Annotated in this window: 102 protein-coding genes, 2 tRNA genes and 1 pseudogene (2 of these 105 cut by a window edge); 69 read left to right on the plus strand and 36 right to left on the minus strand. The window is 71.5% G+C overall.

Going from position 1 to position 113403, the window contains the following annotated elements:
• The 3 genes from AC07DS_RS17850 to AC07DS_RS17860 all read right to left on the minus strand — a co-directional run.
• Positions 1 to 48 carry the start of an LPXTG cell wall anchor domain-containing protein gene (locus AC07DS_RS17850; protein ID WP_479146367.1) on the minus strand. It extends 636 nt beyond the left edge of the window, so 48 of the gene's 684 nt are visible here — the first part of the coding sequence; the start codon lies at positions 46 to 48; its stop codon lies beyond the left edge, outside the window.
• A 179-nt stretch (positions 49 to 227) separates the two neighbouring features.
• The gene (locus AC07DS_RS17855) at positions 228 to 809 is read right to left on the minus strand and encodes an ATP-binding protein (protein ID WP_479146369.1); all 582 of its coding nucleotides are present in this window, start codon (positions 807 to 809) and stop codon (positions 228 to 230) included.
• A gap of 225 nt (positions 810 to 1034) precedes the next feature.
• Positions 1035 to 1412, minus strand: a complete 378-nt coding sequence (locus AC07DS_RS17860) for an STAS domain-containing protein (protein WP_479146371.1) — start codon at positions 1410 to 1412, stop codon at positions 1035 to 1037.
• 249 nt (positions 1413 to 1661) lie between these two features.
• On the opposite strand from AC07DS_RS17860, the gene AC07DS_RS17865 reads away from it, so the two are divergent.
• On the plus strand, positions 1662 to 2567 hold the full coding sequence (locus tag AC07DS_RS17865; protein WP_479146372.1) for an RNA polymerase sigma factor SigF: 906 nt from the start codon (positions 1662 to 1664) through the stop codon (positions 2565 to 2567).
• A 125-nt stretch (positions 2568 to 2692) separates the two neighbouring features.
• Here AC07DS_RS17865 and AC07DS_RS17870 read toward each other — a convergent pair.
• Positions 2693 to 3331: pseudogene (locus AC07DS_RS17870) on the minus strand (class I SAM-dependent methyltransferase); the annotation flags it as partial.
• 206 nt (positions 3332 to 3537) lie between these two features.
• Between AC07DS_RS17870 and AC07DS_RS17875 the strand changes: the two are divergent.
• The 5 genes from AC07DS_RS17875 (at position 3538) to AC07DS_RS17895 (ending at position 9308) form a co-directional block, all read left to right on the plus strand.
• Complete coding sequence (locus AC07DS_RS17875; protein WP_479146374.1) at positions 3538 to 5166, plus strand: peptide ABC transporter substrate-binding protein; 1629 nt, start codon at positions 3538 to 3540, stop codon at positions 5164 to 5166.
• Between the two features lie 6 nt (positions 5167 to 5172).
• Positions 5173 to 6099: an ABC transporter permease gene (locus AC07DS_RS17880; protein ID WP_479146375.1), complete on the plus strand. Its 927-nt coding sequence runs from the start codon at positions 5173 to 5175 to the stop codon at positions 6097 to 6099.
• Positions 6092 to 7072 (plus strand): ABC transporter permease, encoded by a 981-nt coding sequence (locus AC07DS_RS17885; RefSeq protein WP_479146377.1) that lies wholly within the window; start codon positions 6092 to 6094, stop codon positions 7070 to 7072. The genes AC07DS_RS17880 and AC07DS_RS17885 overlap by 8 nt, the downstream gene beginning before the upstream one ends.
• Positions 7073 to 7258: 186 nt before the next feature.
• Complete coding sequence (locus tag AC07DS_RS17890) at positions 7259 to 8233, plus strand: ABC transporter ATP-binding protein (protein WP_479146379.1); 975 nt, start codon at positions 7259 to 7261, stop codon at positions 8231 to 8233.
• Complete coding sequence (locus tag AC07DS_RS17895; protein WP_479146381.1) at positions 8226 to 9308, plus strand: ABC transporter ATP-binding protein; 1083 nt, start codon at positions 8226 to 8228, stop codon at positions 9306 to 9308. Before AC07DS_RS17890 ends, AC07DS_RS17895 begins: the two co-directional genes overlap by 8 nt.
• A gap of 111 nt (positions 9309 to 9419) precedes the next feature.
• Here AC07DS_RS17895 and AC07DS_RS17900 read toward each other — a convergent pair whose 3' ends face one another.
• On the minus strand, positions 9420 to 11549 hold the full coding sequence (locus AC07DS_RS17900) for an alpha/beta fold hydrolase (RefSeq protein WP_479146382.1): 2130 nt from the start codon (positions 11547 to 11549) through the stop codon (positions 9420 to 9422).
• Positions 11550 to 11750: 201 nt separating this feature from the next.
• Between AC07DS_RS17900 and AC07DS_RS17905 the strand changes: the two genes are divergently transcribed.
• The 8 genes from AC07DS_RS17905 (at position 11751) to AC07DS_RS17940 (ending at position 19509) form a co-directional block, all read left to right on the plus strand.
• The gene (locus AC07DS_RS17905; protein WP_071372972.1) at positions 11751 to 11945 is read left to right on the plus strand and encodes a hypothetical protein; all 195 of its coding nucleotides are present in this window, start codon (positions 11751 to 11753) and stop codon (positions 11943 to 11945) included.
• Between the two features lie 130 nt (positions 11946 to 12075).
• The gene (mshB, locus tag AC07DS_RS17910; RefSeq protein ID WP_479146384.1) at positions 12076 to 12939 is read left to right on the plus strand and encodes an N-acetyl-1-D-myo-inositol-2-amino-2-deoxy-alpha-D-glucopyranoside deacetylase; all 864 of its coding nucleotides are present in this window, start codon (positions 12076 to 12078) and stop codon (positions 12937 to 12939) included.
• Positions 12936 to 13352: a DUF6113 family protein gene (locus AC07DS_RS17915; protein ID WP_479146386.1), complete on the plus strand. Its 417-nt coding sequence runs from the start codon at positions 12936 to 12938 to the stop codon at positions 13350 to 13352. The genes mshB and AC07DS_RS17915 overlap by 4 nt, the downstream gene beginning before the upstream one ends.
• A 155-nt stretch (positions 13353 to 13507) precedes the next feature.
• Positions 13508 to 15925, plus strand: coding sequence for a hypothetical protein (locus tag AC07DS_RS17920; RefSeq protein WP_479146388.1), 2418 nt, complete (start codon positions 13508 to 13510; stop codon positions 15923 to 15925).
• Between the two features lie 131 nt (positions 15926 to 16056).
• Complete coding sequence (locus AC07DS_RS17925; protein ID WP_479146390.1) at positions 16057 to 16986, plus strand: ABC transporter ATP-binding protein; 930 nt, start codon at positions 16057 to 16059, stop codon at positions 16984 to 16986.
• Positions 16983 to 17723, plus strand: a complete 741-nt coding sequence (locus tag AC07DS_RS17930; RefSeq protein WP_468813915.1) for an ABC transporter permease — start codon at positions 16983 to 16985, stop codon at positions 17721 to 17723. Before AC07DS_RS17925 ends, AC07DS_RS17930 begins: the two co-directional genes overlap by 4 nt.
• A 5-nt stretch (positions 17724 to 17728) precedes the next feature.
• Complete coding sequence (locus AC07DS_RS17935; protein WP_479146699.1) at positions 17729 to 18898, plus strand: sensor histidine kinase; 1170 nt, start codon at positions 17729 to 17731, stop codon at positions 18896 to 18898.
• Positions 18895 to 19509: a response regulator gene (locus AC07DS_RS17940; protein WP_391334855.1), complete on the plus strand. Its 615-nt coding sequence runs from the start codon at positions 18895 to 18897 to the stop codon at positions 19507 to 19509. Before AC07DS_RS17935 ends, AC07DS_RS17940 begins: the two co-directional genes overlap by 4 nt.
• A 4-nt stretch (positions 19510 to 19513) precedes the next feature.
• Here the strand turns inward: AC07DS_RS17940 and AC07DS_RS17945 are convergent, their stop codons facing one another.
• Both AC07DS_RS17945 and AC07DS_RS17950 read right to left on the minus strand, forming a co-directional pair.
• Positions 19514 to 20380 (minus strand): transglutaminase family protein, encoded by an 867-nt coding sequence (locus AC07DS_RS17945; RefSeq protein WP_479146393.1) that lies wholly within the window; start codon positions 20378 to 20380, stop codon positions 19514 to 19516.
• Between the two features lie 29 nt (positions 20381 to 20409).
• Entirely contained in the window at positions 20410 to 21462 is a 1053-nt protein-coding gene (locus AC07DS_RS17950) for a GNAT family N-acetyltransferase (protein ID WP_479146701.1), read from the minus strand.
• A 140-nt stretch (positions 21463 to 21602) separates the two neighbouring features.
• Here AC07DS_RS17950 and fdxA point away from each other — a divergent pair, with 140 nt between their 5' ends.
• A complete protein-coding gene (fdxA, locus tag AC07DS_RS17955; protein ID WP_010047804.1) occupies positions 21603 to 21920 on the plus strand; it encodes a ferredoxin in 318 nt (105 codons plus the stop codon).
• Positions 21921 to 22040: 120 nt separating this feature from the next.
• The gene (locus AC07DS_RS17960; protein WP_479146395.1) at positions 22041 to 23138 is read left to right on the plus strand and encodes a bifunctional succinyldiaminopimelate transaminase/glutamate-prephenate aminotransferase; all 1098 of its coding nucleotides are present in this window, start codon (positions 22041 to 22043) and stop codon (positions 23136 to 23138) included.
• 62 nt (positions 23139 to 23200) lie between these two features.
• Here AC07DS_RS17960 and AC07DS_RS17965 read toward each other — a convergent pair whose 3' ends face one another.
• Both AC07DS_RS17965 and AC07DS_RS17970 read right to left on the minus strand, forming a co-directional pair.
• Positions 23201 to 23653, minus strand: a complete 453-nt coding sequence (locus tag AC07DS_RS17965; protein WP_479146397.1) for an ATP-binding protein — start codon at positions 23651 to 23653, stop codon at positions 23201 to 23203.
• Positions 23654 to 23928: 275 nt separating this feature from the next.
• Positions 23929 to 24921, minus strand: a complete 993-nt coding sequence (locus AC07DS_RS17970) for a VldE C-terminal domain-containing protein (RefSeq protein ID WP_479146398.1) — start codon at positions 24919 to 24921, stop codon at positions 23929 to 23931.
• Positions 24922 to 25018: 97 nt separating this feature from the next.
• On the opposite strand from AC07DS_RS17970, the gene dapE reads away from it, so the two are divergent.
• Together dapE and AC07DS_RS17980 are read left to right on the plus strand one after the other, a co-directional pair.
• Positions 25019 to 26098 (plus strand): succinyl-diaminopimelate desuccinylase, encoded by a 1080-nt coding sequence (dapE, locus tag AC07DS_RS17975; RefSeq protein WP_479146400.1) that lies wholly within the window; start codon positions 25019 to 25021, stop codon positions 26096 to 26098.
• Positions 26099 to 26202: 104 nt separating this feature from the next.
• Entirely contained in the window at positions 26203 to 26961 is a 759-nt protein-coding gene (locus AC07DS_RS17980) for an LOG family protein (protein ID WP_479146401.1), read from the plus strand.
• A gap of 31 nt (positions 26962 to 26992) precedes the next feature.
• Here AC07DS_RS17980 and folP read toward each other — a convergent pair whose 3' ends face one another.
• Positions 26993 to 27853 (minus strand): dihydropteroate synthase, encoded by an 861-nt coding sequence (gene folP / locus AC07DS_RS17985; protein ID WP_479146402.1) that lies wholly within the window; start codon positions 27851 to 27853, stop codon positions 26993 to 26995.
• Positions 27854 to 27991: 138 nt separating this feature from the next.
• On the opposite strand from folP, the gene AC07DS_RS17990 reads away from it, so the two are divergent.
• Both AC07DS_RS17990 and AC07DS_RS17995 read left to right on the plus strand, forming a co-directional pair.
• The gene (locus AC07DS_RS17990) at positions 27992 to 28345 is read left to right on the plus strand and encodes a DivIVA domain-containing protein (protein WP_479146403.1); all 354 of its coding nucleotides are present in this window, start codon (positions 27992 to 27994) and stop codon (positions 28343 to 28345) included.
• Positions 28342 to 28929, plus strand: a complete 588-nt coding sequence (locus AC07DS_RS17995) for a DNA-3-methyladenine glycosylase I (RefSeq protein ID WP_479146404.1) — start codon at positions 28342 to 28344, stop codon at positions 28927 to 28929. Before AC07DS_RS17990 ends, AC07DS_RS17995 begins: the two co-directional genes overlap by 4 nt.
• Before the next feature lie 81 nt (positions 28930 to 29010).
• Here AC07DS_RS17995 and chcB read toward each other — a convergent pair whose 3' ends face one another.
• Positions 29011 to 29814 carry a 2-cyclohexenylcarbonyl CoA isomerase gene (chcB, locus tag AC07DS_RS18000; protein ID WP_479146405.1) on the minus strand — a complete coding sequence of 268 codons (804 nt, stop codon included), beginning with the start codon at positions 29812 to 29814 and terminating at the stop codon, positions 29011 to 29013.
• Between the two features lie 373 nt (positions 29815 to 30187).
• Here chcB and AC07DS_RS18005 point away from each other — a divergent pair, with 373 nt between their 5' ends.
• Positions 30188 to 30355, plus strand: coding sequence for a DUF3117 domain-containing protein (locus AC07DS_RS18005; protein ID WP_018544333.1), 168 nt, complete (start codon positions 30188 to 30190; stop codon positions 30353 to 30355).
• Between the two features lie 87 nt (positions 30356 to 30442).
• Here AC07DS_RS18005 and AC07DS_RS18010 read toward each other — a convergent pair whose 3' ends face one another.
• Positions 30443 to 31141 (minus strand): O-methyltransferase, encoded by a 699-nt coding sequence (locus AC07DS_RS18010; protein WP_479146703.1) that lies wholly within the window; start codon positions 31139 to 31141, stop codon positions 30443 to 30445.
• A 162-nt stretch (positions 31142 to 31303) separates the two neighbouring features.
• On the opposite strand from AC07DS_RS18010, the gene sigE reads away from it, so the two are divergent.
• The 6 genes from sigE (at position 31304) to AC07DS_RS18040 (ending at position 38050) form a co-directional block, all read left to right on the plus strand.
• The gene (sigE, locus tag AC07DS_RS18015) at positions 31304 to 32092 is read left to right on the plus strand and encodes an RNA polymerase sigma factor SigE (protein ID WP_479146705.1); all 789 of its coding nucleotides are present in this window, start codon (positions 31304 to 31306) and stop codon (positions 32090 to 32092) included.
• The gene (locus tag AC07DS_RS18020) at positions 32089 to 33063 is read left to right on the plus strand and encodes an anti-sigma factor family protein (protein ID WP_479146406.1); all 975 of its coding nucleotides are present in this window, start codon (positions 32089 to 32091) and stop codon (positions 33061 to 33063) included. The genes sigE and AC07DS_RS18020 overlap by 4 nt, the downstream gene beginning before the upstream one ends.
• A gap of 133 nt (positions 33064 to 33196) precedes the next feature.
• On the plus strand, positions 33197 to 35185 hold the full coding sequence (locus AC07DS_RS18025) for a S1C family serine protease (protein WP_479146407.1): 1989 nt from the start codon (positions 33197 to 33199) through the stop codon (positions 35183 to 35185).
• 86 nt (positions 35186 to 35271) lie between these two features.
• Complete coding sequence (locus tag AC07DS_RS18030) at positions 35272 to 35712, plus strand: sec-independent translocase (RefSeq protein ID WP_479146408.1); 441 nt, start codon at positions 35272 to 35274, stop codon at positions 35710 to 35712.
• Positions 35713 to 35934: 222 nt separating this feature from the next.
• Entirely contained in the window at positions 35935 to 36606 is a 672-nt protein-coding gene (locus AC07DS_RS18035) for a hypothetical protein (RefSeq protein ID WP_479146410.1), read from the plus strand.
• A 295-nt stretch (positions 36607 to 36901) separates the two neighbouring features.
• Positions 36902 to 38050, plus strand: a complete 1149-nt coding sequence (locus AC07DS_RS18040) for a PP2C family protein-serine/threonine phosphatase (protein ID WP_479146411.1) — start codon at positions 36902 to 36904, stop codon at positions 38048 to 38050.
• A gap of 35 nt (positions 38051 to 38085) precedes the next feature.
• On the opposite strand, the gene AC07DS_RS18045 is transcribed toward AC07DS_RS18040, so the two are convergent.
• The 3 genes from AC07DS_RS18045 to AC07DS_RS18055 are packed head-to-tail and all read right to left on the minus strand — an operon-like array spanning position 38086 to position 41159.
• Positions 38086 to 39219 carry an Mrp/NBP35 family ATP-binding protein gene (locus tag AC07DS_RS18045; protein WP_479146412.1) on the minus strand — a complete coding sequence of 378 codons (1134 nt, stop codon included), beginning with the start codon at positions 39217 to 39219 and terminating at the stop codon, positions 38086 to 38088.
• A gap of 43 nt (positions 39220 to 39262) precedes the next feature.
• On the minus strand, positions 39263 to 39865 hold the full coding sequence (locus AC07DS_RS18050) for a DUF1003 domain-containing protein (protein ID WP_479146414.1): 603 nt from the start codon (positions 39863 to 39865) through the stop codon (positions 39263 to 39265).
• Complete coding sequence (locus AC07DS_RS18055; RefSeq protein ID WP_479146415.1) at positions 39855 to 41159, minus strand: magnesium transporter MgtE N-terminal domain-containing protein; 1305 nt, start codon at positions 41157 to 41159, stop codon at positions 39855 to 39857. Before AC07DS_RS18055 ends, AC07DS_RS18050 begins: the two co-directional genes overlap by 11 nt.
• Before the next feature lie 190 nt (positions 41160 to 41349).
• Between AC07DS_RS18055 and AC07DS_RS18060 the strand changes: the two genes are divergently transcribed.
• The gene (locus AC07DS_RS18060; protein ID WP_479146417.1) at positions 41350 to 42087 is read left to right on the plus strand and encodes a hypothetical protein; all 738 of its coding nucleotides are present in this window, start codon (positions 41350 to 41352) and stop codon (positions 42085 to 42087) included.
• 95 nt (positions 42088 to 42182) lie between these two features.
• Here the strand turns inward: AC07DS_RS18060 and AC07DS_RS18065 are convergent, their stop codons facing one another.
• Both AC07DS_RS18065 and AC07DS_RS18070 read right to left on the minus strand, forming a co-directional pair.
• Complete coding sequence (locus AC07DS_RS18065) at positions 42183 to 42695, minus strand: hypothetical protein (RefSeq protein ID WP_479146419.1); 513 nt, start codon at positions 42693 to 42695, stop codon at positions 42183 to 42185.
• A 24-nt stretch (positions 42696 to 42719) separates the two neighbouring features.
• A complete protein-coding gene (locus AC07DS_RS18070) occupies positions 42720 to 43850 on the minus strand; it encodes a magnesium and cobalt transport protein CorA (protein WP_479146420.1) in 1131 nt (376 codons plus the stop codon).
• A gap of 458 nt (positions 43851 to 44308) precedes the next feature.
• Between AC07DS_RS18070 and AC07DS_RS18075 the strand changes: the two genes are divergently transcribed.
• The 4 genes from AC07DS_RS18075 (at position 44309) to AC07DS_RS18090 (ending at position 47567) form a co-directional block, all read left to right on the plus strand.
• Entirely contained in the window at positions 44309 to 44893 is a 585-nt protein-coding gene (locus tag AC07DS_RS18075) for a suppressor of fused domain protein (RefSeq protein WP_479146422.1), read from the plus strand.
• Between the two features lie 261 nt (positions 44894 to 45154).
• The gene (locus AC07DS_RS18080; protein WP_479146423.1) at positions 45155 to 45796 is read left to right on the plus strand and encodes a DUF6758 family protein; all 642 of its coding nucleotides are present in this window, start codon (positions 45155 to 45157) and stop codon (positions 45794 to 45796) included.
• A 235-nt stretch (positions 45797 to 46031) separates the two neighbouring features.
• The gene (locus AC07DS_RS18085; RefSeq protein WP_145883186.1) at positions 46032 to 46889 is read left to right on the plus strand and encodes a PHP domain-containing protein; all 858 of its coding nucleotides are present in this window, start codon (positions 46032 to 46034) and stop codon (positions 46887 to 46889) included.
• A 72-nt stretch (positions 46890 to 46961) separates the two neighbouring features.
• A complete protein-coding gene (locus tag AC07DS_RS18090; RefSeq protein ID WP_336111566.1) occupies positions 46962 to 47567 on the plus strand; it encodes a MarC family protein in 606 nt (201 codons plus the stop codon).
• Between the two features lie 44 nt (positions 47568 to 47611).
• Here the strand turns inward: AC07DS_RS18090 and AC07DS_RS18095 are convergent, their stop codons facing one another.
• Positions 47612 to 47764, minus strand: a complete 153-nt coding sequence (locus AC07DS_RS18095) for a hypothetical protein (RefSeq protein WP_186581692.1) — start codon at positions 47762 to 47764, stop codon at positions 47612 to 47614.
• A 205-nt stretch (positions 47765 to 47969) separates the two neighbouring features.
• Between AC07DS_RS18095 and AC07DS_RS18100 the strand changes: the two genes are divergently transcribed.
• Positions 47970 to 48866, plus strand: coding sequence for an NYN domain-containing protein (locus AC07DS_RS18100; protein ID WP_479146426.1), 897 nt, complete (start codon positions 47970 to 47972; stop codon positions 48864 to 48866).
• A 22-nt stretch (positions 48867 to 48888) separates the two neighbouring features.
• On the opposite strand, the gene AC07DS_RS18105 is transcribed toward AC07DS_RS18100, so the two are convergent.
• Together AC07DS_RS18105 and AC07DS_RS18110 are read right to left on the minus strand one after the other, a co-directional pair.
• A complete protein-coding gene (locus tag AC07DS_RS18105; protein WP_479146428.1) occupies positions 48889 to 49764 on the minus strand; it encodes an alpha/beta fold hydrolase in 876 nt (291 codons plus the stop codon).
• A 183-nt stretch (positions 49765 to 49947) separates the two neighbouring features.
• Positions 49948 to 52587, minus strand: a complete 2640-nt coding sequence (locus AC07DS_RS18110) for a DEAD/DEAH box helicase (RefSeq protein ID WP_479146707.1) — start codon at positions 52585 to 52587, stop codon at positions 49948 to 49950.
• A gap of 505 nt (positions 52588 to 53092) precedes the next feature.
• On the opposite strand from AC07DS_RS18110, the gene AC07DS_RS18115 reads away from it, so the two are divergent.
• Positions 53093 to 53839, plus strand: a complete 747-nt coding sequence (locus AC07DS_RS18115) for a ferritin-like fold-containing protein (protein WP_479146430.1) — start codon at positions 53093 to 53095, stop codon at positions 53837 to 53839.
• Between the two features lie 113 nt (positions 53840 to 53952).
• Here the strand turns inward: AC07DS_RS18115 and AC07DS_RS18120 are convergent, their stop codons facing one another.
• The 4 genes from AC07DS_RS18120 to AC07DS_RS18135 all read right to left on the minus strand — a co-directional run bounded on the left by AC07DS_RS18120 (position 53953) and on the right by AC07DS_RS18135 (position 55788).
• Positions 53953 to 54222: a hypothetical protein gene (locus tag AC07DS_RS18120; protein ID WP_479146432.1), complete on the minus strand. Its 270-nt coding sequence runs from the start codon at positions 54220 to 54222 to the stop codon at positions 53953 to 53955.
• A gap of 171 nt (positions 54223 to 54393) precedes the next feature.
• The gene (locus AC07DS_RS18125; protein ID WP_479146434.1) at positions 54394 to 54621 is read right to left on the minus strand and encodes a DUF3107 domain-containing protein; all 228 of its coding nucleotides are present in this window, start codon (positions 54619 to 54621) and stop codon (positions 54394 to 54396) included.
• A gap of 134 nt (positions 54622 to 54755) precedes the next feature.
• Positions 54756 to 55397, minus strand: coding sequence for a TetR/AcrR family transcriptional regulator (locus AC07DS_RS18130; RefSeq protein ID WP_479146436.1), 642 nt, complete (start codon positions 55395 to 55397; stop codon positions 54756 to 54758).
• A 166-nt stretch (positions 55398 to 55563) separates the two neighbouring features.
• Positions 55564 to 55788 carry a hypothetical protein gene (locus tag AC07DS_RS18135; protein ID WP_479146437.1) on the minus strand — a complete coding sequence of 75 codons (225 nt, stop codon included), beginning with the start codon at positions 55786 to 55788 and terminating at the stop codon, positions 55564 to 55566.
• 221 nt (positions 55789 to 56009) lie between these two features.
• On the opposite strand from AC07DS_RS18135, the gene AC07DS_RS18140 reads away from it, so the two are divergent.
• The 12 genes from AC07DS_RS18140 (at position 56010) to moeZ (ending at position 70858) form a co-directional block, all read left to right on the plus strand.
• Positions 56010 to 57086, plus strand: coding sequence for an alpha/beta fold hydrolase (locus AC07DS_RS18140; RefSeq protein WP_479146439.1), 1077 nt, complete (start codon positions 56010 to 56012; stop codon positions 57084 to 57086).
• 8 nt (positions 57087 to 57094) lie between these two features.
• Entirely contained in the window at positions 57095 to 58726 is a 1632-nt protein-coding gene (locus tag AC07DS_RS18145) for a DUF3152 domain-containing protein (protein WP_479146440.1), read from the plus strand.
• A 56-nt stretch (positions 58727 to 58782) separates the two neighbouring features.
• A complete protein-coding gene (locus AC07DS_RS18150; RefSeq protein ID WP_315903842.1) occupies positions 58783 to 58878 on the plus strand; it encodes an Ms4533A family Cys-rich leader peptide in 96 nt (31 codons plus the stop codon).
• Positions 58879 to 59057: 179 nt separating this feature from the next.
• Complete coding sequence (locus tag AC07DS_RS18155; RefSeq protein ID WP_479146443.1) at positions 59058 to 60776, plus strand: ABC transporter substrate-binding protein; 1719 nt, start codon at positions 59058 to 59060, stop codon at positions 60774 to 60776.
• Between the two features lie 4 nt (positions 60777 to 60780).
• Complete coding sequence (locus AC07DS_RS18160) at positions 60781 to 61791, plus strand: ABC transporter permease (RefSeq protein WP_479146444.1); 1011 nt, start codon at positions 60781 to 60783, stop codon at positions 61789 to 61791.
• On the plus strand, positions 61788 to 62786 hold the full coding sequence (locus tag AC07DS_RS18165) for an ABC transporter permease (RefSeq protein ID WP_479146446.1): 999 nt from the start codon (positions 61788 to 61790) through the stop codon (positions 62784 to 62786). Before AC07DS_RS18160 ends, AC07DS_RS18165 begins: the two co-directional genes overlap by 4 nt.
• The gene (locus AC07DS_RS18170) at positions 62783 to 64375 is read left to right on the plus strand and encodes a dipeptide ABC transporter ATP-binding protein (protein WP_479146448.1); all 1593 of its coding nucleotides are present in this window, start codon (positions 62783 to 62785) and stop codon (positions 64373 to 64375) included. The genes AC07DS_RS18165 and AC07DS_RS18170 overlap by 4 nt, the downstream gene beginning before the upstream one ends.
• A 202-nt stretch (positions 64376 to 64577) precedes the next feature.
• Complete coding sequence (locus tag AC07DS_RS18175; protein WP_479146450.1) at positions 64578 to 66281, plus strand: DUF3492 domain-containing protein; 1704 nt, start codon at positions 64578 to 64580, stop codon at positions 66279 to 66281.
• Positions 66282 to 66334: 53 nt separating this feature from the next.
• A complete protein-coding gene (locus tag AC07DS_RS18180) occupies positions 66335 to 67702 on the plus strand; it encodes a hypothetical protein (RefSeq protein WP_479146709.1) in 1368 nt (455 codons plus the stop codon).
• A gap of 217 nt (positions 67703 to 67919) precedes the next feature.
• Positions 67920 to 68879: an NAD-dependent epimerase/dehydratase family protein gene (locus AC07DS_RS18185; RefSeq protein ID WP_479146451.1), complete on the plus strand. Its 960-nt coding sequence runs from the start codon at positions 67920 to 67922 to the stop codon at positions 68877 to 68879.
• Positions 68867 to 69616 (plus strand): spherulation-specific family 4 protein, encoded by a 750-nt coding sequence (locus tag AC07DS_RS18190; protein WP_479146453.1) that lies wholly within the window; start codon positions 68867 to 68869, stop codon positions 69614 to 69616. The genes AC07DS_RS18185 and AC07DS_RS18190 overlap by 13 nt, the downstream gene beginning before the upstream one ends.
• 63 nt (positions 69617 to 69679) lie before the next feature.
• Positions 69680 to 70858 carry an adenylyltransferase/sulfurtransferase MoeZ gene (gene moeZ / locus AC07DS_RS18195; protein WP_479146455.1) on the plus strand — a complete coding sequence of 393 codons (1179 nt, stop codon included), beginning with the start codon at positions 69680 to 69682 and terminating at the stop codon, positions 70856 to 70858.
• Positions 70859 to 70965: 107 nt separating this feature from the next.
• On the opposite strand, the gene AC07DS_RS18200 is transcribed toward moeZ, so the two are convergent.
• The 4 genes from AC07DS_RS18200 to AC07DS_RS18215 all read right to left on the minus strand — a co-directional run bounded on the left by AC07DS_RS18200 (position 70966) and on the right by AC07DS_RS18215 (position 77924).
• Entirely contained in the window at positions 70966 to 71343 is a 378-nt protein-coding gene (locus AC07DS_RS18200; protein WP_479146457.1) for a hypothetical protein, read from the minus strand.
• Between the two features lie 336 nt (positions 71344 to 71679).
• A complete protein-coding gene (locus tag AC07DS_RS18205; protein WP_479146459.1) occupies positions 71680 to 73236 on the minus strand; it encodes an alpha/beta hydrolase in 1557 nt (518 codons plus the stop codon).
• A gap of 152 nt (positions 73237 to 73388) precedes the next feature.
• Positions 73389 to 74933, minus strand: coding sequence for an alpha/beta hydrolase (locus AC07DS_RS18210; RefSeq protein ID WP_479146461.1), 1545 nt, complete (start codon positions 74931 to 74933; stop codon positions 73389 to 73391).
• Between the two features lie 99 nt (positions 74934 to 75032).
• On the minus strand, positions 75033 to 77924 hold the full coding sequence (locus AC07DS_RS18215) for a lysylphosphatidylglycerol synthase transmembrane domain-containing protein (RefSeq protein ID WP_479146463.1): 2892 nt from the start codon (positions 77922 to 77924) through the stop codon (positions 75033 to 75035).
• Positions 77925 to 78109: 185 nt separating this feature from the next.
• Here AC07DS_RS18215 and AC07DS_RS18220 point away from each other — a divergent pair, with 185 nt between their 5' ends.
• The 5 genes from AC07DS_RS18220 (at position 78110) to nudC (ending at position 88662) form a co-directional block, all read left to right on the plus strand.
• Complete coding sequence (locus AC07DS_RS18220) at positions 78110 to 78496, plus strand: MGMT family protein (RefSeq protein ID WP_479146465.1); 387 nt, start codon at positions 78110 to 78112, stop codon at positions 78494 to 78496.
• 266 nt (positions 78497 to 78762) lie between these two features.
• Entirely contained in the window at positions 78763 to 82389 is a 3627-nt protein-coding gene (locus tag AC07DS_RS18225) for an ATP-dependent helicase (protein ID WP_479146467.1), read from the plus strand.
• Positions 82390 to 82504: 115 nt separating this feature from the next.
• The gene (locus tag AC07DS_RS18230) at positions 82505 to 86077 is read left to right on the plus strand and encodes a UvrD-helicase domain-containing protein (RefSeq protein WP_479146469.1); all 3573 of its coding nucleotides are present in this window, start codon (positions 82505 to 82507) and stop codon (positions 86075 to 86077) included.
• 81 nt (positions 86078 to 86158) lie between these two features.
• Positions 86159 to 87562, plus strand: a complete 1404-nt coding sequence (locus AC07DS_RS18235; protein ID WP_479146471.1) for a dipeptidase — start codon at positions 86159 to 86161, stop codon at positions 87560 to 87562.
• 155 nt (positions 87563 to 87717) lie between these two features.
• On the plus strand, positions 87718 to 88662 hold the full coding sequence (nudC, locus tag AC07DS_RS18240; protein WP_479146473.1) for an NAD(+) diphosphatase: 945 nt from the start codon (positions 87718 to 87720) through the stop codon (positions 88660 to 88662).
• A gap of 113 nt (positions 88663 to 88775) precedes the next feature.
• Here nudC and AC07DS_RS18245 read toward each other — a convergent pair whose 3' ends face one another.
• Entirely contained in the window at positions 88776 to 89018 is a 243-nt protein-coding gene (locus AC07DS_RS18245; protein WP_145883157.1) for a mycoredoxin, read from the minus strand.
• A 184-nt stretch (positions 89019 to 89202) separates the two neighbouring features.
• On the opposite strand from AC07DS_RS18245, the gene AC07DS_RS18250 reads away from it, so the two are divergent.
• The 5 genes from AC07DS_RS18250 (at position 89203) to AC07DS_RS18270 (ending at position 93095) form a co-directional block, all read left to right on the plus strand.
• Entirely contained in the window at positions 89203 to 91398 is a 2196-nt protein-coding gene (locus AC07DS_RS18250) for an ATP-dependent DNA helicase UvrD2 (protein ID WP_479146475.1), read from the plus strand.
• Between the two features lie 163 nt (positions 91399 to 91561).
• Complete coding sequence (locus AC07DS_RS18255; RefSeq protein ID WP_145883156.1) at positions 91562 to 91882, plus strand: hypothetical protein; 321 nt, start codon at positions 91562 to 91564, stop codon at positions 91880 to 91882.
• Between the two features lie 174 nt (positions 91883 to 92056).
• Positions 92057 to 92425 carry a WhiB family transcriptional regulator gene (locus AC07DS_RS18260; protein WP_023546912.1) on the plus strand — a complete coding sequence of 123 codons (369 nt, stop codon included), beginning with the start codon at positions 92057 to 92059 and terminating at the stop codon, positions 92423 to 92425.
• Entirely contained in the window at positions 92422 to 92745 is a 324-nt protein-coding gene (locus AC07DS_RS18265; protein WP_145883155.1) for a hypothetical protein, read from the plus strand. Before AC07DS_RS18260 ends, AC07DS_RS18265 begins: the two co-directional genes overlap by 4 nt.
• A gap of 137 nt (positions 92746 to 92882) precedes the next feature.
• Positions 92883 to 93095: a hypothetical protein gene (locus AC07DS_RS18270; RefSeq protein ID WP_479146478.1), complete on the plus strand. Its 213-nt coding sequence runs from the start codon at positions 92883 to 92885 to the stop codon at positions 93093 to 93095.
• Positions 93096 to 93237: 142 nt separating this feature from the next.
• Here the strand turns inward: AC07DS_RS18270 and AC07DS_RS18275 are convergent, their stop codons facing one another.
• Together AC07DS_RS18275 and AC07DS_RS18280 are read right to left on the minus strand one after the other, a co-directional pair.
• On the minus strand, positions 93238 to 94602 hold the full coding sequence (locus AC07DS_RS18275) for an ABC1 kinase family protein (protein WP_479146480.1): 1365 nt from the start codon (positions 94600 to 94602) through the stop codon (positions 93238 to 93240).
• Positions 94595 to 95809, minus strand: coding sequence for a TOMM precursor leader peptide-binding protein (locus AC07DS_RS18280; RefSeq protein WP_479146482.1), 1215 nt, complete (start codon positions 95807 to 95809; stop codon positions 94595 to 94597). The genes AC07DS_RS18275 and AC07DS_RS18280 overlap by 8 nt, the downstream gene beginning before the upstream one ends.
• A gap of 309 nt (positions 95810 to 96118) precedes the next feature.
• On the opposite strand from AC07DS_RS18280, the gene AC07DS_RS18285 reads away from it, so the two are divergent.
• The 4 genes from AC07DS_RS18285 (at position 96119) to AC07DS_RS18300 (ending at position 99969) form a co-directional block, all read left to right on the plus strand.
• Entirely contained in the window at positions 96119 to 96715 is a 597-nt protein-coding gene (locus AC07DS_RS18285) for a M48 metallopeptidase family protein (protein ID WP_479146484.1), read from the plus strand.
• Between the two features lie 126 nt (positions 96716 to 96841).
• Positions 96842 to 98503 (plus strand): TerD family protein, encoded by a 1662-nt coding sequence (locus AC07DS_RS18290; RefSeq protein ID WP_479146486.1) that lies wholly within the window; start codon positions 96842 to 96844, stop codon positions 98501 to 98503.
• An 11-nt stretch (positions 98504 to 98514) separates the two neighbouring features.
• Entirely contained in the window at positions 98515 to 99195 is a 681-nt protein-coding gene (locus tag AC07DS_RS18295) for an AIM24 family protein (protein WP_403950775.1), read from the plus strand.
• 18 nt (positions 99196 to 99213) lie between these two features.
• Positions 99214 to 99969: an AIM24 family protein gene (locus AC07DS_RS18300; RefSeq protein ID WP_479146489.1), complete on the plus strand. Its 756-nt coding sequence runs from the start codon at positions 99214 to 99216 to the stop codon at positions 99967 to 99969.
• Positions 99970 to 100023: 54 nt separating this feature from the next.
• Here AC07DS_RS18300 and AC07DS_RS18305 read toward each other — a convergent pair whose 3' ends face one another.
• Complete coding sequence (locus tag AC07DS_RS18305) at positions 100024 to 100545, minus strand: NUDIX hydrolase (RefSeq protein ID WP_479146491.1); 522 nt, start codon at positions 100543 to 100545, stop codon at positions 100024 to 100026.
• On the minus strand, positions 100542 to 101981 hold the full coding sequence (locus AC07DS_RS18310; protein ID WP_479146493.1) for a zinc-dependent metalloprotease: 1440 nt from the start codon (positions 101979 to 101981) through the stop codon (positions 100542 to 100544). The genes AC07DS_RS18305 and AC07DS_RS18310 overlap by 4 nt, the downstream gene beginning before the upstream one ends.
• 192 nt (positions 101982 to 102173) lie before the next feature.
• Here AC07DS_RS18310 and AC07DS_RS18315 point away from each other — a divergent pair, with 192 nt between their 5' ends.
• The 4 genes from AC07DS_RS18315 (at position 102174) to AC07DS_RS18330 (ending at position 105424) form a co-directional block, all read left to right on the plus strand.
• On the plus strand, positions 102174 to 103283 hold the full coding sequence (locus AC07DS_RS18315; RefSeq protein WP_145883145.1) for an SDR family oxidoreductase: 1110 nt from the start codon (positions 102174 to 102176) through the stop codon (positions 103281 to 103283).
• A gap of 217 nt (positions 103284 to 103500) precedes the next feature.
• Positions 103501 to 103962: a molybdenum cofactor biosynthesis protein MoaE gene (locus AC07DS_RS18320; protein ID WP_479146495.1), complete on the plus strand. Its 462-nt coding sequence runs from the start codon at positions 103501 to 103503 to the stop codon at positions 103960 to 103962.
• Between the two features lie 173 nt (positions 103963 to 104135).
• Entirely contained in the window at positions 104136 to 104276 is a 141-nt protein-coding gene (locus AC07DS_RS18325) for a hypothetical protein (RefSeq protein WP_336113580.1), read from the plus strand.
• A gap of 50 nt (positions 104277 to 104326) precedes the next feature.
• Positions 104327 to 105424 carry a YlbL family protein gene (locus AC07DS_RS18330; RefSeq protein WP_479146497.1) on the plus strand — a complete coding sequence of 366 codons (1098 nt, stop codon included), beginning with the start codon at positions 104327 to 104329 and terminating at the stop codon, positions 105422 to 105424.
• A gap of 115 nt (positions 105425 to 105539) precedes the next feature.
• Here the strand turns inward: AC07DS_RS18330 and AC07DS_RS18335 are convergent, their stop codons facing one another.
• Positions 105540 to 106082 (minus strand): PPA1309 family protein, encoded by a 543-nt coding sequence (locus AC07DS_RS18335; protein WP_479146499.1) that lies wholly within the window; start codon positions 106080 to 106082, stop codon positions 105540 to 105542.
• Positions 106083 to 106246: 164 nt separating this feature from the next.
• Here AC07DS_RS18335 and AC07DS_RS18340 point away from each other — a divergent pair, with 164 nt between their 5' ends.
• From AC07DS_RS18340 to AC07DS_RS18355, 4 genes are all read left to right on the plus strand, one after another.
• Positions 106247 to 109174: a UPF0182 family membrane protein gene (locus tag AC07DS_RS18340; protein WP_479146711.1), complete on the plus strand. Its 2928-nt coding sequence runs from the start codon at positions 106247 to 106249 to the stop codon at positions 109172 to 109174.
• A gap of 41 nt (positions 109175 to 109215) precedes the next feature.
• Positions 109216 to 109289, plus strand: a tRNA-Met gene (locus AC07DS_RS18345).
• A gap of 205 nt (positions 109290 to 109494) precedes the next feature.
• Positions 109495 to 111306, plus strand: a complete 1812-nt coding sequence (locus AC07DS_RS18350; protein WP_479146501.1) for a tetratricopeptide repeat protein — start codon at positions 109495 to 109497, stop codon at positions 111304 to 111306.
• A gap of 67 nt (positions 111307 to 111373) precedes the next feature.
• Positions 111374 to 111447, plus strand: a tRNA-Met gene (locus AC07DS_RS18355).
• Positions 111448 to 111590: 143 nt separating this feature from the next.
• Here the strand turns inward: AC07DS_RS18355 and AC07DS_RS18360 are convergent.
• Together AC07DS_RS18360 and AC07DS_RS18365 are read right to left on the minus strand one after the other, a co-directional pair.
• On the minus strand, positions 111591 to 112007 hold the full coding sequence (locus tag AC07DS_RS18360) for a Fur family transcriptional regulator (RefSeq protein WP_479146503.1): 417 nt from the start codon (positions 112005 to 112007) through the stop codon (positions 111591 to 111593).
• A gap of 89 nt (positions 112008 to 112096) precedes the next feature.
• Entirely contained in the window at positions 112097 to 112489 is a 393-nt protein-coding gene (locus AC07DS_RS18365) for a CBS domain-containing protein (RefSeq protein ID WP_145883139.1), read from the minus strand.
• 663 nt (positions 112490 to 113152) lie between these two features.
• Here AC07DS_RS18365 and AC07DS_RS18370 point away from each other — a divergent pair.
• A protein-coding gene (locus tag AC07DS_RS18370) for a VOC family protein (RefSeq protein ID WP_479146505.1) crosses the window boundary here: on the plus strand, positions 113153 to 113403 show its 5' portion. The gene runs 160 nt beyond the window's last position; only the first 251 of its 411 coding nucleotides appear in the window; it begins with the start codon at positions 113153 to 113155; the stop codon falls past the right edge of the window.

Genomic DNA, 113403 nt, shown 5'->3' on the forward strand with positions numbered 1-113403 from the left:
CAGGGCCGCGGCGGACACGAGCGCGGCGGTTCGTTTCGGGTACGACACGTTCGGTCCACCCCATTCATTCCTGACGGCATATCAGATTCGGCCGTCAAGGTACGCCGGGGGCCTTGAGGAGGGAAGACGCAGCACACGCCGGAGTTGTGTCGATCCGGCGTGCGCGAAAGGGGGTTCGGGTGGAGACGGGGGCCACGGTGACCGTGTCCGGCCGGCCACCCGAACACTCAGGCAGGAGCGCCCAGTTCCGCCCAGACGGTTTTGCCCGAGCGGCCCGGCGTGCGGACGACACCCCAGTCCAGGCACAGCCGCTGCACGATGAACATGCCGTGCCCGCCGGGGCGGCCGGCGCGGTGCGGGGTGCGGGGGGCCGGCTGACCGGCGCCGCGGTCGGCCACCTCCACCCGGATCACCTTGTCGTCGCGGGCGAGGAGCAGCTCCTCCGGGCCCTCGGCGTGCAGGCAGGCGTTGGTGACCAGCTCGGACACGACGAGCAGGACGTCCTCGGCGGCGGCCCGCCGGTCGGCGGAGGCGGCCGGCAGCCAGCCCCACGCGTACAGCGCCTGGCGGGCGAAATCACGGGCGAGCGGGACGACCCCGCTCTCACCGTCCAGGCGCAGCCTGCGGATCTGCCGCCCCGGGGTCTCCCGCGGGATTTCCCGCACACCCTCGGACGGCACGGATGGCACGGACGGCGCGGCTGCCCCCGTGGACACGCCGTCCTCCGGCGCACCCCCCTCGGACGCCCCGGAAGCGCCGCTCGGCTCCGGGCCGCGGTCGCCCGGCGAGTAAGGCCGGGTGGTGCTCATCAGCGCTTCACCTCACCGATTCACCAGTACACGATTCAAAAGCACACGACTCAATAACTCATACGTCATGCCGGGGCCGTTTCGCCGGTCACCCGGGCGGTCCGCCCCCCGACGGCCGACACGTTCAGCACTCTCCTGCCCGGCCGATCCGGGAGAACACCCCCGTTCTGGGCATGACGCGCGCCACGCCGGGCCGGCCCGCAGGGAACGGCCGGGGCGCGGGGCTCAGTCGGCCTCGCCGGCCAGCGCCGCCTCCAGGGAGTCATGGACGGTGAAGACCGCCGCCGCTCCCGTGATCTCGAACACCCGGGTGACCACCGGGAGCATTCCGGCCAGGTGGACGCCGCCGCCGGCGGCCTCCGCCTTCAGCCGGGCCCCGAGCAATACGTTCAGGCCGGTGGAGTCACAGAACTCCAGCCGTGAGCAGTCCACCACGAGGCGTGAGAACCCTTTGCCCAGGAAGTCGTCGAGCGGCTCGCGCAGCAGGTCGGCGGTGTGGTGATCGAGCTCACCCGCCGGTGTCAGTACGGCGCTGGAGCCCACTTCGCGCACCTCCACCAGTAGCCGGCCCGACTGTGCGCTGCCGACCATCCCGTGGTCCATGCCGTCTCGCTCCCGAGGTCGTGGCTGCTGTTGACGCCCTCGAACACTACGCCTTCCTCACACTCTCCGACACCCGAACAACCTCACATAGTAGGACAGATCACTAGAGAACGTACTTGCGATCGACTCACCGAAGCGGGTAGGGCTAGTAGGGACACACATCCCTACACGCCGGCTTCGGAGGCGCCGCACACCGCAGTGCACGTATTGGCTTCGGCAGCCATATGCCGAGAACGACGGAGGACACCCATGTCACCCCGGCTCGACGAATCGCCTGCCCGTATCGCGACGTCGACACCCCCACGGGAACAACTGGATCACCCCCTCGATCCCGTCGACACCCACGACCCCCTCGCGGGGCTCCCGGAGATCCCGCCCTTCGACGAGGTCGACCCCGTCGACGCGCGGGCGCTGTCCAAGACCCTCTTCGAGCGGCTGGCGTCGCTGGAGGAAGGCACGCACGAGTACGCGTACGTGCGCAACACGCTCGTCGAACTGAACCTCGCGCTCGTCAAGTTCGCGGCCTCCCGGTTCCGCTCCCGCAGCGAACCGATGGAGGACATCGTCCAGGTCGGCACCATCGGCCTGATCAAGGCGATCGACCGCTTCGAGCTCACTCGCGGTGTGGAGTTCCCCACCTTCGCGATGCCGACCATCATCGGCGAGATCAAGCGCTTCTTCCGCGACACCTCGTGGTCCGTACGCGTACCGCGCCGGCTTCAGGAGCTGCGCCTCGACCTGGCCAAGGCCGGGGACGAACTGGCCCAGAAGCTGGACCGCGCCCCCACCGTCGGGGAACTCGCTGAGCGGCTCGGCCTGTCCAACGACGAGGTCGTCGAGGGCATGGCGGCCTCGAACGCCTACACCGCCTCCTCCCTGGACGCCCAGCCCGAGGAGGACGACTCCGAGGGCGCGCTCGCGGACCGCATCGGGTACGAGGACCACGGGCTCGAAGGCATCGAGTACGTCGAGTCGTTGAAGCCCCTGATCGCCGAACTCCCGCCCCGGGACCGGAAGATCCTCTCCCTGCGCTTCGTCGCGGGCATGACCCAGTCGGAGATCGGCGAGGAACTGGGCATCTCCCAGATGCACGTCTCCCGCCTGCTGTCCCGGACCCTGGTGCGGCTGCGCAGGGGGCTGACCCTGGAGGAGTGACCCTCCGTCATCCGCGGGAAGCGGGGGGGGGGGGGGGGGGGGGGGGGGGGGGGGGGGGGGGCGGGCCCCCCCCCCCCCCCCCCCCCCCAGTCCCCGTAGCGCTCGGCGGCGGTCAGTCCGGCCTCGCCGAGGAAGCCGTCCAGCGCGTCGGCGTCCAGGAACCGCAGGGTGCTCCGGCACACCTGCGGCTGTTCCCAGCGCGCCCCGGCGTAGGTCTCGGTGAACGTCATCCGGTCCCCGACGAGGTCCGGCTCGGCCTCGTGCCACACGCGCACGGGGGCGCCGTCCTCGTCGGTGAACTCATGCACCCGGTCCGGGGTCCAGCGCTCCCAGGCCCGCGCGGCCGGATTCCGGGTCTCGAAGACGAACCGGCCGCCGTCGGCCAGCGCCCGGCGCGCCCCGCGCAGCGTGCTGCGCACCTGCTCGTCCCCGAGGAGTTCCTGGAAGGCGTGACCGGTCATCACGACCAGGTCGAACGCCCCCTCCCACCGGTGCGTCGCGAAGTCCCCGAGCACCCATTCGATGTCCGGCTCCGCCCGCCGCGCCTGCACGAGCATGGCGGCCGCCGGATCCATGCCGGTGAGCCGTCCCCGGTGCCCGGCCCCCCGGGCGGCGCGCAGCAGCCGGCCCGTTCCGCAGCCGAGGTCGAGGACCGATCCGGCCGCTGTCACGAGCTCCAGGTAGAAGTCGTCACCGGAGCCCCATGGGTTCAACCTCTCGTACAGCGAGGCGAGTTCGACGTCACGGAAAACACGATCGACCATGCCGGGAGTCTGCCCGCTGGTCCGGGTGGCGGGTAAGCGATTTCGCGATTCCGTGTACTCCGTCTGCCACACCTTTCCTCGAAGGAGAGGGAACGTATGCGTGGTGCACCTTTTGGTGTGATATTAGCCGATAACGTATCAGCGCCCTTTCTGACGAGGGCATCGGCGGCACAGCGCACCCTGCGCGACCACGAGGAGGTACCCCCATGCGCGGAGCCAGGCATGCCGGACGGGCCGCCGGCGCGGTGGCGGTGGCGTTTGCCGCGGCGGCCTGCGGGGGCGGCGCGGACACGAGCGGCGGTACCGCCGCCGGGGTGCTCAGCTCCTCCTGGGGCGACCCGCAGAACCCGCTGGAGCCCTCCAACACCAACGAGGTGCAGGGCGGCAAGGTCCTCGACATGGTCTTCCGCGGGCTGAAGCGGTACGACCCGAAGACCGGCCAGGCCAAGGACATGCTCGCCGAGAGCATCGACACCAAGGACTCGCAGAACTTCACCATCAAGGTGAAGGACGGCTGGACCTTCTCCAACGGCGAGAAGGTGACCGCCAAGTCCTTCGTGGACGCCTGGAACTACGGCGCGAGCCTGAAGAACAACCAGAAGAACGCCTACTTCTTCGGCTACATCGAGGGCTACGACAAGGTCCACCCCGAGAGCGGGTCGCAGAGCGCCGACACCCTCTCGGGCCTGAAGGTCGTGGACGACCACACCTTCACCGTCAAGCTCGGCCAGAAGTTCTCCAGCTTCCCGGACACCCTCGGCTACGTGGCCTTCGCCCCGCTGCCGCAGTCGTTCTTCACCGACCACTCGACCTGGCTGAGCAAGCCGGTCGGCAACGGGCCCTACGCCATCGAGTCCTACACGAAGGGCTCGCAGATGGCCCTGAAGAAGTGGGACGGCTATCCGGGCCCGGACAAGGCACAGAACAACGGTGTGACCCTGAAGGTCTACACCGACAACAACACCGCCTACACCGACCTGATGGCCGGCAACCTCGACCTCGTCGACGACGTCCCCGCCCCGCAGCTGAAGAACGTCAGGAGCGACCTGGGCGGCCGGTACATCAACACGCCCGCCGGCATCATCCAGACCCTCGCCTTCCCGTACTACGACCCGGCCTGGAACAAGGCGGGCTCGGAGAAGGTCCGCACCGGTCTGTCCATGGCGATCGACCGCAAGCAGATCACCGACACGATCTTCCAGAAGACCCGCACCCCCGCCACCGACTGGACCTCCCCGGTCCTCGGCACGGCCGGCGGCTTCCAGGACGGCCTGTGCGGCAAGGCCTGCGCATACGACCCGGCCGAGGCCAAGAAGCTGATCCAGGAGGGCGGCGGGCTCCCCGGCGGCCAGGTCAGGATCACGTACAACGCGGACACGGGCTCCCACAAGGAGTGGATCGACGCCGTGTGCAACTCCATCAACAACGCGCTCGGCAACGACAAGGCCTGCGTGGGCAACCCCGTCGGCACCTTCGCGGACTTCCGCAACCAGATCGGGCAGCACAAGATGAGCGGCCCGTTCCGGGCGGGCTGGCAGATGGACTACCCGCTCATCCAGAACTTCCTCCAGCCGCTCTACTACACCAACGCCTCCTCCAACGACGGCAAGTGGTCCAACAAGGACTTCGACCAGCTCGTCGACCAGGCCAACGCCCAGACGGACACCGCCAAGGCCGTCTCCACCTTCCAGAAGGCCGAGGGAGTCGTCCGGGACAACATGGCGGCCATCCCGCTCTGGTACCAGAACGGCAGCGCGGGCTACTCCCCGCGGCTGTCCAACGTGGCGCTCAACCCGTTCAGCGTCCCGGTCTACAACGAGATCAAGGTCGGCTGAGCCGCCATGGGGCGCTACGTCGTCCGGCGGCTGCTCCAGATGATCCCGGTCTTCGTCGGGGCCACCCTGCTGATCTTCCTGATGGTGAACGTGATGGGCGACCCCATCGCCGGGCTGTGCGGCGAGCGGGCCTGCGACCCGGCGACGGCCGCCCAGCTCAGGAAGGAGTACGGGCTCGACAAGCCGGTCTTCCCGCAGCAGTACCTCACGTACATGGGGCACATCTTCACCGGCGACTTCGGTACCGCCTTCAACGGCCAGCCCGTCACCGAGCTGATGGCGACGGCCTTCCCGCCGACCATCCGGCTGACCATCGTCGCGATCCTCTTCGAGATCGTCATCGGGATCACCCTGGGCGTGTTCTCGGGCCTGCGCCGCGGGCGCCCCCTCGACACGGGCGTGCTCCTCGGCACCCTGGTCGTGATCTCCGTGCCCGTCTTCGTCACCGGCCTGCTGCTCCAGCTGCTCCTCGGCGTCCAGTGGGGCTGGATCCAGCCGTCCGTCTCCCCGGAGGCCACCTTCCCCGAGCTGATCGTGCCCGGCCTCGTCCTCGCCTCCGTCTCCCTCGCCTACGTCACCCGGCTGACCCGCACCTCCGTCGCGGAGAACAAGCGGTCCGACTACGTCCGCACGGCCATCGCGAAAGGCCTGCCCAGGCACCGCGTCGTCACCCGGCACCTGCTGCGCAACTCGCTCATCCCCGTCGTCACCTTCATCGGCGCCGACATCGGCGCGCTGATGGGCGGCGCGATCCTCACCGAGCGGATCTTCAACATCCACGGCGTCGGCTACCAGCTCTACCAGGGCATCGTCCGGCAGAACACCCAGACCGTGGTCGGCTTCGTCACGATCCTGGTCCTGGTCTTCCTCATCGCCAACCTGCTCGTCGACCTGCTCTACGCCGTACTCGACCCGAGGATCCGCTATGCCTGAGCAGCGGTACGACCCCGATCGCGCGATCGCGCCCACCGGCGCGGGCGGCGGGATGGACCTGGCGGCGAGCGAGGCGGAGACGCTGGAGAAGACACCAGGGGGACCAGAAGGGACCGGCCCGGCGGGCAAACCCCGCAGCCTCTGGTCCGACGCCTGGCGCGACCTGCGCCGCAACCCCGTCTTCATCGTCTCGGGACTGGTGATCCTCTTCCTGGTCTTCATCTCCCTGTGGCCCTCCGCGATCGCCTCCGGCAGCCCCCTCACGTGCAACCTGTCCAAGGCCCAGCAGGGCTCACAGCCGGGAGCCCCCTTCGGGTACGACGGCCAGGGCTGCAACGTCTACACGCGGACCGTCTACGGCGCCCGTACGTCCGTCACGGTGGGCGTGTGCGCCACGCTCGGCGTCGCCGTCCTCGGGTCGGTGCTCGGCTCGCTGGCGGGCTTCTTCGGCGGGCTCGGGGACTCGGTGCTGTCCCGCGTCACCGACATCTTCTTCGCCATCCCGGTCGTCCTCGGCGGTCTCGTCCTGCTCTCCGTGGTGACCAGCAATACGGTCTGGCCGGTCATCGGGTTCATGGTGCTGCTCGGCTGGCCGCAGATCGCCCGCATCGCGCGCGGCTCGGTGATCACCGTCATGCAGAACGACTACGTGCAGGCCGCCCGCTCCCTCGGCGCCTCCAACTCCCGCATCCTGATGCGGCACATCGCGCCCAACGCGGTCGCACCGGTGATCGTCGTGGCGACCATCGCGCTCGGCACGTACATCACGCTGGAGGCGACCCTGTCGTACCTCGGCGTCGGACTGAAACCCCCGAACATCTCCTGGGGCATCGACATCTCCGCGGCCTCCCCCTACATCCGCACCGCCCCGCACGCCCTGCTGTGGCCCTCGGGAGCCCTCGCCCTCACGGTCCTGGCCTTCATCATGCTCGGCGACGCGGTGCGCGACGCCCTCGATCCGAAGCTGAGGTGAGCTGCTGTGCGGGTCGAAGTGGGTGATGTGCACGTGGGGTCAGAGCCGGGGGCGCAGCGGGGGAGCCGGATGCCGGCGCGGGCCCGCCGGTGGCCCTCCGGCGCCGCGGCGAGCACGGCGCCGGCCTTCGTCATGCCCGGCGACGCGGTGCGCGGCGCCCCCGATCCGAAGCCGAGGTGAGCCGCCGTGCTGCTCGAAGTCCGTGACCTGCACGTGGAGTTCCGGACCCGGGACGGGGTCGCCAAGGCCGTCAACGGTGTCAGCTACGGCGTGGACGCGGGGGAGACGCTCGCCGTGCTCGGCGAGTCCGGCTCCGGCAAGTCGGTCACCGCGCAGGCCGTCATGGGCATCCTCGACATGCCGCCCGGGCGGATCACCGGGGGCGAGATCCTCTTCCAGGGCAAGGACGTGCTGAAGCTGAAGGAGGAGGAACGGCGCAGGATCCGGGGCGCCGGAATGGCGATGATCTTCCAGGACGCGCTGTCGGCACTCAACCCCGTGCTGTCCGTGGGCGACCAGCTCGGCGAGATGTTCGTGGTGCACCGGGGCATGTCGAAGAAGGATGCGCGGGCCAAGGCCGTCGAGCTGATGGACCGGGTGCGCATCCCGGCCGCCGGGGAGCGGGTCGGGGACTACCCGCACCAGTTCTCCGGCGGTATGCGCCAGCGCATCATGATCGCGATGGCTCTCGCGCTGCAGCCGGCCCTGATCATCGCCGACGAGCCCACCACCGCCCTGGACGTCACCGTCCAGGCCCAGGTCATGGACCTGCTCGCGGAGCTGCAGCGCGAGTACCACATGGGCCTGATCCTGATCACGCACGACCTGGGCGTCGTCGCGGACGTGGCCGACCGGATCGCCGTGATGTACGCGGGCCGGATCGTCGAGTCGGCCCCCGTCCACGACATCTACAAGGCGCCCGCCCACCCCTACACCCGAGGCCTGCTGGACTCCATCCCGCGCCTGGACCAGAAGGGGCAGGAGCTGTACGCCATCAAGGGCCTGCCGCCGAACCTCATGGACATCCCGCCCGGCTGCGCCTTCCACCCCCGCTGCCCGATGGCCCAGGACGTGTGCCGCACCGACGTGCCCCCGCTCCACGAGGTCTCCGAGGAGCGCGGCAGCGCCTGCCACTTCTGGAGGGAGTGCCTGCATGGCTGAGCCGGTCCTGGAGGTCAGCGGCCTCGTCAAGCACTACCCGCTGACGCGCGGAATCCTGTTCAAGAAGCAGGTCGGCGCGGTGAAGGCGGTCGACGGTGTCGACTTCGCCCTCACCAAGGGCGAGACCCTCGGCATCGTCGGGGAGTCGGGCTGCGGCAAGTCGACGGTGGCGAAGATGCTGTGCAGCCTGGAACGGCCGACAGCCGGCTCGATCAGGTTCAAGGGCGAGGACATCACCCGCCTGTCCGGCCGGGCCCTGAAGGCGGTGCGCCGCAACATCCAGATGGTCTTCCAGGACCCGTACACCTCCCTCAACCCCCGGATGACGGTCGGGGACATCATCGGGGAGCCGTACGAGATCCACCCGGAAGCCGCCCCGAAGGGCGACCGCCGCCGCAGGGTGCAGGAGCTGCTGGACGTGGTCGGCCTCAACCCCGAGTACATCAACCGCTACCCGCACCAGTTCTCCGGCGGCCAGCGCCAGCGCATCGGCATCGCGCGGGGGCTGGCCCTGCGCCCCGAGGTGATCGTCGCCGACGAACCGGTCTCCGCCCTGGACGTCTCGGTCCAGGCCCAGGTGATCAACCTGCTGGACCGCCTCCAGTCGGAGTTCGACCTCTCCTACGTCTTCATCGCGCACGACCTGTCGATCGTCCGGCACATCTCGGACCGGGTCGGGGTCATGTACCTGGGCCGCATCGTGGAGATCGGCAGGGACGCCGAGATCTACGACCACCCGACCCACCCCTACACCCAGGCGCTCCTGTCCGCGGTCCCGGTCCCCGACCCCGAGGCCCGCGACCACCGTGAGCGGATCATCCTCGCCGGTGACGTCCCGTCCCCGACGAAGATCCCCTCGGGCTGCCGCTTCCGCACCCGCTGCTGGAAGGCCCGGGAACGCTGCACCCTGGAGGTACCGCTCCTGGCGGTCCCCGAGGAGTTCCGCCGCACACCCGGCCCCGCAGCCCACGACTCGGCCTGTCACTTCGCGGAGACGCTGTCCATCAGGCGCTCCGCGCCGGGGCAGGTGGTCCCGCCGGAGGAGCCCGCGGGGAACGGCAACGGGCCGGGGTGACTTGGTGCATCCCCGGCCCGCCTACGGCACCCGCACGGCCGTACGCTGTTCAGCCTCGCGCGTCCGTATATCGGTACCGCTTCCGTGAAGTTGCCTGCGTGTAAACGCAGTTCATGCGTGTTTGCGCGGTTGTGCCAGCGAACGCCGGAGGAAGTCCACCTGGAGCAGGAGCAGGTTCTCCGCGACCTGTTCCTGGGGGGTCATGTGCGTGACGCCGGACAGGGGGAGCACCTCATGGGGGCGGCCCGCGGCGAGGAGGGCCGAGGAGAGGCGCAGGGTGTGGGCCGCCACCACGTTGTCGTCGGCCAGGCCGTGGATGATCATCAGGGGGCGGTGCGGCTCGGCGGGGGAGGAGAGGCCCTCGTCGGTGACCAGGGAGTTGTGCGCGTACGTCGCCGGGTCCTCGACCGGGTTGCCGAGGTAGCGCTCGGTGTAGTGGGTGTCGTAGAGGCGCCAGTCCGTGACCGGGGCGCCCGCGATGCCCGCGTGGATGACGTCGGGGCGGCGCAGGACGGCGAGGGCGGCCAGGTAGCCGCCGTAGGACCAGCCGCGGACGGCGACCCGGGAGAGGTCGAGGGGGTGGCGCCCGGCCAGGTCCTGGAGGGCCTCGATCTGGTCGTCCAGGGTGAGCGTGAAGTCACGGTGGACCTCCTTCTCCCAGGCCGGCGAGCGGCCCGGCGTACCCCGGCCGTCGGCGACGATCACCGCGAAGCCCTGGTCCGCGAACCACTGCGAGGTCAGATGCGCGTTGTGCGCGGCCACCACGCGCGGGCCGTGCGGGCCGCCGTAGGGGTCCAGGAGCACGGGCAGGGGCGTGTCACCGGTGTAGTCCGTAGGCATAAGCACGGCGCACGGAATTCTGCGTGCGCCCCCCTCGGTGAGGGTCACCCGAGGTGACAAACCGGGAACTTCGGCGCAGGACCGGACAGTCGCCGTTCGTTTTCCGTCACGCAGCACCTGGACGTGGGTGCCCGGACTGTCGAGTGTCGCGGTGGCCAGTACCGTCACGACCCCGGCGCGCACCGCCGAGTGCACCCCGGGCTCCTGCGAGACGCGTTCCACGCCGAGTTCGTTCACCCGGTAGACATGGACCTCGCCGGTCTCCGGTGACTCCGCCTCCTCGCCCGCCGACGCCGAAACCAGCACGTCGTCGGCCGTGACGTCGAGTACCGCACGGATGTGCAACTGTGGTCCGGTCAAAGGCCGTTCGCCCACCGTCAGCACCCGGGCGCCGCCCTCGTCCGCGATTCGGACAAGCTGCCCGGACGGGCTCCAGCAGGGCACTCCGGCGAAAAGTTCCAGCCATGTTGGATCTTCATCCGCATGCACCATCCGGGTCGAACCCGAGTCCGGATCCACCGCCAGGAACACCTGGCTGCGCTGGTCCCGGGCCTGCACCAGGAGCAGCGGGGCACCCGCCTCTGACCAGTGCACATGCGCCAGATACGGATAGCGCGCACGATCCCAGACGATCTCCGTGCGGCTGCCGTCGAGGCCGATCACGAACAGGCGTACGTCCGCGTTCTCCGTCCCGGCCGCAGGGTACGCGACGTGTTGTGGCTCACGCTCCGGGTGGGCCGGGTCGGCGATCCACCACCGCCGCACCGGCGTGTCGTCCACCCGCGCCACCAGCAGCCGGTCCGACTCCGGCGCCCACCAGAATCCGCGCGAACGCCCCATTTCCTCGGCCGCGATGAACTCGGCGAGTCCATAGGTGACCTGGTCGGCCTCCGGTTCGGCCAGCGCCCGGTCGTCCGAGCCCTCGGCGCCCGTCACCCGCAGCGCGCCCTGCGCCACGTACGCGATGTGCCGCCCGTCCGGCGCCGGACGCGGGTCGATCACCGGTGCGGGGACCCGGAGTTCGCGCGCCGTACCGGCCCGCAGCTCGGCCGTGAAAAGCCTCCCTGACAAGGCGAAAGACGCCAACTCCACGGCCGCGTCGGTGGCATAGCCGACGATGCCGGCCCCGCCCTCCCGACTGCGCTCCCGGCGCGCCCGCTCCTCGGGCGAGAGCTGTTCCGACGCCCCCTCCAGGAGGGCGTGCGGATCGGCCGCCAGGCGCTCGGCGCCGTCCGTCGGATCCAGGATCCACAGGGAGTTGGCCCGGTCGGTGCCGGAGCCCGAACGCAGGAACGCGACACGCGAACCGTCGGGTGCCACGGTGAACGCACGCGGCGCGCCGAGCGTGAACCGCTGCGTGCGGGCGTGCCGACGGGGGAAGGAGTCAGCCTCGGTCGTCATACCCCGACCATATTGGCCATGCGCCCCCTTGTGCGGCCGTGCGCCGAGCGATGCGCGAGTACGGATAGTTATGATCGCTACCGCTGAGTGGGTATGAACCTGCTGGCGTGTGCATGAAGTTGCTCTACCGATCCGCAACCGAGTGACAACCCCCATAGTCCGAACCCCCCGCGTCCCTGGGATCTTTGGAGGTGATCCGCCGTGGCACTCTCGATTTCGGCGGTGGTGCTGCTGGCGATCATCGTCTTCTTGTTGATCAAGAAGTCAGGTCTGAAGGGCGGTCATGCGGTTGTCTGTATGCTGCTCGGCTTCTACCTCGCCTCCTCGACCATTGCGCCCACGATCAGCCAGCTGACGACGAACGTCGCCAGCATGATCGGCAGCATCAAGTTCTGAGGCGGCCTCCGCCCGGCGGGCGGGCGGCGGCACCCTGCTGGTAACGGGCGGGCGGCCCGGCGGCGAGCGGTCGACGGCGCCCCGGACGGAGGTGGCCGAGGGAAGCGCCGCCGCCTCGTAGGGTGGACCCATGACGGTACTGCTGCCCGCCCGGCGTCTGCTGCTGGTGCACGCGCACCCGGACGACGAGTCGATCAACAACGGCGCGACCATGGCCAGGTATGCGGCCGAGGGCGCCCATGTGACCCTGGTCACCTGCACCCTGGGGGAGCGCGGCGAGGTCATCCCGCCCGGGCTGCGGCATCTGGCCGGTGCCGCGCTGGGCGCACACCGGCGCGGAGAGCTGAGCGCCGCCCTGCGCGAGCTGGGCGTCGAGGACCTGCGGCTGCTCGGCGGCGCGGGCCGCTACGGCGACTCCGGCATGATGGGCATTCCCGACAACGAGGACCCCGCCTGCTTCTGGCAGGCCGACCTGGACGAGGCCGCCCGGTCGCTCGTCGAGGTGATCGTGGAGGTCCGCCCGCAGGTCCTCGTCACGTACGACGACGACGGCGGATACGGCCACCCGGACCACATCCAGGCACACCGCGTGGCCATGCGGGCCGTCGAGCTGGCGGCCGAACAGGGGCACCGGATCGAGAAGGTCTACTGGAACCGGGTCCCGCGCTCCGTCGCCGAGGCCGCCTTCGCCCGCCTCCAGGACGACCTGCCGAGTCTCCCGTTCGCGAAGAGCGCCTCCCTGGCCGACGTGCCCGGCGTGGTCGACGACGAGCGGATCACCACCGCGGTCGACGGCAGCGCCCACACCGCCGCCAAGGCCGCCGCGATGCGCGCCCACGCCACCCAGATCGACGTGGCCGAGCCGTACTTCGCGCTCTCCAACGAACTCGCCCAGCCGCTGTTCACCACCGAGTACTACGAGTTGGCGCGCGGCCGGGCAGAGCCCGGGGAGACCGACCTGTTCGCCGGCATCGCCACCGGGGAGACGTCATGAGCACCGCCGGACGCGGCTCGATGCTGGCCCAGCCGATGCGGCGGCCCCCGGTGGGGCGGATGGCCGCCTACCTCGGGCTGTTCCTGCTCGGCGCGATCGTCGGGCTCGCCGGAGCCCTGGTCCAGGCCGCCTGGTTCCCGGGCGGGCTGCTGCTCGCCCTCGCGGGCGCCGGCGGGCTGTTCCTCGGCGGGGCGTACGCCCTCGGCGGCCGGGCCGGGGCGGTCGCGCCGGTGGCCGGCTGGATCGTCACCGTCGTCCTGCTCACCGCCACCCGCCCCGAGGGCGACTTCCTGTTCGGCGCGGGAGTTGGCTCCTACCTCTTCCTGCTCGGCGGTATGGCCCTGGCTGTGATCTGCGCCACCCTTGCCCCCGGACGGCAACCTGTCGACGGCCCCGTCCGACTTGGCAAGTGACGTACCACTTCGCCGTGCGGCGCACGTGCGAGTCCGGTGTGGGTTTCCTCGGCGGTCATGGGATACGCGCCAGACGTGGCCAGTATGGTGGTGCGCGCCGCCGAGCTGCCCGCTGAGGTCGTAACGGGCGGCGGAGCCAACCGGGAGAACCTGCCTTGAGTCGTGAAACTGACACTCCGTCCTCCGGGGCCAACGGGTCCGGAGGAGCCGCATACCCCTCGGGGACGCCGCCGTACGGAACCCCCATGGCTTCCGACGCCGGCGCGGACGCGGGCCGTTCGGCCACCCCGCCCGAGGAACGCAAGACCGAGACCACGCTGACGACGCGGATCCGGATCAACATCCCCGGATCCCGGCCCATCCCGCCGGTCGTCGTGCGCAAGCCCGTCGGCGACGGCGAGGCCGCCGCGGACGACTCCGGCGCCGACACCCGGCCGGCCCCCGCCGCCGCGGCGTCCACCGGCACCGTCGAATCCCCCGCCGAGCCCGCCCCGCAGGCCGAGGAGAAGCGCAGCGACTGGTTCGCACCCCGCAAGTCCGGCGCTCCCAAGGCTGGTCCGGGCGCCGGCGGCACGAACGGTGCCGGGACGCCCGGCGGTTCCGCCGCCGCGCCGAGCAAGCCGGCCGCCCAGCCGAGCGGTCCGGGCGGCCCGGGTGCCGGCGGCACCCGCCCCGGTGGTGTGGTCGGCTCCATGAGCGTGCCCGGCGGCTCCCGCCCCGGCGGTACGAACGGCTCGGGCCTGCCCAGCGCCACCGGCGGCCCCGTGGCCCCGGGACACGGCGGCGGCACCGGCTCCTTCGACGTGACCGAGGCGCTGGCCGCGGGCCCGCGCGGCGGCTCCCGCCCCGGCGCGACCGGCGGCGGTGAACCGAGCCGCGACGACCTGCCGTACTTCGCGGAGAGCGGCGGCGCGAGCGGAATCGGCGCCACCCCCGGCGCGAGCGCGTCCGGCGGCCCCGGCGGTCCCAGCGGCTTCAACGGGCCGACCGGCCGGGGCGGGCGCGGCCCGCAGGGCCCCGCGGGCCCGACCGGCGGACCGGTCACCGGCGACGGACCGTTCGTCCCGCCGGCCGCTCCGCGCAGCTCGCTCAGCGACCTGGACCGGGACCTCGGCGAGTCCTTCGACTCTCCGGGCGGCTACGACACCGGCAGCCACCAGATGCCCGGTGGCTACGACACCGGCAGTCACCAGATGCCCGGTGGCTACGACACCGGAAGTCACCAGATGCCCGGTGGCTACGACACCGGTAGCCACCAGCGACCCGGCGGCTACGACACCGGAAGCCACCAGATGCCCGGCGCCGCGAACGGCCAGGCGGGCCAGGGCGGTCCGCTCGCCCCCGGCGCCTTCCCCGTCCCCGGCACGGCACCCGGCGGCGGCCTCGGCGACGACACCGCGATCCTCACGCCGCAGAAGCCGGCCCCCGGACCGGGCGCACCCGGCTTCCGCGCGCCGGACAACGTCTCCGGGCACACCGTCACCAGCGGCATCCCGGTCGTCCCGTCCGCCGGGAACACCCCGTTCGGCGCCGGCGCGCACTCCGACGGCCCGGTGCCGCACACGCCGCCCAAGCTGCCCGAACCGGTCCCGCAGCCCAAGGCCGCGGCCAAGCCGAAGAAGAAGGGCCGCAGCAAGGTCATGCTGCTCGGCGTCGGCGTGTTCCTCCTCGCGGGCGGTGCCTACGGCGCCGGCCTGCTGATGAACCACACCGATGTGCCCAAGGGCACCACCGTGCTCGGTGTCGACATCGGCGGCGGCACCCGCGACGAGGCCGTCAAGAAGCTCGACGACGCCTTCGGCGGCCGGGTCGCCAAGCCGCTGAAGCTCTCCGTGGGCGGCCGGACGGTGTCCCTGACGCCGGACAACGCGGGCCTGCAGTTCGACTTCCAGAGCACCGTGAGCGATGCCGCGAAGAGCGACTACAACCCGGTCTCCGTGATCGGCTCCCTCTTCGGCCAGAAGCGGGAGATCGAGCCGGTCATGCCGGTCGACGACGAGAAGCTCCAGGCCGCGCTCGAACAGGCCGGCGGCGGCTCGGGCTCCGGCGCGGTCACCGACGGCACCATCACCTTCAAGGCCGGCAAGGCCGTGGCCGTCTACGGCAAGGCGGGCAAGGCCATCGACGCGGCCCGGTCGACCCAGGCGGTCGAGCAGGCCTACCGCACGCTGGTGGAGACGAACACGGCGGCCCCGGTGTCCGTGCCGACGACCACCAAGCAGCCGACGGTCTCGAACGCCGAGGTCGACCGCGAGATGAAGGCCTTCGCCGAACCGGCGATGTCGGCCCGCGTCACGGTCCAGACGGACGCGGCGCACTCGGTCCCGTTGAGTCCGCAGAACTCGCTGTGGAAGTTCCTCAGGGTGGAGGCCACTCCCGACGGCAAGCTGACCGACAAGCCCGACCTGGTGGCCCTGAAGCAGCTGTACGGCCAGGCCTTCGACGGCGTGCTCATCACCCGGGCCAACGGCAAGAAGACGGCCGTCACACCGCAGGACGTCTACGTCGCCCTGCGCCAGGCACTGATGAGCAGGACCAACCGGGTCGCGGTCATCCCCACGAACCCGAGCTAGCACGACCGGCAGGGGGCGTCCGCCGGGCGCCCCCTGCGCGCGTGTCACCCGAACCGCATGACATCTGTCATCCGGCACTCGGGACCGCCGACACTGCCGCGTCCAGGGCCCCCACCGCCAGCATGGTGGGCATGACAACGACAGCGGCACCGGCCACCACCACCCCGGTGGTCGGGTTCGACCAGGTGACCAAGACGTACGGGAGCAACCGAGCCGTCGACGGGCTCTCGCTCCGGCTGTACCCGGGCGAGACCGTCGCCCTCCTCGGCCCGAACGGGGCCGGCAAGTCCACCACCCTCGACCTGCTCCTCGGCCTCAAGCAGGCCGACGGCGGCACGGTGAGCGTGTTCGGGACCAGCCCGCGCGAGGCGATCGTCGCCGGGCGGGTCGGGGCCATGCTGCAGAGCGGCGGGCTGATGGACGAGGTCACCGTCGCCGAGCTGGTGAAGCTGGCCTGCTCGCTGCACCCGAAGCCGTACAAGGCCGCCGACGTCCTCGCCCGCGCGAGCCTCACGCAGATCGCCGACCGCAAGGTCAACAAGCTCTCCGGCGGCCAGGCCCAGCGCGTCCGCTTCGCGCTCGCCACCGCGGGCGACAGCGATCTGATCGTCCTGGACGAGCCGACCACCGGCATGGACGTCTCCGCCCGCCAGGCCTTCTGGGCCACCATGCGGGAACAGGCCGACCAGGGCCGTACGGTCCTCTTCGCCACCCACTACCTCGAAGAGGCCGACGCCATCGCCGACCGCGTGCTGGTGCTGCACCGCGGCCGCCTCCTCGCCGACGGCACCGCCGCCGAGATCAAGGCCAAGGCGGGCGCCCGCCGGGTCTCCTTCGACCTGGAGGGGACCATCGACGAGGCGGCCCTGCGCGGCCTGCCCTTCCTCACCTCCGTCGATGTGTCGGGCCAGACCGTCCGCATCCAGTCCTCCGACGCCGACGCGACCGTCCACGCCCTGTACGGCCTGGGCGTCTACCCCCGCAACCTCGAAGTCGCCGGCCTCGGCCTGGAGCAGGCCTTCGTCGCCATCACGGAGGCCGAGGAGGCCAAGCAGTCATGAACAGCCTGATCAAGCTCGAACTCGCCCGCGCCCTGCGCAACCGCAAGTTCCTGTTCTTCTCGGTGATCTACCCCTCGGCCCTGTTCCTGCTCATCGCGGGCAACGCCGACTCCAAGACGAAGATCGACGGCTCCGGCCTCACCCTGCCGACCTACATGATGGTCTCCATGGCCTCCTTCGGCGCGCTGACCGCCGTCCTGATGGGCAACAGCGAGCGCATCGCCAAGGAGCGCGAGAGCGGCTGGGTGCGGCAGCTGCGGCTGACCACCCTCCCGGGGCGCGGCTACGTCCTCGCGAAGACCGCCAGCGCGGCCGTCGTCAGCCTCCCGTCGATCGTCATCGTCTTCGTCGTCGCCGCGGCCGTGAAGGACGTACGGCTCGACGCCTGGCAGTGGCTCGCCCTCACCGGCGCCATCTGGGCCGGCAGCCTCGTCTTCGCCGCCCTCGGCGTCGCCATCGGCTACCTCGCCAGCGGGGACGCGGTCCGCCCGATCACGATGATCATCTACTTCGGCATGTCGATGCTGGGCGGCCTGTGGATGCCGACCACCAGCTTCCCGCAGTGGCTCCAGGACATCGCCAAGTGGCTCCCCACGCACGCGTACGCTGCTCTGGGGCGGGCGATCGAACAGAGCCAGGCTCCGGAAGCCCAGGACATCGCCATCCTCGTCGTCTCCTTCGTCCTCTTCGCGGGCGGCGCGGCCTGGCTGTACCGGAAGGACACGCTGAAGGCGTGAGCACCATGACGGAAGACCCGCTGGTCCCCCTGGGGCAGGACTTCGGCAACCGGCGCGGCATGCTGCGGCGCAAAGTGCTGTGGATCGGTGTCTGGCTGGTCTTTCTCAGTGCTCCGGTCCACGACCTCGTCTCGGGGAACCACACCACCGCCGGGACCGTGGCCGGCTGGCTCGGCCTGACGGTCTTCGTCGGGGTCTATCTGGCGCTGGTCTTCCGGAACATGGGCACACCGGCGGAGCCGCGGCGCGTGGCCGGCCTGGTCGTCGCCCTGGGCGGGCTCGCCACCCTGCTGAGCTTCACGTTCGGGGCGCCCTGGCTCGGCCTGTACTGCTACGTCTCCGTCGCCTGCGGGATCACCCTCCCGCTGCGGGCGGCGTACTGGGCGATCCCGGGCACGGGCGGCCTGATGATGCTCGTCGGGCTGCACGTCGGCACCGAGGACGCCTGGAACCTGCTCATCCTGCTGCTGCTCATCGGGTTCGCGATGACCGGTGTCGGCCAGCTGGTGCGGACGACCATCGAGTTGCGCAAGGCCCGGGCCACCGTCGCCCAGCTCGCCGCCAACGAGGAGCGGCTGCGCCTCGCCCGCGACCTGCACGATCTGCTGGGCCACTCGCTCTCGCTGATCACGCTGAAGAGCGAGCTGGCCGGCCGGATGCTGCCCGGCCACCCCGACAAGGCCGCCCAGCAGGTCGCCGACATCGAACAGGTCAGCCGCCAGGCCCTGGTCGACGTCCGCGAGGCCGTCACCGGCTACCGCCGCCCCCGCCTCGCCGCGGAACTCGCCGGCACCCAGGTCGCGCTGACCGCCGCCGGGGTGGCGGCCGAGGTGCCCGCGGAACCCGACCTCGCCGGCATCCCGGAGGAGGCCGAGTCCGCCCTCGCCTGGGCGCTGCGCGAGGCGGTCACCAACGTGGTCCGGCACAGCGGCGCCGACCGGTGCGTCGTACAGGTCCTGCGCCGCCAGACCCTGGACGGCCCGGTCCTCGAACTCTGCGTCGAGGACAACGGAGCCGGCGGTTCCGGCAACGGGCCGGGCAACGGTCTGACCGGCCTGACCGAGCGTCTGGAGAAGGCCGGCGGCACGCTGGAGGCGGGCCGGGTCAAGCACGGGTTCCGGCTGGTCGCCCGGGTGCCTACGGCCGCCTCGGCGGACGTAGGATCCGGGACATGACGAGCACGATCAAGGTCCTGCTGGCCGAGGACCAGTCGATGGTCCGCGAGGCGCTGGCCGCACTTCTCGGCCTGGAGGACGACATCGAGGTCGTCGCCCAGGTCGCGCGTGGGGACGAGGTGCTGGCGGCCGTCGGCGCGCACGGTGTCGACGTGGCGCTGCTCGACATCGAGATGCCCGGCTGCACCGGCATCGAGGCGGCGGCCCGGGTGCACCGCGAGTACCCCGCGGTCAAGCTCGTCGTCCTCACCACCTTCGGCCGCCCCGGCTATCTGCGCAGCGCCATGGAGGCGGGCGCCGACGCGTTCCTCGTCAAGGACGCACCGGCCGCCCAACTCGCCGACGCGGTCCGCAAGGTGCTGGCCGGAGAGCGGGTCATCGATCCCACCCTGGCCGCGGCCGCGCTGGCCGAGGGCGCCAACCCCCTCACCGACCGGGAACGCGAGGTGCTCCGCGCGGCGGCCGACGGCTCCACCAACGCGGAGCTGGCCAAGGCCCTCCACCTCTCCCAGGGCACGGTCCGCAACTACCTCTCCACGGCCATCCAGAAGCTCGCGGTGCGCAACCGGGCGGAGGCGGTGCGGACAGCGCGGGAGAAGGGCTGGCTCTGAGGGTTCAGTTGAGCATCGACCGGGCCGTGTGCGCCTGCTGCCGCACCTTCCGGGCAGCCGAGTCGTCGACGACCTCGATCAGGTGGGCGTACGCCTCCAGTTCCTCGGCCCCCGCCGTGAACTCACCGCGCTGCACCAGCAGCTGACCCCGCTCGTAGCGCAACCGGGCCGGATGCGCGGGCAGCAGCAGGCTCAACTCCACCGCCCGCAGCGCGACGTCCGACCGCTCGGGCCGGGCCGAGGCCCACGCCCGGATGTTGTTCAGGATGCGCTGTACGACCTCCAGAGGCGTCGCGGGCACCAGCATCGACGGCTGCAGCGGCGCCCCCGTCGCACCCGCCACGAGCAGCTCGGCATCCGTCCCGGTCAGTACCTTCCCGCCGTCGAACGGATCGGCCAGCACCTGCTCCTCCGCCGCCCCGAACCCGACCACGAAGTGCCCCGGCAGCGCGACCCCGTACACCGGGGCACCCGCCCGTCTCGCCACCTCCATCCACACCACCGACAGCAGGATCGGCAGCCCGCGCCGCCGCCGCAGCACCTCGTGCAGCAGCGAGCACTCCAGCCGCTGGTAGTCGGACGGGGTCCCGTGGAACTCGTAGCGCTCGCCCAGCAGCCGGCACAGCGCCTGCGCCCACGCCTGCGGCCCGCCCGGCCGGTACGGCAGCAGTCCGGCCAGCCGGTCCAGCTCCAGCTGGGCCGCGTCGATCCCGTCCTCGTCCAGCGTCCCGTCCGCCTCGGCGCCGATCAGCAGACACAGCGCCGACAGATCCGGCCGCTCCGACCGCGCCTCCTCCCCGAACCGCCGCCGCACCTCGGCGGACCGCTCCGGCGGGGGCGGATACGGGGGCGGAAGGGAACGGTGCCGCATGCCTGGCTCATGCCCGTCCACAGCGATCCCTACGACCCTTCGACGCGAGTGTTCTCCGGAGCCGGGTGAGCGTGCTCGTCGCCGCTCTCCTGCGGCGCCCGGTAGTGGTGGTACGCGTGGTGCGGGGCGAAGCCGAGACCGGCGTACAGAGCGCGGGCCGCCTCGTTGTCGTCCTCCACCTGGAGCCAGGCCGCCGAGGCGCCCTCGTCCAGGGCGCGGCGGGCCAGCGCGGCCATCACCTCGGTGGCCAGCCCCTGCCGTTGCCGGGCGGGATCGACCTCGACGGCTGCGAAACCGGCCCAGCGTCCGTCCACCACGCACCGCCCGATCGCCGCCGGCCGCTCCCCCGGCGCACCGGGCACGGTCGCGAACCACACCGACGGTCCGCCGTTCAGCACCCGGAGGGCCACCTCGCTCACCCCCTTGCGGCCGTACCGCGAGAGCCACGCCTCGTCCGCCTCCCGGGACAGCTCCACCCCGGTGCCCTCGGCCCGGTCCGCCACCGGTGCCAGCGCCCCGGTCCACAGCTCGGCGGTCACCTCCCGCACCCAGCCGCGCCGCTCCAGCTCCGCGCACAGCAGCTCCTGCGTGCCCTCGGCACCGGTGGCGGCCTGCGCGTAGGCGGGCAGGCCGCGCTCGGCGTACCAGCGCCTCACGGCCGCCAGCGCCGCATCGAGCGGAAGCCCCGGATCACCGAGCGGCAGCACACTGTTGGCCCGCCGCGTGAACCCGCCGGCGGCCCGCAGTTCCCACTCGCCGAGCGACTCGCTCTCCACCGGCCGCCACCCGCGCGCGGCGATCCTCGCCAGCTCCTGGTAGCTCGCGGCCGGACCCCGGCGGCGGGCCGGCGCGGCCGGCACCACCTTGCCCGCGACCAGCACGGATTCCGGGATCCGGACACTTTGCCCGTCCCGCCGTGTGATCATGAGCACGCCGTCGTCCCATGATGTGAGAACACCCACCGTGTCGGTGAACTTCTCCGCCGCCGCTCCAGGTTCGCTCAAGCGCCGTACCGACACCCGTTTGCCCACGTCAGCAGCGGTGATACGGACCTCGAAGCGCCCTTTCGCCGAGATTTCCACTGGTCGGTTCACCCCTCCTGTATGGATCACGCCCCGGAACGGAGATACTAGGGGCGGGCATCGACGACGCCGCGCTCCCGCGCGCCAGGCGGCGGAGCCTACGGAGGCCCGCCAGCGCCCTATCGAGGAGGAACGACAGCGTGACCTACGTCATTGCGCAGCCTTGTGTCGACGTCAAGGACAAGGCGTGCATCGAGGAGTGCCCGGTCGACTGCATCTACGAGGGCTCCCGGTCCTTGTACATCCACCCGGACGAATGCGTCGACTGTGGTGCCTGTGAGCCGGTCTGCCCGGTCGAGGCGATCTTCTACGAGGACGACACTCCGGAGGAGTGGAAGGACTACTACAAGGCGAACGTCGAGTTCTTCGACGAGCTGGGCTCTCCCGGTGGTGCCAGCAAGCTGGGTCTGATCGAGCGCGACCACCCCTTCATCGCCGCGCTGCCGCCCCAGGCCTAGCAACCGGTCGAGCGGCCTAACGGCCCGCCACCTTCGCCTCGGCCCGTACAGCCCGATCGCCCGGATCGCGCCGTACGGGACCGAGGCGTTTGCCGTACCGACGAAAGCGAGCAAGATCCCGTGTCCGCAGTCTCCGACCGTCTTCCGACGTTCCCCTGGGACAAGCTTGAGCCGTACAAGAAGACGGCCGCCGCGCACCCGGACGGCATCGTCGACCTGTCCGTCGGCACCCCGGTCGACCCGGTCCCCGAACTGATCCAGAAGGCCCTGGTCGACGCGGCCGACTCGCCCGGCTACCCGACGGTCTGGGGCACCCCCGCGCTGCGTGACGCGATCACCGGCTGGCTGGAGCGCCGTCTGGGTGCCCGTGGGGTCACCCACCGCCACGTCCTGCCGATCGTCGGCTCCAAGGAGCTGGTCGCCTGGCTGCCGACCCAGCTGGGCCTCGGCCCCGGCGACAAGGTGGCCCACCCCCGCCTGGCGTACCCGACCTACGAGGTCGGCGCCCGCCTGGCCCGCGCCGCGTACGAGGTCTACGACGACCCGCGCGAGCTGGACCCGGCGAACCTGAAGCTCCTCTGGCTGAACTCGCCCTCCAACCCCACCGGCAGGGTCCTCGGCAAGGACGAGCTGACCGGCATCGTCGCCTGGGCCCGCGAGCACGGCGTCCTGCTCGTCTCCGACGAGTGCTACCTGGAGCTGGGCTGGGAGGCCGACCCGGTCTCGGTCCTGCACCCCGACGTCAACGGCGGCTCCTACGACGGCATCCTCGCCGTCCACTCCCTCTCCAAGCGGTCCAACCTGGCCGGCTACCGCGCCGCCTTCGTGGCCGGCGACCCGGCGGTCCTGGGGCCCCTCCTGGAGATCCGCAAGCACGGCGGCATGATGACCTCGGCACCGACGCAGGCGGCGGTGGTGGCGGCCCTGGGCGACGACGAGCACGTCCACGTCCAGCGCGGGCGCTACGCGGCCCGCCGTGCCCTCCTGCGCGAAGCCCTCCTGAACCACGGCTTCCGCATCGAACACAGCGAGGCCAGCCTCTACCTGTGGGCGACCCGGGGCGAGTCCTGCTGGACCACGGTGTCCCACCTGGCCGACCTGGGCATCCTGGTGGCCCCGGGCGACTTCTACGGCGAGGCGGGCGAGAACTTCGTACGCGTGGCCTTCACGGCAACGGACGAGAGGGTCCGCGCGGCGGTGACCCGTCTGACGGCGTAGGCACGCAAAGACCGACGGGGCCCAGGAACGCCTGGACCCCGTCGGCCGTGAGCGTCAGGCGCTCAGCCGCCCAGCGGCAGACCCTTCGTCGGCAGGGACGACGTGGGCAGCCCACCCTTGGTGAGTCCCTCCGTCGGCAGCCCGCCCTTCGTCACGCCGGCCGCGGTGTTCCCGAGGGCACCGCCCGCGGTCCCGGCCGCGTCCCCCGCGGCCTTCTGCACCGCGGGCGTCGTCTTCTTCACGGCGCCACCGCCGGTCTTGCCCGCGGCCGGCACCGCCTGCTTGACCGCCTTGCTGCCCGCGTTGCCCGCCAGGCCGGTGACGTTCTGCGCCGCACCGTCGACGGTGTTGCCGACGTGCGCCCCGTCCAGGGCGGTCACACCGCCGAGGTTCGCGGGCACGGCCGGCAGGTTCGTGGCCGCGCCGGCAGAGCCGGCCGCACCGACCCCGGCGGCCGCTCCCGCTGCGACGAGCAGCGCGGCACGAGCGATCCGGCGGGTCAGGGGGAGGGACATGATGCTCCATTCGACGGGTGGAGAACGGTGAGTGTCCGGACTCGGACGCCGTGACTACCGACTCGAAGCCGACGAAGGTTGCGGAGGCCAAAGGTAAAGAATGGATAACGCATCGCATTATCGTTTGTGGATAAAAACGGGCAAAGAGCGCCGGTGCGCGATCCCGCAGAATCCTTACAGCCCTTGATTTCCAAGGGATCCCGAATCCACGCCGAAATCCGCGGGAAAACACGCTCACCCCAAAGGCGTACAACCCGGCCGAGTGAGCCGCCGTACTACTGTCCGGTGATGATCCGGACCGCGCCGGCGGACCGCTGCGCCCCCGCGGTCCCCGGTGTCCCGGCCGTGCGCCACTGACCGCCGTTGCTCCCGGCGGTCCACTCGCGCCCCGCGTACGCCACCCGCTGGATGTGCAGGGACGAGGAGTTGGCCACCGCCCACTGCGCCAGCTGCCAGCCCCGCTCCCGCTCGTCGCGCCCGCCGGTGTCCGTCCTGCGGCCCTCGGCCACCGGCACGGTCACGGTCCGCCCGTGCGCCGTCGCGGTCACGCTCGGGGACGGCGACGGCGACGGAACCTCCGTACCGCCCACCTCCGCCCCGGTCTCCTGCAGCGCGTCCCGCCCGAAGTCCCGCACCAGCGCGGCCCGTACCGCGTCGGGCCCGGTCGCCTCGGCGCTGCGCTCCGGACGCCCGTCACAGGTCAGCGAGGCCGCCGAGTGCCCGGTCAGCGCGGCCGCCAGCAGCGTGGCGTCCGGCTCGTGCTTGGCGTACGCCTCCGGGTATCCGCTGCGCTGGACCCGCTGCGCGGCCACCGTCAGCGGCAGGTCGGTGTAGTCGGGCACCCTGGCCAGGTGCGCGTAGAAGATGCCCGCCGCGTACGCCGGGTCCATGACCTGCTGCTCGGTGCCCCAGCCCTGTGAGGGCCGCTGCTGGAACAGCCCCAGGGAATCCCGGTCGCCGTGCTCGATGTTGCGCAGCCCCGACTCCTGGATGGCGGTCGCCAGTGCGATGGTCACCGCCCGCTCGGGCATGCCCCGCCCGGTGCCGACGGCGGCGATCGTCGCCGCGTTCACCGCCTGCTCGGGCGTGAACTCGTACGACGCCCCGTCGCCCGTGCCGGAGACCACTCTGCAGCCTCTCGCGCCCGGGCCTCCGGTGACGTACTGCACCACGAGATAGGCGGCGACGCCGGACAGGACCAACAGGGCCGCACCGAGACGGACGAGGCGGCCGCGGCGCTTGGGGCGAGTGGGGGACGGCTCTGGCACGCGTACAAGGTACTGGAGGCCTCCCCGCCCCTCACGCCGGGTCCGCTGAGCGCAGCGCACACCGGGCCCGGCGTACGTGCGCGCTAGGGTCGGGGCCATGGCCGACACCTCGCTTGACCTCACGCTGGACGCCGCCGAGCTCACCGCGCAACTCGTGGACTTCCCCTCCGAGAGCGGCGCCGAGAAGCCCCTCGCGGACGCGATCGAGACCGCCCTGCGCGCCCTGCCGCACCTCACCGTCGACCGGTACGGCAACAACGTGATCGCCCGGACGAACCTGGGCCGCGCGGAGCGGGTCATCCTGGCCGGCCACATCGACACCGTGCCCATCGCGGACAACGTGCCGTCCCGGCTGGACGAGGACGGCGTGCTCTGGGGCTGCGGCACCTGCGACATGAAGTCCGGCGTGGCGGTGCAGCTGCGCATCGCGGCCACGGTCCCCGCCCCCAACCGCGACCTGACCTTCGTGTTCTACGACAACGAGGAGGTCGCCGCCGAGCGCAACGGCCTGGGGCACGTCGTCGAGGCCCACCCGGACTGGCTGCGGGGCGACTTCGCGGTCCTGCTGGAGCCCTCCGACGGCCAGGTCGAGGGCGGCTGCCAGGGCACGCTGCGGGTCCTGCTGAAGACCACCGGCGAGCGGGCCCACTCGGCGCGCAGCTGGATGGGCTCCAACGCCATCCACGCGGCGGCCCCCATCCTGGCCAGGCTGGCCTCCTACCAGCCCCGCTACCCGGTCATCGACGGACTGGAGTACCGCGAGGGCCTGAACGCGGTCCGTGTCACCGGCGGAGTCGCCGGCAACGTCATCCCGGACGAGTGCGTGGTGAGCGTCAACTTCCGTTACGCCCCCGACCGCACCGAGGAGGAGGCGATCGCGCACGTCCGCGAGGTGTTCGCGGACTGCGGCGTGTCCGAGTTCGTCGTCGACGACCACAGCCCCGGCGCGCTGCCCGGCCTCTCCCACCCGGCCGCGGCCGCCTTCATCGAGGCGGTGGGCGGCACCCCGCAGCCCAAGTACGGCTGGACGGACGTCTCCCGTTTCTCGGCGCTCGGCGTTCCGGCCGTCAACTACGGTCCCGGCAACCCCCACTTGGCGCACAAGCGCGACGAGCGGGTCGAGGTGGCCAAGATCCTGGCGGGCGAGGAGCGGCTGCGCACCTGGCTCACGGCATAAAGGTTCCCGTACGCCGCTTCACGGCGGACACGCATACGTCCCCCCTCCGTAACCCGCGTCGATCTAGTCTGAGATCGAACTACCGGCAAGCGGAGGGAGCGCACATGGCTACCGGAAACCCCGAGGGGAAGAAGCAGCCTCCGGACGAGCAACGGCTCGGCCCGGTCCTCCGACGGCGCAGTCAGGTCACGGCCAGTACCACCGACCAGCGGCTGCTGGACGCGGGCGGGCCCTCCGACTGGGTCCACACCGACCCGTGGCGGGTCCTGCGGATCCAGTCGGAGTTCATCGAGGGCTTCGGCACGCTGGCCGAACTTCCCCCCGCCATCAGCGTGTTCGGCTCCGCACGGACGCCGGTGGACTCGTCCGAGTACGACGCCGGGGTGCGGCTGGGCCGAGGACTGGTCGAGGCCGGCTGGGCCGTGATCACGGGCGGCGGCCCCGGGGCGATGGAGGCGGCCAACAAGGGGGCGCTGGAGGCGGGTGGCATCTCGGTGGGCCTCGGCATCGAGCTGCCCTTCGAGCAGGGGCTCAACCCCTACGTCGACATCGGCCTCAACTTCCGGTACTTCTTCGTCCGCAAGATGATGTTCGTCAAGTACGCGCAGGGTTTTGTCGTCCTCCCGGGCGGCCTCGGCACCCTCGACGAACTCTTCGAGGCCCTCACCCTCGTCCAGACCCAGAAGGTCACCCGCTTCCCGATCGTCCTCTTCGGCAGCGAGTACTGGGGCGGCCTGGTGGACTGGCTGCAGAACACCCTGGTGGCCCAGGGCAAGGCCGCCGAGAAGGACCTGCTGCTGTTCCACGTGACCGACGAGGTCGACGAAGCGGTGGCCCTGGTCTCGAAGGAAGCAGCCCGCTGACCCCCCCACCCCGGGGGCACCGCCCCCGGGGTCAGGCCAGGCCTCGTCTGGCGACCGCGGGGGCCCGGTGGCCCGCGATCGACGCCACCATGTCCAGCACCTGGCGGGTCTCGGCCACCTCGTGGACGCGGTACACCTGCGCCCCGAGCCACGCCGAGACCGCCGTGGTCGCCAGCGTCCCGATCAGCCGCCCCTTCACCGGGCGGTCCAAGGTCTCGCCCACGAAGTCCTTGTTGGACAGGGACACCAGCACCGGCCACCCCGTGGCGACCATCTCGTCCAGCCGCCGCGTCGCCTCGAGGCTGTGCCGCGTGTTCTTCCCGAAGTCGTGCCCCGGATCGATCAGCACCGACTCCCGGGGCACCCCGAGCGAGACGGCCCGCTCGGCCAGCCCCACGGTCACCTTCAGGATGTCGTCCATGACGTCGTCGTACGTCACCCGATGCGGCCGGGTCCGCGGCTCGACCCCGCCCGCGTGCGTGCACACCAGTCCCGCCCCGTACCGCGCGGCAACCTCCGCGAGGCCCGGATCGACCCCGCCCCAGGCGTCGTTCAGCAGGTCCGCCCCCGCCTCGCACACGGCCTCGCCGACCTCGGCCCGCCAGGTGTCCACACTGATGATCACGTCCGGGAAGCGACGCCGTACCTCGGCGACGAACCCGACGGTGCGCCGCGCCTCCTCCTCGGCCGTGACCTCCTCGCCCGGCCCCGCCTTGACACCGCCGATGTCGATGATCGCGGCACCCTCGGTCACCGCCTGCTCCACCCGGGCGAGCGCCGGCTCGTCGCGGAACGTCGCCCCCTGGTCGTAGAAGGAGTCCGGCGTCCGGTTCACGATCGCCATGATCACCGGCTCGTGGGGCCCGAATTCCCGCCTGCCCAGCCTGAGCATCCGCTGTGACCTCTCCTAGTACGTCCCGCAGTACGGCCGCCTGCGACCCTAACTGTCAGACTCGCATGGCACGATCGGAGCCTGACAGATTCAGCTTCCGGCACAGCGTCGGGCGCAAGGAGCGTGGGGACCTCAGCGATGGTTATGTTCTTGTTCCTGGTCGTCGCCCTCGCCGTCGTGGTGGCCGCGGTGACACTCGCCGTGGTGAGCGGCGGTGAGAGCGCACCGCTGCCGGAGGCCGCCCCGGAGCGGCTGCAGGACCCGCTGCCCGCGGACCGCCCGGTCGGCAGCGCGGACATCGAGAGCGTGCGCTTCCCGCTCGTCCCGCGCGGCTACCGCATGGCGGACGTCGACGACGTCCTCGCCCGCGTCGCCGCCGAACTCGCCGAGCGGGACGCCCGCATCGCCGACCTGGAGTCCGCGCTGGCCGGCGCCAGAGCGGCCGCCGCGCACGCCCGCCTGGAGCGGCCGGGCCACGGGGAGCAGCGATGAGCGACGGGGCCGCCCTCGCCGGGCCCGACGGGGCGCTGCGCTGCCCGTGGGCCCTGTCCACCGAGGACTACGTGTCGTACCACGACGAGGAGTGGGGCCGCCCGGTCCACGGCGACGACGCCCTCTTCGAGCGGATCAGCCTGGAGGCCTTCCAGTCGGGTCTGTCCTGGATCACGATCCTGCGCCGCCGCCCTGGCTTCCGTACGGCCTTCGCGGGCTTCCGGATCGAGAAGGTCGCCGCGTTCACGGACGAGGACCGCGAGCGGCTGCTGGCCGACCCGGGCATCATCCGCAACCGCGCCAAGATCGACGCGACGGTCGCCAACGCACGTGTGCTCGCGGACTGGGCGGAGGGCGAGCTGGACGAGTTCATCTGGTCCCACGCCCCCGACCCGGCCGCCCGCCCGGCCCCGAAGACCCTCGCCGACGTCCCCGCGGTCACCCCGGAGTCCACGGCCCTGTCGAAGGCGCTGAAGAAACGCGGCCTCAGATTCGTCGGCCCGACGACGGCGTACGCCCTGATGCAGGCGTGCGGGCTGGTGAACGACCACCTGGAGACGTGCGTGTCCAGAAGCGCCCCGTGAGGGGCGCGGGCCCGTATCGACGTACGGCTCGGCCGCGCGGGCGCGACCAGCCACAACGGACCCGCAGCTCCCCGCGGCGCGCTACCGCCCCAAGTACTTCGGCTTCTCCTTGTTCACGAACGCCTGCACGGCGATCGTGTGATCCTCGGACTGCCCCGCCCGCGTCTGCAGCTCGTCCTCCTTGTCCAGGGTCTCGGCGAGTGAGTGCGTCATGCCGTAGGCCACCGCCTCCTTGATCGCCGCGTAGGCCACGGTCGGGCCCTCGGCCAGGGCCCGGGCCACCTTCTCGCCCTCGGCCCGCAGCTCGGCGGCCGGCACCAGGCGGTTGGCGATGCCCAGCTCCAGCGCGTCCTGGGCGCTGATGCTGCGCGGGAAGAGCAGCAGGTCGGCGGCGCGGCCCGGGCCGACCACCCGCGGCAGCGTCCAGGAGATGCCGGAGTCCGCGGTCAGCGCGACACCCGCGAAGGAGGTGTTGAACGCCGCCGTCTCGGCCACCACCCGGTAGTCCGCGGCGAGTGCGAAGCCGAAGCCCGCCCCGGCCGCGACCCCGTTCACCGCGGCGACGACCGGCTTCGGCGCACCGGTCAGCGCCTTCACGATCGGGTTGTAGTGCTCCTTGACGGTGCTCATCGTCTGCCCGGACCCCGTCTCACGGTCCGCGGCCAGCAGCCCGATGTGCTCTTTCAGATCCTGGCCCACGCAGAACGCCCGGTCGCCGGCCGCGGTCAGCAGGATCGCCCGTACGGCGGTGTCCCCTGCCGCGGATTCCGCCGCCTCCCGCAGGGCGACCTTCGTCGCGATGTTCAGCGCGTTCATCGCCTCGGGGCGGTTGAGCGTGATCGTCGCGAGTCCGTCGTTCACCTCGTAGAGCACGGTGTCGGCCATGGCGCATCCCCTCGGTGTCGTCGCTGGTGACGTACCGCTCAGTACGTCCCTGTCCGAAGGACAGCATGGCGGAGATCGCATTCCAAGGGCCGGACCGGACGTGTGACCTGCGTCAAAGAAAACCGGAGTGGACTCGTGCGGAGGGCGTCCGCGAGGTGGAGCAGTATCGCAGCCACATCGCCGAATTGAGTGGTTTTGCTCGCGCGCGTTGCCCAAGCGATGCCGACTGATGTTGGTCATCGGGTCCTGAGATGCGGGATAATGGCTTGGAAGCAATGTGTTCGATGCCGTTGTCGCGCGTCCGCTCGGGACCGCGCGTGCCCTCCCGGGGCCGTCGGCAGACGATGAGCTGGTTTCAGGAAGGGGAACGAGCATGGCGGCCATGAAGCCGCGGACGGGCGATGGCCCGCTCGAGGTGACCAAGGAGGGGCGGGGCATCGTCATGCGCGTTCCGCTCGAAGGCGGCGGTCGACTCGTCGTCGAGCTGACCCCTGACGAGGCCGAGGCGCTCGGCGACGCCCTCAAGAAGGTCGTCGTCTGACGCGCCCGAGATCCGGTCCTACCGGCTGCCCCGGCACCGTTTGCGGTGCCGGGGCAGCCGCGTTCCCGGATCCTCGCGTCCCGCCCGTCACCGCTTGACGGCGCACAGCAGGCCGTCGCCCACCGGCAGCAGGGACGTCACCAGCTCCTGGCTCTCCCGCACCGTGCGCAGCAGCTCGCGCAGCCGCAGCACCTCCGTGGGCTGCGGTCCCGAGTCGACCGTACGGCCGTTGGCGAATATGCCCTCGAAGACGACCAGGCCGCCCGGACGCAGCAGACGCAACGATTCAGCGAGGTAGTCCGAGTACTCCAGCCGGTCCCCGTCGCAGAACACGAGGTCGTAGCCGGCGTCCGCGAGCCGGGGCAGCACGTCCAGGGCCCGGCCGGGTATGAACCGGGCCCGGTTGCTGGCGAAGCCGCAGGCGCGGAAGGCCTGCCGGGCGAACTGCTGGTGCTCCGGCTCCGGGTCGACCGTGGTGAGCACCCCGTCGGAGCGCATGCCGTGCAGAAGATGGATCCCGGAGACCCCGCAGCCGGTGCCGATCTCCGCGACCGCCTTCGCGTCCACGGAGGCGGCGAGCATGCCCAACGCGGCGCCCGTGCCGGGCGACACCGAGCGCAGCCCTGCCTCCCGGGCCCGGTCCCGGGCCCAGCGCAGCGCTTCGTCCTCGGCGACAAAGGCGTCGGCGAACGCCCAGCTCGTCTGCCGGTTGCCGGTAATGACCCTCTCCTGTCCCCGTGGTTGCCTCGGCGTGACTGTATCCGTTGGTGCCGGGAACCCGCAGATGGGACTGGGCGTTTAAAGGGTTGAGCCGGTGGCCCGGGACGCGACGGGGGGTAAGAGGTGGATCAGGACGCCGAGCACATGCTGACGCAGCCGTATGAGCCGTATCAGCACGTATCAAATTCTCGTAAAACCGCTTATCCGGAGCTAACGGGCGAGGTGGCTATGGTAGGGGCTCCAGTGGACACCACCAGAGCCGACAGGGGAGGTGCGGCTGCGCCCGGGGACCGGGGAGGAGTGCTGCGGCGCTTTCTCGGGTCGGCGGGCAGGCCGAAATCCGTGACCGACACCGCTGCTGACCACAGCCGCACCGCCGGCTTCGCCGCGGGCGAGACCCAGACCGCGACCTTCTCCACCGACGCGGACGGGCAGGCATGGACTCCGCCCACGTGGGAGGAGATCGTCAGCACGCACAGCGGCCGGGTCTACCGACTGGCCTACCGCCTCACGGGCAACCAGCACGACGCCGAGGACCTCACCCAGGAGGTCTTCGTCCGGGTCTTCCGCTCGCTGTCGACGTACTCGCCGGGCACCTTCGAGGGCTGGCTGCACCGCATCACGACCAACCTCTTCCTGGACATGGTCCGGCGCAAGCAGCGCATCCGCTTCGACGCCCTCGGCGAGGACGCGGCCGAGCGCCTGCCCAGCCGCGAGCCCACCCCGCAGCAGGTCTTCAACGACGCCCACTTCGACGCGGACGTCCAGCAGGCCCTGGACACCCTCGCGCCCGAGTTCCGCGCAGCGGTCGTCCTGTGCGACATCGAAGGGCTGTCCTACGAGGAGATCGCCGCGACCCTCGGCGTGAAGCTCGGCACGGTCCGCTCCCGCATCCACCGCGGCCGCTCCCAGCTCCGCAAGGCCCTCGCCCACCGTTCACCCGAGGCCCGGAAGGCCGAGCGGCGTTCCTTCGTCGCCCGTGTCCCCGCTCTGGGGGGAGGGGGCGCGACCGCGTGAGTGGATCCCGACCGAAACCTGCTCCGGCGCACTTCGCCGAGCAGCACCTGGGAGACCGACTCTCCGCCCTGGTGGACGGAGAGCTCGGCCATGAGTCGCGTGAGCGCGTCCTCGCCCACCTGGCCACCTGCGCCCGGTGCAAGGCGGAGGCGGACGCCCAGCGACGCCTGAAGAGCGTCTTCGCACAGGCGGCCCCGCCGCCGCCCTCCGAGAGCTTCCTGGCCCGCCTCCAGGGCCTTCCCGGGGGCGGTGACACCGACGGGGACGGCACGTCGGCGCCCGACGGCGGCCTGTTCGGGCCCGGCCCCGGGGCCGGCGTCTTCGGCATGGGGCGCGGTGAGCGCTTCGAGTTCGGCTACGTCCCCGCCTCGCCCGCCCATTCCGTCGCCCCCGAGGACCGCGGCTTCCGCATCCACCCCGTCGGCCGCCCGGACGCCGACCGCTCCGCCTCGCGCGGGCTGCGGTTCGCGTTCGCCGCCGCCGGCGCGGTGTCGCTGGCCGCGCTCGCCCTCGGCGGCGTGACCACCGCCATCCCCGGCGACATGGCCGCGGACGCCCGCGGCGGCTCCGGCAGCGGCAATGTGTCCCCGTCGCGTTCGGCCGGCACGGGCGCGGGCGCGGCGACGCCCGACTCCCAGCGCCGTCGCGGGGTGGGACCGCTGCTCGCCCAGGGCAGCAGCCTGCTCGGCCAGACCTCGGTGGCGCCGACCTCCATGTCCGCGCCGCTGGTGCCCGGAGTGCCCGCCCCGGCCACGGGACAGGTCCAGGACGCCGTGCACGACCTGACCGCCCCGGTGATGGCGGGCGCGGCCGCGGTCTCCCCGCTGATACGCCCGCTGAGCGAGATCCCCCCGTTCTCGCTGACCTCCGGGTCCGCCTCGCCCCGGGCGACCGGCCCCGGCCCGCTGTCCGCCCCCGTCCCCGACACCGCCTCCGCTCCCTCCACCTCCCCTTCCCGTCAGGCGCCCTGACCTGCCTCCTCGCCATGGCCGTCGAACCTGGTTGAATCCTGTGAAGCCGTGCCCGCGGCGCTGACCCGGGCACGGATTCGACGTACCGCGGCCACCGCCGATGCGCGCGGCCGCGGCCAGCCGTGGGGAGAGCATGAACGAGGGGAACCCGACGTCCGTCCCGCCCGGTGAGCAGGGGGAACGCGGGGAACAGACGTCGGCGGGGGCATCACCGGCGAGGCCCGCCGACGGCGACTTCGAACTGGCGAAGCCTGCGGTGGCCGCACCGGGCGGCACGGGGACGGGCGGGGCCGTGAGCGGCGAGACCGAGCCTGTTGCTGTTGAGCCGGTGGCCGCCGAGCAGTTGGCTGCGGAGTCGGCGGCAGATGCGGCAGAGCCGGTGGCGGCGGAGTCGGCCGAGGCGGGCTCCGCCGTCGTACCGCCTGCCGGGCGTCCCAGGCCCCTGCACGACCCCGACCCCTACAGCACCCCGCCCTACGGCGAGCCGGGCCCCTGGGCACCCGCACCACCGGTCCAGCACCCGGCGGCGACAGCGGCGCAGGTCCCCGCCACTGGACAGGCGCAGCCCGCCTCGCAGGCCCCGGCCGCTCCACAGGCGCAGGCATCTCCGCAAGTACCCGTTGCCCCGCAGGTCCCTGACGCCGCTGCGCAAGCGCACGCCGCCGCCCCTGGGGAGCCCCGGCCTTCACAGGTTCCGGCGCAGGCGGTGTCGCCCGCGCCGGGGCACACGGCTGCGGTCCCGCCCGCCCCCGCGGGCCCGGATGCGCCCCCGCCGGTGGATGCCTCGGTGTCCGCGCCGGGCGCGCCGCCGGTGCGTGCGCCGGGGGACCTGTCCGACCCCGGCGCCGTGCCCGCAGCCTCGCTCGATGCCGGGGCCTCGGTTCCGCCGGAGCCGGCCGACGCCGGCCCCTGGCAGCGCTACGACCCCTGGGCCGTGCCTGCGGCCGGGCAGCAGTCCGTCGTGCACGGACCGCTGCAGCAGACCGGTGAAGCGGTGCTCACCAAGGAGCAGCGGCGCAAGCGGGACAGGCGGATCTTCCTCGGCTGGACGCTGCTGGTCGCCGTCGTCTCCAGCGGCATCGGCGGGATCGCCGGCGCCTACGTCGAGCGCGAGGGCGTGGGCGGCATACATCTGCCGCAGGCCGGACAGGTGCCCGCCGGACGGGCGCCGGACAGTGTCGCCGGGATCGCCGCCCGGGCACTGCCCAGCGTCGTCACCCTGCACGTACGCGGGGCCGACGAGGCGGGCACCGGCACCGGCTTCGTGCTCGACGCCCGCGGCCACATCCTCACCAACAACCATGTCGTCCAGCCCGCCTCGTCCGGCGGCGAGATATCGGTGACGTTCAGCAGCGGCGCCACCGCCAAGGGGAAGGTCGTGGGCCGCGACAGCGGATACGACCTGGCCGTCGTCAAGGTCAGCGGCGTCCACGGGCTCACCCCCATGCCCCTCGGCAACTCGGACAACGTGCAGGTCGGCGACCCGGTCGTCGCCATCGGAGCGCCCTTCGACCTGGCCAACACGGTCACCTCCGGCATCATCAGCGCGAAGGAACGGCCCATCACGGCCGGCGGGGAGAAGGGCGACGGCAGCGACGTGTCGTACGTCGACGCGCTGCAGACCGACGCCCCCATCAACCCGGGCAACTCCGGCGGTCCCCTCCTCGACTCCCGGGCCCGGGTCATCGGCATCAACTCCGCCATCCGCTCCGCCGACGACGGCACCGACTCCGGGACCGGACAGGCCGGCTCGATCGGCCTCGGCTTCGCCATCCCCGTCAACCAGGCCCGGCGGGTCGCCGAGGAACTGATCAACGACGGCCATGCCACGCACCCCGTCATCGGCGTCACCCTCGACATGGGCTACACCGGCGACGGAGCCCGGATCGACACCAAGGCCCGGGACGGCGGCCCCGCCGTCGCCGAGGGCGGTCCCGGCGACCGGGCGGGCCTGCGCGCGGGCGACGTCATCACCGAGGTCGACGGAGAACGCGTCCACTCGGGCGAGGAACTGATCGTCAAGATCCGGGCCCACCGGCCCGGCGACGGGTTGCGCCTGACGGTCGAACACGGTGGCAGAAGGGAAGTCTCACTCGTGCTGGGCGCTTCGGACCAGAACTGACAGAAGTCTCACCTCGGGACGGTACCGGTCTGACAGCTGCGCCGGGTACCGTTGAGTGACCGAGAACATCGCAATGGGAGCGTCAGGTGTTCAATGACATAGGACCACTCGAGCTGGTGACGATCATCGCGCTCGCTGTGCTCGTCTTCGGTCCCGACAAGCTCCCGAAGGTCATCCAGGACGTGATGCGCACGGTCCGGAAGATCCGCGAGTTCTCGGAGAGCGCGAAGCAGGACATCCGCGAGGAACTCGGACCGGAGTTCAAGGACTTCGAGTTCGAGGACCTCAACCCCAAGACGTTCATCCGCAAGCAGCTGGACAACGACGACCTGGGGCTGAAGGAGATCCGCAACGGCTTCGACCTGAAGAAGGAGATGGCCGAGGTCACGGACGCCGTCCACAGCCGCGAGAGCGAGGGCCCGTCCTCGTCGCCCTCTTCCGCCCCCGGCGGGCGCATCGACATGACCAAGAAGCCCGAGGACACCGACAAGGACGACCGTCCGCCGTTCGACGCGGACGCCACCTGACCGGACCCGACACGCGCGACGAGCGGCGGACGTGACGCGTTTCATAGCGCGCACCCGCCGCTCACGGCGTGAACAGGCCCTCTGCGCGACCCACGCGCCGGGCGCTTTCCGTGCTGCCCTCAGCGGTGTGGATATGCTGCCGAGTTGTTGTGCGGACCGGACAGTACGCCCGAAGGGGGGCGGGCCACCCCGGTCCGACGAGAGCGAGGAGGCGTCCGGGAGATGGAGACGACGAGTCGGGTGGGCGCGCAGGCGCCGGCCGCGGAGGGCGGACAGCAGCTCCCCTTCGCCCGGCGTGCGGTCGACGGCTACCTGCAGGCGCCCTTCCCGTGGTACGGCCTCGACGAGGCGTTCACGGGGCCCCGCTGGCTGATGCAGGTCGGCACGGCGGCCGACGGTGCCGTCGAACACGGGTCGATCGGGCACGGTGACGAGCCCTCCGTGCGGAACGAGCACGTTGCCGCGTCCGCGGACGAGCCCCGGGAGAAGTTCGCGGTCGTGGTCACCGTGGCGGCGAACCCGTCCCGGCGGAGCGCCGACGGCACGGGCCTGCTGGAGGCGACCTCGGTCTCCTCCGCGGCCTGGCTGGCGGGGGTGGGGTTGCTGTCGTTCACCTGGCCCGGCCAGATGGACCACAGCCTGCGGGACGACTGGCTGGACCAGCAGACGGAAACCGCGTGGGCCCTGGCCGACGACCTCGACGGACCCGAATGGTCCACCCTGTCCCTTCCGGTGGACGGGGTGCCCACGCCCTTCCACTACCGGGAGTCCGAGTTCGGCTGGGTCCTCGCGGGCTCCACGCACGAGGGCGTGCACGTGGGCGCGTACGGCAGAGGAATGAGCGCCTACGGTCTCGGCTTCGCCATGATCAAGGACATCTCGACGTACGCCTAGCGCGAGCAGGTAGCAAGGCTCTACGACGAAGGGGGCGCCGTCCGTTGCGGACGGCGCCCCCTTCGCCGTAGCGGCCCTGGAGCGGCCCGGGGCTGCCCTGGAAGCGCCGGGTGCCAGAACTGCTTGTTGAACGAATTGCGGGCGATTGCCGCACCAGCCGGAGACCAGCAGAGCAGCGGCACGGAAACAACCGGAACACCCGCGCTCGTAGGGCACCCCCGGCGATGGCAATGTAGAAGATGTGAAGGCTGGAGACGTCTCGGCCGGTCTACGGCAGGTGCGACGGTCAAGCCGTGTGTTGCTGCTCGCTCCAATCGTCCTCATCGCAGTGATCACGGCAGCCGACCAGCTGTCCCCGGAGGACATCCATCTCGGCTCGCTGCTCGTGATCGCTCCTGCCATCACCGCCACGTTCGCCCGCGCATCGCTCACAGGCCTGATCGGCTTCCTGTCTGAAGGGGCAGAGGTGGACATCGGCTGGCACTTCGGCGTGCTCTTCTCCCGCAGCGTGCTGGTCCAGGTCCTCGCCCTAGCGGTGATCACAGGCCTGTGCATGTGTCTCTGCGTGATGCGCGAACGCCGCCAACGCCAACTGGCGCAGGTGCGGTCGGTCGCCGAGGCCGCGCAGCACGGCCTGCTGTGGCCGCTGCCGGAGCGTATAGGCACCGTGCAAATCGCCAGCCTGTACATGGCTGCCGAGGACGAGGCACAAATCGGCGGTGATCTGTACGCGGCCACCCGCGTCACCGGCGGTGTGCGCATCATGATCGGAGACGTCCGAGGCAAGGGGCTGTCCGCCATCGGCGAAGCCGCACTCCTCCTCGGGGCCTTCCGCGAGGCCGCCCACCGCCACGCCGCTCTTCCCGACCTGGCCGCCACCCTGGAGCACAGCGTGACCCGCTACCTGGCCGACTTCGAGCCGAGTGCAGAGGCCGGCGAGCGCTTCGCGACCACGTTGCTGCTGGAACTCCTCGACGACGACCACGTCATCCGAATGATCAGCTGCGGACACCCTCCGCCCCTGCTGCTCAGCCCGACCAGCGCCCTCACGGTCCCCAGCCTGCACCCCGCGCCGCCACTGGGGATCACAGAAACCGGACCGGATGCATACGCCATCGACGTAGCTTCCTTCGAGCCGGGCGACACTCTCCTGCTCTACACAGACGGCGTCATCGAAGCCCGCGACCCCGACGGCCGCTTTTATCCCCTGGAGACGCGGGCCGCCCAATGGAACAAGGTTGGCCCCGAATCGCTGCTCCACCACATCCAACGCGATCTTCTCGCCCACACCCGCGGATGCCTCAGCGATGACGCCGCTCTCGTCGCCCTTCACCGCCACCCCGACAACCACGGACACCGCCACCACGGCCGCGTCATCCACGCAAGCGGCTTCGGACACGAGGCTGACCAACGTCGACGGCTCCGCCGCTGGTCAGAAGGCTGACCAATGACGGAGCCGCAGACCGCAGGCTTGCGGTTTCAGAACTTGTTCTTGGGGGTGATCCCCAGCGACAGGCCCGACAGCCCTCGCTGGCGGCCGCCCAGCTTGCCCGCGATCGCGCGCAGGGCCGAGCCCGCCGGGGACTCCGGGTCCGTCAGGACGACCGGCTTGCCCTCGTCGCCGCCCTCGCGGAGGCGGACGTCGATGGGGATGCTGCCGAGGACGGGGACCGTCGCGCCCGTGGTGCGGGTCAGGCCGTCCGCCACTGTCTGGCCGCCGCCCGTGCCGAAGACGTCGACCATCTCGCCGCAGTGCGGGCAGGGCAGGCCGGACATGTTCTCGACCACGCCGACGATCTTCTGGTGGGTCTGGACGGCGATGGCGCCGGCCCGCTCGGCCACCTCGGCCGCAGCCTGCTGAGGCGTCGTCACGACCAGGATCTCGGCGTTCGGGACGAGCTGGGCGACGGAGATCGCGATGTCGCCGGTGCCCGGCGGGAGGTCCAGGAGCAGGACGTCGAGGTCGCCCCAGTAGACGTCCGCGAGGAACTGCTGCAGCGCGCGGTGGAGCATCGGGCCGCGCCAGACGACGGGGGCGTTGCCCGGGGTGAACATGCCGATGGAGATGACCTTCACGCCGTTCGCGGACGGCGGCATGATCATGTTCTCGACCTGGGTCGGACGGCCGTCCGCGCCCAGCATGCGCGGCACCGAGTGGCCGTAGATGTCGGCGTCGACCACGCCCACCTTCAGGCCGTCGGCGGCCATCGCCGCGGCCAGGTTGACCGTCACCGAGGACTTGCCGACGCCGCCCTTGCCGGAGGCGACCGCGTAGACCCGGGTGAGGCTGCCCGGCTTGGCGAAGGGGACCTCGCGCTCGGCCTGGCCGCCGCGCAGGGCCGTCGCCAGCTCCTTGCGCTGCTCGTCGCTCATCACGTCCAGCGTGACGTCGACCCGGGTGACGCCCTCGACCCGGGAGACCGCCTCGGTCACCCGCTTGGTGATCGTGTCGCGCATGGGGCAGCCGGAGACGGTCAGGTAGACGGTCACCGCGACCGCCCCGTCCGCGCCGATCTCCACGGATTTGACCATCCCCAGTTCGGTGATGGGGCGGTTGATCTCGGGGTCGTTCACCGTCGCCAGTGCCTCGCGCACCGCGTCTTCCGTAGCCATAAGGACGATGGTACGGCGCGCCGAGGGGCCTCCGGGTAGCACTTCAGCGGTCGTCTGCGTCACGTCCCGGCGACCGTTCCGTCCGTTCCGCCGGGAATACGACATGACCGTCGTGGCGCCGTCGCTCCTCCAGCTCCTTGATCAGGTCCTGCAGCTCGGAGCGGATCCAGTCGCGGGTGGCCACCTCGCCCAGGCCCACGCGGAGCGCCGCGACCTCCCGGGTCAGGTACTCGGTGTCGGCGATGGAGCGCTCGTTCTGCTTGCGGTCCTGTTCGAGGTTGACCCGGTCGCGGTCGTCCTGTCTGTTCTGCGCGAGCAGGATCAGCGGGGCCGCGTAGGAGGCCTGCAGGGACAGCATCAGGGTCAGGAAGATGAACGGGTAGTTGTCGAAGCGCAGATTCCCCGGCGCGGCGATGTTCCACACCACCCACAGGATGATGACGACCGTCATCCAGACGATGAAGCGTCCCGTGCCGAGGAAGCGGGCGATCTTCTCCGACAGCCGCCCGAAGGCCTCCGGGTCCCACTCGGGCAGGTACCGGCGCCGGGGCGGGCGCGGCTGGTCCAGGCGGGGCGCGCGGTGCCGGGTGGCGGCCGTGGCGCCCACCGGGGTGCGCTCGCGGGTGCCCTCACGTTCAGGAGCCATGCGCGCTCGCCCCCTCACTCGCCGCCCCGTCCTCCTCGTTCAGATGGAACTCCGTCTCCCGCCAGTCCTCGGGCAGCATGTGGTCGAGCACGTCGTCCACGGTGACCGCGCCGAGCAGCGAACCGGACTCGTCCACCACGGGCGCGGCGACCATGTCGTACGTCGCGAAGAACCCGGCGATGACGGGCAGCGTGGCGTCGGGGTCCAGGGGCTGCAGATCGTCGTCGACCAGCGAGCTGACCAGGGTGTACGGGGGGTCGCGCAGCAGCCGCTGGAAGTGCACGGTCCCCAGGTACTTGCCGGTCGGCGTCTCGTCGGGCGGCCGGCAGACGTAGACCTGGGCGGCCAGGGCGGGGGAGAGGTCGGGGTTGCGGACCCGGGCGAGTGCGTCGGCGACGGTGGCGTCCGGGCGCAGCACGATCGGCTCGGTGGTCATCAGACCGCCCGCGGTGTGCTCCTCGTACGACATCAGGCGCCGCATCTCGGCCGCGTCGGCGGGCTGCATCAGGCTCAGCAGCCGCTCCTTGTCCTCCTCCGGGAGCTCGGAGAGCAGGTCGGCCGCGTCGTCGGGGTCCATGGCCTCCAGGACGTCGGCCGCGCGCTCTTCCTTCAGCTTGCCGAGGATCTCGATCTGGTCGTCCTCGGGCAGTTCCTCCAGGACGTCCGCGAGGCGGTCGTCGTCCAGGGCGGCGGCGACCTCGGCGCGCCGCTTGGCGGAGAGGTGGTGCAGGACGTTGGCCAGGTCGGCGGGGCGCAGCTGCTCGAAGGTGGCGAGCAGGCTCTCCGCGCCCTGTCCGTGCTCCTCCAGGGAGAAGCCGGTGACCGCCGACCACTCCACGGTCAGCGTTTCGCCCTTGGCCCGCCGGAAGGCACCGGCCTTCTTCCCCTTCCGGACGAAGACCCGGTCGACCTCCCAGTCCCGGCGGGCCGGCAGTTGCTGCACGGACACGTCGAGGACGGTGACCTCCTCGCCGGTCTCCACCAGCGTCACCCGCCGGTCCAGCAGCTCCCCGAAGACCAGCCGCTCGGTGGGCCGCTGCTCGAAGCGGCGGACGTTGAGCACGCCGGTGGTGATGACCTGTCCGGACTCGATGCCGGTGACCCGGGTCATCGGCAGGAAGATACGGCGCCGGGTGGACAGTTCGACGACCAGTCCGAGGACGCGCGGGGGCCGTCGCCCGACGCGCAGCATGACGACCAGTTCGCGTACGCGTCCGACCTGGTCGCCGGTCGGATCGAAGACGGGGACCCCGGCGAGGTGCGAGACGAAGATCCGGGGGGCGCCGGCTGCCATGACTGTGCTTCCTTTGCTCGCATTGCGTGGGAATTGCTGTTTTCTGCCCGCTCGCGTGCGCTTCAGGCTAGCCCGTACCGATCGGATACGCCCTGGTGGGCGGTCCGGACGGACTGGCTCCGCCGGGCGGGTGGGGCCCCGGTACGCTGCGGTACGCCGCTCAGGACCCGTCAGAAAGGCAGCGTCACCTGTGACTGCGATTCCCCAGGGCCGTACCCGCCGGGCCACGCTGGTGCGCGCTGCATGCGCACTGGCCGTGACGGGAGCGATGGTGCTGACGGGGTGCAGCAGCGAGGACCCGGACGCGGGGACCAACGGGGTCGGCAAGCTGTCCCCGGACCGGATCCAGACGAAGACCCGGGCCGCGGCGGACGCGGCGCCCGCGGTACGGCTGTCCGGGACCGTGGTCACCAGCGGCCGCACGTACCGGCTGGACATGCGGCTGAAGGCCGGCGGCGGCAGCGGCTCGGTCACGTCGCAGGGAGCGACGTTCGGCCTGCTGCGGGTCGGCGAGCAGCTGTATCTGAAGGCCGACGCGGACTTCTGGAGCCACAGCGGGGACACCGGGGCGGCCGGCAAGCTCAACGGCAAGTACGTCAAGGTGCCGCAGGGCGATCCCGCGTACAAGAAGTTCAGCGGCTTCACGGACAAGGCTGTCCTCCTCGACGGTCTGCTGACCCTGCACGGAAAGCTGGCGACGGACGGTCACCACGACCAGTCAGGCACCCCCACCATCCGCATCACCGGTGACGCCGGCTCCGGCGGCACCCTCGACGTCTCCCTCCAGGGCAAGCCGTATCCCCTTCGCCTGGTCCGCGCCGGCAGCGCAGGAACGCTCAGCTTCTCGGACTGGGGCAAGGACTTCACGGTGGCCGAGCCCGCGAAGTCGGAGACGGTCGACTACGGCAGGCAGCTGCCGACGTCGTAGCCGCTCCCGGTCGGCCGGTGCACTCGGTCCCGACGGCGATCAGTCCCGACGTAAGGGTCCGGCGGCGCCGAACCCTGCCCGGCCCTGGCGCGGCATCACTTCTTCCGGCGCCTGGCCAGCAGTCGGGGCAGCCCCGCCGGGATCGGCTGACGCGTGGTCGCCGGCGTCGGCAGCGGTCGTTCCGCCAGGCTGCCGTCGGGCAACGGCACCGAAGCCCCTGCCGGCACGAGGCGGAGCACCCGGCACTCGCGCGCCCAGCGCCCCGGCATCTCCTCGCCGTCGGGGGCGTTGAGCCGCTTCCCCTTCAGCTCGGCCACCGCCGCCTCCCACTCCGGTGAGCCGGCGGCCAGCTCGGACACGGTCGCCGGCCAGCTCACCAGCCGGCCCCCCTTGTCCTTGCTGCGCACGGTCACCTCGGCCGAGCCGCCGTCGGTGAGACCGGGCAGCGGCTGCTCTCCGGGCCCGTCGCCGACCAGGCACACCGCACCCTCGTGCCACACGTGCCACAGCGCACGCGCGGCCGGGGCGTCGGCACCCCTGACCCAGACGAGTCCGGACTTCTTGCCGGCCTCCTCGATGAGGGCCAGGTCGAGCAGCTCTCTTGTCATGCGCCCAGCCTATCCAGGCCCGCTCTACAGCCAGCCGTTGCGCTTCAGCGTGCGGTGGATGCCCAGACACAGCACGACCGTGATCCCCATGATCACCGGGTAGCCGTACTTCCAGTGCAGCTCGGGCATGTACTTGAAGTTCATGCCGTACACCCCGCACACCATCGTCGGCACGGCGATGATCGCGGCCCAGGCGGTGATCTTGCGCATGTCCTCGTTCTGCGCGACGGACGCCTGCGCCAGGTTGGCCTGGAGGATGGAGTTGAGCAGCTCGTCGAAGCCCACGACCTGCTCCTGGACCCGGGCGAGGTGGTCCGCGACGTCCCGGAAGTATTTCTGGATGTCGGGGTCGACCAGCCGCATCGGCCGCTCGCTCAGCAGCTGCATCGGCCGCAGCAGCGGAGCCACCGCCCGCTTGAACTCCAGCACCTCACGCTTGAGTTGGTAGATCCGTGCCGAGTCCACACCACGCGAGACCCCGCCCCGGCGGCCCGGCGAGAAGACCTCGGTCTCCACCTCGTCGATGTCGTCCTGCACCGCGTCGGCGACCGCGATGTAGCCGTCCACGACATGGTCGGCGATGGCGTGCAGTACGGCCGAGGGGCCCTTCGCGAGCAGCTCGGGGTCGTCCTGCAACCGGTGGCGCAGCGCCCGCAGGGAGCCCTGGCCGCCGTGCCGGACGGTGATGAAGAAGTCCCGGCCGGTGAAGCACATGACCTCGCCGGTCTCGACGACCTCGCTGGTGGCGGTGAGCCGGTCGTGCTCCACGTAGTGGATGGTCTTGAACACGGTGAAGAGCGAGTCGTCGTACCGCTCCAGCTTGGGCCGCTGGTGGGCCTGGACCGCGTCCTCGACGGCCAGCGGGTGCAGCCCGAACTCCCGGGCGATACCGGCGAATTCCGCCTCGGTCGGCTCGTGCAGGCCGATCCACACGAACCCGCCGTCGCGGCGCACCTGCCGCATCGCCTCCTGCGGGGTCAGCGATCCCGGGCTCTGCACCCGGGCGCCGTCGCGGTAGACCGCGCAGTCGACGACCGCCGAGGGCGTGGCCGGGTCACGCGTGGTGTCGTACGAGGCGCTCGTGCTCGTCGTCTTGCGCAGCGAGTCACGGGACGACGGACGGACCACGGCACGCAGGTCGCGGATCATCGACATGGGCAGGCTCCTTCGCAGGCAGGCAGCGAAAGCGCACGGCAACGGGTGGAACTACCCGGAATGGGGACGTCCTGACTGCGGATGTTTGGCACGTCCACAAAGCGGGGAGCACCGCATCGTCGCGGTGGCGACTTCGCTACTGATGCAGAACTGATTCAGGTCAGACAGATCAGGCAAAGCGAAACGAAGTGCTCTTCCGGACGAAGACGCGAACGGGAAGGCGGCAGCCAGCCAGGAACTACATCAGCAGCCGGAAGAGCGAGTGGTACTACCAGGTCGACTTCGATCCATGACAGCCCCACCTCCTCCGGCCGGTCCCTCGTAAGGGAGTCTCATCGGCGTCGGGACTTGATAGCGACGCTTCTGCGTGCTGCCCCGAACCACCGGCTCAGCGTAGCAGCCGCCCATAGTGTCAAGGCGCCGCTTTGCCCGCTGCTGACGAGTTCTATGCTCACCGCATGGTTGATGTTCTTCCTCTGGTCGAGGCCCGGTTGACCACCGCGCTGGGTACGCCGGACGCGCGCGCCGCGGTCACCTTCCTCGGTACGGACCGCATCGAAGTGCTCCGTTTTCAGGAGGGGGACGTGGTCCGCTATGCCACGCTCGGCATGTCGGCGCACCCCATGACGGATCCCACGGCGATGCTCGCCGACCCCGTCAAGGGCCCCCGCGCAGAGCTGGTCCTGTCGGTCCGCGCGGGCCTCACGGAGACCGACAAGGTGCTCCGTCCGCTCGCCGTCCTCGCCGCGTCCCCGCAGGTGGAGGGTCTGGTGGTGGTCCCCGGCGCCTCCCTGGACGTCGGGGACCCGCTGTGGCCCGGCGCCCCCTTCACCTCGGTCCTGGTCGGCGAACCCGGCGGGCTCGTCGAGGATCTGGAGCTGGACGATCCGATGGAGCCCGTACGGTTCCTGCCGCTGCTGCCGATGACCCCGAACGAGGCGGCCTGGAAGCGGGTGCACGGCGCCCAGGCCCTCCAGGAGCGCTGGCTCGCGAACGGCACGGACCTGAGGGACCCCGCCCGCAGATCCGTCCAGCTCGACTGACCCGGAGTGACCGAACTCACCAACGCAAGGCCGGAATCGGCCAGTTGGCGAAGACGGCGATGCCGCCGGCTCCCGCGTCGAGGGGGTCCATGTGCTTCTCCCGCCCCGGCGGGCGGATGGCCGGCCTGTGCACATGGCAGGTTAGGGGAGCTGATTAGTGCGAGATGCATCTAGTTTTGGCCGGTGAGGTGGCGCGCGCATTCCGTCCGGACGGGTGATCGTCCTTGACGTGGGCCGGTCCGGGTAGGACCGTGGAGCCCTATGAGGGGCGAACCCAGTTGCCCGAAGTGTGGTGGCCGGGTCAGGGCTCCCGGACTCTTCGCCGATTCCTGGCAGTGTGATGTGCACGGGACGGTGCATCCGCTGCAGCCCGTGATCCCGCCCAGCGTCGAGGCGCTCAACGTGATGTTGCACCGCACGCAGGTTCCGGTGTGGATGCCCTGGCCGCTGCCGGTCGGGTGGCTGTTCACCGGTGTGGCCTACGCGGGGGACGACCGCAGCGGCGGTCGTGCCAGCGCCGTGGCCTGCTCCGGTCCCGGCCCGCTCGGCGGCATGGGAGAGCTGATCCTGGTCGCCGAGGAACTCGGCGTCGGCCTCGGCGCGCGGTACGCGGGCATCGACGGCCCCGACCCGGGGGCGTACATGAACGTCGAGAAACCGCCCCAGGCCAAGGTCCTGGCCGCCGGCCGCCCGACCCCGCTCTGGCACGTCACCGGCGCCCCCGACGACCGCGCCGTCTTCGCGGGCGAGGCGCTGGGGCTGTGGCTGTGGGCGGTGCTGTGGCCCGAGAAGTCAGGCCTGCTCATGTACGACGAGCTGGTGCTGACGGATCTGCGGGATGCGGGGGCGGAGCTGGACCTGGTGCCGTGCGGGGCCTTGTCGCCGCGCTTGCTCCAGCCGTAGCGCCGGCTGGGGCGGGGAGCGCCGGCGGTCGGTGGCTGCGGGTGTGTTGCGGCTGGTCGTGCGGTTCCCCGCGCCCGTTCGGCGGCTGCGTCATCATGCGCAGTTCCCCGCTCCCCTTGGCGGCCGCGTGGCCTTGTAGGGGGTGCTCGCCAGGTTCGGGTGTGACAGGGCATCCCTTCGCGACCGCTATCCTTAGGTGTCCCCTTCCGTCCCGTCACCGCCTGGAGTCCGTGTCGTGCGTATCGATCTGCACTGCCACTCCACGGCTTCCGACGGTACGGACACCCCGGCCGAGCTGGTGCGCAATGCCGCTGCCGCCGGGCTGGACGTCGTCGCGCTGACCGACCACGACACCACTCGTGGGTACGCCGAGGCGATCGCCGCGGTGCCCGAGGGGCTCACCCTGGTGACCGGCGCCGAGCTGTCCTGCCGTGTCGACGGCATCTCCATGCACATGCTGGCCTACCTCTTCGACCCCGAGGAGCCCGCCCTGCTCGCCGAGCGCGAGCTGGTCCGGGACGACCGGGTGCCGCGGGCGCAGGGCATGGTCGCCAAGCTGAACGCGCTGGGCGTGCCGGTCACCTGGGAGCAGGTCGAGCGGATCGCCGCCGGCGGTTCCGTGGGGCGTCCGCATGTCGCGACCGCGCTCGTCGAGCTGGGCGTCGTGCCCACGGTGAGCGACGCGTTCACCGAGGAGTGGCTGGCCGACGGCGGCCGGGCCTTCGTGGAGAAGCACGAGACCGACCCCTTCGAGGCGATCCGGCTGGTCAAGGGCGCGGGCGGCGTGGCCGTCTTCGCGCACCCGGCCGCCGCCAAGCGCGGCCGCACGGTGCCGGAGTCCGCGATCGCCCAGATGGCCGCGGCCGGTCTGGACGGCATCGAGGTCGACCACATGGACCACGACCTGGACGCCCGGGAGCGCCTGCGGGGCCTCGCGAAGGAACTGGGGCTGCTGGTCACGGGGTCCTCGGACTACCACGGCAGCCGCAAGACCGTGTCGCTGGGCGAGTACACGACGGACCCCGAGGTGTACGGGGAGATCATCCGGCGGGCCACCGGCGCTTTCCCGGTGCCGGGCACCGGTGGGGCCTGAGGTCCCTCAGGGGCCGACCCCGCTCCGTCTCACGCCCGTTCCGCTCTCTCCTGCAAGGCCTGTACTTCCGCCATGTTCGACGTCGCCGTCTTCGGTTCTCTGTTCCTGACCCTTTTTGTCATCATGGATCCCCCCGGGATCACCCCGATCTTCCTCGCGCTGACCGCGGGGCGCCCTGCCAAGGTGCAGAAGCGGATGGCCTTCCAGGCCGTCTGTGTGGCCTTCGGGGTCATCGCCACGTTCGGCGTCCTGGGCCACCAGATCCTGAACTACCTGCACGTGTCCGTCCCCGCGCTGATGATCGCGGGCGGTCTGCTGCTTCTGCTGATCGCGCTCGACCTGCTCACCGGCAAGACCGACGAGCCGAAGCAGACCAAGGACGTGAACGTCGCCCTCGTACCGCTGGGCATGCCGCTGCTGGCGGGGCCCGGTGCCATCGTGTCCGTGATCCTCGCCGTGCAGAAGGCCGGCAGTGTGGCCACGCAGGTCTCGGTGTGGTCCGCGATCCTCGCGATCCACGTCGTGCTGTGGCTGGTGATGCGCTATTCGCTGCTGATCATCCGGGTCATCAAGGACGGCGGTGTGGTCCTCGTGACGCGGCTCGCGGGCATGATGCTCTCCGCGATCGCGGTGCAGCAGATCATCAACGGTGTCACTCAGGTGATCCGGGGGAGCTGAGACGTGGGCTCGGCTCCCCCGGAAAGCTTGAGTGGCGGTCCGCGTTACGAGGCCGGGGTCTCGGCCGGGCGGATCCACAGGCGCTGTCCGATGGCGGCGGCCTGCTGAACGATCCGGTTGACGGAGGCGGCGTCCACGACGGTGCTGTCCACGGTGGTGCCGTTGACCTCGTCGAGTCGCATGATTTCGAAGCGCATGGGCTTCTCCCTTCGTCTGGTCATCCTCCTGAGGAGAACTACTGGTGTGTCCTGCTGTCGTATGTAGTCAACGGGTTGCGTGTTACAAACATTCCCTACGCTAAAGAAATTTTTCGAACGGCTAATTACTGACCGGTAGATGAGGCGCACGGGACTGACCGGGACCGGTTGTGTTCGTAGCGTGACCGCCGGGACAATGGAAGCGATGAACGACGACCTGGCGGCCCTCGCCGCCCGTATCGACCACACCAACGAGCTACTGCAACGCATGCTCGCCGAGGTGGCGAAGACGCCCTCGACCCACGCGATCTTCGTCGACGCGGGATACCTCTACGCGGCAGCCGGCCGGCTGGTCGCCGGGACGGAGGACCGCCGGGCCTTCGACCTGGACGCCGAGGGTCTCATCGAGGCGCTGATCGACAGGGCCCGCACGATCTTCGCGGACAGCCGGCTGCTCCGCGTCTACTGGTACGACGGCGCCCGGCGCCGCATCCACACCGCCGAGCAGCAGTCCATCGCGGAGCTGCCCGACGTCAAGGTCCGCCTGGGCAACCTCAACGCCAACAACCAGCAGAAGGGCGTCGACTCCCTCATCCGCTCCGACCTGGAGTCCCTCGCCCGGCACCGTGCGATCAGCGACGCGGCCCTGCTCGGCGGCGACGAGGACCTGGTCTCGGCGGTGGAGGCGGCCCAGGGCTACGGCGCCCGCGTCCACCTGTGGGGCATCGAGGCGCCCGAAGGCCGCAACCAGGCCGAGCCGCTGCTCTGGGAGGTCGACAGCCAGCGCACCCTCGACCTGGAGTTCTTCAAGCCGTACGTCTCCCGCCGCACGGCCGCCGCCTACGAGGCCCCCGCCGGCACCCGGCCCACCCGCGAGGACGTGCGCTTCGTCGGCGCCCAGATCGCCGCGAAGTGGCTGGCCGCGCGCGGCCGCGAAGCCCTCGTGGAGCTGCTCCCCGGCCACCCCTACCTGCCAGGCTCGGTCGACCAGGACCTGCTGGTCGAGGCCGAAGGGCTGCTCCAGTACTCCCTGCGAGGCCAGGCGGACCTGCGCCGCGCCCTCAGGGACGGCTTCTGGGAGCACCTGCAGACGCAGTACTAGCCCCGGGCTCCCGCCACCCGCCTCAGCCCGGGTGCTCGTCCCAGAAGCCGGCGACCGCCCGGGCCGTGGCGAGCGGGCGCTCGGTGTTGGGCGAGTGCTCGGCCCCGTCGATGACGGAGCGCCGCGCCCGAAGCCGCACCGCCATCTCGTCCAGCAGAGCCGGCGGCCAGGTGTCGTCCTGCGAGCCCGACAGCACGTGGAACGGCAGCGCTACGGCGGCCAGTTCGGCGATACGGTCCGGCTCGGTGCACAACTGGCGTCCGGTGGCGATGAGCTGGGCGGGCTTGTTGCCCAGCCAGCGATGCCGCAGATCCTCCCGGCCGACCAGGCCGCCGTCGAGCTCGCCCGTGTCGGTCTCCTCGGGCGCCTCCATCGCCTGCATCGCGTCCCACACCTGCGCCATCGTCATCACGCCGAGCGCGTCCCGCAGCAGCTTCACGCGCTGCTGCTGGGAGACCGAGATGTGCGCCGGGCCCGAGGCCATCAGCGTGAGGGAGAGAAACGGCGCGTGGTCGAGCAGCACGGCCGCACGCGAGATCTGCCCGCCGAGCGAGTGCCCCAGCAGATGCACCGGCGTTCCGAGTGCCGCCGCCTGCGCCAGCACGTCCCGCGCCAACTCCTCCTGCGCGTAGGCGGATTCGTCGCGCTCGGGCCCGTCCGACTCGTACTGCCCGCGGCCGTCCACGGCCACGGTCCGGTACCCGCGCTCGGCCAGCGGCACATGCAGCGGATTGAAGTCCTCCTTGCTCCCGGTGAACCCCGGCAGCAGCAGCGCGACGCCCTTCGGCTCGACACCGTCGGCCACGGGCGCGTCGACAACGGCGAACTCACCGCGTGCGGTCCGCAGGGAGTACGCGCGGGCACCGGGAGGCGGGACGAAGGTGGCAGGCCTGCTCATGGGGGAGAGCCTACGGGCGGTGCGCGGGCGGGGTGGAGGGAGGGTGGGGCAGGGGGATGGAGGCGGAGGAAGGGGCAGACGGGGGAGAGAGCGGCAGTGGGGGAGAAGGCCGACGGCCCGGTCCCACAGTGGTGGGCCGGGCCGTCGGGTGAAGCGGTTGTGCTTGTCCTGCGGTGGGGCCGGTCAGGCCTCGGTGACCTCCACGGCCGCCGTCGCCTTCCGCGTCCTGCGCGGCTTCGGCGCCGTCTCCGTGGCCTCGGCCACGGGCTCCGCGGCCTTGCGGGTCCGGCGGCGCGGCTTGGCGTCCGGCTCCTCGGTGGCCTGCGCCGGAATCTCCGGAGCAGCCGCCGCGGCAACGGCCTTGCGGGTCCGCCGGGCCTTGGGCGCGGCGGCGACCTCGGAACCGTCCACCGTGGCTTCGGCAGCAGCGGCCGTCTTGCGGGTACGGCGGGGCTTGACCTCGGCCTCCGTCGCTTCCGGAGCGACTGCCGTCGCCTTGCGTGTGCGGCGCGGCTTGGCCTCGGTGGCCTCGGCCGTGTCCACGGCGGCCTCGGCGGCAGCGGCGGCGGTCTTGCGGGTCCGGCGCGGCTTGGCCTCGACCTCGGCCTCCACCGTTTCCGGAGCGGCAGCCGTCGCCTTGCGTGTGCGGCGCGGCTTGGCCTCGGTGGCCTCGGCCGTGTCCACGGCGGCCTCGGCGGCGGCAGCGGCGGTCTTGCGGGTGCGGCGCGGCTTGGTCGCCGGGGCGGCCTCGTCCGTGCCTTCGGCCGTCGTGACTGCCGTTTCGGCGGCCGGCTCGGCCGTCTTGCGGGTGCGGCGGCGCGGCTTGGCCTCGGTGGCTTCGGCCGTGTCCACGGCGGCCTCGGCGGCAGCGGCGGCGGTCTTGCGGGTCCGGCGCGGCTTGGCCTCGACCTCGGCCTCCACCGTTTCCGGGGCGGTGGCCACGGTCTCCGGGGCGGCGGCCGCGGTCTTGCGGGTGCGGCGCGGCTTGGTCGCCGGGGCGGCCTCGTCCGTGCCTTCGGCCGTCGCGACTGCCGTTTCGGCGGCCGGCTCGGCCGTCTTGCGGGTGCGGCGGCGCGGCTTGGCCTCGGTGGCCTCGGCCGTGTCCACGGCGGCCTCGGCGGCAGCGGCGGCGGTCTTGCGGGTCCGGCGCGGCTTGGCCTCGGTCACGTCGGCGGCGGCCGCGGGCGCGGCCTCGGCCACAGGGGCGGCCTCGGTCGCCGGAGCCTCGGTCACCTGGACCTCGGCCGCCTCGGCCGACTTCCGGGTGCGGCGACGGCGCGGCTGCTCCGGGGTCTCCAGCGCGGCCGGGCCCTCCGCCGTGTCAACGGCGGCTTCGGGGGTCACGGTCGCGGCAGCGGCCGGCACCGCCTCCGCCGCGGCTCCGCCGCGCGTGCGGCGACGGCGGCGCGGGGTGCGGGTCGCCGACGGCTCCTCCACGGTGCCGGTCTCGGCGGCCGGCGCCGAGGCGGTCGTAGCGGGGGCGGTCGTAGCGGCGGCGTCCAGCGGCGCACCGTTGCGGGTGCGGCGGCGACGGCGCGGCGTGCGCGCCGGGCGCTCACGCTCGGCCGTGGCGGACTCGGCACGGCCGTCGCGGCCGCCCCGGCCACCGCGACCGCGCGCATTGCGGCCACCGGTCTCGCCCAGGTCCTCCAGCTCCTCCGCGTCGAGCCCGGCGCGGATGCGCTCCGAGCGCGGCAGAGTGCCCTTGGTGCCCGCGGGGATGCCGAGGTCCGAGAACAGGTGCGGGGAGCTGGAGTACGTCTCCACCGGGTCGTTGAACTGCAGCTCCAGCGCCTTGTTGATCAGCTGCCAGCGCGGGATGTCGTCCCAGTCGACGAACGTGATGGCCGTACCCTTCGCGCCCGCGCGGCCCGTACGGCCGACGCGGTGCAGGTACGTCTTCTCGTCCTCGGGGGACTGGTAGTTGATGACGTGGGTCACGCCCTCGACGTCGATACCGCGCGCGGCGACGTCGGTGCAGACGAGGACGTCGACCTTGCCGTTGCGGAAGGCCCGCAGGGCCTGCTCACGGGCGCCCTGGCCGAGGTCGCCGTGGACCGCGCCGGAGGCGAAGCCGCGGCGCTGCAGCTGCTCGGCGATGTCGGCGGCCGTCCGCTTCGTACGGCAGAAGATCATCGCGAGACCGCGGCCGTCGGCCTGCAGTATGCGCGCGACCATCTCCGGCTTGTCGAGGGAGTGCGCGCGGTAGACGAACTGCTTGATGTTCGCGACCGTCGCGCCCTCGTCGTCCGGCGCGGTGGCGCGGATGTGGGTGGGCTGCGACATGTAGCGGCGCGCGAGGCCGATGACCGCGCCCGGCATGGTCGCCGAGAACAGCATGGTCTGGCGCCTGGCCGGCAGCAGGTTGATGATCTTCTCGACGTCGGGCAGGAAGCCCAGGTCGAGCATCTCGTCGGCCTCGTCGAGCACCAGGCTCTTGATGTGGCTCAGGTCCAGCTTCTTCTGCCCGGCCAGGTCCAGCAGGCGGCCCGGGGTGCCGACGACCACGTCGACGCCCTTCTTCAGGGCCTCGACCTGGGGCTCGTAGGCCCGGCCGCCGTAGATCGCCATCACGCGCACGTTACGGACCTTGCCGGCCGTCAGCAGGTCGTTGGTGACCTGGGTGCACAGCTCGCGCGTGGGGACGACGACGAGCGCCTGCGGGGCGTCGGTGAGAGCCTCGGGCCCCGCGCGGCCCGCCTCGACGTCGGCGGGGACGGTCACGCGCTCGAGGAGCGGAAGGCCGAAGCCGAGCGTCTTGCCGGTGCCGGTCTTGGCCTGGCCGATGACATCCGTGCCGGAGAGGGCGACGGGGAGCGTCATCTCCTGGATGGGGAAGGGGGTGATGATGCCGACGGCTTCCAGGGCTTCGGCGGTCTCGGGCAGGATCCCGAGGTCTCGGAACGTGGTAGTCAGGGTTATGCCTCTTCTGTGTGCGCGGTGCGAGGCGAGCGCGGGGGTCATGACTGACCGTGCCGGGGACGTCGGCTGCCGTACGGACGAGCCACTCGGGCAAGCCGTAAGACACGGGACCACTGCCGACGCTCTAGCGCTCGTACCGCTGAGGGTGTCCCTCCGGTCGTCGTACGTAATGAGCCGTACGGCCAGGGAGGGCTGTCGGGTCGGAGCCGATCGGGCCACCGACCGGGCATCCTCATGCGTGCAGCCTGTCGGAGGACGTCGTACATCGTCGACGCACTCTCAGCAGGCGCATTACCACCATACCCCGGATTGGCGCACATGCGATGGCCGATTTGGTCACGTAGTCGTGGTCACAGTGCTTGGCCAGGGGCTTCCGAGGTACGGCAAGCGGGCTATTGTGCGCCTCATGACTAGCTCTGACAAGCCTGAGAACGCGTCCGCCGCACCCGCCGAGCACACCGGTGTCGCCGCCCAGGACTGGGCGCAGGCCTCCGCCGACCCGCAGTACCGTGCCGCGGTCGTGGACCTGCTCGGCGCGCTCGCGTACGGCGAGCTGGCGGCGTTCGAGCGGCTTGCGGAGGACGCCAAGCTGGCGCCGACGCTCGCGGACAAGGCGGAGCTGGCGAAGATGGCCTCGGCCGAGTTCCACCACTTCGAGAGGCTGCGGGACCGGCTGACCGAGATCGGCGAGGAGCCGACCGCGGCGATGGAGCCCTTCGTGGCGGCCCTGGACGGCTTCCACAAGCAGACCGCGCCCTCGGACTGGCTGGAGGGCCTGGTCAAGGCGTACGTCGGCGACTCGATCGCGAGCGACTTCTACCGGGAGGTCGCGGCCCGCCTCGACACCGACACGCGCGAGCTGGTTCTCGCCGTCCTCGACGACACCGGGCACGCCGAATTCGCGGTGGAGAAGGTGCGCGCGGCGATCGACGCCGACCCGCGCGTGGGCGGCCGGCTGGCGCTGTGGGCGCGGCGGCTGATGGGCGAGGCGCTGTCGCAGTCGCAGCGGGTGGTCGCCGACCGGGACGCGCTGTCGACCATGCTCGTGGGCGGCGTCGCCGACGGGTTCGATCTCGCGGAGGTCGGCAGGATGTTCTCGCGGATCACCGAGGCGCACACCAAGCGGATGGCCGCGCTGGGGCTCGCGGCCTGAGCGCTGTCCGTTTCGTGGGGGGTGGTTTCGGCCGACTCGCGGCTGCGCCGTGACTGGGCGCGCGGTTCACCGCGTCCCGGGCGGCTGCGCCGCGCCGCCCCCTGCCCCGGTGCCTACGCCGTCGCTGATCGTCGGCGCAGGCGGGCTGACGGGCGCAGGAGCAGGGACAGGGACGCCGCTGAGACGATCGCCGCGCCCAGGAGGTTCAGCAGGACGCTGCCCGAGCCGAGGGAGCTGTGGGTGACGAAGTCACCGAAAAGAGCTCCGGCGACGCCTGTCGAGAGCACCAGGGGCCGGGCGGGCAGGCGGTGTGACAGCCGGTGGGTCGCCGCCCAGGCGAGGATCAGACCGAGCACGGCGGATCCGATTGCTTCCAGGATCATCTCGGGGGTCCCTCCCACGGCCGGCCTGTGCTTCACGGTCGTAGCCGGTCATACCCGTGACCTGCGGATTGCAATCCTCCTCCGTGGGCGACTTGTGCACCTTCCGTGCGCAGGCCGCACAGCCGGAAGGGCCCGGCGGCGCAGTGCCGCCGGGCCCTTCTCGAACCGGGTCTAGAGAGTGCCGAAGCCCACCTTGCGGACCGTCGGCTCGCCGATCTCCACGTACGCCAGGCGGTCCGCCGGGACCAGGACCTTGCGGCCGCGCTCGTCCACGAGGCTCAGCAGCTGCGACTTTCCGGCCAGCGCCTCGGCCACCACGCGCTCGATGTCCTCGGCGCTCTGACCGCTCTCCAGAACGATCTCGCGGGGCGCGTGCTGCACGCCGATCTTGACCTCCACGGCTATGTCCCTCCGACGGTCAGTGATGTGCGCGATCTTCCGCGCCGTACCCAGCACACATTAGCCCGGTGAGCGGACGTACACGCTGCGGGCCGGAACGCCAACAGCGAACACCGGGCGGGAACAAACGAGCGTCAGTGGTTCTCGGTGCCGTGCAGCGGGAAGCCGGCGATGCCCCGCCAGGCGAGCGAGGTCAGCAGCTGCACCGCCTGATCGCGCGGCACGGTGCGGTCGCTGTGCAGCCAGGAACGCGCCACCACCTGGGCGAGGCCGCCGAGCCCGGAGGCGAGCAGCATCGACTCCGGGCGCGAGAGGCCCGTGTCCTCGGCGATGACTTCGCAGATCGCCTCGGCACAGTCGTTGGTGACCTTGTCGACCCGCTCGCGCACCGCGGGCTCGTTCGTCAGGTCCGACTCGAAGACCAGACGGAAGGCGCCGCCGTCGTCCTCGACGTACGCGAAGTAGGCGTCCATGGTCGCCCGCACGCGCTGCTTGTTGTCGGTCGTCGACGCGAGTGCGCCGCGCACGGCCTGGATCAGCGACTCGCAGTGCTGGTCCAGCAGGGCGAGGTAGAGGTCGAGCTTGCCGGGGAAGTGCTGATAGAGCACCGGCTTGCTGACGCCCGCCCGCTCGGCGATGTCGTCCATCGCGGCCGCGTGGTAGCCCTGTGCGACGAAGACCTCCTGGGCGGCGCCCAGGAGCTGGTTCCGTCGGGCTCGGCGCGGCAGACGGGTGCCACGCGGGCGCGCCGCCTCAGTTTGCTCGATGGCTGTCACGCCGCCTCCCAGAGTCGTCCACATGCGGTGTCAGCCGCGCGGCCATCGTACTTTTCGGTAACCGTGGTGTGCGCGGTGCGAGCGCAGAATTTCACGTACCGGACGGCGACGAAAGCCACAAAGCCAGGCTTACACGGCCGGAGCGGTGTCGAATGGTCCCACGTGGTCAGCGGTAGTCCTCTTCGTCGATCGCCACCACGCGCGCCTGTTCGATCAGATCGGCCTCGTTCCCGCGGTCCGGATCCACTCCCGTGAGCGGGTCGTCGCGCTCCGGCGTGATGTCGGCGCGCTGCTCGACGGCGTCACCCTCCGGGGCCTCCACGTCGATCGACGGGATGTCGTCGGCCGGCAGATCCTCGATCACGTCGGGCTCGATGGGGTCATAGGCCATGGTGGGCTCCCTTCCTACGAACGTCCCTGGAAACCGCAGGGGCCACATACGGGTGCCCTCGGTACGAGCCTAGGAGACACCTGATCCGGACGCCATGCCATGGGCACCCGTTCGCCGTGCGGTTCCCCGGTCCGGGTCTCCGTCACGGCAGGGGTCAACCTGTGACGGCGAACACAGGCGAACACATGAGCCACAGCGTGATCGTCTCGTAACATTGCCGCATGTCTTCGACGGAGTCGCCGTCCGTAACGGCTGCCAGCGTCCTCCCGAAGGTGGCGCCCGTCCGGGTCGGCGAGGGCGAGCGGCTGAGGTCGGTGGGACTGCCGGGGGTCACCCTGTCGGTCCGTTCGCGGCGCCCCGCGCGCGAGGGGCTGCCGCCCGCGCTGTACATCCACGGGCTCGGCGGTTCCTCGCAGAACTGGTCCACCCTGATGAGGGAGCTGGACGGCGTCGTCGAGAGCGAGGCGGTCGACCTGCCCGGCTTCGGTGACTCCCCGCCCCCGGACGACGGCAACTACTCCGTCACGGGGCACGCGCGCGCGGTCATCCGCCATCTGGACGCCGCCGAGCGCGGCCCGGTCCATCTCTTCGGCAATTCCCTCGGCGGAGCGGTCGCCACGCGCGTCTCCGCCGTGCGACCCGATCTCGTACGCACCCTGACGCTGATCTCGCCCGCACTGCCGGAGCTGCGCGTGCAGCGCACCGCGATGCCCACGGCGCTGCTGGGCGTGCCCGGGGTGGCCGGGCTCTTCACCCGGCTCACCAGGGAGTGGACGGCCGAGCAGCGCGTGCGCGGCGTGCTGGGGCTTTGCTACGGCGACCCCGGGCGCGTGTCGCCGGAGGCGTTCCAGCAGGCCGTGGAAGAGCTGGAGCGGCGGCTGCAACTGCCGTACTTCTGGGACGCGATGGCACGCTCCGCGCGCGGGGTGGTCAATGCCTACACCCTCGGCGGCCAGCACGGGCTGTGGCGTCAGGCGGAGCGCGTGCTCGCCCCGACTCTTCTGATCTACGGCGGCCGCGACCAGCTGGTCGGCTACCGCATGGCCCGCAAGGCCACCCGCTCCTTCCCGGACTCCCGCCTCCTGTCCCTGCCGGAGGCGGGTCACGTGGCGATGATGGAGTACCCCGAGGTGGTGGCCGGAGCATTCCGGGAACTCCTCGCGGAGAAGGGGGAGTTCGTCGGTGAGGGCGAGTCCGGGACCGTCGGCGTGGCCCGGGGGACGGACGCCGCGGCGCCCGGTGCCGGATCCGGCACGACCGCCGGGGGCGACGTCGCCGCCACGGGCGCGGGGAGCTGAGGGCCGAGGTGGGACGTCACAGCCGCCGCGGACCGGCCCCCAAGGACGACTCCGCCGACATAGCCGCCCGGCGAGGGCGACGGGGCTCTGCCTCGTCCACCCCGCGCGAGACGCGACAGCCCACCCTGCCCGGCCAGCGTCAGGCACCCGAGGGCGCTCCCCAGGGGTACGGCCCGCCGCGCACCGCCCAGGGCGCGCCCGGTTCCCCTCCGGGGACCCCGGCGGGAGGCGCACCGCGCTTCCCCGGCGGCACGCCTGCCCAGGGGGTCCCGCGTCCGCCCGACGGCACCCCCGCCTCCGGCGTGCCCCGCCTTCCGGACGGCACGCCCGCCCGTGGTGTTCCCCGGATCCCGGGTGGGCCGCGTATGCAGGGCGGCCGGCGGGCGCCCGAGGGGACTCCGGCCCAAGGGACCCGGCGCCTGTCCGACGGCACCTCCGCCTCCGGCGTGCCCCGGCTTTCCGACGGCACCCCTGCCCGCGGTGTGCCGCGGCCCGACAGTGGTGCCGGGCAGGCCCGGGGCGGGCATCCAGAGCAGCGTGAAGCCGGCGGCGGCTGGGGAGAGTTCGCGGGTGCGGCCGGGTCCGGCGCCGGGGCTGCGCCCGGAGGGCGGCAGGGCTCCGGCGGGACCACTACGGCCTTTCCGCGGCAGCGGCAGGGCGGGCCGGGCCGTTCCGGCGGCGGGCCCCGGCAGGACTACCTCGAGGCCTTCGAGGAGGGCGCCGACGTCTTCGCGCCCCGGTCCGGCCGTACGAAGTCCGCCGAGGAGCAGGAGTCGTACGACGCCGGTGCGGAGCCGGCGACAGACGGGGGCGAGGCGCCGCCGGGCGGCCTGCCCGCGCAGCGTGGCGGCAGCAAGGGACGGGCCTTCACCGGTATCGCGGCCGCGGCCGTGACCACGGTGCTCGCGGTCGTCGTCGCCGGGCAGGTCGCCGACCGCCACGACGGCGCCGGCGTACGGTCGCAGTCCGCCGGCGACCTGGCGCGCGGCACCCGGGTCCCCGGGCAGGGCGCCCCGTCCGCCGCGCCGAGCGCCGCGACGCTGACGTACGAGCAGAAGATGGACCGGAAGTACCCGCTCGGCGCCACGCTGCAGGGCTCCGGGAAGTTCGACACCGTCCCGGGGTTCGACAAGGCGCCCGGCAAGGGGCAGAAGTACACCTACCGCGTCGACGTCGAGCAGGGACTCGGCCTGGACGGCGAGCTGTTCGCCGCCGCCGTGCAGAAAACACTCAACGACAGCCGCAGCTGGGCCCACGGCGGCACCCGTACCTTCGAGCGCGTCTCCTCCGGCAAACCCGACTTCGTGATCACGCTCGCCAGCCCCGGCACCACCGCCAAGTGGTGCGCCAAGTCGGGCCTGGACACCACGGAGGACAACGTCTCCTGCGACTCGGCGTCCACCGAGCGCGTGATGATCAACGCCTACCGATGGGCGCAGGGCAGCAAGACATACGGGGACAAGATCCACCCGTACCGGCAGATGCTCATCAATCACGAGGTGGGCCACCGGCTCGGGCACGGCCATGTGTCGTGCCAGAAGGACGGCGAGCTGGCGCCGGTCATGCAGCAGCAGACCAAGTTCCTCGACCACGACGGAATCCACTGCCTGCCCAACCCCTGGCCCTATCCCGGGAGTTGACAGGAGCCGCTCGCGTCACATTGACATGAGCAGCAAGTTCGTTCATATTTTTGCGCATGTGGTCTAGTCATGCCGTCTCCAACAGCGCCGCCATCGAGCTGGCGCTGATCGGTGTGACCGCGCTCTGCGTGGCCGACATCCACTGTCACTGACGCCGCCTCCCTGGCGTTCGCGTCGCGACTTTTCCCCTTCTTTCGTCCGTGACCGTGTCACGGATTTTTCGACGACCCGACGCCGGGGCCGACGTCTGTCCGCAGCCGTCTCACTCCTCGTCCACATGTCTCACTCTTCGAGAATTCCTCGATCAGTTCCCCGAGAGGTCGTCTTTCCGATGCGTCAACCGTCCGTCATAGCGCGCCGCGTGGCAGCGGCATCCGTCAGCCTGGTCGTGGCAGCGGGCGCCGCCGCCTGCGGCCCGAAGGACAACGATGCCAAGGGCTCCGGTGGCGACTCCGCGCCGCACAAGGGCGGCACGCTGACCGTTCTGAACTCCGAACCGCAGCAGGACTTCGACCCCGCCCGCCTCTACACCTCCGGCGGCGGCAACGTCCCCTCGCTCGTGTTCCGCACCCTCACCACACGCAACCGGGAGAACGGCGCGGCCGGCGCCAAGGTCGTCCCGGACCTGGCCACCGACACCGGGCGCCCCAGCAAGGACGCGACCGTCTGGACGTACACCCTGAAGAAGGGCCTGAAGTACGAGGACGGCACCCCGATCACCTCGGCCGACGTCAAGTACGGCATCGAGCGCTCCTTCGCCCCCGAACTCTCCGGCGGCGCACCGTATCTGAGGGACTGGCTGGTCGGCGCGGCCGACTACCAGGGCCCGTACAAGGACAAGAAGGGCCTCTCGGCGATCGAGACGCCGGACGCGCGGACCATCGTCTTCCACCTGAACAAGCCCGAGGGCGAGTTCCCGTTCCTGGCCACGCAGACGCAGTTCACGCCCGTCCCGAAGGGCAAGGACACGGGCACCAAGTACGAGGAGCACCCGATCTCGTCGGGCCCGTACAAGGTCGTGAAGAACGAGAACGACGGTGAGCACCTGGTGCTCGAGCGCAACACGTACTGGTCCACGGCGGTCGACGCCGAGCGCAAGGCCTACCCGGACACCGTCGACGTCCGCTCCGGCCTCGACTCCTCCGTGATCAACCAGCGGCTGTCCGCGTCTCAGAGTGCGGACGCGGCCGCGGTCACCACGGACACCAACCTCGGCCCGGCCGAGCTCGCCAAGGTGACCGGGGACAAGGAGCTGGCCGCGCGTGTGGGCACCGGCCACTTCGGCTACACGAACTACATCGCCTTCAACCCGAAGGTGAAGCCGTTCGACGACATCAGGGTGCGGCAGGCGATCTCCTACGCCATCGACCGGTCGTCCGTGATCAACGCGGCCGGCGGCTCCGCGCTCGCCGAGCCCGCCACCACCTACCTGCCCGACCAGAAGTCCTTCGGCTACGAGCCGTACGACCTCTTCCCGGCGGGCAGGGCCGGCAACCCGGCGAAGGCCAGGGAGCTGCTGAAGGAGGCCGGCCACAAGAACGGGCTGACCATCACCCTCACGCACTCCAACGACAAGAACTTCGAGACCAGCCCGGAGATCGCCACCGCCATCCAGGACGCCCTGAAGAAGGCCGGCATCACGGTCAAACTCCAGGGGCTGGAGGACAACGACTACCGGGACAAGATCCACAGCGTGAAGACCGAGCCGGGCTTCTTCCTCGCCCTCTGGGGTGCCGACTGGCCCTCCGGCGGTCCCTTCCTCGCCCCGATCTTCGACGGCCGGCAGATCGTCAAGGACGGAGCGAACTTCAACACGGGCCTGCTCGACGACAAGTCGGTCAATGACGAGATTGACGCGATCAACAAGTTGACCGACCTTGACGCGGCCGCCAAGCGGTGGGGTGCACTGGACAAGAAGATCGGCGCGCAGGCCCTGACCGTGCCGCTGTTCCACCCCGTCTACAAGCGCCTGTACGGCAAGGACGTCAAGAACATCGTGATCAGCGACTGGACCGGTGTTCTGGACATCTCCCAGGTCGCGGTCAAGTAGCGCCGTGAGCGAGGCACTTGTCGCCACCCAGGCCCCCGGGACGGACACGCCCGTCCCGGGGGCCTCGGGGGCCCGTCAGTTCTGGCGGCGGCTGCGGGCGCAGCGCGCCGCCCTCGTCGCGGCGGTCGTCGTCGCGCTGCTCGTCCTGGTCGCGCTCGCTGCGCCGCTGCTCACCGCCCTGGAGGGCCAGGACCCGACCACCTACCACCCCTCCCTGATCGACTCCGCGCGCGGGGGCGTGCCCATCGGCTCCTTCGGCGGCGCCGGCACGGGCCACTGGCTGGGTGTCGAACCGCAGACCGGGCGCGACCTGTTCGCCAGGCTGGTCTACGGAGCGCGGGTGTCGCTGGGCGTCGCGCTGGCGGCGACCGTGGTGCAGGTCGCGATCGGAGTCGTGGTCGGCGTGGCCTCCGCGCTCGGCAGCCGATGGGTTGATCAACTGTTGAGCCGGGTCACGGACATCATCGTCGCCATGCCGCTGATGATCATGTCCTTGGCGCTGCTGGCGATCGTGCCGTCGAGCTTTCCCCGGCCCGTCCTCGTCACCCTCGTCATCGGCCTCATCGCCTGGGGCAACATCGCGAAGATCGTGCGCGCCCAGACCCTCACCCTCAAGGGCCTCGACTACGTCTCCGCCGCCCGCCTGAGCGGGTGGGGCACCTGGCGGATCGCCCGCCGCGAGCTGCTCCCGGGGCTGGCCGCACCCGTCATCACCTACGCGGCACTGCTCGTCCCCATGAACATCTCGGTCGAGGCCGCCCTCTCCTTCCTCGGCGTGGGCGTGAAGCCGCCCACGCCGTCCTGGGGACAGATGCTCACCAGCGCCGACGTCTGGTACCAGGCCGCGCCGCAGTACCTGCTGCTCCCGGCCGGCGCCCTGTTCCTCACCGTCCTGGCCCTGACCGTCCTCGGCGACGGCGTGCGCACCGCACTCGATCCGCGCGCGGCCTCCCGCCTGCGCGTCGGCACCGGCCGGAAGAGCCGGAGCGGGACCGCGAAGGAGGAGACCGCATGAGCGGCTTCGGTGGTTTCGTGCTGCGCCGCGCCGTCGGCATGGCGGTCACCCTGCTCGCCATCTCGGTGATCGTCTACGTCGTCTTCTACGCCACCCCCGGCAACGTCGCCCAGATCACCTGCGGCCCGCGCTGTTCGCCGGAACAGGTGCACCAGGTCGCCGCGCAGCTCAGGCTCGATGACCCGCTCTACCTGCGTTACTGGCACTTCCTGGAAGGCCTCGTCGTCGGCCGGGACTACTCGACGGGCACCTCGGTGGCGCACTGCTCCGCGCCCTGCCTGGGGATGTCGTACCAGAGCGACCAGCAGGTCATGGACATCATCCTGACCAAGCTGCCGGTCAGCCTGTCGCTCGTCCTCGGCGCGATGGTGCTCTGGCTTTTGCTCGGCGTCGGCACCGGCGTGCTCTCCGCCTGGCGGCGCGGCCGGATCTCCGAGCGCCTGCTGACCGCCCTCACCCTCGCGGGCACCGCCACACCCGTCTTCGTCGTCGGCCTCGTGCTGATGATCGTCGTCTGCGCCGAACTCCAGCTGCTGCCCTTCCCGCAGTACGTGAACCTCACCGACGACCCGGAGCAGTGGGCGTGGAACCTGCTGCTGCCCTGGCTCTCGCTCGCCCTCATCGAGGCGGCCGCGTTCGCCCGGCTCACCCGCGCCTCGATGCTGGAGACGCTCGCCGAGGACCACATCCGCACCTTCCGGGCGTACGGCGTGGGGGAGCGGTCGATCGTCGGCCGGCACGCCCTGCGCGGCGCGCTCGCGCCCGTCATCGCGCTGAACGCCAACAACGTCGGCTCGGCCGTCGGCGGCGCCGTCCTCACCGAGACCCTGTTCGGTCTGCCCGGCATCGGCCAGGAGCTGGTGCACGCGGTGAAGGTCGTCGACCTGCCGGTGGTCGTCGGCATGGTCCTGGTCGTCGGCTTCTTCGTCGTCATCGCCAACGCCGTCGCGGACGTCCTGTACGCGGTGGCCGACCGACGGGTGGTACTCGCATGAGCCTGGTGGAAGTCACCGGCCTGACGGTCGAGTTCGGCTCGCTGCGGGCCGTGGACGGGCTCTCCTTCCGGCTGGAGCAGGGCGCCGCCCTCGCACTGGTCGGCGAGTCCGGCTCCGGCAAGTCCACGGTCGCCGGCGCCCTGCTGGGCCTGCACCGGGGCACCGGGGCGCGGGTCGGCGGCTCGGTGCACGTCGCCGGCACCGACGTACAGCAGGCCCCGGACACGGAACTGCGGCGGCTGCGCGGTGCCAGGGCCGCCATGGTCTTCCAGGACCCGCTGTCCTCGCTCGACCCCTACTACGCGATCGGCGACCAGATCGCCGAGGTGTACCGCGTACACACGCGCGCCTCGCGCCGCGCCGCACGCGCGCGTGCCGTCGAGGTGCTGGAGAGGGTTGGAATTCCGGACGCACGGCGCCGGTCCAGGTCCCGCCCGCACGAGTTCAGCGGCGGCATGCGCCAGCGAGCCCTGATCGCCATGGCGCTCGCCTGCCGGCCGGATCTGCTGATCGCCGACGAACCCACGACGGCCCTCGACGTCACCGTCCAGGCCCAGATCCTCGATCTGCTGCACACGCTGCGCGAGGAGACCGGCATGGGCCTGCTGCTCGTCACCCACGACGTGGGCGTCGCCGCCGAGAGCGTCGACGAGGTGCTGGTCATGCGGCACGGCCGGACCGTCGAACACGGCCCGGTCGGCACGGTCCTCGCGGCGCCCGCGCACACGTACACCCGCGAACTGCTCGACGCCGTCCCGCGCGTGGACGCGCAGCGCGCCCCCTCCGAGGCGTCCGACGAGGTCGTGCTGGAGGCCACCGGGCTGCGGCGCGAGTTCGGGCGCGGCAAGCGGGCGTTCGCCGCCGTGGACGACGTCTCGCTGACCGTCCGCCGGGGCGAGACCCTGGGCGTCGTGGGGGAGAGCGGCAGCGGCAAGACGACACTGGGCCGCATGCTGGTCGGGCTGCTCGAGCCGACCGCCGGCGAGATCCACCACGCGGGGCGCCCGCACACCGGCGTGAACCCGGCCGTCCAGATGGTCTTCCAGGACCCCGTCTCCTCCCTCAACCCCCGCCGCAGCGTGGGCGAGTCCATCGCCGACCCGCTCCGCGCGCGGGGAGACCGGGAAGAGGAGCGGATTCGGGGACGCGTGGTCGAACTGCTGGAGCGCGTCGGGCTCGAAGCGGCCCACTACGACCGTTACCCGCACGAGTTCAGCGGCGGGCAGCGCCAGCGCGTCGGCATCGCGCGGGCGCTCGCCGCCGACCCGCGCGTCATCGTCTGCGACGAGCCCGTCTCGGCGCTCGACGTCACGACGCAGGCCCAGGTGGTCGAACTGCTCGGGGAACTGCAGCGCGAACTCGGCCTCGCGCTGGTGTTCATCGCGCACGACCTCGCCGTCGTCCGCCAGGTCAGCGACCGGGTCGCCGTGATGCGCCGCGGACAGGTCGTCGAGTACGGACCCGCCGACGCCGTGTACGACGCCCCGCGCGAGCCGTACACCAAACAGCTCCTGGCCGCCGTACCCGCGCTCGATCCGCAGCTGGCGGCGAAGCGTCGGGCGGCCCGGCGGGAGCCGGCCGCGGCGTAACGTTTCGTACGTGGCCGATCACCGTCCGACCTCCTAGCGCGACAGAACGCGACCCGCACGCGAAAGTTACGACCGTTCACCCCTTTTGGTGGCGCGATGGACAACCGTCCGTCGCGCCACCGCCTTGTCCGCATACGTTCGTCCCGCTGCGAGCCGCCAGGACCAGGGCGGCTCCCACTCACGGGAGATCGGGGGTGCACACGTGCGTATCGGACTGCTTACGGAGGGCGGCTATCCGTATGTGAGCGGTGACGCCGGGCTCTGGTGCGACCGGCTCGTGCGCGGGCTCGCACAGCATGAGTTCGACCTCTACGCGCTCAGCCGCAGCCGACAGCAGGAGGACGCGGGCTGGGTCCCGCTCCCCGAGCAGATCAGCCGGGTCCGTACGGCCCCGCTGTGGACGGCCGAGGACGACGAAGTCGCATACGGCCGGCGCGCGCGCCGGCGCTTCACCGACTGCTACGGGGAACTGGCCGGGGCCCTGTGCGCCGCACCCGACACCACCGTCGGGGATGCGTCCGCTCATCAGGCGGACCGTTTCGGCAGCGCGCTCTACGGTCTCGCCGAACTCGCCCGCGACGAGGGCGGACTGGTCGGCGCGCTCCGCTCCGACACCGCCGTACGCACCCTGGAACGCGCCTGCCGCGCCCCCGGCGCGCTGCGCACGGCACGCGAGGCGCGCGTACCCGACCTGCTCACCGTCACCGCGCACCTCGAACGCGCCCTGCGCCCCCTCTCCCTCGACTGGTACGGCGACGACGGACTCGGCGCGGCCGACCTCTGCCACGCCACCGCCGGCGGCCCGGCCGCCCTGCCCGGACTGCTCGCCCGGCACTTCGCCGACGTACCACTGCTGGTCACCGAGTACGGCGTGCAACTGCGCTCGCACTACCTGGCCCTCGGCCCCGACACCGCGGCCCCCGCCGTGCGAGCCCTGCTCGCCGCCTTCCACGGCCGGCTGGCCACCGAGGTCTACCGGCGGGCCGCGATCCTCACCCCCGGCAACGCGCACACCCGCCGCTGGCAGGAACGGTGCGGCGCCGACCGCACCAGGATCCGTACCGTCCACCCGGGCATGGACGCCTCCCGCTTCGCGGAGGTCGGCGAGTCCCCGGACCGCGCCGACGCGGACACGCTCGTCTGGGTCGGACGGGTGGAACCCGCCAAGGACCTCATCTCCCTGCTGCACGCCTTCGCCGAGGTCCGCAGAGAGGTGCCGAAGGCCCGCCTGCGGATCGTCGGCGCGCCCGCGGGCCCCGAGGGCCCGGCCTACCTGCGCCACTGCCGGGCCCTGGCCGCCCAGCTCTTCCCGGACGAGGCGGAGGGCGTGCACGCGGTCGGCGACAACCCGGTCTCCTTCGAGGAGATCGGCGGCCCCGAGGCCCCGACGCTGCCCGACGCGTACGCAGGCGGCTCCGTCGTCGTCCTCTCCAGCGTCGTCGAGGGCTTCCCGATCAGCCTGGTCGAGGCCATGTTCTGCGGACGCGCCACCGTGTCCACCGACGTCGGCGCGGTGGTGGAGGTCATCGGCGGCACCGGCCTCGTCGTGCCCCCGCGCAATCCGCGGGCGCTCGCCGAAGCATGCGTGGCGCTGCTGCACGACCCCGAGCGCCGTGAGCGCCTCGGCGCCGCTTCCCGCGCCCGCGCGCTCGAACTGTTCACCGTCGAGCAGAACATCGCGGCATTTCACGGCATTTACCTCGAGATCGTCTCGCGCTGCCCGGTACGCCGCGTCGTCCTCGACGAGGCGGGCGCGCCCCTGCCGTTCGCCGCGCCGGCCGAGGCCCACGTCCCCGTCCGCTGGACCGGCCCCACGGCCAACGTACTGACCCGGGGCGTCCCGGGCTGGGCGGCGGGCGGCCCGGTCCGCGCGACCCCGCTGGCGGCTCCCGAGGGGGCGCGGTGAACGGCTCCGGCGGACTGGACGACGCCCACGACACCCGCGACGACCGGGACGTCATGAGCCGGCCGGGCCGGCAGGACGGTCCCGCGATGCCGGGCGGCGCCGACGCCTGGGACGAGCGGTCGGGGGAGTGGCTGGCAGGCGCGGAGACGCGCGGCGGCGCGAGCGGTGCGGGAGCCGTGCGGCCGGGGGCTTCCCCCGGGCCGGAGCCCAAGCCGCCCCCGGCAGCGGAGACTTCCTCCGCAGCGGCTCGCCCGTGGACGCCCTCGGCGCCGATGGGGGCCGCAGGGGACTCCGGGTCCGGCAGAAGCCGCAGGCCCACCGCCCGGCGCGGTACCGACCCCGTGAAAGCCCTGCTGCACCGGCACCGGGAGCTGTGCGAGCGGGCCGTGGACCCGCTGGAGATCGCCGCCGGGCTGGAGGCCCACGGCGTCACCGACCGCACCGCCGCCGGCTTCCGGCACCGCGATGTCTTCTCGCTCGCCGAGGAGCTGTACGCGCGCGTGCCCCGCGACGGCACCCCACGCCCCCAGCCCCAGCTCCTGCGCGCACCCCGTGTCCGTGCCGACTGGGTCCTGCTCACCCTCCTGCCCGGCGCGCTCGGCGCGGCCGTCGTGACCGGGCTGCACCTCACCCAGGGCCGAACCCGCCTGCTGGTGGTCCTCGGCGGCCTCCTGGCCGTCGGCCTCGCCGTCCGCGCGGCCCTGCGCCGCGGCCCCCTCGCCACCGGACCCGGCACACCCCCGTGGCGGACGGCGACCGGCACGCGCGCGTGCACCCTCTGGCTGCTCGGGTACGCCCTTCTCGGCGACGGACTCCTGCACGCGGTCGTGGCAGGCGGCCCCGACGACCTGCCCACCGGTATCCCGGACGGCCCCTGGCCGGCAGCCGTCGCCCCCGCCCTCGCGCTCACCCTGGCCTGCGCCCCGGCCGCCTGGTGCGCCCACCTCCTCACCGCCGGTGCCCGCCGCAGGCTCGCCGGCAGCCGAGGTCTGGAGGACTTCACGGCCGCCGCCCGGCCCCTGCTGCTCGGCGCGGTCGCCCTGTTCCTGGCCGCCCTCGCCGCACTGCTCGCCCTGTGCGCCGCCGTCCTCGACGAGAGCGCGGCCTACCCGCAGGCCCTCACCCTGGGCGCCCTCCTCCTGCTCGCCCGGCTCCTCACCGTGCACCACCACCGACACGCCCCCGCCCTGACCCTGGGTGCGGCGGCAGCCGTCGAGGTGGCGGCCCCCGCCCTGCTCCTGGCCGGCCGACTGCCCGGCTGCGCCTTCCTGGCGACCCCCGTCGAGACCCTGGTGGACGCCTGGGGCCCGGCCGCCGTCCCTGCGCTCGCCTGCGGCACTGCGGCCCTCGCCCTGCTGCTCCACGCCCTGCGCACCCTCACCCAGGCCTCGGCCCACGCGCCGACAGGAGCAACCGGGTGAACCCTCCGCCACCAGCCCGAACCGAGCCCGCCGCCACCCGCCCCGAGCGCGTGGCAGCACCCGGCCGCGGTCGAGGCCGCGGGCGCCCGGCCCACCGCCGGAGGCAACCGCATCACCCCTTCGAAGGAGAAGACGAGATGACCACCTCCCGACACGGAGCGCCCGGAGCGTCCGGAGCCTTGGGAGCAGCCGGAGCGCACACCCCGGGAGGCGCCCGATGAGGGTCCTGCTGATCGGAGCCAACGGATACATCGGCCGCTTCGTCGCCGACCGCCTGCTCGCCGACCCGGCCGTCCAGCTCACCGCGCTCGGCCGCGGCGACGACGCCGACGTCCGCTTCGACCTCGCCACCGGCAGCCCCGGAGCGCTCACCCGCTTCCTGGACGCGGTCCACCCCGGAGTCGTCGTCAACTGCGCCGGCGCCACCCGCGGCGGCGCCCGCGATCTCACCCGGCACAACACCGTCGCGGTCGCCACCGTCTGCGAAGCCCTGCGCCGCAGCAGCTGCAGCGCCCGCCTGGTGCAGATCGGGTGCGGCTCGGAGTACGGCCCCAGCCAGCCCGGCTCCTCCACCGCCGAGGACGCCGTGCCCCGCCCCGGCGGCCCGTACGGCGTCAGCAAACTCGCCGCCACCGAACTGGTCCTCGGCTCCGGCCTCGACGCCGTCGTCCTCCGGGTGTTCTCACCCGCCGGACCCGGCACCCCGGCCGGCTCCCCGCTCGGCCGGCTTGCCGAGGCCATGCGCCGTGCGATGCAGTCCGGCGACGGCGAACTCAAACTCGGCGGCCTCGGCGTCCAGCGCGACTTCGTCGACGTCCGTGACGTCGCCCGCGCCGTGCACGCCGCCTCTCTCTCTGCCGCGCAGGGCGTCATCAACATCGGTTCCGGCCGCGCCGTCCGGCTCCGCGACGCCGCCGCCGTCCTCGCCCGGGTCGCCGGATACGGCGGCGCCCTCCACGAACTCGACGCCCCTCCCGGGCCGTTGCGCAGCACCATCGGGCACCCCCGCACCGACACCGACCACGCCTCTCCCGTCGCCTACCCCTACCCGGACGGCTGCGGCAGCTGGCAGCAGGCCGACGTGCGCACCGCCCGTGACCGGCTCGGCTGGCGTCCCCGGATCAACCTCGAAGAATCCCTGGCCGACATCTGGATGGAGGCGGCATGCCGCATCTGACCAGCACCAAAGCAGGTACCACCAGCACCGGCATCCGTACCGCCCTCGGTGTCCCCGGCTACGCGCATCCGCTCGTCGCCCCGGCCCAGTGGGCCGAACTCGCCCGCCCCGGCACCCCCCTGGACTGGGTCGTGCTCGACGTCGCCGCCGGGCCCGGCACCCGGCCCGACCCGCACTGCCTGGAAGCCGTGGGCCGGCTGCGCAACACGGGCGTCCGTGTCCTCGGTCATCTGGACCTCACCCACGGCGCCCGCCCCCTCGCCGGCCTGCTCACGGACGCGCACCGTCACCTCGACTGGTACCGCGTCGACGGCTTCATGCTGGACCGCACCCCCGCGGACCGCGCCGCACTCCCCGAGGTCCGCCGCGCGATCGGCGCGCTCCGGTCGATCAGTGACACGCCCCACATCGTCCTCGGCCACGGCAGCCACCCGTACCCGGGCTACGCGGAGAACGCCGACCAGCTGGTGACCTTCTCCGGGCCCTGGTCCGACTACCGCTTCTCGCAGGTCGCCGAGTGGACCGCCGACTACCCGCCCGACCGTTTCTGCCACTTCGTGCACGGTGTGCCCCTCGGCCATCTGGAGGAGGCGCTGCGCATCGCGCGGTGGCAGGGCGCGGCGACGATCTACTTCACGGACCGCACCGACCGCGGTGGGCGCAGCGACCCGTGGGAGACGATGCCCGGCTACTGGGACGAAATCGTCTCGCGGGTCGGAACGGGTGTCTCGGAATGAAGAAGGCCGTGGCAGTGTTACGGGGAGAACAACCATAGTGATTGACCGACCAACGGAGTCCCCGTGTCGCTGCCACCCCTGGTCGAGCCAGCTGCTGAGCTCACCGTAGACGAGGTCCGCCGGTACTCCCGCCACCTGATCATCCCCGACGTCGGGATGGACGGGCAGAAGCGGCTGAAGAACGCCAAGGTGCTCTGTGTGGGCGCCGGCGGCCTGGGCTCGCCGGCGCTGATGTACCTGGCCGCCGCGGGCGTGGGCACCCTCGGCATCGTGGAGTTCGACGAGGTCGACGAGTCGAACCTGCAGCGCCAGATCATCCACAGCCAGGCCGACATCGGCCGCTCCAAGGCCGAGTCCGCGCGCGACAGCGTCAAGGGCATCAACCCGTACGTGAACGTGATCCTTCACGAGGAGCGGCTCGAGGCCGACAACGTGATGGACATCTTCAGCCAGTACGACCTGATCGTCGACGGTACGGACAACTTCGCGACCCGCTACCTGGTCAACGACGCCTGTGTGCTGCTGAACAAGCCGTACGTGTGGGGCTCGATCTACCGCTTCGACGGCCAGGCCTCGGTCTTCTGGTCCGAGCACGGCCCCTGCTACCGCTGCCTCTACCCGGAGCCCCCGCCGCCGGGCATGGTCCCCTCCTGCGCCGAGGGCGGTGTGCTGGGCGTGCTGTGCGCGTCCATCGGCTCCATCCAGGTCACCGAGGCGATCAAGGTTCTCACCGGCACCGGTGAGCCGCTGGTCGGCCGCCTGATGATCTACGACGCCCTGGAGATGCAGTACCGCCAGGTCAAGGTCCGCAAGGACCCGGACTGCGCGGTCTGCGGCGAGAACCCGACCGTCACCGAGCTCATCGACTACGAGGCCTTCTGCGGCGTCGTCTCCGAGGAGGCCCAGGAGGCGGCGCTCGGCTCGACGATCACTCCCAAGCAGCTCAAGGAGTGGATCGACGACGGCGAGAACATCGAGATCATCGATGTCCGCGAGCCGAACGAGTACGAGATCGTCTCCATCCCGGGCGCCAAGCTGATCCCGAAGAACGAGTTCCTCCTGGGCACCGCCCTGGAGGGCCTCCCGCAGGACAAGAAGATCGTCCTGCACTGCAAGACGGGTGTCCGCAGTGCGGAAGTCCTCGCCGTCCTGAAGTCCGCGGGCTTCGCGGACGCCGTCCACGTCGGTGGCGGTGTGATCGGCTGGGTCCACCAGATCGAGCCGCAGAAGCCGGTCTACTGATCAACCCCTTGGGCGGGCCGCGGAGTTGTTCCGCGGCCCGCCGTTTTGCTCTGACATCAAACTCGCGAACCGCCCTCTCAGGGGACGGTTCGTGAGTTCGTGTGCGCCTACTTGATGTTCAGCGGGACCGAGTCACCTTCGGTGAGGTTGTCCTGTGAGAGCGTTCTGGAAAACGTCTGGGCCTTCTTCCCCGGTGCCTTGCACGTGACATCGACCGTGAGGCTGAAGCTTGAGTCCAACGGGGTGTCGAGGCTGATCGGGCCGAACGTCGCCCTGCGGTTGGTCGGGTTGTTGGTGGGCCCCTGCGCATCGTCCTCACCGCTGTCCAGCGACACCCGGGTGGGTACAGAGTTGTTGGGGGCCGGGAACGCACTCTTGCAGGTCACCTTGCCGCTGAAGGACACCTCCCCGACCGGAGGCGCTGCCGAGGCGGGACTGGCCGTCAGGAGTCCCCCGGCCAGCACCGCAGTGACGATCGGGGCCATGGCTGCGAGAGTACGATTCCTGCGAGACATGCGCGTAGACATGGGAATCACCTGCTCGTTGGTTTATGACTAGTCCTGAGTAGGCCGACCCGGATGCCGGAATGACATGCGTGGCTCAGAGAGCGCTAGGTTTCGTGGGGTCGTCCGTGACTGGGCGGGGAGCCGGCCGCTGTTCTTCACCAGCGCTTCGGCAGCCCCATAGGCCCGTCACTCACCACGATCCTACGGTGCCCACCGGCCTGCAACCGGAACGGGTTCCTGGTGTACCGCGCGACTCTCATGACGAAGGGGCGCGTATTTGACTCTCCGTCATGGGCAGGAACTCGCAGGCCGTCGTCATGAGCAGACCGTGCCGTCCTTCGGTACCGTCCCGTCGAGCAGGTAGGCGTTCACCGCCGAGTCGACACAGTCGCTCCCGTTGCCGTAAGCCCCGTGTCCCTCGCCCTTCCAGGTGAGCTCCACACCGACGCCCCTGCCCAGTTCGTCGGCCATCCTGCGGGCACCCTCGTACGGCGTCGCCGGGTCCCCGGTGTTGCCGACCAGCAGGATCGGTGCCGCGCCCGGTGCGCTGACCTCGGGGGTGTCGTACTGGCCGGACACCGGCCAGTCGTGGCACCAGCCTGCCGTGTCCCAGCCCAGGAAGTCCCCGAAGACGGGAGAGATCCGCTCGAACTCCGGCAGCAGCTTCTTCGTCTGCGCGAGGGTCTGCCGCTGCCTGTCGTCCAGGCACGATATGACCCGTTGGGCGTGGCCCCGCGTGCCGTAGTGCCCCGACGCGTCCCGCTCGTTGTAGTCGTCCGCGAGCGCCAGCAGCTGCGAACCGTCGCCCTGCTCGGCCGACTTGAGCGCGCTGGTCAGCCGAGGCCACCCGGCCTCGCTGTAGAGCGGCACGATGATGCCGGTGACCGCGAGCGTCTGGTTCAGCTTCCGCCCGGACGACGTCGGCAGCGGCCTCGCGTCGAGCCGCCGGAGCAGGTCCACGATCTTCCGGGAACCCAGCTTCGGGTCCTGGCCGGTGGACTTCAGGTAGTCGTCCAGGGCCCGTTGGAAGCCGCGGGCCTGGTTCTCGGCGTGGCCCACCGCGTCCGCGGTCGGGTCGACCACCGCGTCGAGTATCAGTCGGCCGACCTGCTTGGGGAACAAGTGGGCGTACACACCGCCCAGTTCGGTGCCGTAGGAGATGCCGAAGTAGTGCATGGTCCGGTCGCCGAGAACCTGCCGCATCAGGTCCATGTCGCGTGCGGTGTCGGTCGTCGAGACGTGCGCCATCAGCGGGCCGGCGGCCTTCTGGCACCCCTTGCCGAAGGCGGTGGCGTCCTGCAGGTACGCCTTCTCCTCCGCCGGGGTGTCCGGGGTGATGTCCACTCCCTCCGCCGCCTCGATGTCCCGGTCGCTACGGCAGCGGATGCCCTCGCTCGCGCCGACCCCGCGCGGGTCCCAGCTCACCAGGTCGTAGTGCTCGCGCAGTGTGGAGACGGTGGCGCCGTAGTACGGCATGACCGACACGCCCGAGCCGCCGGGTCCGCCGAAGTTGAACAGCAGCGAGCCGATCCGGTCGCTCCCGGTCGCCTTCGCGCGGATGAGCGCGAGGCCGATCGTCCTGCCGGCCGGCTTCGACCAGTCCAGCGGGACCTTGAGCGTGGCGCACCGCCACTCGTCGCTCGGTGCGCCCGAGTCCCCGGTGGCCTTGCAGCGGCGCCAGTCGAGGTGCTGGGAGGTGAGCGAGGCGGGGAGGTCCGCCATGGACGGTGGCGCCGGTGCGGAGGCCTGGCCGGTCCCTGTGGCCGAGCCGGTCCCCTTGCCCTCGCCATGACCCCCGTCCGACGAGCCGCCGCATCCGGCCACCAGCAGCGCCGCGGCCGCGGCGGCCGTCCACCGCAGGAATCGAGACATGCGCACCCCCTCGCAGGCCCTCCGCGTCGTGCCGCAGCGGGCGTTCAGGCCATGGTAGGCGGAGCGGGATCAGCCTGCGTGAGCCTGTGGATAACCATCTGACCTGCGGCTTTGTAAGGTGGATCGGGCGTCCGCTCAGGGATTGCCGGATTCTAGGAGCAGACCGTGCCGGCCTTCGGTACCTTCCCGTCCAGCAGGTAGTCGTTCACCGCGCTCTGCACGCACTTGTTCTTGCTGTCGTACGCCCCGTGGCCCTGGCCCTTGTACGTGAGCTCGACGGCGACGCCCTTGCCGAGCGCGTCCACCATCTTCTTCGCGCCCTCGTACGGGGTGGCGGGGTCGCCGGTGTTGCCCACGACGAGGATGGGCGCCGAGCCCGGCGCGCTGACGTCGGGGTGCTCGGCGGCCCCGGGCACGGCCCAGTCGGTGCAGCTGACCATCCCCCAGGCCAGATAGTCCCCGAACACCGGGGAGGCGGCACGGAACTCGGGCACCGCCTGCTGGACTCGGTCCGCGCTGTACCGCGGTTTCTCGTCGGCGCAGTTGATGGCGATGTTGGCCGCGGTGATGTTGCTGTACTCGCCGTTCTCGCTGCGCCCGTTCATCGAGTCGGACAGCAGCATCAGGATCTTGCCGTCGCCCTCGTAGGCCTGCTCGAGCCCCTCGGTGAGGTACTCCCAGAAGTCCTTGGAGTACAGGGACTGTGCGATGCCGTTGGTCGCCGCCGTCTGGGTCAGCTGCCGCGGGAAGATGCCGGGGATCGGTTTCTTCTCCAGGTCCGCCAGCAGTTTGGCGATGCGGTCCTTGACCTCCTGCGGGGTGTCGCCGATGGGGCACTCGGTCGTCTTCGAGGTGCAGTCCTCGGCGAAGTTGTCGAGCGCGAGCTGGAAGCCCTTGGCCTGTCCGAGCGCGCTCTGCTCGGGGTTCAGGGTGGGGTCGACGACCGCGTCGAAGACCGCCCGGCCGACGTTCTTCGGGAACAGGTGGGCGTAGACGCCGCCGAGTTCGGTGCCGTAGGAGATGCCGAAGTAGTGCAGCTTGTCGTCACCGAGGACCTGGCGCATCAGGTCCATGTCGCGGGCCGCGTCGGTCGTGCGCACATGCGGCAGGATCTTCGTGGAGTTCTTCTCGCAGGCCGAGTTGAACTGCCGGGTGCGGTCCAGCAGCTGGGCGCGCTCGGCACTGTCGTCGGGGGTCGCGTCCTGCTGGAAGAAATCGTCGAGCTGGGCGTCGCTCTCGCACTTCACGGGCGCGCTGCGGCCGACCCCGCGCGGGTCGAAGCTCACCAGGTCGTAGCGGGTGTTCAGGGCGGCGTAGTCCGCGCCGAAGGCGGGCAGCGTGGTGACGCCGCTGCCGCCGGGGCCGCCGAAGTTGAACACGAGCGAGCCGATCCGCCGGCTCGGGTCACCGGTGGCCTTGGCGCGGATCAGGGCGATGTCGATGGTGGGGCCCTTGGGGTCGCTCCAGTCCCGGGGGGCCTTCATGGTGGCGCACTGCCACTTGGCGCCGCTGGGCAGCGGGGACGGAGAGGTGCCGCCGCCCTCCGCCGCGGACGGCACCGGGCAGTCCTTCCAGTCCAGCTTCTGTGCCGGCAGGTCCCCGTCCTTGGCACCCTCGCTGCATCCGGCCAGCAGAGCGGCCAGCACCACGGCGCTGGTGGTCAGAGCGGCGGCACGCAGCCGGAAGGGGTTCGCCATACATCCATCCTGCGCGCGCGCACGCCGGGGCGCGCGGGACGCGAGCCGTACGAGGTACGCCCCTGGCCTGCTGCGCAGGCCTGTTCCGCGCCGCCGCTCCTACAGGGCACCCTTGCGCGTGAGCTGGTTGAAGGCGAACCAGCCGGGCAGCACCGGCAGCCACAGCGTCAGCAGCCGGAACAGCAGGACGGCCGGTGCGGCGACCTCCTTGGGGAGGCCGACGGCGATCAGGCCGAGCGTCAGGCTCGCCTCGACCGCGCCGACGCCGCCCGGGGTGGGCGCCGCGGAACCGAGCGCGTTTCCGGCGAGGAAGACCACGGCGACACTGGCGATGCTCAGCGAGGTCGAGTTGTCACCGAACGCCCGGATGGAGGCGTCCAGGCACATCACGAAGCAGAAGGTCAGCAGCAGCATGCCGCCGATGCCGGTGACCAGCTTCTGCGGCCGCTGGAGCACGTCGAGCATGCGCGGCACGACACCGGCGAACAGCGACCTCACGCGCGTGGAGACGAATTTCCGCAGGAACGGCACCGAGGTCACCACGAGCACCAGAACCGCCACGGTCAGCAGCCCCGCGATGACCGTCCGGGACGGCGACAGCGACGGCGTCTTCTCGGTACCGGTCAGGTAGCCGAAGGACAGCAGCATCAGGATGTGGCAGCCGAGCCCGAACAGCTGCGACGCGCCGACGCTCGCCACCGCGAGCCCCGGACGCACGCCCTGGCGCTGCAGGAAGCGCGTGTTCAGGGCTACACCGCCGACCGCCGCCGGCGCGACGATCTTCACGAAGGACCCGGCGACCTGGGCCGCCGCCGTCCGCAGGAACGGCACCCGCTCCGGTACGAACCCCAGCAGGGCCATCGCGGCGGCCACGTAGCTGAGCGCGGAGAACAGCACCGCGGCGAGCACCCAGCCCCACTGGGCGTTGGCGATCAGCGGACCGAACTCGATGTGGGTGAGCTGGGTCAGCAGGAAGTACGCACCGATGGCACCGGCGATGAAGCTGATCAGTGTGCGCGGCCGCACCCGCTCCAGACGGGCCGGCTCCACGGGGGCCTGCGGCCTGATCCGCAGCACCTCGTGGCGGATCTGCGTGAGCAGATCCTCCTCGCGGGCCTCGTCGAGTGCCTCGTCCAGGGCCCGCTTCTCCGCCCGCTGCTCGGCCCTGACCGTCTTCTTGTCGCGCTTTTCGAGCACGGGCCCGGCCGTCTCGGAGGCCTCCGCCGGCCGGGCCTGCTTGGCCTGCCGGGACGCCTCCAGCACCGCCTCGCGTTCCCGCTCGGCGCGCTCGCGGGCCAGCTTGCGCAGGGTCGCGCGCGTGGAGCGCGTCAGTGCGATGGGCTGCAGCATCGGCAGGCAGTCGGCGACCGCGTCCGGGCCGAGCACCCCGACGGCCGAGGCCACGGCCCGCTCGGCGCCCACCCGCAGACCGACCGTGGTGACCAGCTGCGCGACGTCCATGCGCAACAGCAGATCGCCGGCCGCGATCTCGCCGCCGCGCAGCTCCGCGAGGATCACCTTGCCGGAACGATCCACCAGTATCGCGTCACCGGCCAGCCTGCGGTGCGCGATGCGCCGGGACTGCAGCGCCCGCACCTGGTGCCAGGTGTGGCGCAGCAGCTCGTCGGTGATCTCCTCGTCCGGCAGCGAGTCCAGCGTGCGCCCGCCGGTGTGCTCGTAGACGAGCATCACCGCGTCCGGACCGAGTTCCGAGGTGGCGATCAGCTTGGGCGCGTTGGCACCCGCGGCGATCGCCGCGTACGCGAGCAGAGCCTCCTGCTCCAGCGCCTGGCGCAGCGACTGGAGACTGGAGCGGGTGGCGAAGCCGCGCAGGGTCAGGTTGCGCCAGGCGCGGTAGAAGAAGCCCTGGGCCTGCTGCTCCCGGTCGACGACCGTGACATCCAGCGGCGGGCCGTCCTCCAGGGTGACGAAGTAGCGCCGTCCGCGGTCGCCGTTCTCCGACTCCACGGACTCCTCGCGGGCCGCGCTGACCGGGTGGAAGCCGACGTGCCTGAGGCCCGCCATCAGGGTCCGGCCGGTGGGGCGGACATTGGGGGAGCCGACCGCGTACAGCGTGCCGTAGGCGACGGTCCAGCCGATCAGCACCGTCAGGATGATCGAGAACGGGGTCGTGTAGCCGGTGACCAGCATCGAGAACGCGTCGAGCAGCAGCACGATCCACAGCACAGAACGCCATCTCGGTCTGCGGGACATGCCGACGGCCGTCATATAGGCGATGACGGGCGCGAGATAGCCGTGCACCGGGTCGGTCAGGGCGTGGATGTCGCCCGGTGAGGGCTGGGTCAGCGCCTCCTGGATGGAGTCCGGTGCGGCTTGGGCGACCCACAGGTCGGTGGCGAGGGTCACTCCGTGCGCCAGGACGGCCGCCAGGACGCCGTCGGCGATCCGCAGCCCGTCCCGTTTGATCAGCCGCTCGATCGCGAAGGCGACCGGCACCAGGAGGATCGCGATGCTGGACGCCAGTCCCGCGATCTTGATCAGCAGGTCCGGGGCCTGCCCGGTGCCCTTGTTGATGTCCTGCTCGAGGCCCGAGGTGGTGCCGTGCGCGAACGCGGCGATCGCGAGCAGTACGACGACGGCGAGCACGCCCACCAGAAAGCGCATGAGGTCGGAGGGACGGTGCACGCGCGCGGGGAGCAGCGGTTCGTCGCCCTCGACCTCCTCCGGATGAGGATCTTCGTCACCGGAGCCCAGGCCCTCGTCGGGGCGTGCGTTCCCGGGGACGGGTGCCCCCTCGGCGGGGCCGGTGACGTCGCCACGCGCACGCGTGCCGTCGTCCCGCGCACCGTCGTCCGTGTGCACGTCCTCGCCCGGAGTACCCGGAGACCCGGTGTCGTCCGGGCCCGGAGAACCGGCCTCGTCCGGGCCCGTGGCGCCGGTGCCGACCTGGCCGGAGCGGGCGGTGTCGGGACGCGCGGCAGCGTCAGAGGTGCCCTCCGCGCCTTCGGGGTGCACGCCCTGCTGCATCATGGTCTCTTCTTGGTCTCGTATCACCGGTCACCGCCCGCACGATGGTGGCATGCCCCATCGGCACACGCGGGCATCAGGGTGCGGATGGGCGGTCGGACAGTCTGCCGGAAGCGTCGCCCGAGGGCGAGAGGGCCGTACCCGGACTTCGCGCCACGTTGTCGGTGGGGTGCGGCAGGATGGGGCGAATGAGCGAGCAGAGCCCTGCCGAGGACACCCGAGAGGGGTACGAGGACGCGTTGCCGGAGTACGCCGAGCGGGTCCTGGAGGTCGCCGAGCGCATTCCGCCGGGCCGGGTCATGACGTACGGCGATGTCGCCGAGTGGCTCGAGGAGGGCGGCCCGCGCCAGGTCGGCCGGGTGATGGCCCTCTACGGCGGAGCCGTCCCCTGGTGGCGTGTGGTGCGCGCGGACGGAAAGCTGCTTCCCGGCCACGAGCTGCGTGCCCTCGATCACTACCGCGCGGAGGGCACGCCGCTGAAGGAGGCGGGCAGGAGCACCGAGGGCCATCTGCCGCGGCTCGACATGAGACGCGCGCGATGGGACGGCGGCACGGTCGCGGAGGGTCACACCTGACAGCTTCCGCCATCGGATGCCGTCGAGGGGAACCCGTGGCCCGTACGAGGGACACGGGGGACGTCCGTGGCATGACGTACGTTCGTGTGGTGAGGGACCCACGTGACACGAGGGCCACGAGAGCCGCGAGGGAAGAAGCGGAAGCCCTGCTTCCGTCCGAGGTGGCGGCGTAGCGTCGGCTGCACGTGTCCACCTCACCCCGCGGCCACCGCCTAGCACGCGTGACCGCCCGCCCACCAGCACAACCACCAGGACCGGCGAACCACGTGAGCTCCTCTTCCTCCATCAGGCGCCTGCCGCACCCCCCGGTGCGGCAGGGGAGCCGTGGCGCTTACCGGCTGGTCCGTACCCCGCCTGCCGAAGTGGATCCCCCTCGTCTTGACGCGACACAGCGCGCCGTGGTTGACCACAAGACCGGACCACTCCTCGTTCTCGCAGGTCCGGGCACCGGCAAGACCACCACTCTGGTGGAGTCCGTGGCCGCGCGAATCGCCCGTGGCGGGGACCCGGAACGGATCCTGGTGCTGACGTTCAGCCGCAAGGCCGCCGTCGACCTGCGCGACCGCATGGCCCTGCGCATCGGCGCGGCCCGCGCGCCCCGGGCGACCACCTTCCACTCGTACTGCTACGCCCTGATCCGCGCCCACCAGGACAGCGGCCTGTTCGCGGAGCCGCTGCGCCTGCTCTCCGGCCCCGAGCAGGACGTCACCGTGCGCGGGCTGCTGGCCGGGCAGCCCGAGCTGGAGCGGCTCGGCCTCGACCACGTGAGCTGGCCGGACGAACTGCGCGCCTGCCTGACCACGCGCGGCTTCGCCGACGAGGTCCGCGCCGTCCTCGCCCGCAGCCGCGAGCTGGGCCTCGGCCCCGGCGCACTGGACGCCTTCGCCCGCCGCATCGGCCGCCCCGACTGGCGCGCGGCCGCCGCCTTCCTCGCCGAGTACCTCGACGTCCTCGACCTGCAGGGCGTCATCGACTACGCCGAACTGGTCCACCGCGCGGTGCTGCTCGCCCACCGCGCCGAGGTCGCGGCACGGCTCGCCGCCCGGTACGAAGCCGTGTACGTCGACGAGTACCAGGACACCGACCCCGCCCAGGTGCGGCTCCTGCAGGCCTTGGCCGGCGGTGGGCGCACGCTGGTCGCCTTCGGTGACCCCGACCAGTCGATCTACACGTTCCGGGGCGCCGACGTGAACGGCATCCTGGACTTCCCGGGGGCTTTCCCGCGCGCGGACGGCCGCCCGGCCCCCGTCGAGGTGCTCCGCACCTCCCGCCGCTCCGGCGCAGCCCTGCTGGCCGCGACCCGCCTGATCACCCAGCGCATGCCGCTGACCCGGCTGCCCGCCGAGAAGGTACGCGCCCACCGCGAGCCGAAAGCCGTGCGGGACGGCGGCCGCGTCGAGGCCTACACGTACCCGACGGCAGGTACGGAACTGGACAACATCGCCGACATCCTGCGCCGCGCGCACCTGGAGGACGGCGTCCCCTGGAGCGACATGGCGGTCCTGGTACGCGCCGGCTCCCGCGCCATCCCGACCTTCCGCCGCGCCCTCACCGCGGCCGGCGTCCCCCTGGACATCGACGGCGACGACCTGCCCCTGCGCCACGAGCCGGCGGTCGCCCCTCTGCTGACAGCACTCAGAGCGGTGGCCACGGCGGAGGCCGCGCGACGCCCCGGCGAGGAGACGCGCGACGAGGAGGCGCGCGGCGAGGCGGAGGGGGCGGCGGCCGGCGCGGACGGCGCTGCCGAGGCCGGCGCCGATGTGCTCGCCGAAGCCGGCATGGGCGGTGCTGCTGCCGCCGGCGCCGATGTCGCTTCCGGGGCTGCCGCGATGCGCTCTGTCGAAGTCGGTGCCGCAGCCGGCAAGGACGGTGCTGCTGACGCCGGCATCGAAGAGGTCGCAAGCGCCGAGACGGACGGCGTTGCCGAATCCGGCCCCCAGGCGCTCGCCGAGGCCGGCGCGGACAGCCCTGCCGAGATCGGCAACCGTGCGCCCGCCGCCGAGCCGGCCGCCGACACGTACTGGCTCGACGCCGAGACCGCCCTCACCCTGCTCGCCTCCCCACTCGCCGGCATGGACACCGCTGACCTGCGTCGACTCGGGCGTGCCCTGCGTGAGGAGGAGCGGGTCGCCGGGAACCCGCTGCCGCCGCCCTCGGACGAGCTGCTCGCACGGGCGCTCACCGAACCCGAGCGCCTGGTCGCGCACGACCCGGCGTACGCGCGTGGGGCGCAGCGCCTCGGCGTGCTGCTCAGCAAGGCCCGTGAGCGCCTCGCGGGCGGCGGTACGGCCGAGGAGGCGCTGTGGGACCTGTGGGAGGGCACGCCCTGGCCCACGCGCCTGGAGCGCGCCGCCCGGCGCGGCGGCGCGGCGGGCCGCAACGCGGACCGCGACCTGGACGCCGTGTGCGCACTGTTCGCCACGGCCGCGCGTGCGGAGGAGCGCATCGGAGGCCGCGGCGCCCTGAACTTCCTGGAGGAGATCGACGCCGAGGACATCGCCGCCGACACCCTCACCCGCCGTGCCGTGCGCCCCGACGCCGTACGCCTGATGACCGCCCACCGCGCCAAGGGCCTGGAATGGCGGCTGGTGGTCGTCGCCGGCGTCCAGGAGGGGCTGTGGCCCGACCTGCGCCGCCGCGGCTCACTCCTGGAGGCCGACCGCATCGGCCGCGACGGACTCGCCGAACCCCTCACCCCGGGCGCGCTGCTCGCCGAGGAGCGGCGTCTGTTCTACGTGGCCGCCACGCGCGCGCGTGACCGTCTTGTCGTCACCGCCGTGAAGGCACCGGCCGACGACGGCGACCAGCCGTCCCGTTTCCTGACCGAGCTGGGCGTCGAACCCCGGGACGTCACCGGCCGCCCGCGCCGCCCGCTGTCCGTGGCCGCGCTCGTCGCCGAACTGCGCGCCACCACCGTCGACCCGCGCGCGTCGGCGGCCCTGCGGGAGGCCGCCGCCCGCCGCCTGGCGAAGCTCGCCGCACTCGCCGACGAGGACGGCCGCCCCTTGGTGCCGTCCGCGCACCCCTACCGCTGGTGGGGCATGTTCGAGCCGACCGAGAGCAAGGTGCCGCTGCGCCACCACGACCAGCCCGTCGTGCTGTCCGGCAGCGCCCTCGACCAGCTCGCCAACACATGCGCCCTGCAGTGGTTCCTGGGTCGCGAGGTGAAGGCCGACACGCCCGCCACCGCCGCCCAGGGCTTCGGCAACGTCGTCCACGTCCTCGCCGACGAGGTCGCCTCCGGCCGTACCCCCGCCGACCTCGACGTGCTCATGGAGCGCCTGGAGTCGGTGTGGAACGCGCTCGCCTTCGACGCGCCCTGGAAGTCCGCGCAGGAGAAGGGCAACGCGCGCGCGGCCCTCGAACGCTTCCTGAACTGGCACGTACTGGACCGCACCGGCCGCACCCCGGTGACGAGCGAGCAGGACTTCGACGTCACCCTGGACGCGGGCGACTACCAGGTCCGCATCCGTGGCCAGATGGACCGCGTCGAGGCGGACGGCGAGGGCCGCGCCTACGTCGTGGACTTCAAGACCGGCAAGCAGGCACCCAGCGCGGCCGACGTGGCCCGCCATCCGCAGCTCGCCGTCTACCAGCTCGCAGTCCGTGAGGGCGCCGTGGACGACGCCTTCGACGGCGTACGTCCGGAGCCAGGCGGTGCGGAACTGGTGCACCTCAGGCAGGGCGCGGCCAAGCGGGACGGCGGCGAGAGCCTGCCCAAGGTGCAGGCCCAGGAGCCGCTGGCGGGGGAGTGGGTCGGCGAGCTGCTGGCCACCGCCGCCGGAAAGGTCCTCGACGAGCGGTTCACCCCGACCGCCGGCCAGCACTGCACGCACTGTGCGTTCCGCGCCTCCTGCAGCGCCCGGCCCGAAGGGCGGCACGTGGTCGAGTGACCTGTGCCAGGGGCGAGGGTGACGTACGGCACCACCGGCGCTGACCTGCGTTTCTTCCTTCCGGAGCGGCCGATCTGTCCGCGGATGTCAGTGCCCGCCGCTAGCCTCTGACGACATGCCCGCCCGTATCACCGACCCCGAGCAGCTCAAGGAGCTCCTCGGCATCCCGTTCACCCCGGAGCAGACGGCCTGCATCACCGCGCCGCCCGCACCGCAGGTGATCGTGGCCGGAGCCGGCTCGGGCAAGACCACCGTGATGGCGGCCCGCGTGGTCTGGCTGGTCGGCACCGGCCAGGTCGCCCCCGAACAGGTCCTCGGCCTGACCTTCACCAACAAGGCCGCCGGCGAGCTCGCCGAACGCGTCCGCAAGGCACTGATCAAGGCCGGCGTCACGGACCCCGACGTCATCGACCCGGACAATCCGCCCGGCGAGCCGGTCATCTCGACGTACCACGCCTTCGCCGGCCGTCTGCTGACCGACCACGGCCTGCGCATCGGCCTCGAGCCGACCTCCCGGCTGCTGGCCGACGCCACCCGCTACCAGCTCGCCGCGCGCGTGCTGCGCGAGGCCCCCGGCCCCTACCCGGCGCTGACCCGCTCCTTCGCCGACCTCGTCAGCGACCTGCTCACCCTCGACTCCGAGCTGGCCGAACACCTCGTGGCGCCCGACGAACTGCGTGCCTGGGACGCCGGCCTGCTGCGCACCCTGGAGGGCGCCAAGCTCACCAACGCCGACCTGCGCAAGGTCCCCGACACCGCGGCCGCCCGCCGGGAACTCGCCGACCTCGTCGTGCGCTACCGGGCCGCCAAGCGCGAACGCGATCTGCTCGACTTCGGCGACCAGATCGCACTGTCCGCCCGCCTCGCCGGCATCCCCGAAGCGGGCCGGCTGCTGCGCGAGGAGTTCCGGGTGGTGCTCCTGGACGAGTACCAGGACACCTCCGTGGCCCAGCGCGTCCTGCTGTCGGGCCTGTTCGGCGGCGGCACGGGCCACCCGGTGACCGCGGTCGGCGACCCCTGCCAGGCCATCTACGGCTGGCGCGGCGCCTCCGTGGCCAACCTGGACGACTTCCCCGAACACTTCGCCCACGCCGACGGCAGCCCCGCCACCCGCCAGGCGCTCAGCGAGAACCGCCGCAGCGGCGGCCGCCTCCTCGACCTCGCCAACGGCCTCGCCGAGCCGCTGCGCGCCATGCACGCGGGCGTGGAGGCCCTCCGCCCGGCCCCCGGCGCCGAACACGACGGCACGGTCCGCTGCGCCCTGCTGCCCACCCACGCGGAGGAGATCGACTGGATCGCCGACTCCATCGCCCACCTCGTGCGCGCCGACAAGGCTCCCGGCGAGATCGCCGTACTGTGCCGCACGGCCACCGACTTCGCCGAGATCCAGGGCGCCCTCGTCGCCCGTGACATCCCCGTGGAGGTCGTCGGCCTCTCCGGCCTGCTGCACCTGCCCGAGATCGCGGACCTCGTCGCCGTCTGCGAAGTCCTCCAGGACCCCGGGGCCAACGCCTCCCTGGTCCGACTGCTGACCGGCCCGCGCTGGCGCATCGGCCCCCGCGACCTCGCCCTCCTCGGCCGCCGCGCCCGCCTGCTGGTCGCCCACGCGCGCGCGGACGACGCCGACGACCCCGACCGCAGGCTCGCCGAGGCCGTCGAAGGCGTCGACCCGTCCGAGGTGATATCGCTCGCGGACGCCCTGGACACCTTCCTGGAGGCACCCCTCGACGAGCGTGACGGGGACGACGACGGGCTGCCGTTCTCCCCGGACGCGCGCGTGCGCTTCGCCCGCCTCGCCGCCGAACTGCGCGACCTGCGCCGTTCCCTGTCCGACCCGCTGATGGACGTCCTGCACCGCGTCCTCGCCGTCACCGGCCTGGAGGTGGAGCTGTCGGCGTCCCCGCACGCGCTCGCCGCCCGCCGTCGCGAGACCCTGTCCAACTTCCTGGACGTCGCGGCCTCCTTCGCGGCCGGCGACGGCGAGGCCACCCTGCTCGCCTTCCTCGGTTTCCTGCGCACCGCCGCCCAGTACGAGAAGGGCCTGGACAACGCCCTGCCCGGCGGCGAGAACACCGTCAAGGTACTCACCGCCCACAAGTCCAAGGGCCTGGAGTGGGACGTCGTCGCCGTCCCCGGACTGGTCCACGGCACCTTCCCCAGCGCCCAGGGCCGAGAGAAGTGGACCGCGCAGGCCAAGGTGCTGCCGCACGCCCTGCGCGGCGACGCCGACACCCTGCCCGACGTCGACTCCTGGGACTCCCGGGGCATGAAGGCCTTCCACGAGGCCATGAAGGACCACCAGCACACCGAGGAACTGCGCCTCGGCTACGTCACCCTCACCCGCCCCCGCTCCCTCCTCCTCGGCTCCGGTCACTGGTGGGGTCCCAGCCAGAAGAAGCCACGCGGCCCCTCCGACTTCCTCCAGGCCTTCCACGACCACTGCGCCGCCGGATACGGCGAGATCGAGGCATGGGCCGACGAGCCCGCCGAGGACGAGGAGAACCCGGCCCTGCACACGGCCACCGCCGGCACGGTGTGGCCCCTGCCCCTGGACGACGCGGCCCTGGCCCGCCGCCGCGCGGCCGCCGAAACCGTCCTCACCCACCTGGACACCCTGGCCGCCCGGCAGGACGGCCACCCGCCCGCCGCCCACGACCCCGCCGCCTTCGACGACCCGGACTGGCCCGCACCGCCGGACGAAGAAGACCCCGACTGGCCCACCCCGGCGGACGACGAGGACCCGTACGGCGAAGCGGTCCGGTACGACGAGGACCCGTACGGCGAAGCGAGCCCGTACGACGAGGACCCCTTCGCCGGGGAGACGCCGTACGACGAGGGCGGCATGCCCCAGGAGGAGCCCGCCGACCGGGACTCCTGGACCGGCGAGCGGCCGACCGTCCCCCACCAGGCGACCGCCCCGGCCGAACCCACCCGGCCCCGCGAACGCGCCGCCGCACGCACCCGCGCCACCGAACCCGGGCACCCCGCGCCCCTCACCCCCGAGGAAGCCCGCGCCATCGCCTCCTGGGACCGCGACCTCGACGCACTCACCGGCGAGCTGCTGCGCGCCCGGCAGGCCGTCACGGACGTCCCCCTGCCGGCCACGCTGACCGCAACCCAGCTGCTGCTCCTCGCGGAGGACCCGGAGGGGCTCGCACAGGAACTCGCACGCCCCATGCCACGCCCCCCGCAACCCGCCGCGCGCCGGGGCACCCGCTTCCACGCCTGGGTCGAAGCACGCTTCGAGGAACTGACACTGCCCATGCTGGAGCCGGACGAGCTGCCCGGCAGCGAGGCCGAGATCGCCGACGAACGCGACCTCGAAGCCCTCAAGGACGCCTTCGAACGCACCGAGTACGCCCAGCGCACCCCGTACCGGATCGAGGCGCCCTTCCAGCTCACCCTCGCCGGCCGCGTCGTACGCGGCCGCATCGACGCCGTCTACCGAACCGGCGGCGGCGACACGGCGACCTACGAGATCGTCGACTGGAAGACCAGCCGCACCCGCAGCGCCGACCCCCTCCAGCTTGCCGTCTACCGGCTGGCCTGGGCCGAGCAGCAGGGCGTGCCGCCCGAGTCGGTCACGGCCGCCTTCCTGTACGTGCGCAGCGGCGAGGTCGTACGCCCCGCGAACCTGCCCGGCCGGGCCGCCCTGGAACGACTGCTCACCGGTGACCCGACCGAGTGACACGCAAGAGCCATGCAAGGGATCCCCGGTGTGACGAACAGCCCGCCGAGGATGCCGGTGCGGGCCGATAGGCTCGTGAGCATGAGCCAGACCCCGGACAGCGCCGTCCGTACGTACATCGAGCAGCAGCGCACCGCCTTCCTCGACGACCTCGCGGCATGGCTGCGCATCCCCTCCGTGTCGGCCCAGCCCGACCACGCGCCCGACGTACGGGACAGTGCCGACTGGCTCGCCGCCAAGCTCGAGGAGACCGGCTTCCCGACCGTGGAGATCTGGCCGACCCCCGGCGCCCCGGCCGTCTTCGCGGAATGGCCCTCGGGCGACCCGCAGGCGCCCACCGTCCTCGTCTACGGCCACCACGACGTCCAGCCCGCCGCCCGCGAGGACGGCTGGGACAGCGAGCCCTTCGAGCCCGTCATCCGGGACAACCGCCTCTACGCGCGCGGGGCGGCCGACGACAAGGGCCAGGTGTTCTTCCACACACTCGGCGTCCGCGCCCACCTCGCCGCCACCGGCCGCACCGCCCCCGCGGTCAACCTGAAGCTGCTGATCGAGGGCGAGGAGGAGTCCGGCTCCGAGCACTTCCGGGCCCTCGTCGAAGAGCGCGCCGACCGGCTCGCCGCCGACGCCGTGATCGTCTCCGACACCGGCATGTGGTCCGAGGACACCCCGACCGTCTGCACCGGCATGCGCGGCCTCGCCGAGTGCGAGATCCGGCTGTACGGCCCCGACCAGGACATCCACTCCGGTTCCTTCGGCGGCGCCGTCCCCAACCCGGCCACCGCCGCCGCCCGCCTGGTGGCCGCCCTGCACGACGAGCACGCGCGCGTGGCCGTCCCGGGCTTCTACGACGGCATAGCCGAGCTGACCGACCGCGAACGCGAGCTGTTCGCCGAGCTGCCGTTCGACGAGCAGCAGTGGCTGCGCACCGCCAAGTCGCACGCCACCCACGGCGAGGCCGGACACACCACCCTGGAGCGCATCTGGGCCCGCCCGACCGTCGAGGTCAACGGCATCGGCGGCGGCTACCAAGGCCCCGGCAGCAAGACGATCATCCCCTCCTCGGCCATGGTGAAGCTGTCCTTCCGCCTGGTCGCCGGCCAGGACCCCGACCACATCGAGAAGGCCGTCCGCGCCTGGGCCCCCGAGCAGATACCCGCCGGGATCAGGCTCGAGATCAGCTTCGGCCCCGCCACGCGCCCGTGCCTGACCCCGCTCGACCACCCCGCGCTGCAGTCCGTGGTCCGCGCCATGGGCCGCGCCTTCCAGAGCCCGGTCCGCTACACCCGCGAGGGCGGCTCCGGACCCGCCGCCGACCTCCAGGAGGTCCTCGGCGCTCCCGTCCTCTTCCTGGGCATCTCCGTCCCGTCCGACGGCTGGCACGCCCCCAACGAGAAGGTCGAACTCGACCTCCTCCTCAAGGGCGTCGAAACCAGCGCCTACCTGTGGGGCGACCTCGCCGAGAACTGGCGTCACGAACCCTGACCGACAGGCGCCGTACGGGACGGCATCGCGTGCGGGGCACACTGGAAGGACCGCCCGCACACCCCGCCCGAACCCGCCCCGGTGCCCTCCCGGCCCATGCCCGCCCGAACCGCCCGCCGAAGCGAACCTTTCCACTGGGGGAGTTGGAAGCACCTGTGACCACCTGGACCGACCACATCGCCGACCGACCCATCTCGCTGACCGCCCCGAGCGGCATCGACCGCGCCGCCCACCACCGGCTCGACGAGGCCTGGCTCGCAGCGGCATGGAGCCACCCCACCACCCGCTGCTTCGTGGTCTCCGGCGGCCAGGTACTCATCGACGAGACGCCCGACGGCCGGACCGAACTCGTCATGACCCCCTCCTTCGAGGCACCCCTCACCGAGGCCCACCGCTACTTCCTCGGCATCGACGAGGACGGCGTCAGCTACTTCGCCCTCCAGAAGGACGCGCTGCCCGGCCGCATCGACCAGTCCGCCCGCCCGGCGGGCCTGCGCGAGGCCGGACTCCTGCTCTCACCGCGGGACACAGGCCTCATGGTGCACGCGGTCGGCCTCGAGAACTGGCAGCGCACCCACCGCTTCTGCTCCCGCTGCGGCGAGCGCACGGTCATCGCCGCGGCCGGCCACATCCGCCGCTGCCAGGCCTGCGGCGCCGAGCACTACCCGCGCACCGACCCCGCCGTGATCATGGCCGTCACCGACGAGGAGGACCGGATCCTGCTCGGCCGCCAGGTCCACTGGCCCGAGGGCCGCTTCTCCACGCTCGCCGGTTTCGTCGAGCCCGGCGAGTCCATCGAGCAGTCGGTACGCCGCGAGGTCCTCGAGGAGGTCGGCGTCACCGTCGGCCAGGTCGAGTACGTGGCCAGCCAGCCCTGGCCCTTCCCGTCCAGCCTCATGCTCGGCTTCATGGCCCGCGCCACCTCCACCGACATCGACGTCGACGGCGACGAGATCCACGAGGCCCGCTGGTTCTCCCGCGAGGAACTCCACGCGGCCTTCGAGTCGGGAGAGGTGCTCCCCCCGTACGGCATCTCCATCGCCGCCCGCCTGATCGAGATGTGGTACGGCAAGCCGCTGCCGACGAGAAGCTTCATCTGAGACCACGGGCACGCGCTCGTACGGGACCCTCCTGTGGGACAGGACACAGAAAGGCGGCTCCGGAGGCACCACAGCCTCAGGAGCCGCCTTTCCCACAGGCCCGGACGGGCCCGTTACGCGGCGAGCTTCTGCTTCACCTGCGCCAGCGACGGGTTCGTCAGCGTGGAGCCGTCACCGAAGAGCACGGTCGGGACCGTCTGGTTTCCGCCATTCGCCTTCTCCACGAAAGCGGCGGACGCCGGGTCCTGCTCGATGTTGATCTCGGTGTAGGCGATGCCCTCGCGGTCCAGCTGCTTCTTCAGCCGCTGGCAGTAGCCGCACCAAGTCGTGCTGTACATCGTCACAGTGCCCTGCATATCTCTCGCGCTCCTCAGGCAGCTCGGGGAAGGTCGTGCAGGAGCACAACGTAAAGGACGGGGGAGCGCATTCCCGCCCGGGGTATCCGGCCCGGCTGTGACACCTGCCGCATTAGTACGACCGCAAGGGCCCGCCTGTGGACAACCGGCGCAGCAGTCCCGGACGACCTGGCAGCATTGCCGTGTGACAGCAGCAACGCACTCCTCCCTCTTCCCGCAGACACCGGACTCGGCCGACGCGGTGCTCGAAGGGCTCGACCCCGAGCAGCGCGAGGTGGCCACCGCCCTGCACGGCCCGGTGTGCGTACTGGCCGGAGCGGGCACGGGCAAGACCCGGGCGATCACCCACCGCATCGCCTACGGAGTCCGCGCCGGAATCCTCCAGCCCTCCAGCGTGCTCGCCGTCACCTTCACCAACCGCGCCGCGGGCGAGATGCGCGGCCGCCTCCGCCAGCTCGGCGCCCACGGCGTCCAGGCCCGAACCTTCCACTCCGCCGCACTGCGCCAGCTCCAGTACTTCTGGCCGAAAGCAATCGGCGGCTCCATGCCCCGGCTCGTCGACCGCAAGATCCAACTCGTCGCCGACGCGGCCGCCGCCTGCAAGCTCCGCCTGGACCGCGGCGAGCTGCGGGACGCCACAGCCGAGATCGAATGGTCCAAGGTCACCCAGACCGTCCCCGCCGACTACCCGTACGCGGCAGCAAAGGCCGGCCGCGACACCCCACGCGACCCCGCCGAGATCTCCCACCTCTACGCGGCCTACGAGGACCTCAAGCGCGACCGCGCGGTCATCGACTTCGAAGACGTCCTGCTGCTCACCGTCGCCATCCTCCAGGACCGGCACGACATCGCCGAACAGATCCGCACCCAGTACCAGCACTTCGTCGTCGACGAGTACCAGGACGTCAGCCCCCTCCAGCAGCGCCTCCTGGAACTCTGGCTCGGCAACCGCGACACCCTGTGCGTCGTCGGCGACGCCAGCCAGACGATCTACTCCTTCACGGGAGCAACACCCGACCACCTCCTCGACTTCCGCGTCCGCCACCCCGGCGCCACCGTCGTCAAGCTCGTCCGCGACTACCGCTCCACCCCCCAGGTCGTCCACCTCGCCAACGGACTGCTCACCCAGGCCAGCGGCCGCGCCGCGGACCACCGGCTGGAACTCGTCTCCCAACGCCCCCCCGGCCCCGACCCCGTCTACACCGAGTACACCGACGAGCCCGCCGAGGCCGAAGGCGCCGCCCGCCGCATCCGCGAACTCATCGACGCCGGCATCCCCGCCGCCGAGATCGCCGTCCTCTTCCGCACCAACTCCCAGTCCGAGACCTACGAACAGGCCCTCGCCGACGCCGGAGTCCCCTACCAGCTCCGCGGCGCCGAACGCTTCTTCGACCGCCCCGAGGTCCGCAAGGCAGGCGTCGCCCTGCGCGGCGCCGCCCGCTTCGGCGGCAACGACTCCCTGCTCGACGACGCCGTCGACCTGCCCTCCCAGGTACGCGCCGTCCTCTCCGGAGAAGGCTGGACCAGCAAACCTCCCGCCGGCTCCGGAGCCGCCAGAGAACGCTGGGAATCACTCGCCGCCCTCGTCAACCTCGCCCACGACTTCACCGCCGCCCACCCCAAGGCCACCCTCAACGACTTCGTCGCAGAACTCGACGAGCGGGCCAACGCCCAGCACGCCCCCACCGTCCAGGGCGTCACCCTGGCCTCCCTGCACGCGGCCAAGGGCCTGGAATGGGACGTCGTCTTCCTGGTCGGCATCGCCGAGGGCATGGTGCCGATCACCTACGCCAAGACGGACGAACAGATCGAAGAAGAACGCCGCCTCCTCTATGTCGGCGTCACCCGCGCCAGAGAACGGCTCCACCTCTCCTGGTCCCTGTCCCGCTCACCCGGCGGCCGCCCCAGCCGAAGGCCCAGCCACTTCCTCGACGGCCTGCGCCCCGGCTCCACCGCCACCGTCGGCCGCACCAGCACGGGAGCCGCCGGAGGCATCGAACGCGGCACCCTCACCGAGATCCCGGCCGTCCCACGCCGCACCCAGCGCACCCCGGCCCGCTGCCGCGTCTGCGGCCGCACCCTCACCGACGCCGGCGAGATGAAACTGATGCGCTGCGAGGACTGCCCCTCCGACATGGACGAAGGCCTCTACGAGCGACTGCGCGCCTGGCGCTCCGTCCAGGCCCGCAGCAGCGGCCAGCCCGACTTCTGCGTCTTCACCGACCGGACCCTGATGGCCATCGCCGAGGCACGGCCCGACAGCCCGGCCGAGCTGTCCCGCATCCCCGGCGTCCTCAGCCGCAAGCTGCAGCGCTACGGAACCGAAGTTCTGGCCATCTGCGCAGGTCAAGAAGGCGGAGAAGACGACGAGGACGACTGATACGAACTCGTCGAAAAAATAGTTTGCGCATGCCCCAGCAATCCCCATAGGTTCTAGGCACGGAAACAGCGGCCTTCTCGAAGGCCCTGATCCCGTGATGTACTTGCACATCCGAACGGACTGCTCACCCCAGTCCCCAAGACGCCGAGAGGAGGCGAGTCCAGTGATCAGCATCAACACCAGCTTCATCAGCACGGCCAAACTGACCGATCGCTCGACCGTCTCCACGTGCATGCTCGGCGCCTCGAACCAGGGCACCGGTCTGTCCGGCATCCGTGCCGACCGTCCGGCGTCCTCCCTGTCTCTCGCGGGTCTTCCCATCCGTGAGCGCAATGAGCGACCGACCAAGGCACTGGAAGCGGTAGTGGCACGGGCGCATGCCTATGCCTTTGCGGCAGCCGGTGCCGGATTCCGGAAGCAGACGACGCAGCACCACCTGATGTGGGCCTTCCGTGGGCCAGAACCCTGGAGTGATCCAGCCTGATCGTCGATCAGGCCGGCGCCTTCAGGGCCGCGGAACCCCACCCGGGATCCGCGGCCCTTCTGTTTGCCCCGAACGGGGACGACAGAGCGAAGGGGCCTCGGGACAAGGAAAGAACCCGGTACCACGCCGACACCCGGTCAACCGGCCGGAACGACCAGACGAGGAAAACCAACCGTGCAACTCGAAGCGCACGCCCCGTCCGTACCGCCTTCACAAACGATCCCCCCGCCCGGTCTCACGGAGGACTCCACCTTGACCCCCCTCACTGCGCTCACCGCGCTCGACGACGCCATCGAGAACCTCGGCGTACCCGTCCCCTGCCGCTCCTACGACCCGGAGGTCTTCTTCGCCGAGTCGCCGGCCGACGTCGAGTACGCCAAGTCTCTCTGCCGCACCTGCCCGCTGATCGAGGCCTGCCTCGCCGGTGCCAAGGAGCGGCGTGAGCCCTGGGGCGTCTGGGGCGGCGAGCTGTTCGTCCAGGGTGTCGTCGTCGCCCGCAAGCGGCCCCGTGGCCGCCCGCGCAAGAACCCGGTCACGGCATGAACACCGCAGGAACGATCGATCGCCCCCTCACGCACGACCCCAAGAAGCAGGCCCCGATGAAGCCGTCCACCAGCGAGCCCACCGGCTCCGCGACCCCAGACTTCACGATGAACGGCGCGACCGGTTCGCGTCAGAACAGGACCCGAGAGATGCAACTCATCCCAGAAGCCCTGGCCCGTGCGCATATGCATGAGCGCCTGCACGACGCCGAGCGGGAACGTCAGGCCCTGAGCCTGGTCACCGCCCGACGGATGCAGCGCCGGGCGGAACGCGCCTCGATGCGCGCCCGCCGTGCGCTCGCCATGGCCGTCATGCAGTAACCCAGCACACTCGAAGCGGTGGCCTCCCGGTCCAGGGAGGCGAAGCCTTCCCCGCGGGGGCCGGTCCGACCGAACGGACCGGCCCCCGCGGTGCGTTGTGCACGGCGATCCACCGGTCGGAGAGTTATCGTCGGCACGTGACGAGCCCTTCCGGAGGAAGTGATCAGGGCGGCTCCACCACGGAGCCCGGCCCCCTCGTGTGCGCCCGCTGCGGCACCCCCGCCGGCGACTCCCAGCCGACCACCTGGACCTGCTCCGTGGAGAACGGCATCCGTCAGTACTTCTGCGACGTCTGCTCCCGGGAGAACCTACGGGCGATCGAGGGGCGGCTGGACTCGTCCTGGTGGTGAGAACGCTTCTCCGGGGCCCTCCCCCCTCCCCGCCCCCGCCCCGCCCTCACCAACACCGTGGCAGCCAGCCAGCCAGCCAGCCAGCCAGCCAGCCAGCCAGCCAGCCAGCCAGCCCAGCAGTCAGGCGGCTAAGCAGCCCCGGTCACGCCTCCGCGGCCGGTTCCTCCTCTGCCGGTTCGTCCTCGAGTACGAACCCGGGCAGCCACTCCTCCAGTTCGTCCCGCAGCCGTACCGTGGCCCCCAGTTGGCAGAGCACGCCGATGGTGCTCAGCGTCACCCGGTGTATCAGCAGATAGGCCGGCGGCAGGTTGAGCTGCTTGCCCAGCTGGTAGGCGGGGGAGCGGGGGTCGGCGATGCGGGCGGCCTGGCTGCGCATCCATGAGCGGGTGAAGGTGAACGCCTCGACCCGGGCCGGCTCGATGATCGGGAGCAGGTAGTCGAGGACCGCGTCGGGGTCCAGTTCTATGGACTCCTTGACGAACCCTTCCGCGCACAGCAGCTCGTAGACGGTCTCCGCCTCGTCGTCCAAGGTCATCCGCAGCGAGATGCCGATCGGTGCCGGCAGGCCGCCCGGGAGCCGGTCGACCGTGCCGAAGTCCAGGACGCCCAGGCGCCAGTCGTCGTCGGGGCCGCCGGGCAGCAGACGGAAGTTGCCGGGATGCGGATCGGCGTGCAGCAGGCCGGTGCGGGCCGGTCCGGAGAAGAGGAAGCGGGCCAGGAGCTGGCCGGCGCGGTCGCGCTGCTCCTCGGTGCCGTCCGTGATGATCTCCGACAGCGGGATCCCGTCGATCCACTCCGTGACCAGGATCTGCTCGCACTGGTGCACCACCACCGGGACCACCACGTCCGGGTCGTCGGCGAACTCCTGCGCGTGGGCGTCCTGGGCCTGGGCCTCCAGCGCGTAGTCCAGCTCCTCGGAGACACGGTCCCGCATCTCCGCGATCAGCGGTTTGATGTCCATGCCGGGGATGAGCGGCCCCAACAGCCGGGCGAAACGGCTCAGTTGGCTCAGGTCGGACAGCAGGGCCTCGCCCGCGCCCGGGTACTGCACCTTGACCGCCACCTCACGGCCGTCGTGCCACACCGCCCGGTGCACCTGGCCGATGGAGGCCGCGGCCGCCGGCTTCTCCTCGAACTCCAGGAACAGGTCCCGCCAGTCCTCTCCCAGCCGCTCCTCCAGCACCGCGTGCACCGTGCGGGTCGGCATCGGCGGGGCCGCGTCCTGCAGCTTGGTCAGTGCCGCCCGGTAGGGGCCGGCGACCTCCTCCGGGAGGGCGGACTCGAAGACGGACAGGGCCTGCCCGAACTTCATGGCTCCGCCCTTCAGCTCGCCGAGGACTTTGAACAGCTGCTCCGCGGTGCGCTGTTGCAGCTCCCGGCCGACGATCTCCGCGGACTCGCCCACGATCCGCTTGCCCAGCCCCCAGGTCGCCCGGCCTGCGAAGCCGAGCGGGAGCGCGGCGAGCTTGGCGGTACGGGTGACCGCCTTCCGGGGAAGATCAGACATGCGCCCTCCAAGTCCCAGTCGGCCGCGCTGCGCCTGCCTCGCGTCGTCGCTCCGCCGACGGCCGTTGCACCGCCATTGTCTCGCGTGGCTCCCCGTCGGTTGAGGAGTGCTCCCCATTTCCTCTCTCCCCGGCCCCGCACCCGCATGCGGGGTGCGGCCGCACCGGCCGGGAGCGCCAGTTCAGACCGGGCAGGGAGGCCTCCCAGCGGGCGCCCGTGCTGGACGGTGTCTCCCCGTCGAGGAAGGCGAGGGCGTGTGCGGCGGCCAGTCCCGCGACCGTGGTGGCGAGCGCCAGGTCGCAGGCGCCCACGCGGCGGGCCTTTCCGGAGCGCCACTGGGCGACCAGGCGGGGCCAGGCGGGGTCCCGGTCCGTGCGGTCCTGGTGCAGACAGCCGGCGCAGCTGGTCTCGCCGGGCAGGACGAGCGGTCCGACGATCCCGGTGCCTTCCACGACGCCCGCGTACAGGTGGGGTGTTCCCGAGGTCATGAGGGGTTCGGCGGTGAACGGGTCCGGTGTGTGCACGGCGACGTCGTCCCTGGGGGCGAGGATCACCAGGGAGAGTCCGGGGTCCTCCGTGCCGCAGCGGGTGGAGCGGGTGCGGCGTGGCGGGCGGTCGGGGGCGGCGCGGCGGACGGCTGCCCGTGCCGCTTCGGCCCGGCGTTCGCGGAGGGATTCGGCGGGCAGCCCGCCCGGAGCCACGTCCCACGGTTCCACGCGCCCCACGTCGCGTACGTCGACCTCGCCGACGCCGGCCCCGGACAGTACCGATGCCAGTACGGCGCCGACCCGCCCCGCGCCTCGTACCTGCACGCGCAGGGAGCGGCGGGCCGCGAGCCGGCCGAGGGCGCCGCCGGGTTCGGGGGCGGTCAGGGAGAGGGAGGCGAGGTCGGGGCGGAGCCGCTCCAGGACGTCCGTCTTCTCGCGCAGGGTGTCCGCGGCGGGTCCGCCGCCGCGTGTGTCGTCGAGCAGTCCGGCCCGGGCCAGCCGGTCGAGGAGTGCGTCGACGTGGCCGTCCTGCAGGTCCATGCGCCGGCCCTCCTCGCGCAGCAGGGGGAGGGTGCGGGTGCCGTTGAGCAGTTCCAGGAAGCTGCCCGTGGCCGTGTCCATCGGTCCGAGTGTCATCGCGTGCGCCGGGGTCATACCGAACTGCACGGTGTTGAGGTCGCGCCAGCCGCGTCGCAGCGCGGGTTTCACCATCGGATGCATGACAGGTCCCCCGTATTCCGTGAACTGCCCTGAAATGTTCCTTGAGTCCATGGGTGTCCATGAGTGTCCACGACATTCGTGGACATCCGTGTTGTCGGTGAAGCCGGTCATGCTCCGTCGACGCCTGCCAGCATGCCGGGTCGGACTGACGGGCGGCGGGCGTTGTCCACAGGCAGGGGATGATCGTCGTACGAATGGGGTGCACCAGTCGGGCATATCGGTCGTACAAATCAAACGCATGGTGGGGCATCGGCATCGAACCGTTCCGGAGCCGGGACTTCGGTGCTGTCCAGCGGGTAACGTCGGGGCGTGCCCGCCGACCCCCTGCACCGCGCCGGAAAGCCACAGCGCAGCACGACGAGCCAGCCGCCGAGCGGCTCGGGGGCGAGCGCGATCGAGGTCCGCAGGAGTACCCGGCGCCGCCGCACGGTCTCCGCGTACCGCGAGGGCGATCGCACCGTCGTACTGATCCCCGCCCGGATGTCCGAGGCGGAGGAACAGCGCTGGGTGACCGTCATGCTCGACAAACTGGCCGCCCAGGAGAGCAAACGGGTGCTGGGCGACGCGGAGCTGACCGAGCGCGCCGAGCGGCTGTCGGACCAGTACTTCGGCGGCCGGGCGCGCCCTGCCTCCGTGCGCTGGGTCACCAACCAGAACACCCGGTGGGGTTCGTGCACGCCGGCCGAGGGCAGCATCCGGCTCTCGCACCGGCTGCAGGGGATGCCGGAGTACGTCGTCGACTACGTGCTGTGCCACGAGCTGGCGCATCTGCTGGTGCCCGGTCACGGGCCGGACTTCTGGCGGCTGCTGGAGTCCTACCCGCGCACCGAGCGGGCTCGCGGTTACCTCGAAGGGGTGGTGGCGGCCGAGCGGCTGCCGCATGTGCCCGGCGCGCGCGGGGAGTGAACGGGCGGTAGGTCCGTCCACGGGCGCGGTTGTGTACCGGGTCTGTACCGGCTGCGTCCGATGTCGGGGTTTGCCGTTAGCCTGGCGCGACGCACTCACATTCGGGATGGGGGACGGTCGTAACGCATGGCCAGGGAATTCCAACGCGGCCACAAGGCCAGGATCAGTGACCTCACGGTGGGCACGGATCTGTACGTAGGCGTGCAGATCTCCGCCCCCGGACTGACCTTCGACATCAGCTGCTTCGGTCTGGACGCCGACGAGCGTCTCTCGGACGACCGGTACTTCGTCTTCTTCAACCAGCCGAAGTCCCCGGAGGAGTCCATTCAGCTGCTGGGTACCCAGTCGGGCGACACGGAGTCGTTCCGGGTCACCCTGGACCGGATCCCCTCCCAGATCCGCAAGCTGTCCTTCACGGCGACCATCGACGGTGCCGGGCAGATGTCGCAGATCGATCCCGGATACGTGCGCATCGTGGCCGGCGGCGAGGAGGTCGCGCGGTACTCCTTCAACGGCTCGGAGTTCTCCACCGAGCGGGCCGTGATGCTCGGTGACTTCTACTTCAAGGACGTGTGGCGGTTCGCCGCGGTCGGCCAGGGCTTCGACGGCGGCCTGGAGGCGCTGCTGAAGAACTTCGGCGGCGAGGTGGTGGAGGAGGAGGCGCCCGCCGCCCCGCAGCAGCCGCAGTCCGGCGCCGCCCCCGGCTTCGCCCCGCCCGCACAGGCCGGCCCGCCGCCCGCGTTCGGCGCCCCGGCCGCCCCCGCGCCCGCCCCCGCTCCGCAGGGCTTCGCGCCGCCGAGCGCGACTCCGCCCCCGGCCCCGGCCCCGGCGCCCGCGCCGAACGTGCACGCGGCGCCGACGATCATCGCCCCCCTGACCCCGCCCGCCGGCGGCACGGTCCATCCGCCGGCCCCGGCGCCCGCGCCCTACGGCCAGCCGCAGCAGCCGTCGTACGGCGGTCAGCCCGGCGCGCCGATGCCGCCGGGCTACGGCCAGCAGCTCTCCTACGGCGGTCAGCCGGGTGCGCCCATGCCTCCGGGCTACGGCGGCCAGCAGGCGCCCTACGGCCAGGTCCCGGGCCAGCAGACCACTCCCTACGGAGTGCCGCAGGGCGCTCCCCAGGGCGGTGCCGGTGTCACGGCCGCGCTCCAGGCGTTCAAGGAGACGCCCACCGGGCAGCGCTGGACGCAGCAGAACAAGAAGCTGATCCGTGTCGACCTCGGCATCGGCGGGCAGCCCGTGCTCGCCCGGCAGGGCAGCATGGTGCTCTACCAGGGCAAGGTCGACTTCAGCTACAAGGGAGCCGGGTTCGCCGGGCGGCTCGTGGGCAATGCGACCGGCCAGGAGATGCAGCTGATGCGCTGCACCGGCAACGGTCAGGTGTTCCTCGCCGAGAACTCCACCCACCTGCACCCCATCGAGCTGCAGGGCGACGCGATCTGCGTGTCCGCGGAGAACGTCCTCGCCTTCGACGAGAGCCTCCAGCACGAGGTCCGCCGCATCGAGGGCCACGGCATCCCGGGCGGCGCGCTGTTCACCATGCAGTTCCAGGGCACTGGCACCATCGTCGTCAAGACGCACGGCACGCCCGTCGTGCTGCCCGTGACGCCCACGACCTTCGCCGACTGCAACGCGGTCGTCGCCTGGTCGGCGGCCTCCCAGGTGATCGTCTCCAGCCAGGTCCGGATGCGCCGAAACGCCTACCCGGGCGACACCGGTGAGAGCGTCAACCTGCAGTTCCGGGGTGCGCCCGGCAACTTCATCGTCGTCCAGCCGTACGAGGTCTGAGGGAGCCCGTCATGAACCAGCCGCTCGCGGGCTACGCCCCCGCACCCGTCACCGCCCGTATGGAGAACCACGGCGACCACATGCTGAAGGTCGCCCTGCAGACCGGGAACGACCTCCTCGCGCGCGTGGGGTCGATGGTCGCCTACGAAGGCTTCATCCAGTACGAGCCCAACCCGCCGGCCGTGCGCCAGATCGCCCGCGACTGGATCACCGGCGAGGGCGCGCCGCTGATGAAGTGCTCCGGCGACGGACTGCTCTACCTCGCCGACTACGGCGCCAACGTCGTCGTGATCAACCTCAACGGCGACGGCATCTCCGTCAACGCCACCAACCTGCTCGCCTTCGACGCCCACCTCAACTGGGGCGTGGAGCGCGTCAAGGGGCTCGCCAAGTTCGCCGGACAGGGCCTGTGGAACACGAGGATCTCCGGGCAGGGCTGGGTCGCGCTGACCTCCCGGGGCAAGCCGATCGTCGTCGACTGCGGCGGCGGCGAGGACGAGACGTACGTCGACCCCGACGCGCTCGTCGCCTGGTCCCCGAACCTGAAGGTGAAGGGCAAGCGCAGCTTCAAGGCCCAGTCACTGATCGGCCGCGGCAGCGGTGAGGCCTACCAGATGGCCTTCTCGGGCCAGGGCATCGTCGTCGTCCAGCCCAGCGAGGACAGCACCGACCGCCTCCGGTTCCGGGGCTGAGGGGGAGCCAGAAACATCATGCAGAGCCCGCTTTTCGCGTACAACGACTCCCAGACGCAGGAGCGTTGGAGCCTGCAGAACAAGCAGATGCTCCGGGTCGCCCTCGAGGGTCACGACGACCTCCTCGCCCGCAAGGGCACCATGGTCGCCTACCAGGGACTCGTCGAGTTCGACGCCGAGTACCGCAGCAACAACCAGGCACGCGCGCGTGCGTACACGGGCGAGGGCCTGGACCTGATGCGCTGCCACGGGCAGGGCACGGTCTACCTCGCCAACCTCGCCCAGCACGTGCACGTCATGGAGGTCGAGCAGGACGGGCTGACGGTCGACAGCAGCTACGTCCTCGCCATGGACTCCTCGCTGCACCACGAGGTCATCGCCGTCGACAGCCTCTACGGCATCTCCGGGTCCGGGAAGTACCAGCTGAACATCACCGGGCGCGGCAAGGTGGCCCTGATGACCTCGGGCGCGCCGCTGCTGATGCAGGTCACGCCCGACAAGTACGTCAACTGCGACGCGGACGCGATCGTCGCCTGGTCCACCGGGCTCCGGGTGCAGATGCAGGCCCAGACGCACTCCTCGGGAGTGTGGCGGCGGCGCGGGAGCACCGGTGAGGGCTGGGAGCTGAGCTTCATGGGCTCCGGGTTCGCGCTCGTGCAGCCCAGCGAGCTGCTGCCGCCGCAGAACGCGCAGATCGGCCAGGGCCTCGCCGCGCAGTTCGGCATGGGCCAGCAGGGGGCGCGCGGCCAGAACCAGGGCAACGTCTGGAGCTGACCGTCCGGAAAACAGACGTAAGGGGCGACCGCCATGGCGGTCGCCCCTTACCTGTCAGAGCCTGGCGCGGGTCGCGTCCAGCAGGCGTACGACCGACTCGTCCGCCACGTCCGCCACCTCGTCGTAGGCGAACCAGCGCACGTCCAGCGACTCGTCGCTGACCGCGTGCTCGGCGTCGCCCGGGGCCAGCGCCGCGTACTGCACGTCGAAGTGCCAGTGGCACGGCGGCGGGATCGGATGCCGGTCCAGGCGCACCGGACCGCCGGACAGTAGTGTCAGTCCCGCGATGCCGGACTCCTCGGTCGCCTCACGCAGGGCCGCCGCGGCCAGCGAGGCGTCGCCCGGCTCGCAGTGGCCGCCCATCTGCAGCCACATCCGCAGCTTCCGGTGCAGCGTGAGCAGTACCCGGCCGTGCTCGGGGTCGATCACCAGCGCGCTCGCCGTGATGTGGCCCGCGTGGCAGGCCTTCCACATGCCGTCCGGATGGGCCGCCAGATGGTCCAGGTAGGCCTGGCGCAGGTCTTCCTGGCCCTCGTACCCCTTGAGGACGAGGGCCGCGTCGTCGTGCAGGCTCACTCGGCGTCGTCGCCCTTGTCGTCGTCGTCCTTCTTCAGGTTCGGCTTCTCGCCGTGGCCGCTCGCCGCCTCGCCGAGCATCTTGTCCAGCTCGGAGAAGTCCAGCTGCTCGCGGTGCACGAAGCCGTCCGGGTCGTCCAGGTCGGAGGCCGTCGGCAGCATGTCCGGGTGGGCCCACAGGGCGTCCCGGCCGTCGACCCCGCGCGCGTCCGTGAGCGAGGCCCACAGGCGGGAGGCGTCGCGCAGCCGGCGCGGGCGCAGCTCCAGGCCGATCAGCGTCGCGAACGTCTGCTCCGCCGGGCCGCCGGTGGCCCGGCGCCGGCGCAGGGTCTCACGGAGGGCGTCGGCGGACGCCAGACGCGGCTTCGCGGCCGCGTGGACCACTGCGTCCACCCAGCCCTCCACGAGCGCCAGAGCCGTCTCCAGACGAGCCAGGGCCGCCTTCTGCTCGGGCGTGTCCTCCGGCTGGAACATGCCCTGCTGGAGAGCGTCCTGCAGCTGCTCGGGGTTCTGCGGGTCGAACTGGCCGACCACGTCCTCCAGCTTGGCCGTGTCGACCTTGATCCCGCGCGCGTACCCGTCGACCGCGCCGAACAGGTGCGAGCGCAGCCACGGCACGTGCGAGAACAGGCGCTGGTGCGCGGCCTCGCGCAGGGCCAGGTAGAGCCGGACCTCCTCCTGCGGCACGCCGAGGTCCTTCCCGAAGGCCTCCACGTTGGCCGGGAGCAGCGCGGCCTTGCCGGCCGGGCTCAGGGGCAGGCCGATGTCGGTCGAACCGACGACCTCGCCCGCGAGCACGCCCACGGCCTGCCCGATCTGCGTGCCGAACATGGCACCGCCCATCGAGCGCATCATGCCGATCAGCGGGCCCGCCATGGCCTGCATCTCCTCCGGCAGGACGTCGCCCATGGCCGCGCCGACCCGCTCGGCGACCGGGTCGACCAGCTCCTGCCACGCGGGCAGGGTCGCCTCGACCCACTCCGCGCGGGACCAGGCCACCGCCGAGGCGGCACCCGGCGGCAGGGACGTCGCGTCGTCCAGCCACAGGTCGGCCAGGCGGACGGCCTCCTCGACCGCGGTGCGCTCGGCGGCGCCGACGCTCGCGTCCTTGACGCCGTCCGGGGTGCCCTGGGAGACCGTCTGGCGGGCGATCTGCTTGGCCATGTCCCAGTTCACCGGGCCGCCCTCGTAGGAGAGCATCTGGCCCAGCTGCTGGAACGCGGCACCCAGGTCGGTGGGGTTCAGGGAACCGAACATCGCTGCGAGCGGATTGTCGGCGCCGGGGCCGCCAAAGCCTCCGGCTCCGGGCAGGCCGCCGAAACCGAACGGGTTGGCCGGTCCCTGCCCACCACCGCTCTGCTGGTCCTTCTCCTTGCCCTCGTCGCCGTCTTCCGGCTCCTCCGGCGGAAGGCCGAATCCGAATGGGGTGTCACTCACGGGGTTCCTCGGCTGGTAAGGCCACCGGTGATTCTCCGGCGGCGCGGCTGCCCGACATCACCACCCAGCGTAGACACCCGGACCCGATCGGGCCTCGGTGCTTCGTCCACAGAAGGCCTGCGGCAGGATGGATGCACCTGGTACGGCCGCGTCAGTCGCGCCCGTACTGAAGACAACCTCTGGAGACGCCAGGTGAGTTCCCCAGATCCGCAGGTTCGCGCAGCGCGAAACCCCTCAACCCCGCCCGCCGTGCGCGGACCCGTCGTCGCGGTCACCGGTGCCGCCGACGGGGTGGGAGCCCTGCTCACCGAGCGGCTCGCCGCGTCCGAGGAGATCAAGCAGGTCATCGCCATCGACGAGCGGCGCGGGGAGTGCGAGGCCGCGCAGTGGCACATCCTCGACGTGCGCGACCCGTCGATCGCCGACAAGCTTCGCGGCGCGGACGTGGTGGTGCACCTGGCGCTCGACCTGGACCTCGGGAGCGACCCGGCCGCCCGCACCGCCTACAACGTCCGGGGGACACAGACCGTGCTGACCGCGGCCGCGGCGGCCGGGGTGCACCGGGTGGTGCTGTGCACGTCCGCGATGGTCTACGGGGCGCTGCCGGACAACGAGCTGCCGCTCTCGGAGGACGCCGAGCTGCGGGCCACGGCCGAGGCCACCGGGGTCGGGGACCTGCTGGAGATCGAGCGGCTGGCGCGCCGCGCGCCGCGGGCGCATCCGGGGCTGAACGTGACCGTGGTACGGCCCGCCGTGCTGGTCGGGGGTACGGACACCGCGCTGACCAGGTACTTCGAGTCGCCTCGACTGCTGGTCGTCGCCGGGTCGCGGCCCGCGTGGCAGTTCTGTCACGTCGAGGATCTGTGCAGCGCCCTGGAGTACGCCGTCCTGGAGAAGGTCGACGGGGAACTGGCGGTCGGCTGTGACGGGTGGCTGGAGCAGGAGGAGGTGGAGGAGCTGAGCGGGATCCGGCGGATGGAGCTGCCGTCGGCCGTCGCGCTCGGCGCAGCGGCCCGGCTGCACCGGATCGGGCTCACTCCCTCTCCGGCGGGGGACCTGGCGTACACGATGTACCCCTGGGTGGTCAGCGGGAGCCGGCTGCACGATGCCGGGTGGCGGCCCGGGTGGACCAACGAGGAAGTGCTCGCGGAGCTGCTCGGGGAGGTCTCCGGGCGGCATACGGTCGCGGGGCGCCGGCTGGGCCGGAAGGACGCGACGGCTGCGGGTGCGGCGGGTGCGACGGTGGCCCTGCTGGGCGCTGCCGCTGTGGTCCGGCGGGCCCGGAAGGCCCGGCGGCGGTGAGGCGCGGGAGCTCCGCTCCTTGACCTCCGCCGGGGGGGCTCCCGCCCCGGGACCCCCGGCCTGTGCCCGCCCAGCACCCGCCTCGGTGGGCCGACGAGTGGCCGTGGCCCTGCCCCGGTGGGCCGGCAGCCCCTGTAGAAGGCTCCAAAGCGGCACGCGCGTGTGCCTGGTGAAAGTCGTATTCCTCGTCGTCGGGGGCATGCGGCACGATGGACCCATGGCAGCTACGAACGATCACCCCGGTGAGCAGGCGGCTCAGGATCCCATCAAGCTGATCGGCATCCGGGAGACCGCGCTGTCCGTGGACGAGGTGTTCCGGGCCGTCGGGGACGACGCCGCCGGCGGTGTCGCGCTCTTCGTGGGGACCGTGCGGAACCACGACGGGGGCGCCGACGTCGACGCGCTCGGGTACTCCTGCCATCCCAGCGCCGAGGCCGAGATGCGGCGGATCGCCGAGAAGGTCGTCGCCGAGTACCCGGTGCGCGCGCTGGCCGCCGTCCACCGGGTCGGCGACCTCGACGTCGGGGACCTCGCCGTCGTCGTGGGCGTGTCGTGCCCGCACCGGGCCGAGGCCTTCGAGGCCTGCCGCAAGCTGATCGACGACCTCAAGCACGAGGTGCCCATCTGGAAGCACCAGAAGTTCTCCGACGGGACCGAGGAGTGGGTCGGCGCCTGCTGACATCAGCCGTACTCGTGTTCACGTTCGGCCCACCACCCACTCCGGTTGCGTAACCGACCCCCTGGCGTGAGCGTTGTCAGTGCGGATGGTTAATCTGCTGATCAGTCAGTCGCGGACGCTCATGGGGTTGGGAGGTCGGCATGGCGGCGCTTGCCTGGTTGCTGATTCCGCTTGTGGCTGCGGTCGGTGCCGGTCTGTGGGGAAGCTGGGCCAACCGCACTCGACGGGCCCGCAGCGACGGGCCCGAACTGGACGGGTACGCACGCTTCCGCGAGGCCATGGAGAAGCCCCGCTCGGGCGCGCACGGCGCCTGACGGGGGTGCCCTGACGGTGCGCTGACAGAGGCGTCCCGTACTGTCGTTGCATGCCACGCCGCACCGCGACGATGCTCGCCTCCACCCTGATGCTGATCGCGCTCCTGTGCGCGGGAGTGCTCATCCCCGTGCCGTACTCGGAGATGTCCCCCGGGCCGACCGTGAACACGCTCGGGGAGCACGCGGGCGAGCCGGTGCTGCAGATCGAGGGGCACAAGACGTACCCGACGGACGGGCATCTCAACATGACCACCGTCCGCGTCACCAGCGCCGACTTCCGGATGAACCTGGTGGAGGCCGTGTACGGCTGGCTGGCGCACGACACCAAGATCGTGCCGCACGACACGCTGTACCCGGACGGCAAGACGGAGCAGCAGTCCACCCAGGAGAACGCCGAGGAGTTCAGCCAGTCCCAGGAGAGCGCCAAGGTCGCCGCCCTGAAGGAACTGGGCGTCCCGGTGAGGTCCTGGGTGATCGTCTCCACCGTCGTCAAGGACTCCCCGGCCGAGGGCCGGCTGCACGCCGGTGATGTGATCAAGGCCGTGGACGGTACGGCCGTGAAGCAGCCGTCCGATGTCGCCAAGCTCGTCACCAAGCACAAGCCGGGGCAGGACGTCGTCTTCTCCGTCGTCCCCGTCAAGGAGCAGGCCGCCGCCGAGAAGGAGCACAAGACGGCGACCAGGTCGCAGGACGTGAAGATCACGACGGCGACCTCCGCCGACAGCGGCGTCAAGCGGGCCATCGTCGGGATCTCCGCCGGGACCGACCACACGTTCCCGTTCACCATCGACATCAAGCTCGCCGACGTCGGCGGGCCCAGCGCCGGCCTGATGTTCGCGCTCGGCATCTACGACAAGCTCACCCCGGGCAGCCTCACCGGCGGCAAGTTCGTCGCAGGCACCGGGACGATCGACGACAACGGCACGGTCGGGCCGATCGGCGGCATCGAGATGAAGACCGTCGGCGCGCGCAGCAAGGGCGCCCAGTACTTCCTGACCCCCGCCGAGAACTGCGCGGCCGCCGCCAAGGACACCCCGGGCGGGCTCACCCTGGTCAAGGTCAAGACCATCGGCGACGCGCTCGGCGCCCTGAAGGACATCCGCAGCGGCGACACCGCCGCCCTGCCGAAGTGCACCGCCAAGGGCTGACGAGCGGCTCCCGCTGCGGCGAGCGGATTCCGGTGCACGGCTGGGGGCGCCCCTTGTGACAAGGGGCGCCCCCAGCGCCGTACAGGATCTGCGAGAAGAGTGCGAGAAGCGGGCGTCAGTCCGCGAACGTGGTCGACAGGGCCTCGGCCAGGCCAGGCACCAGGTCCGGGCCCGTCAGAACCTCCGTCGCGGAGTCCTTCTCGCGCAGCCGCAGCGCCGAGTCGCGGCTGCCGTCGCGCAGCACCGCGACCGTCATGCGGACCTCCTGGCGCTCGGGGTGGTCCGCCACCCACTTGGCCAGCCTGGCGTCGCTCAGGCCCTGCGGGACCTGCGCCTCGGCCGACGGCGGCAGCATCAGGCGCTCCACCGTCAGCGCGCAGCCGACCACCGCGTCCGGCCAGGCGATGGTGCCGAGGAACTCGTCGAGCGGCTTGTCCGTCGGGACCTCGTCCTGCTCGATCGGGGTGAGACCGGTCGTCTCGGACTCGTCCTGCAGGCCGAGCTGGGCGGCGAGCGAGGGTTCCTGAGCCCGCAGCCGTGCGGTGTCTACGAGGGCGAAAAGGCGAGCGGGCTGGTCCCAGCCGAGGCCGGAGGCGTACTCGTCGATCTCGAGTACGGCCCGGGTGAGCGGGCTCGCTGCCATGGGAGTGTTGGACATGGTCACAATCCTGCCTCGTTACCGGCCGGAATCGGGAACCGAGTAAACCGTGAGTAAGTTGCATAGGTGTGGGCCCGCGATCACGGGGGGCCACGGAGGGCCCGCGAACACGAGGGCCTGACGGATCGACAGCGAACTTCGAGGTGCGCACCTTGGCTTTCCAGATGCCGGACCGCGGCGGAGGCCCGACGGGACCGCGGATCAGAGCGGGCCGCCCGTCCCGGCGCGCCCGGACCCTGCTCATGACACTGGGCGTCCTGTCCGTCCTCGGCATGGCGTTCACCATGTTCGCGGGCTTCTGGACGGACTGGCTGTGGTACCGGTCGGTGCACTACTCGTCCGTGTTCACCACCACACTGTCGACCAAGATCGGGCTGTTCTTCGTCTTCGGTCTGCTGATGGCTCTCGCCGTGGGCTTCAACATCTGGCTCGCGCACCGGCTGCGGCCCCCGCTGAGTGCCATGTCCATGGAACAGCAGAGCCTGGACCGCTACCGGATGGGCATCGCGCCGTACAAGACGTGGATGCTGCTCGCCGTCACCTCCCTCGTCGGCCTGATCGCGGGTGCCTCGGCGTCCAGCCAGTGGCGCACCTGGCTGATGTGGGTCAACGGCGTGCCCTTCCACCAGAAGGACCCGCAGTTCCACCTCGACGTCTCCTTCTACGCCTTCGACCTGCCCTGGTACCGGTTCCTGCTCGGCTTCGGATTCGCCACCGCGATCCTCTGCCTGATCGCCGCCGCGCTCACCCACTACCTGTACGGCGGGCTGCGCGTCACCAGCCCGGGCGCGCGCGCCACCGCCGCCGCGACCGGGCATCTGTCGGTGCTCCTCGGCATCTTCGTCGCGCTGAAGGCGGTCGCCTACTGGCTCGACCGGTACGGCCTCGCCGTCAAGTCCAGCGACTTCAAGGCGACCGGCAACTGGACCGGCCTGCGCTACGTCGACGCCAACGCCTATCTGCCGGCCAAGACGATCCTGTTCTGCATCGCCGTCATCTGCGCACTGCTGTTCTTCGCCACCCTGTGGCGGCGCACCTGGCAGCTGCCCGTCATCGGCTTCGGCCTGATGGTGCTCTCCGCGATCCTGATCGGCGGCCTGTACCCGGCCATCGTGCAGAAGTTCCAGGTCCAGCCCAACGAACAGGCCAAGGAAGCCCCGTACGTCCAGAAGAACCTCAAGGCGACCCGTGAGGCGTACGGCATCGACGACGCCAAGGTCACCGAGTACCCGGGCAAGTCCGGCACCGCGGACAAGACCAAGCTGCGCGACCAGGTCGACGACACGGCCAGCATCCGCATCATGGACCCGAACGTCGTCTCGCCGACGTTCCAGCAGCTGCAGCAGATCCGGAACTACTACGGGTTCCCGACCAACCTCGACGTCGACCGGTACGCCAAGGACGGCAAGGACCAGGACACCGTCATCGGTCTGCGCGAGCTGAACCTGGACGGCATCCCGAAGAACAACTGGATCAACGACCACTTCCGCTACACGCACGGCTTCGGCGTGGTCGCGGCCAAGGGCACCGAGGCCGACTCCGAGGGCCGCCCGGTCTTCACCGAGAAGAACCTGCCGTCCCAGGGCGACCTGGGCACGTACGAGCAGCGGATCTACTACGGCGAGAAGACCTCCACGTACTCGATCGTCGGCGGTCCCCAGAAGGAGATCGACTACTCCGACGACCAGGGCGAGAAGACCACCAGCTACACCGGCAAGAGCGGCGTCAACCTCGACGACCCGATCAACCGGGCCGCGTACGCGGTGGCGTTCAACGAACCGCAGATCCTCTACTCCGGCGCGATCGGCAAGGGCTCGCGGATCCTGTACAACCGCACGCCCAAGGACCGCGTCGAGGCGGTCGCCCCCTGGCTGACCATCGACGGCGACGCCTACCCGGCCGTGGTGAACCACCGCATCCAGTGGATCGTGGACGCGTACACGACCACGAACGGATACCCGTACGCCTCCCGTACGACCCTCGGTGACACGACGGCCGACTCGCTGACCGCGGCCAACAACTCCCGCGCGGTGGTGGCCCAGCAGAACCAGGTCAACTACATCCGCAACTCGGTGAAGGCGACCGTCGACGCGTACACCGGCGAGGTCAAGCTCTACCAGTGGGACACCAAGGACCCGGTGCTGAAGACCTGGATGAAGGCCTTCCCCGGCACGGTGAAGCCCCGCGCGGACATCTCCGCGGACCTGATGGCCCATCTCCGCTACCCGCAGGACCTTTTCAAGGTCCAGCGCGAGCTGCTCACCCGCTACCACGTGACGGACGCGCAGACCTTCCTCAGCGGCAGCGAGGTGTGGGAGGTCCCGGACGACCCGACCAACGACTCCGGCAGCGCGGTGCCGCCGTACTACCTGAGCATGAAGATGCCGGACCAGGCGGCGCAGGCGTTCTCGCTGACGACGACGTTCACCCCGAACGGGCGGGACAACCTCAGCGCGTTCATGTCCGTCGACTCCGATCCGCGGGCCAGTGACTACGGCAAGATCAGAGTCCTGAAACTGCCGACGAGCACGACTGTCGACGGACCCAAGCAGGTCCAGAGCCAGTTCAACTCCCAGGCGGACATCGCCGAGACGATCAGCCTCCTGTCCAGAGGCCACTCGAAGGTCGAGTACGGCAACCTGCTGACCGTGCCGCTGGACGGGGGCCTGCTGTACGCGGAGCCCGTCTACGTACGCGGTGGTGAACTCAAGTACCCCTTGCTGCGCAAGGTGTTGGTGACCTACGAGGGCAAGACCGCTTTCGAGGACACCCTGGACGAGGCGCTCAACAAGGTGTTCGGAGTGAACGGGTCGACCACGCCGCCCGATACCGGCACCACCAACCCGCCCGGCACCACCAACCCGACGGTGCAGCAGGCGCTGGAAGACGCGCAGAAGGCCTTCGCCGCAGGGCAGCAGGCCCTCAAGGAGGGCCCGGACTGGGACGCGTACGCCAAGGCGCAGAAGGATCTGCAGGATGCGCTGAAGCGGGCCGAGGACGCACAGTCCAAGGCTGACAAGACGACCGACAAGACGTCCGACAAGACAGCAGACAAGGCGACCGACAAGCCGGCGGACAAGAACGCGAGTTGATCAAGGCCACTCTGTGCCGTGGTACTGTTACCAGGCAACGGCGCGGGGTGGAGCAGCTCGGTAGCTCGCTGGGCTCATAACCCAGAGGTCGCAGGTTCAAATCCTGTCCCCGCTACTGAAGTCGAAGGCCCGGATCCTGAGGGATCCGGGCCTTCGTGGTGTGCGAACTCATGTGCAGGCGCGGAAGGACCGCCGCGCCGCCGTGGGGAGTTGGACGACTTGTGTTTGACTTATCTCTCTGTGGGCATGTCGACAAAACGCTGAAGTGACCTCACGGGCTGCGGTATACCGGGTGTACCCAGGTTGCAGGTGGTGCGACGATGGACGTTATGGGGGACAAGGCAACTCTGTTCGAGACAGGGCGATTTGTGCAGCCTTCGAGTGAGGAGCCGACGCGGGACGAGATGGGCGACATGGGGGACGCCGCCGAGGAGGTACGCCTCCGGCTCGCCGCCGAGACCGGCGACACCGAGGCGATGAGCGTCCTCGGTGCCATCCTGCTGCGCCGCGGTGATCTCGACGGAGCAGAGCCCCAGCTGCGTGCCGCCACCGCGGCCGGGGACCGGGCCGCGGCCAACAACCTGGGTGTCCTCCTGCACCAGCGCGGCTACCCCGAGGAGGCCGCCGGCTGGTGGCGGATCGCCGCCGTCGCCGGTTCGGCCGCCGCCGCGCACGCGCTCGGCCGGCACCACCGTGAGCGCGGGGACGAGCCCGCCGCCGAGTACTGGCTGCGCCAGTCCGCCGAGCAGGGCCATGCGCTGGGCGCGTACGCGCTCGCCGACCTGCTGGAGCACCGCGCGGACGCCGGCTCCGAGCCGTGGATGCGCGCCGCCGCCGAACGCGGGCACCGCGAAGCCGCCTACCGGCTCGCACGCGCGCTCGACCGCAGGGTCGCACAGGAGGACGAGAGCGGGTCTGACAACGCTGTCGAGGAGATCGAGCAGTGGTACCGGCAAGCCGCCGCGCGCGGCCACCGGCGGGCCGCACTGCACCTCGGCGCGATCCTGGAGAAGCGCGGGGAGCTCAAGGAGGCCGGGCGCTGGTACCTGACCTCCGCCAAGGACGGGGAAGCGCGTGCCGCCTGCGCGCTCGGGTTCCTGCTGCGGGACGCCGGGGACACCGAGAGCGCGGCCGTGTGGTGGCTCAGGGCCGCGCAGGACGGCGACGGCAACGCGGCCAACGCGCTGGGCGCGCTGCACGCCGAGCGCGGCGAGACGCAGACCGCCGAGCGGTGGTACCGGGCGGCACTGGACGCCGGGGACGACAACGGGGCCTACAACCTCGGGCTGCTCTGCGCCGAGCAGGGGCGCACCGCGCAGGCCGAGCAGTGGTACCGGCGGGCCGCCTATGCCGGGCACCGGGAGGCGGCGAACGCGCTGGCCATCCTGCTGCTCCAGGGCGGCGACACGAGTGGTGCGGAGCCCTGGTTCTCCAAGGCGGCCGAGGCCGGGAGCGTGGACGCCGCGTTCAATCTGGGGATCCTGCACGCCGGGCGGGGCGAGGATCAGTTCGCTCTGCGCTGGTACGAGCGGGCGGCCGCCGCCGGGCACACCGAGGCGGCGCTCCAGGTCGGGATCGCACGGCTGCGCGAGGGCGACGAGCCGGAGGCCGAGCGGCATCTGCGGTGCGCGGCCGGCGGCGGCAGCGCCGAGGCGGCGTACCGGCTGGCCACCGTGCTGGACGCGCGGCGGCCGCCGGAGCCCGCGCACGAGCTGGGCGAGATCGTGCACGAGAAGACCGAGTGCGAGGAGTGGTACGAGCGGGCGGCCTCCCTGGGGCACCGGCGGGCGCAGGTGCGGGTGGGCATGCTCGCAGCGGCCCGGGGTGACGTGGTCGAGGCGGCGCGGTGGTACCGGGCGGCTGCGGAGGCCGGATCGCGCAACGGGGCGTTCAACCTGGGGCTGCTGCTGGCCCGGGAGGGCAGCGAGCCGGAGGCGGCCGTGTGGTGGACGCGGGCCGCTGACGCGGGGCACGGGCGGGCGGCTCTCCGGCTGGCCCTCGTCTACGCGCGTCGCGGGGAGCTGGCCGAGGGGCAGAAGTGGGCCGACCGGGCGGTGGCGCTCGGGCCCACGGAGGTCGCGGAGCGGGCGGGGCGGCTGCGGGACGCGCTGCGGGAGGAGCTTTCCGCGTGACCCCGGCCACTCGCCCCCAATGGATTTGCTTCAGCGGGCTGCCCTCACGTAATGTCGTGTTCACCGACGCGGGGTGGAGCAGCTCGGTAGCTCGCTGGGCTCATAACCCAGAGGTCGCAGGTTCAAATCCTGTCCCCGCTACTGAAGGCCTAGGGCCGGAATCCAGAAATGGATTCCGGCCCTAGGTGCGTTCAGGGCGCCTGTGACGCCTGTGCATCGGCGTGCAAAAAAAAGGGGGGCTTGCGCCCCCCTCGTGTCATGCGCCTGGTGTCACGCGTCTCGCGTCACGTGCCCGCGCAGTTCGGGCACAGTCCCCGGTACGTCACCTCGACGTCCGACACCGTGAAGCCGAAGCGCTCCGTGTCGGGGAGGTCGGCGAGCGGGTTGCCCGTGGGGTGCACGTCACGGATCGCGCCGCACTGGGCGCAGACCAGGTGGTGGTGCGGCCGGTGCGCGTTCGGGTCGTACCGCTTGGCGCGCCTGTCCGTGGCGACCTCGAGCACCTCGCCGAGGGAGACCAGCTCACCCAGCGTGTTGTAGACGGTCGCCCGGGAGATCTCCGGCAGCTTCACGACGGCCCGCGCGTGGACCTCGTCGGCCGTCAGATGGACATGCTCGCCGTCGAGAACCTCGGCCACGACGCGCCGCTGTGCGGTCATCCGCCATCCGCGTCCGCGCAGCCGTTCCAGAAGGTCGCTCATACGGACAGTGTAACGGAATCGAGACCAGGTTCCGAATGGGTGTGACTTTGGAATGTTGACGGACTTGGACTAAGTCCAATATCGGGATCTCATGCGGGCACCTGCTGCCGCGCCGGCGCCCAGCAGCGGATGATGTCGCGGACCGAGACGATGCCGGCGGGCTCGCCGCGGTCGAGGACGACCAGATGCCGGAAGCCGCCGTGCGCCATGGCGCGGGCCGCCTCCTCCAGGGTCCAGGTCGGGGTCGCGAAGACGACGTCGGTGGTCGTGTGGGCGTGGATGAGCTCCGCGTCCGGGCTCTGGCCGAGGCCCACGGAGTTGAGGATGTCGCGCTCGGTGATGATGCCGATGCCGCCGGCGTCGGGATCGAGGATCACGGCGGCGCCGACGCGACGGGCGGACATCAGGGCGGCAGCCTGGCGGAGGGTGTGGTTGGGGCCGAGGGTGAGGACCATGGTGCTCATGGCGTCACGGACGAGCATGGATGGGCCACCTCCTATGGGAATCCCCGAGTCCGCGGCTCCGGCCGTTGGTTCAGGGATTCACAAGTTCACAAGTGGGGGTGGCCTCAGGATGACAGGTAAAGGACGGGTCAACAAGAGGGCGCGCGTGGCCAGTTGAGGGCGTGCGCGGGCTTCTCTCCTTGCTCAGTAGCGCTGGTATTGAACTTTGCTTCCAGTGGGGAGCGGCGTTGCTCCGCACTCCGGCCGCGAGCTGCATGGTTGCTGTCGGTGCTTGTCGTCGTTGGTCGTTGTCGGGCCCACGAGCTGTCGCCGACTGAGTCTGTGATCTGGCCACCCGCTGCTTTCACATGCCAGCCGCCGTGTGCTCTGGCCGCAGCTTGGCCGTGACTCCCTTCAGGCGCCCTGCTGAGACCTCCGCATTACGAGTTGTGCGATCTTGGTCCGGGGGTGTCCGTGGGCGACTGCCCACGCCGCCTCTTGCGAGGTCAGGGTGTGCGCCGGGCACTGATGGACGAGGGTGGACGCTCCCGGAATGAGCAGCAACCGAGACTGCAACCGAGACCGTGGCCCAAGACGTCTCGCTGGCGCCGCTCTCGCGTGCTTGAACCCGCAGCCGCTTCGTCCCGAAGCAAGTTGGGTGAGGGCTCTATGTCGGGTGTGAGCTTGTGCCAAGATCGCGGGATGCTGCGACTCACCGATTTCATTATCGACTGCCCGGACACGATGAAGCTGGCGGCTTTCTACTCCGAGGTGACGGGCCGTCCGATCAAGGAAGGCAGCTCCGAGGACTGGGCCGGCATCCAGTTCGGCGAGATCGAGCTGGCATTCATCCGGGTGGACGACTACCGCGCTCCGCAGTGGCCCGACAGCGAGCACCCCAAGCAGTTCCACCTCGACTTCGAAGTGGACGAGATCGAGTCCGAGCAGCGCCG

The organism is Streptomyces sp. NPDC044064 (genome assembly GCF_056434245.1).

Coding starts and splice junctions, on each gene's coding strand:
- AC07DS_RS17855 (WP_479146369.1), bottom strand. CDS start 809: ATGAGCACCACCCGGCCTTACTCGCCGGGCGACCGCGGCCCGGAGCCG.
- AC07DS_RS17860 (WP_479146371.1), bottom strand. CDS start 1,412: ATGGACCACGGGATGGTCGGCAGCGCACAGTCGGGCCGGCTACTGGTG.
- AC07DS_RS17865 (WP_479146372.1), top strand. CDS start 1,662: ATGTCACCCCGGCTCGACGAATCGCCTGCCCGTATCGCGACGTCGACA.
- AC07DS_RS17875 (WP_479146374.1), top strand. CDS start 3,538: ATGCGCGGAGCCAGGCATGCCGGACGGGCCGCCGGCGCGGTGGCGGTG.
- AC07DS_RS17880 (WP_479146375.1), top strand. CDS start 5,173: ATGGGGCGCTACGTCGTCCGGCGGCTGCTCCAGATGATCCCGGTCTTC.
- AC07DS_RS17885 (WP_479146377.1), top strand. CDS start 6,092: ATGCCTGAGCAGCGGTACGACCCCGATCGCGCGATCGCGCCCACCGGC.
- AC07DS_RS17895 (WP_479146381.1), top strand. CDS start 8,226: ATGGCTGAGCCGGTCCTGGAGGTCAGCGGCCTCGTCAAGCACTACCCG.
- AC07DS_RS17900 (WP_479146382.1), bottom strand. CDS start 11,549: ATGACGACCGAGGCTGACTCCTTCCCCCGTCGGCACGCCCGCACGCAG.
- mshB (WP_479146384.1), top strand. CDS start 12,076: ATGACGGTACTGCTGCCCGCCCGGCGTCTGCTGCTGGTGCACGCGCAC.
- AC07DS_RS17915 (WP_479146386.1), top strand. CDS start 12,936: ATGAGCACCGCCGGACGCGGCTCGATGCTGGCCCAGCCGATGCGGCGG.
- AC07DS_RS17925 (WP_479146390.1), top strand. CDS start 16,057: ATGACAACGACAGCGGCACCGGCCACCACCACCCCGGTGGTCGGGTTC.
- AC07DS_RS17930 (WP_468813915.1), top strand. CDS start 16,983: ATGAACAGCCTGATCAAGCTCGAACTCGCCCGCGCCCTGCGCAACCGC.
- AC07DS_RS17935 (WP_479146699.1), top strand. CDS start 17,729: ATGACGGAAGACCCGCTGGTCCCCCTGGGGCAGGACTTCGGCAACCGG.
- AC07DS_RS17940 (WP_391334855.1), top strand. CDS start 18,895: ATGACGAGCACGATCAAGGTCCTGCTGGCCGAGGACCAGTCGATGGTC.
- AC07DS_RS17945 (WP_479146393.1), bottom strand. CDS start 20,380: ATGCGGCACCGTTCCCTTCCGCCCCCGTATCCGCCCCCGCCGGAGCGG.
- AC07DS_RS17965 (WP_479146397.1), bottom strand. CDS start 23,653: ATGTCCCTCCCCCTGACCCGCCGGATCGCTCGTGCCGCGCTGCTCGTC.
- dapE (WP_479146400.1), top strand. CDS start 25,019: ATGGCCGACACCTCGCTTGACCTCACGCTGGACGCCGCCGAGCTCACC.
- AC07DS_RS17980 (WP_479146401.1), top strand. CDS start 26,203: ATGGCTACCGGAAACCCCGAGGGGAAGAAGCAGCCTCCGGACGAGCAA.
- folP (WP_479146402.1), bottom strand. CDS start 27,853: ATGCTCAGGCTGGGCAGGCGGGAATTCGGGCCCCACGAGCCGGTGATC.
- AC07DS_RS17990 (WP_479146403.1), top strand. CDS start 27,992: ATGGTTATGTTCTTGTTCCTGGTCGTCGCCCTCGCCGTCGTGGTGGCC.
- AC07DS_RS17995 (WP_479146404.1), top strand. CDS start 28,342: ATGAGCGACGGGGCCGCCCTCGCCGGGCCCGACGGGGCGCTGCGCTGC.
- chcB (WP_479146405.1), bottom strand. CDS start 29,814: ATGGCCGACACCGTGCTCTACGAGGTGAACGACGGACTCGCGACGATC.
- AC07DS_RS18005 (WP_018544333.1), top strand. CDS start 30,188: ATGGCGGCCATGAAGCCGCGGACGGGCGATGGCCCGCTCGAGGTGACC.
- sigE (WP_479146705.1), top strand. CDS start 31,304: ATGGTAGGGGCTCCAGTGGACACCACCAGAGCCGACAGGGGAGGTGCG.
- AC07DS_RS18025 (WP_479146407.1), top strand. CDS start 33,197: ATGAACGAGGGGAACCCGACGTCCGTCCCGCCCGGTGAGCAGGGGGAA.
- AC07DS_RS18035 (WP_479146410.1), top strand. CDS start 35,935: ATGGAGACGACGAGTCGGGTGGGCGCGCAGGCGCCGGCCGCGGAGGGC.
- AC07DS_RS18045 (WP_479146412.1), bottom strand. CDS start 39,219: ATGGCTACGGAAGACGCGGTGCGCGAGGCACTGGCGACGGTGAACGAC.
- AC07DS_RS18050 (WP_479146414.1), bottom strand. CDS start 39,865: ATGGCTCCTGAACGTGAGGGCACCCGCGAGCGCACCCCGGTGGGCGCC.
- AC07DS_RS18055 (WP_479146415.1), bottom strand. CDS start 41,159: ATGGCAGCCGGCGCCCCCCGGATCTTCGTCTCGCACCTCGCCGGGGTC.
- AC07DS_RS18065 (WP_479146419.1), bottom strand. CDS start 42,695: ATGACAAGAGAGCTGCTCGACCTGGCCCTCATCGAGGAGGCCGGCAAG.
- AC07DS_RS18070 (WP_479146420.1), bottom strand. CDS start 43,850: ATGTCGATGATCCGCGACCTGCGTGCCGTGGTCCGTCCGTCGTCCCGT.
- AC07DS_RS18075 (WP_479146422.1), top strand. CDS start 44,309: ATGGTTGATGTTCTTCCTCTGGTCGAGGCCCGGTTGACCACCGCGCTG.
- AC07DS_RS18080 (WP_479146423.1), top strand. CDS start 45,155: ATGAGGGGCGAACCCAGTTGCCCGAAGTGTGGTGGCCGGGTCAGGGCT.
- AC07DS_RS18090 (WP_336111566.1), top strand. CDS start 46,962: ATGTTCGACGTCGCCGTCTTCGGTTCTCTGTTCCTGACCCTTTTTGTC.
- AC07DS_RS18095 (WP_186581692.1), bottom strand. CDS start 47,764: ATGCGCTTCGAAATCATGCGACTCGACGAGGTCAACGGCACCACCGTG.
- AC07DS_RS18100 (WP_479146426.1), top strand. CDS start 47,970: ATGAACGACGACCTGGCGGCCCTCGCCGCCCGTATCGACCACACCAAC.
- AC07DS_RS18105 (WP_479146428.1), bottom strand. CDS start 49,764: ATGAGCAGGCCTGCCACCTTCGTCCCGCCTCCCGGTGCCCGCGCGTAC.
- AC07DS_RS18110 (WP_479146707.1), bottom strand. CDS start 52,587: ATGACGCTCCCCGTCGCCCTCTCCGGCACGGATGTCATCGGCCAGGCC.
- AC07DS_RS18115 (WP_479146430.1), top strand. CDS start 53,093: ATGACTAGCTCTGACAAGCCTGAGAACGCGTCCGCCGCACCCGCCGAG.
- AC07DS_RS18120 (WP_479146432.1), bottom strand. CDS start 54,222: ATGATCCTGGAAGCAATCGGATCCGCCGTGCTCGGTCTGATCCTCGCC.
- AC07DS_RS18135 (WP_479146437.1), bottom strand. CDS start 55,788: ATGGCCTATGACCCCATCGAGCCCGACGTGATCGAGGATCTGCCGGCC.
- AC07DS_RS18140 (WP_479146439.1), top strand. CDS start 56,010: ATGTCTTCGACGGAGTCGCCGTCCGTAACGGCTGCCAGCGTCCTCCCG.
- AC07DS_RS18150 (WP_315903842.1), top strand. CDS start 58,783: ATGTGGTCTAGTCATGCCGTCTCCAACAGCGCCGCCATCGAGCTGGCG.
- AC07DS_RS18155 (WP_479146443.1), top strand. CDS start 59,058: ATGCGTCAACCGTCCGTCATAGCGCGCCGCGTGGCAGCGGCATCCGTC.
- AC07DS_RS18165 (WP_479146446.1), top strand. CDS start 61,788: ATGAGCGGCTTCGGTGGTTTCGTGCTGCGCCGCGCCGTCGGCATGGCG.
- AC07DS_RS18170 (WP_479146448.1), top strand. CDS start 62,783: ATGAGCCTGGTGGAAGTCACCGGCCTGACGGTCGAGTTCGGCTCGCTG.
- AC07DS_RS18180 (WP_479146709.1), top strand. CDS start 66,335: ATGAGCCGGCCGGGCCGGCAGGACGGTCCCGCGATGCCGGGCGGCGCC.
- AC07DS_RS18185 (WP_479146451.1), top strand. CDS start 67,920: ATGAGGGTCCTGCTGATCGGAGCCAACGGATACATCGGCCGCTTCGTC.
- AC07DS_RS18190 (WP_479146453.1), top strand. CDS start 68,867: ATGCCGCATCTGACCAGCACCAAAGCAGGTACCACCAGCACCGGCATC.
- AC07DS_RS18200 (WP_479146457.1), bottom strand. CDS start 71,343: ATGGCCCCGATCGTCACTGCGGTGCTGGCCGGGGGACTCCTGACGGCC.
- AC07DS_RS18205 (WP_479146459.1), bottom strand. CDS start 73,236: ATGTCTCGATTCCTGCGGTGGACGGCCGCCGCGGCCGCGGCGCTGCTG.
- AC07DS_RS18210 (WP_479146461.1), bottom strand. CDS start 74,933: ATGGCGAACCCCTTCCGGCTGCGTGCCGCCGCTCTGACCACCAGCGCC.
- AC07DS_RS18215 (WP_479146463.1), bottom strand. CDS start 77,924: ATGATGCAGCAGGGCGTGCACCCCGAAGGCGCGGAGGGCACCTCTGAC.
- AC07DS_RS18220 (WP_479146465.1), top strand. CDS start 78,110: ATGAGCGAGCAGAGCCCTGCCGAGGACACCCGAGAGGGGTACGAGGAC.
- AC07DS_RS18230 (WP_479146469.1), top strand. CDS start 82,505: ATGCCCGCCCGTATCACCGACCCCGAGCAGCTCAAGGAGCTCCTCGGC.
- AC07DS_RS18235 (WP_479146471.1), top strand. CDS start 86,159: ATGAGCCAGACCCCGGACAGCGCCGTCCGTACGTACATCGAGCAGCAG.
- AC07DS_RS18245 (WP_145883157.1), bottom strand. CDS start 89,018: ATGCAGGGCACTGTGACGATGTACAGCACGACTTGGTGCGGCTACTGC.
- AC07DS_RS18265 (WP_145883155.1), top strand. CDS start 92,422: ATGAACACCGCAGGAACGATCGATCGCCCCCTCACGCACGACCCCAAG.
- AC07DS_RS18275 (WP_479146480.1), bottom strand. CDS start 94,602: ATGTCTGATCTTCCCCGGAAGGCGGTCACCCGTACCGCCAAGCTCGCC.
- AC07DS_RS18280 (WP_479146482.1), bottom strand. CDS start 95,809: ATGCATCCGATGGTGAAACCCGCGCTGCGACGCGGCTGGCGCGACCTC.
- AC07DS_RS18290 (WP_479146486.1), top strand. CDS start 96,842: ATGGCCAGGGAATTCCAACGCGGCCACAAGGCCAGGATCAGTGACCTC.
- AC07DS_RS18295 (WP_403950775.1), top strand. CDS start 98,515: ATGAACCAGCCGCTCGCGGGCTACGCCCCCGCACCCGTCACCGCCCGT.
- AC07DS_RS18300 (WP_479146489.1), top strand. CDS start 99,214: ATGCAGAGCCCGCTTTTCGCGTACAACGACTCCCAGACGCAGGAGCGT.
- AC07DS_RS18320 (WP_479146495.1), top strand. CDS start 103,501: ATGGCAGCTACGAACGATCACCCCGGTGAGCAGGCGGCTCAGGATCCC.
- AC07DS_RS18330 (WP_479146497.1), top strand. CDS start 104,327: ATGCCACGCCGCACCGCGACGATGCTCGCCTCCACCCTGATGCTGATC.
- AC07DS_RS18335 (WP_479146499.1), bottom strand. CDS start 106,082: ATGTCCAACACTCCCATGGCAGCGAGCCCGCTCACCCGGGCCGTACTC.
- AC07DS_RS18340 (WP_479146711.1), top strand. CDS start 106,247: ATGCCGGACCGCGGCGGAGGCCCGACGGGACCGCGGATCAGAGCGGGC.
- AC07DS_RS18350 (WP_479146501.1), top strand. CDS start 109,495: ATGGACGTTATGGGGGACAAGGCAACTCTGTTCGAGACAGGGCGATTT.
- AC07DS_RS18360 (WP_479146503.1), bottom strand. CDS start 112,007: ATGAGCGACCTTCTGGAACGGCTGCGCGGACGCGGATGGCGGATGACC.
- AC07DS_RS18365 (WP_145883139.1), bottom strand. CDS start 112,489: ATGCTCGTCCGTGACGCCATGAGCACCATGGTCCTCACCCTCGGCCCC.